General features: G+C 68.8%; 71 protein-coding genes, 1 tRNA gene and 2 pseudogenes. 41 read left to right on the top strand and 33 right to left on the bottom strand.

Annotated elements, in window-relative coordinates:
- Positions 1-468 precede the first annotated feature (468 nt).
- The 6 genes and pseudogenes from ACSDR0_RS34435 to dnaB all read right to left on the bottom strand — a co-directional run bounded on the left by ACSDR0_RS34435 (position 469) and on the right by dnaB (position 9,916).
- On the bottom strand, positions 469-2,904 hold the full coding sequence (locus tag ACSDR0_RS34435; protein ID WP_435293099.1) for a TniQ family protein: 2,436 nt from the start codon (positions 2,902-2,904) through the stop codon (positions 469-471).
- Positions 2,901-4,031 carry a TniB family NTP-binding protein gene (locus ACSDR0_RS34430; RefSeq protein WP_435293098.1) on the bottom strand — a complete coding sequence of 377 codons (1,131 nt, stop codon included), beginning with the start codon at positions 4,029-4,031 and terminating at the stop codon, positions 2,901-2,903. Before ACSDR0_RS34430 ends, ACSDR0_RS34435 begins: the two co-directional genes overlap by 4 nt.
- Positions 4,028-6,124, bottom strand: coding sequence for a helix-turn-helix domain-containing protein (locus tag ACSDR0_RS34425; RefSeq protein WP_435293097.1), 2,097 nt, complete (start codon positions 6,122-6,124; stop codon positions 4,028-4,030). The genes ACSDR0_RS34430 and ACSDR0_RS34425 overlap by 4 nt, the downstream gene beginning before the upstream one ends.
- Positions 6,121-6,690: pseudogene (locus ACSDR0_RS34420) on the bottom strand (TnsA-like heteromeric transposase endonuclease subunit); the annotation flags it as partial. The gene ACSDR0_RS34425 and the pseudogene ACSDR0_RS34420, both read right to left, overlap by 4 nt.
- A 12-nt stretch (positions 6,691-6,702) precedes the next feature.
- On the bottom strand, positions 6,703-6,999 hold the full coding sequence (locus ACSDR0_RS34415; RefSeq protein ID WP_435293096.1) for a hypothetical protein: 297 nt from the start codon (positions 6,997-6,999) through the stop codon (positions 6,703-6,705).
- A gap of 58 nt (positions 7,000-7,057) precedes the next feature.
- Complete coding sequence (dnaB, locus tag ACSDR0_RS34410; RefSeq protein ID WP_435293095.1) at positions 7,058-9,916, bottom strand: replicative DNA helicase; 2,859 nt, start codon at positions 9,914-9,916, stop codon at positions 7,058-7,060.
- Positions 9,917-10,403: 487 nt separating this feature from the next.
- Between dnaB and ACSDR0_RS34405 the strand changes: the two genes are divergently transcribed.
- On the top strand, positions 10,404-11,672 hold the full coding sequence (locus ACSDR0_RS34405; protein WP_435293104.1) for an MATE family efflux transporter: 1,269 nt from the start codon (positions 10,404-10,406) through the stop codon (positions 11,670-11,672).
- Between the two features lie 229 nt (positions 11,673-11,901).
- A complete protein-coding gene (locus ACSDR0_RS34400) occupies positions 11,902-13,476 on the top strand; it encodes an APC family permease (protein ID WP_435293094.1) in 1,575 nt (524 codons plus the stop codon).
- Between the two features lie 61 nt (positions 13,477-13,537).
- On the opposite strand, the gene ACSDR0_RS34395 is transcribed toward ACSDR0_RS34400, so the two are convergent.
- From ACSDR0_RS34395 to rpsF, 7 genes are all read right to left on the bottom strand, one after another.
- Complete coding sequence (locus ACSDR0_RS34395) at positions 13,538-14,281, bottom strand: amino acid ABC transporter ATP-binding protein (protein ID WP_435293093.1); 744 nt, start codon at positions 14,279-14,281, stop codon at positions 13,538-13,540.
- Between the two features lie 73 nt (positions 14,282-14,354).
- A complete protein-coding gene (locus ACSDR0_RS34390) occupies positions 14,355-15,221 on the bottom strand; it encodes an amino acid ABC transporter permease (RefSeq protein ID WP_435293092.1) in 867 nt (288 codons plus the stop codon).
- Positions 15,222-15,330: 109 nt separating this feature from the next.
- Positions 15,331-16,221, bottom strand: a complete 891-nt coding sequence (locus ACSDR0_RS34385; RefSeq protein ID WP_435293091.1) for an ABC transporter substrate-binding protein — start codon at positions 16,219-16,221, stop codon at positions 15,331-15,333.
- A gap of 229 nt (positions 16,222-16,450) precedes the next feature.
- Positions 16,451-16,897, bottom strand: coding sequence for a 50S ribosomal protein L9 (gene rplI, locus ACSDR0_RS34380; protein ID WP_344744211.1), 447 nt, complete (start codon positions 16,895-16,897; stop codon positions 16,451-16,453).
- Between the two features lie 14 nt (positions 16,898-16,911).
- On the bottom strand, positions 16,912-17,148 hold the full coding sequence (gene rpsR / locus ACSDR0_RS34375) for a 30S ribosomal protein S18 (protein ID WP_012895699.1): 237 nt from the start codon (positions 17,146-17,148) through the stop codon (positions 16,912-16,914).
- Positions 17,149-17,249: 101 nt separating this feature from the next.
- Positions 17,250-17,816 carry a single-stranded DNA-binding protein gene (locus ACSDR0_RS34370; protein ID WP_435293090.1) on the bottom strand — a complete coding sequence of 189 codons (567 nt, stop codon included), beginning with the start codon at positions 17,814-17,816 and terminating at the stop codon, positions 17,250-17,252.
- A gap of 77 nt (positions 17,817-17,893) precedes the next feature.
- The gene (gene rpsF, locus ACSDR0_RS34365) at positions 17,894-18,184 is read right to left on the bottom strand and encodes a 30S ribosomal protein S6 (RefSeq protein WP_030919721.1); all 291 of its coding nucleotides are present in this window, start codon (positions 18,182-18,184) and stop codon (positions 17,894-17,896) included.
- Between the two features lie 258 nt (positions 18,185-18,442).
- On the opposite strand from rpsF, the gene ACSDR0_RS34360 reads away from it, so the two are divergent.
- Positions 18,443-18,754, top strand: a complete 312-nt coding sequence (locus tag ACSDR0_RS34360; protein WP_435293103.1) for a hypothetical protein — start codon at positions 18,443-18,445, stop codon at positions 18,752-18,754.
- Positions 18,755-18,823: 69 nt separating this feature from the next.
- Here ACSDR0_RS34360 and ACSDR0_RS34355 read toward each other — a convergent pair whose 3' ends face one another.
- On the bottom strand, positions 18,824-19,009 hold the full coding sequence (locus ACSDR0_RS34355; RefSeq protein ID WP_435293089.1) for a hypothetical protein: 186 nt from the start codon (positions 19,007-19,009) through the stop codon (positions 18,824-18,826).
- Between the two features lie 95 nt (positions 19,010-19,104).
- On the opposite strand from ACSDR0_RS34355, the gene ACSDR0_RS34350 reads away from it, so the two are divergent.
- Entirely contained in the window at positions 19,105-19,863 is a 759-nt protein-coding gene (locus tag ACSDR0_RS34350) for a deoxyribonuclease IV (RefSeq protein ID WP_435293088.1), read from the top strand.
- A 207-nt stretch (positions 19,864-20,070) separates the two neighbouring features.
- On the opposite strand, the gene ACSDR0_RS34345 is transcribed toward ACSDR0_RS34350, so the two are convergent.
- From ACSDR0_RS34345 to ACSDR0_RS34335, 3 genes are all read right to left on the bottom strand, one after another.
- Positions 20,071-21,192 (bottom strand): hypothetical protein, encoded by a 1,122-nt coding sequence (locus ACSDR0_RS34345; protein WP_435293087.1) that lies wholly within the window; start codon positions 21,190-21,192, stop codon positions 20,071-20,073.
- A 137-nt stretch (positions 21,193-21,329) separates the two neighbouring features.
- The gene (locus ACSDR0_RS34340) at positions 21,330-22,637 is read right to left on the bottom strand and encodes a glycosyltransferase family 87 protein (protein ID WP_435293086.1); all 1,308 of its coding nucleotides are present in this window, start codon (positions 22,635-22,637) and stop codon (positions 21,330-21,332) included.
- Positions 22,637-25,198, bottom strand: coding sequence for a transglycosylase domain-containing protein (locus ACSDR0_RS34335; protein WP_435293085.1), 2,562 nt, complete (start codon positions 25,196-25,198; stop codon positions 22,637-22,639). Before ACSDR0_RS34335 ends, ACSDR0_RS34340 begins: the two co-directional genes overlap by 1 nt.
- Positions 25,199-25,967: 769 nt before the next feature.
- On the opposite strand from ACSDR0_RS34335, the gene ACSDR0_RS34330 reads away from it, so the two are divergent.
- Both ACSDR0_RS34330 and ACSDR0_RS34325 read left to right on the top strand, forming a co-directional pair.
- Positions 25,968-26,642 (top strand): helix-turn-helix transcriptional regulator, encoded by a 675-nt coding sequence (locus tag ACSDR0_RS34330; RefSeq protein ID WP_435293084.1) that lies wholly within the window; start codon positions 25,968-25,970, stop codon positions 26,640-26,642.
- 31 nt (positions 26,643-26,673) lie between these two features.
- A complete protein-coding gene (locus ACSDR0_RS34325) occupies positions 26,674-27,753 on the top strand; it encodes an inositol-3-phosphate synthase (protein WP_435293083.1) in 1,080 nt (359 codons plus the stop codon).
- A 99-nt stretch (positions 27,754-27,852) separates the two neighbouring features.
- Here the strand turns inward: ACSDR0_RS34325 and idi are convergent, their stop codons facing one another.
- Positions 27,853-28,434: an isopentenyl-diphosphate Delta-isomerase gene (gene idi / locus ACSDR0_RS34320; protein WP_435293082.1), complete on the bottom strand. Its 582-nt coding sequence runs from the start codon at positions 28,432-28,434 to the stop codon at positions 27,853-27,855.
- Positions 28,435-28,569: 135 nt separating this feature from the next.
- Here idi and ACSDR0_RS34315 point away from each other — a divergent pair, with 135 nt between their 5' ends.
- On the top strand, positions 28,570-29,868 hold the full coding sequence (locus tag ACSDR0_RS34315) for an MFS transporter (RefSeq protein ID WP_435293081.1): 1,299 nt from the start codon (positions 28,570-28,572) through the stop codon (positions 29,866-29,868).
- Here the strand turns inward: ACSDR0_RS34315 and ACSDR0_RS34310 are convergent.
- Both ACSDR0_RS34310 and ACSDR0_RS34305 read right to left on the bottom strand, forming a co-directional pair.
- Positions 29,822-31,045, bottom strand: coding sequence for an adenosylmethionine--8-amino-7-oxononanoate transaminase (locus tag ACSDR0_RS34310; RefSeq protein WP_435293102.1), 1,224 nt, complete (start codon positions 31,043-31,045; stop codon positions 29,822-29,824). The two genes, ACSDR0_RS34315 and ACSDR0_RS34310, sit on opposite strands and share 47 nt — an antisense overlap.
- Before the next feature lie 70 nt (positions 31,046-31,115).
- Entirely contained in the window at positions 31,116-32,585 is a 1,470-nt protein-coding gene (locus tag ACSDR0_RS34305; RefSeq protein ID WP_435293101.1) for a CCA tRNA nucleotidyltransferase, read from the bottom strand.
- A 159-nt stretch (positions 32,586-32,744) separates the two neighbouring features.
- On the opposite strand from ACSDR0_RS34305, the gene ACSDR0_RS34300 reads away from it, so the two are divergent.
- The 8 genes from ACSDR0_RS34300 to trxA all read left to right on the top strand — a co-directional run bounded on the left by ACSDR0_RS34300 (position 32,745) and on the right by trxA (position 42,114).
- Entirely contained in the window at positions 32,745-33,266 is a 522-nt protein-coding gene (locus ACSDR0_RS34300) for an aminoacyl-tRNA deacylase (protein WP_435293080.1), read from the top strand.
- A gap of 46 nt (positions 33,267-33,312) precedes the next feature.
- Positions 33,313-35,433, top strand: a complete 2,121-nt coding sequence (locus ACSDR0_RS34295; RefSeq protein WP_435293079.1) for a DUF6049 family protein — start codon at positions 33,313-33,315, stop codon at positions 35,431-35,433.
- 37 nt (positions 35,434-35,470) lie between these two features.
- Positions 35,471-37,075 (top strand): murein biosynthesis integral membrane protein MurJ, encoded by a 1,605-nt coding sequence (gene murJ, locus ACSDR0_RS34290; protein ID WP_435293078.1) that lies wholly within the window; start codon positions 35,471-35,473, stop codon positions 37,073-37,075.
- A 195-nt stretch (positions 37,076-37,270) separates the two neighbouring features.
- Entirely contained in the window at positions 37,271-38,800 is a 1,530-nt protein-coding gene (locus ACSDR0_RS34285) for a protein kinase family protein (RefSeq protein WP_435293077.1), read from the top strand.
- Positions 38,801-38,914: 114 nt separating this feature from the next.
- On the top strand, positions 38,915-39,562 hold the full coding sequence (gene sigM, locus ACSDR0_RS34280) for an RNA polymerase sigma factor SigM (protein ID WP_329088091.1): 648 nt from the start codon (positions 38,915-38,917) through the stop codon (positions 39,560-39,562).
- Positions 39,552-40,469, top strand: coding sequence for a zf-HC2 domain-containing protein (locus ACSDR0_RS34275; protein ID WP_435293076.1), 918 nt, complete (start codon positions 39,552-39,554; stop codon positions 40,467-40,469). Before sigM ends, ACSDR0_RS34275 begins: the two co-directional genes overlap by 11 nt.
- A 246-nt stretch (positions 40,470-40,715) precedes the next feature.
- On the top strand, positions 40,716-41,648 hold the full coding sequence (gene trxB / locus ACSDR0_RS34270) for a thioredoxin-disulfide reductase (RefSeq protein ID WP_435293075.1): 933 nt from the start codon (positions 40,716-40,718) through the stop codon (positions 41,646-41,648).
- A gap of 142 nt (positions 41,649-41,790) precedes the next feature.
- Positions 41,791-42,114, top strand: a complete 324-nt coding sequence (gene trxA / locus ACSDR0_RS34265) for a thioredoxin (RefSeq protein WP_435293074.1) — start codon at positions 41,791-41,793, stop codon at positions 42,112-42,114.
- Between the two features lie 266 nt (positions 42,115-42,380).
- Here the strand turns inward: trxA and ACSDR0_RS34260 are convergent, their stop codons facing one another.
- Entirely contained in the window at positions 42,381-43,001 is a 621-nt protein-coding gene (locus tag ACSDR0_RS34260; RefSeq protein WP_435293073.1) for a GNAT family N-acetyltransferase, read from the bottom strand.
- 298 nt (positions 43,002-43,299) lie between these two features.
- On the opposite strand from ACSDR0_RS34260, the gene ACSDR0_RS34255 reads away from it, so the two are divergent.
- The 3 genes from ACSDR0_RS34255 (at position 43,300) to ACSDR0_RS34245 (ending at position 47,022) form a co-directional block, all read left to right on the top strand.
- Positions 43,300-44,532, top strand: a complete 1,233-nt coding sequence (locus tag ACSDR0_RS34255; RefSeq protein ID WP_435293100.1) for a PLP-dependent aminotransferase family protein — start codon at positions 43,300-43,302, stop codon at positions 44,530-44,532.
- A gap of 184 nt (positions 44,533-44,716) precedes the next feature.
- Complete coding sequence (locus ACSDR0_RS34250) at positions 44,717-45,670, top strand: D-alanine--D-alanine ligase family protein (protein WP_435293072.1); 954 nt, start codon at positions 44,717-44,719, stop codon at positions 45,668-45,670.
- A 293-nt stretch (positions 45,671-45,963) separates the two neighbouring features.
- Entirely contained in the window at positions 45,964-47,022 is a 1,059-nt protein-coding gene (locus ACSDR0_RS34245; RefSeq protein WP_435293071.1) for a threonine aldolase family protein, read from the top strand.
- A 1,114-nt stretch (positions 47,023-48,136) separates the two neighbouring features.
- Here ACSDR0_RS34245 and ACSDR0_RS34240 read toward each other — a convergent pair.
- The 8 genes from ACSDR0_RS34240 to rpmH all read right to left on the bottom strand — a co-directional run bounded on the left by ACSDR0_RS34240 (position 48,137) and on the right by rpmH (position 54,014).
- Entirely contained in the window at positions 48,137-49,111 is a 975-nt protein-coding gene (locus tag ACSDR0_RS34240; protein ID WP_435293070.1) for a ParB/RepB/Spo0J family partition protein, read from the bottom strand.
- A 72-nt stretch (positions 49,112-49,183) separates the two neighbouring features.
- A complete protein-coding gene (locus tag ACSDR0_RS34235; protein ID WP_435293069.1) occupies positions 49,184-49,954 on the bottom strand; it encodes a ParA family protein in 771 nt (256 codons plus the stop codon).
- A gap of 324 nt (positions 49,955-50,278) precedes the next feature.
- Complete coding sequence (rsmG, locus tag ACSDR0_RS34230) at positions 50,279-50,974, bottom strand: 16S rRNA (guanine(527)-N(7))-methyltransferase RsmG (RefSeq protein ID WP_435293068.1); 696 nt, start codon at positions 50,972-50,974, stop codon at positions 50,279-50,281.
- A 649-nt stretch (positions 50,975-51,623) separates the two neighbouring features.
- On the bottom strand, positions 51,624-52,127 hold the full coding sequence (locus ACSDR0_RS34225; protein ID WP_435293067.1) for a protein jag: 504 nt from the start codon (positions 52,125-52,127) through the stop codon (positions 51,624-51,626).
- A gap of 35 nt (positions 52,128-52,162) precedes the next feature.
- Positions 52,163-53,110 (bottom strand): membrane protein insertase YidC, encoded by a 948-nt coding sequence (gene yidC, locus ACSDR0_RS34220; protein ID WP_435293066.1) that lies wholly within the window; start codon positions 53,108-53,110, stop codon positions 52,163-52,165.
- A gap of 4 nt (positions 53,111-53,114) precedes the next feature.
- Positions 53,115-53,396 carry a membrane protein insertion efficiency factor YidD gene (yidD, locus tag ACSDR0_RS34215; protein ID WP_425583256.1) on the bottom strand — a complete coding sequence of 94 codons (282 nt, stop codon included), beginning with the start codon at positions 53,394-53,396 and terminating at the stop codon, positions 53,115-53,117.
- Positions 53,393-53,767, bottom strand: a complete 375-nt coding sequence (gene rnpA, locus ACSDR0_RS34210) for a ribonuclease P protein component (protein WP_435293065.1) — start codon at positions 53,765-53,767, stop codon at positions 53,393-53,395. Before rnpA ends, yidD begins: the two co-directional genes overlap by 4 nt.
- Before the next feature lie 109 nt (positions 53,768-53,876).
- Entirely contained in the window at positions 53,877-54,014 is a 138-nt protein-coding gene (rpmH, locus tag ACSDR0_RS34205) for a 50S ribosomal protein L34 (protein ID WP_329088117.1), read from the bottom strand.
- Between the two features lie 531 nt (positions 54,015-54,545).
- Here rpmH and dnaA point away from each other — a divergent pair.
- From dnaA to ACSDR0_RS34155, 10 genes are all read left to right on the top strand, one after another.
- Positions 54,546-56,288: a chromosomal replication initiator protein DnaA gene (gene dnaA / locus ACSDR0_RS34200; RefSeq protein ID WP_435293064.1), complete on the top strand. Its 1,743-nt coding sequence runs from the start codon at positions 54,546-54,548 to the stop codon at positions 56,286-56,288.
- 575 nt (positions 56,289-56,863) lie between these two features.
- Positions 56,864-58,003, top strand: a complete 1,140-nt coding sequence (gene dnaN, locus ACSDR0_RS34195) for a DNA polymerase III subunit beta (protein ID WP_435293063.1) — start codon at positions 56,864-56,866, stop codon at positions 58,001-58,003.
- 38 nt (positions 58,004-58,041) lie between these two features.
- A complete protein-coding gene (locus tag ACSDR0_RS34190; protein ID WP_435293062.1) occupies positions 58,042-58,851 on the top strand; it encodes a 3-keto-5-aminohexanoate cleavage protein in 810 nt (269 codons plus the stop codon).
- Positions 58,852-58,883: 32 nt separating this feature from the next.
- Positions 58,884-59,828 (top strand): phosphogluconate dehydrogenase (NAD(+)-dependent, decarboxylating), encoded by a 945-nt coding sequence (gene gnd, locus ACSDR0_RS34185; RefSeq protein WP_435293061.1) that lies wholly within the window; start codon positions 58,884-58,886, stop codon positions 59,826-59,828.
- Between the two features lie 101 nt (positions 59,829-59,929).
- Positions 59,930-61,108, top strand: coding sequence for a DNA replication/repair protein RecF (gene recF, locus ACSDR0_RS34180; RefSeq protein WP_435293060.1), 1,179 nt, complete (start codon positions 59,930-59,932; stop codon positions 61,106-61,108).
- A gap of 13 nt (positions 61,109-61,121) precedes the next feature.
- On the top strand, positions 61,122-61,784 hold the full coding sequence (locus tag ACSDR0_RS34175; protein WP_435293059.1) for a DUF721 domain-containing protein: 663 nt from the start codon (positions 61,122-61,124) through the stop codon (positions 61,782-61,784).
- A gap of 297 nt (positions 61,785-62,081) precedes the next feature.
- Complete coding sequence (gyrB, locus tag ACSDR0_RS34170) at positions 62,082-64,028, top strand: DNA topoisomerase (ATP-hydrolyzing) subunit B (RefSeq protein WP_435293058.1); 1,947 nt, start codon at positions 62,082-62,084, stop codon at positions 64,026-64,028.
- 31 nt (positions 64,029-64,059) lie between these two features.
- Positions 64,060-66,609, top strand: coding sequence for a DNA gyrase subunit A (gene gyrA / locus ACSDR0_RS34165; RefSeq protein ID WP_435293057.1), 2,550 nt, complete (start codon positions 64,060-64,062; stop codon positions 66,607-66,609).
- Between the two features lie 182 nt (positions 66,610-66,791).
- Positions 66,792-67,442 carry a DUF3566 domain-containing protein gene (locus tag ACSDR0_RS34160; protein ID WP_435293056.1) on the top strand — a complete coding sequence of 217 codons (651 nt, stop codon included), beginning with the start codon at positions 66,792-66,794 and terminating at the stop codon, positions 67,440-67,442.
- A gap of 152 nt (positions 67,443-67,594) precedes the next feature.
- Positions 67,595-67,668, top strand: a tRNA-Ile gene (locus tag ACSDR0_RS34155).
- A gap of 70 nt (positions 67,669-67,738) precedes the next feature.
- On the opposite strand, the gene ACSDR0_RS34150 is transcribed toward ACSDR0_RS34155, so the two are convergent.
- Complete coding sequence (locus ACSDR0_RS34150; protein ID WP_435293055.1) at positions 67,739-68,566, bottom strand: site-specific integrase; 828 nt, start codon at positions 68,564-68,566, stop codon at positions 67,739-67,741.
- A 305-nt stretch (positions 68,567-68,871) separates the two neighbouring features.
- On the opposite strand from ACSDR0_RS34150, the gene ACSDR0_RS34145 reads away from it, so the two are divergent.
- From ACSDR0_RS34145 to ACSDR0_RS34135, 3 genes are read left to right on the top strand one after another with little or no spacing between them, the layout of a single operon-like run.
- Positions 68,872-69,030 (top strand): hypothetical protein, encoded by a 159-nt coding sequence (locus ACSDR0_RS34145; RefSeq protein ID WP_435293054.1) that lies wholly within the window; start codon positions 68,872-68,874, stop codon positions 69,028-69,030.
- Positions 69,027-69,884 (top strand): helix-turn-helix domain-containing protein, encoded by an 858-nt coding sequence (locus tag ACSDR0_RS34140; protein WP_435293053.1) that lies wholly within the window; start codon positions 69,027-69,029, stop codon positions 69,882-69,884. The genes ACSDR0_RS34145 and ACSDR0_RS34140 overlap by 4 nt, the downstream gene beginning before the upstream one ends.
- Before the next feature lie 32 nt (positions 69,885-69,916).
- Entirely contained in the window at positions 69,917-71,971 is a 2,055-nt protein-coding gene (locus tag ACSDR0_RS34135) for an AAA family ATPase (RefSeq protein ID WP_435293052.1), read from the top strand.
- 41 nt (positions 71,972-72,012) lie between these two features.
- Here ACSDR0_RS34135 and ACSDR0_RS34130 read toward each other — a convergent pair whose 3' ends face one another.
- Both ACSDR0_RS34130 and ACSDR0_RS34125 read right to left on the bottom strand, forming a co-directional pair.
- Positions 72,013-72,498 carry a hypothetical protein gene (locus ACSDR0_RS34130; protein WP_435293051.1) on the bottom strand — a complete coding sequence of 162 codons (486 nt, stop codon included), beginning with the start codon at positions 72,496-72,498 and terminating at the stop codon, positions 72,013-72,015.
- Between the two features lie 75 nt (positions 72,499-72,573).
- Positions 72,574-73,167, bottom strand: a complete 594-nt coding sequence (locus tag ACSDR0_RS34125; RefSeq protein WP_435293105.1) for an NAD(P)/FAD-dependent oxidoreductase — start codon at positions 73,165-73,167, stop codon at positions 72,574-72,576.
- Here ACSDR0_RS34125 and ACSDR0_RS34120 point away from each other — a divergent pair.
- From ACSDR0_RS34120 to ACSDR0_RS34105, 4 genes are read left to right on the top strand one after another with little or no spacing between them, the layout of a single operon-like run.
- Positions 73,052-73,870, top strand: a complete 819-nt coding sequence (locus tag ACSDR0_RS34120; protein ID WP_435293050.1) for a Dps family protein — start codon at positions 73,052-73,054, stop codon at positions 73,868-73,870. The genes ACSDR0_RS34125 and ACSDR0_RS34120 overlap by 116 nt on opposite strands.
- Complete coding sequence (locus ACSDR0_RS34115) at positions 73,804-74,619, top strand: alpha/beta fold hydrolase (RefSeq protein ID WP_435293049.1); 816 nt, start codon at positions 73,804-73,806, stop codon at positions 74,617-74,619. The genes ACSDR0_RS34120 and ACSDR0_RS34115 overlap by 67 nt, the downstream gene beginning before the upstream one ends.
- 11 nt (positions 74,620-74,630) lie before the next feature.
- Positions 74,631-75,572, top strand: coding sequence for an alpha/beta hydrolase (locus ACSDR0_RS34110; protein ID WP_435293048.1), 942 nt, complete (start codon positions 74,631-74,633; stop codon positions 75,570-75,572).
- Between the two features lie 11 nt (positions 75,573-75,583).
- Entirely contained in the window at positions 75,584-76,282 is a 699-nt protein-coding gene (locus tag ACSDR0_RS34105) for an alpha/beta fold hydrolase (RefSeq protein WP_435293047.1), read from the top strand.
- Positions 76,283-76,326: 44 nt separating this feature from the next.
- Here ACSDR0_RS34105 and ACSDR0_RS34100 read toward each other — a convergent pair whose 3' ends face one another.
- Complete coding sequence (locus ACSDR0_RS34100) at positions 76,327-76,872, bottom strand: MarR family winged helix-turn-helix transcriptional regulator (protein WP_435293046.1); 546 nt, start codon at positions 76,870-76,872, stop codon at positions 76,327-76,329.
- Positions 76,873-77,006: 134 nt separating this feature from the next.
- Here ACSDR0_RS34100 and ACSDR0_RS34095 point away from each other — a divergent pair, with 134 nt between their 5' ends.
- The 6 genes and pseudogenes from ACSDR0_RS34095 to ACSDR0_RS34070 form a co-directional block, all read left to right on the top strand.
- On the top strand, positions 77,007-77,939 hold the full coding sequence (locus ACSDR0_RS34095) for an NADP-dependent oxidoreductase (RefSeq protein WP_435293045.1): 933 nt from the start codon (positions 77,007-77,009) through the stop codon (positions 77,937-77,939).
- A 78-nt stretch (positions 77,940-78,017) separates the two neighbouring features.
- Positions 78,018-78,974 (top strand): alpha/beta hydrolase, encoded by a 957-nt coding sequence (locus ACSDR0_RS34090; RefSeq protein WP_435293044.1) that lies wholly within the window; start codon positions 78,018-78,020, stop codon positions 78,972-78,974.
- Positions 78,975-79,039: 65 nt separating this feature from the next.
- A complete protein-coding gene (locus ACSDR0_RS34085; protein ID WP_435293043.1) occupies positions 79,040-80,137 on the top strand; it encodes an alkene reductase in 1,098 nt (365 codons plus the stop codon).
- Positions 80,138-80,211: 74 nt separating this feature from the next.
- Complete coding sequence (locus tag ACSDR0_RS34080; protein ID WP_435293042.1) at positions 80,212-80,550, top strand: LLM class flavin-dependent oxidoreductase; 339 nt, start codon at positions 80,212-80,214, stop codon at positions 80,548-80,550.
- A 66-nt stretch (positions 80,551-80,616) separates the two neighbouring features.
- Positions 80,617-81,237, top strand: coding sequence for a transposase (locus ACSDR0_RS34075; protein ID WP_435293041.1), 621 nt, complete (start codon positions 80,617-80,619; stop codon positions 81,235-81,237).
- Positions 81,238-81,294: 57 nt separating this feature from the next.
- Positions 81,295-81,531, top strand: a pseudogene (locus ACSDR0_RS34070) (hypothetical protein); the annotation flags it as partial.

Here is an 81,531-nt window from a genome sequence, read left to right as displayed (position 1 = left end):
TCATCGGCACGCTGATCGCCATGGTCTTCCGCTTCTGGGCGCTCCGGAAGTGGGTCTTCCCCGACGAGAAGGCCCAGTCCGGCAGCGTGCGGCTGGCTCCCACTCCCGATTCCACAGACGAGGCGGCTTGATGGCAGCGAATTCAGAGAATCCAGAAGCCGTTTCGGCGGTTGGACTGCTTCATGCCGCTGCTGCGCCCCACGAGCCCGGCCCCGCGGATGACCGCCGAACAACATATACGGAGCGTACGGATCTACGACACGTCCCACTCCACGGATCACAAAAGTCCCGTAAGCCCGACATCACGGAGCGTTATCAAAGCTCATGATCACGCGGATCTGCTCGGACAATGCTCATGATCAGCCGCACTTGCCCACGGAATCGCAAATCCCACAGGTGTAGGTTCCACGCTTCGGTGTCACATGCTGCTCCTGTGAGCTGGGCGTTTTGGCGGTTCCGCGTTCCGTGTCATCTTGATCGTTCCGCGCTTGGTGTCATTTCCTCGGCGTCCGGCGGAAAGACAGCACCTGTGAAAGCGGCCTTGGAGTCCATTGCTTTGCGGGTGCTGGCGCCACCGCTTGGGCGGAGCGGGACGCCCAGGTCCTGGGCTCGGTTGATGATGTAGGTGGTGCTGGTGCCCTTCTCGCGTGCGATGTCTGCCAGGGTCCTGCGGCGTGTGACGTACTGCTCGTAGAGCCAGGCCCGGTCGATGATGTTGTGCTGTTTGAAGTAGCGCCCGACCTTCCGCAGTTCGATGCCGTACTCCGCTGCGAGCCTGGTCACGGTGGATTTCGATACTCCGACGTCGATCGCGATGGTGCGCGCAGACTGATGCTCGTCGAGGTAGCGGCGGCGAAGTTCCTCTTCGGTGAGCACTTGGCGGGCGGCGTGGCTCACCTGGCCGAGGGCGCGGGCTTGGGCGGTGCTGAGCGGTGGGGCCGGGATCGGGTGTTCCTCAAGGAGGAGACGCACGGCCTCGATACTGACGCCGAGCGTCTGGGCGGCTGATCCGGCTGGGTAACGGCGTCCGCGAGTCAGCTCGTGCAGGCGATCGATGTTGATGGTCGACGGGTCAGTGCCGGGCAGGTCGAGACCGTCGAGTATTCCGAGTGGCGGGCACCAGGCCACCGGTTCGCTCTGTAGTCCGCATCCGCTGACGAAGTCGCGCGCGACTTGCCTGAGTGCGTTCGCGAGTTGCGGAGACCACACCTCTGTGAAGCGCTCGGCTTCCGCGCGGAAGCAGTTCACGTCAGTGGTGGGGAAGTCAGGCGCGAGGTCAAGGGGCATGCCGCTGATCTGGTTGAACAGGACGCATCGCGCGATGCGAGCACGTCGCCCGATTTCTGGAGATTGGCCGCTTTGGCGGCAGATCTCCACCCACTGTTTGGCGGGTAGCAGGTTCGAGTAGTCCAGGGTGCGGCGTCGCTGGTAGTCGATGGGGATGTCGTTCTCGTCCAGGTAGTGCACGAGGTGAACCAAAGCCGCGGCAACGGGTTCCCAGCACTGCCGGTCGTACAGCATCTGCAGGACGCGCGATAGCGAGTTGCCGTCGCTGATCGACCCGAGCATCGATGCGGCCTCGTCGAGTTCAAGTTTGGTCCCGACCAAAAGCGCCGCTGCGGCCAGCACGGGTGCCAGGATTCGCTGGTAGGCGCCGCTGGAGGGGCTCAGCCGCACGGCCCACGACGGCCACAGCGTGGCAGGGAGTTTGTGTGAGCGCCGGCGGATCTGCCGGGCGGTGGCGGACGGCGAGGAGGGAAGCGCGACGGTTTGGAATCGCAGTTGATCGCTCGGGCGAAGAAGCGGTCCGAGTGCGGCCAGTTGCACGGTCTGTAGGACGGTGCCGGTGCCGCGACCCCAGCTCCGGATGGTGGTGGTCGTGGTCTTCTCGGATCCGTCGCGAGTCTTGCCGATCACCGTGCGCAGCGCGTGGGCGGCTGAGTCCAAATGTTCCTCGCCGAGCACCTGCATCGCGGTGATGACCGCGACTGCGGTCATCACCGCGGTCGGCGGCGCCATAGCCCCTGGACGGCCCTTTGCAGCCGCTCGTCGCTCCAGTTCGTTGCTTGGCTGGGGGGTGAGGTAGATGCCGAGGGTGTCGGCAGGAACCCTTGCCGCCAAGTCGTCAGCGCCCAGGTGGGTCAGCATCCGGCTGGCGACTGCGCGTAGTTCGGAGAGCGCCACGGCGGAAGGCTGGGGATGTCGAGAATACTGGCCGAATTCCGCGCGGCCGGTCTCGATCATTTTCATGATCAGATGCTGGGCCTCAATCACAGGATGGCCGGTGGGCAGACGGAGAACCTCAGCCTGGGTGAGGTCCTGGTCACATCCGCGAGGAGCGGTGAGGTCAGTGCCCCGTGGCGGGCGCGCGCCGCAGCGTCCCGGGATCGGCAGGCTGTGGCGTGAGAAGGGGCGTGCTCGTGTGAGGCGCCGGCATCCTAGGCAGGTGTCCACGAGTAGGAGGGAGTGGCGGGTGCATGCGAACGACCAGCCCAGGCGCCACTCCAATTTCCATCGTCCGGCGTTGTCTGCGAGGCAGCCGGGGCAGTATCGCGACCCGGCACCCCGCCCCCAGAGCCGATGCCGGTTGACCTGCCGCTTCTCATGATCGATCGACAGCGCTCGCCCGTCGAAGTGCGCCAGCGTCATGGCATGAACACGCTGTCTGTCCAGGCCGGTGGCGAAGGCGATGCTGGCGGCTTCGCGCTCGCTCAGGGCGATGGTCCAGTCGGTGGGCCTGTGACGGTCGTGGTCCCCGCCCCTGGCCTTCGTCAAGAGGCCGAGGCTGGAGAGCACATCGCCGTAGCTGGTTTGCGTCCGGTGCGCGAGTGCCTCCAACCAGGAGTTCAGGGATTCTCCGGGAAGCGGCGCCATCCGGATCGGCAGCGTCCGCACCGTGGTCACCCTCGCCGCCTCGCAGACCGCTTCGGCCTGCTGGTGTTCTTACCAGCAGCCAGCAGAGCTTCCCACTGCGACTGCTGTCCTTGCGCGGCCCGGTCGAGTTTGACCGTGGTCATCAGCTCAAGGGTCAAGCGCTCTTCCCCGGCTCGGATCGCCCTCAGGCACGCTCGTTTGATGAGCGTCATCAGGGAGCCGATGTGCCCGCTGCAGCGGGCGTAGAGGTGGTCGGACAGGTCGTCGGCGAGCATGCCGGGATGCTTTTCGGCCAGTACCAGACGCTGTTCCAGGGAGAGCAGGAAGTTGCGCCATTGTGTGCGTCCGGCTTCGTCGTCGATCGTGAATGGATCCAGAGCGAGCGGGGTGATGCGGCGTTCGAGCTGCGGATCGTCGTAAAGGCCCTTGTCCTTCAGGCCGTGCCCGATGAAAAGGATCATCAGCGGGAACTCATTGGCGATCGTCTTGAACTGGTTGGCCAGCTCGGTCCCGCGGATCGACCGGAATCGGAGGAACTGAAGGTCATCGACCAGCAAGAGCCGTGACTCGCAGGACAGGGCGCAATCCAGGGCGCGAGATAGGAACGAGTTCGCGGTCCCGCTGTTGCGTCCGGCGTGGGCGAAGAACTCCAGCATCGCCCAGTTGAAGTCCTTGATCGTGGTGTCGCCCATCATCCCGACCCGGATCACCGGCCATCGCTCGTGCCCGGCTGCGGTGAAACGGCCGTGCTGGCGGATCAGGTCGTTGTGGACGCGCTTGGCGAACGACAGTCCGACCGTGGTCTTGCCCAGGCCGGGGAACGCGTCGACGGCGGCCATCCCCTTGGCCTCCCAGTTCGGCTGGTCCAGACCGGCTTGGAGGATGTCGGTCAGATCCTCGACGAGCTGGCTTGCCTGTGTGGTCTTGATCGGACGCAGGTTGGCGAGAAACCTGCGGCGCCACAAATCGTGCTCGGCTTTTGCCTCCGGCCCCAAAGCCTTAAGGTCGGACCTGGTCATGTCTGGAGGTGGGGGGAAATCCGGCGCCTCGGCGAACGCCGCGAAGCCTTCCTTCCTGGTCAGGGTCAGGTCGTCGAGTGCCAGGGTTCTCCACGCGGGATCATCCTCCCGCGGCACCTGGACCTCAGACAGGATCACAGGTCCTCCAGGGCATCGGCGTAAAAGGACTTCTCGTCGAGTTCGGCATCTTCGCCAAGCACGCCGTCCTCGAAGTCTTCGGCGTCCGCGACGTCGTCGTCCCCGCCGATGTCGGCGGGCCCTCGCACAAGCTTGCGCGGGGCCTGTTTGTCCAGGTCGATGGCGAACGCCATCTGATCCCTGGCCGCCCGCAGCGCGATGCGCCGCTCGGCCAGCGTTGTGCCCAGGCCCAGTTGCCAGCGTTCGAGTAGCTCGGCCACGGCCAGGCGGTCGCTGGAGTACGGGTACTTCGCAGCGGCGAGCCTGCGGCCGTACTCCAGAGCGTCCTCGCTCAACGGGAAGCCGCGGCTGGCCGCGTGCTCCCAATCCAGCTGGTGCCAGATCCGATCCAGGTCACGGAAGTAGGTGTGGTCGATGTCGTCCGGGTTGATCTGGATCGGCCACTTGCCGCCCAGATACGGGCTCGGCCGACCGTCGCGGTAGAGGCCCGGCCCGTTGTAGCGGCGGCCGTCGATCTCCACCCCGTAGGGCTGGATGGTGCGCCACTTGGTCTTCAGGAACTCCAGCGCCAGGAATCTGTCCCGGGGCGCCTCGATGTATCCGGCCCTGGCCACCCCGTGCTCGAACATCTGCGCTGGTGACATGCGCAGTCCCGGCACCGCTGGATCAACCAGACTCGAGTGGGGAGTGAGGTGATAGGTCGCCGCGATCCACTGCCGGATCCGGTCCAGCAACTCGTCGATGTAGTAGAACGCTTCCCGTTCAGGCGCCTCGCCCCGAGAGAACAGATCCGGGCCCTTGTAGCCGGGAAGGGCGTGCAGCAGCCCTTCCCTCAGCGTCCTGAAGAATCGCTCGACGGGTCCCTTGTCCCGGCCCGTCCGGAGCCGGACCGGCTGGATCGAGACGCCCATCCGGGCGCAGACGCTGCGCAGATGTTCCGAGACGTAGATCTTCCCGTGGTCGATCACCACGGCCTCGGGCACCAGAGCCGGCCCTGCCGCCCTCGCCATCGGCCCATCGATCGCGGACGGGTCGATCAACACCGAGCGGGGGACGCCGTGCTCCGGCCAGACCGCCTCGCGCGGCCAGTGCTCCGCGACCGGCAGCGGCCGGTAGGACTGGAAAAGCACCGAAGCCGCGTCCACCGCCTTCGTGGAAACCGGCGTCAGCCGGATCCCCACGACGCAGCGGGTGTACCAGTCCATCGACACACTCAGCTCGCAGCTGATCCACCGTAGAGTCACCGGATCGAGGCCGAACACGTCCAGACGAGTAGTGTCCATCAGCAGGTACTCACCCGGCCGGGTCGGCCGCAGACGCCCGAACACCTCACGGGGCCGCCCAGCGATATCCCGGTTCCGTTTGGTGCTCAACCGGAACGTCGGATGCTTGCGCTCAAGCTCTTCCAAGGCCTTGTATGCCTTGGATTTGCCGGGGAGGTCCACCGCACCGTCGCCGAAGCGGGCCACCAAGCGTGCCCGAGTCCGTTCGATCACCTCGTTGCGCTGCGGCCTGGACTGGTCGGTGTACTCGACCATCACCTCCAGCGCCATCTCGACCCAACGCGGGTCACACCGGTCCAGGATCGTCGTTCCGCGGGCCTTGGGTGCAAGCCCGGCCGCTCCGTGTTCCTCGACTGCGGCCACCCACCGCTTGACGGTGCGCACTGAAACGCCCAGCTCCAGCGCCTTGGCCTCGTATCTGGCCATCTTCGGCAAGCCGGGATCGTATTCAGGCCTCGGCTCACCGGGCGCTGCCAGTTCAGCGCTTCCCGACTGGTAGCCGAACCGGACCTCCCGAACATGCCCTGCAAGGTCCGCGACACGCTCCTGCCCAGCACGGTCGAGCCGTGAGAGCACCACCGAGGCGACATCATCGAGATCCCCCGAACAGGCTCCAGGCTCCTCGGGAATGATCGCTGCCCGGTCGAAGAACAACAGCTCCCTGACCGCGACCCGCAGCATCCGGCCTTTGCTGTCTTTGAGCACCGCCTCGTTGCCAACGCCGGTCGCCGCGAACTCGACGACCTCGACGGCCTCCCCGTCGTAGACGAACCGAGACCCAACGCCAAGGCGAACCCGGCCGGGGCTCACGCCGCCCGCCTTAAAACGCTGCCGGCCCACAGCCTGGCGCTCAGGTCAACCTTGAACCGCCCCGTCCAAAGCAGGTGTAGGACGGCCGCCCGCACCAGCCTCCGATCGAAGCCGGGCACCGCGGCGAAGGCCTCCCGCAGCGTTGCCCCGTCTGCCACGCTCGCCTCCAACGCGGCCAACAGATCGGGGGAGAACAGCCAGTGCCTGCGATACCCGGCGAGAAGCCGGACGTTGTCGACCTCGACTGGAGCCGGCTCGCTCCACACTTCAAATCTCCAGCCGCGCGACTCAATCACCCGCCTGCTCCAGGCGAAGGTGAACGCGACCTCTGGACGCGCCAGCCGCCGCGCTGGCTTCACATCCACCACCAACGGACCAGACTCGGTCATCAGCAGGAAGTCGGGGATGTGCCGACGCTCAGTACCCTCTACCTGGGCCGTCATCAAAAACGGCTGCGCCACGATCCGAGAGGCCGACCGGTCGAAGTCGGCCAGCAGAAGCCGCGCCAGCTCAAGCCGAGACTCGTAGATCACATGTGAGCCCTCGGTAGCAGACCAGAACGCACCCGAATAGTGCTTCTAGCCGTGGTGCCATCGGAACGTGCGCCAGGGCTTGGCCGCGAGCACCTCCTCCACGGGCGCATCGCCAAACCGGCACGCCACCGCCACGGTCCCGCTCGACGACTTCGCGCGAACCTCGGCCGAAGCTACGACATCGGCGTCCGACATGGGCACCTCGACTCCCTCACAGAGACCCTGGTAGATGCCCTCACCATGACGCTCCAACGACCCCACCGTCACAACAACGCCAAGAACATCACCCGATAGCGCGACCATGTAGACGTGCGAGTCCGCGAACTGTGTCCCAAGGGCCACCCATGGGACACCGAGACGCGGAAAGGGACGTAGAAACGCGGACCCTACACCGCGAGGCCTAGTGAGGAGCCATGTCGACGAAACGGCTGTAGTGGCCCTGGAAGGCCACGGTGACCGTGGCGGTGGGGCCGTTACGGTGCTTGGCCACGATCAGGTCGGCCTCGCCCGCCCTGGGCGACTCACGCTCGTAGGCGTCTTCGCGGTGGAGAAGGATGACCATGTCGGCGTCCTGCTCGATGCTTCCGGACTCGCGAAGGTCGCTGACCATGGGCCTCTTGTCCGTCCGCTGCTCGGGGCCACGGTTGAGCTGGGAAATCGCGATCACCGGAACCTCCAGCTCCTTGGCGAGGAGCTTGATGGCCCGAGAGATCTCGGAGACCTCGTTCTGGCGGCTCTCGGTCTTCTTGGGCGAGGACATCAGCTGCAGGTAGTCGATGATGACGAAGCGCAGGTCGTTGCGCTGCTTGAGGCGGCGGCACTTGGCCCTGATCTCCATCATCGACATGTTGGGCGAGTCGTCGATGAACAGCGGGGCCTCGGCCACCTCGCCCATCCGCCGGGCCAACTTGGCCCAGTCGTCGTCGGTCATCGTGCCCGATCGCATGGCGTGCAGCGCCACCCGCGCCTCGGCGGACAGCAGGCGCATCGTGATCTCGTTGCGGGACATTTCCAGCGAGAACACCACAGTCGTCATGCCGTGCTTGATAGCGGCAGATCTCGCGAAATCCAGGCCAAGTGTGCTGTTATGCGTTGGAATACCGGTTCTTCCAGCAAGGTACATATGGTCGGCACTGTCGACTTCCACGCATCTCACCGGCGTCGAGGGGACCGGCCGCACATCGACGATGTAGCGGACAAGCGTCGACGGATGGGCCACGGTCACCTGCCGGACAGCCTTGCGGGACAGACGGAACACCTTGTCCGCCGCCGTAAAGTTGATCATGTAGCAGGTGGAGGAGTCGACGCTTCTGCCTTTGACCGCCCGCGTCTTCATCGTCGCCCGGTAACCGAGACTCAGGACCAGTTCGTAGGCGTCTTCGGCAAGTCTCCTGTTGGTGACCCCCAGCTGGATCTGGCCGTTGCGGCTGACGTATCCATCGGTGTCGAGGAGACCGGCGAGCAGGGCACGCCGCTGCTTCTCGGAGGCTCGCAGGTAGATCTGGGGAATGTGCTTGTCGCCGAGGACACCGAGGGTGCGCAGGATGGCCTGCACCGTGCCATGACGGTTTCGGCATGTCTGGCACTGCCTCAGACCGCTGGACGGACCACCGCAGTCGGGGCACGCGGGTGCAGGAACCGGGCTCGACACCAGGCGAGCCCTTCCTCCGCAGGAGCGGCCACACGTGCGTACCTGGGATGTCTGGGGCACGAACAGAGCACCGCAGACAGCGCAGGGCCTCTCCGCCACGGGTGGCGGATGTGGCAGACCGAGCGAGTAGAGCAGATCGGAGCTCGTACGGGTGACCCGCAGCCCTTCGGTTTCCAAGTTGAGAACGATCTCTGAGTCGATGGTGGTGAACCGGGCACCGTCGGTGTGGCCGTCACCAAGCCATACTCCGAGCGCGTAGGCGGGCAACGGTAGATCTCGCTCGGGCAGGTCGAACGCCGCGGCGACGGCCACCGCGTGGTTCGGCCGCCTGTCCGCCGAGGTGCAGCGCAATGTGCGGGCGATCTCCTCGGTCGTCACGACGTCCCTGTGGACAGCGGTCGTGGAGGCGTTCATCGGCTGGGACACCCGCGCGTACAACGCTCCCAGGAGCTCCTTGCGCGAGTATGCCGGGGCGTTCCACGTGTAACGGCGAACCGGGCCCGCGACGAGCGTGGGCACCTTGCCCGACACGCCGATCTCTTTCTGCACGGTGTGGAGAACGTTGCGGAACTCGTCACCCAGAACCGACAGGGCCTCCCGATGCGTGATGAGCCGGTCCGGCTCCGCCATCGACGTCTCGTACGCGCTCCTGACGTGCTCGATGGACTCAAGGGGCCAGTAAAGGGTCCGCCTGTTCTCGGCGTCTTGGCGACGACGCGCACGCGTGGTCGTCCGCCATTGGTGCTGAGCATCCGCGACGATCACGGTGCCGTCGCTGAACTCCACCTCGTAACAAGGCCGTCCGCGCATCACCTCGGTCGCCGCGACCACCCGTGTCGGCTTGCCGTCCGCACCGATCAGATGGTCACCCGGCTCGACCTCACCCATGGTCGTCCAGCCGCCAGGAGTGGGCAGCGGCGTGTCGAGCGCGAGTGCCTTGCCGATGGCGGGACGGGCCGCCACCACGATCATCTGGCCGGGGTGCAGGCCGTTGGTGAGGGAGTCGAGGTCCTGGAAGCCGGTGGGGACCCCGACCATCTGGCCGCTCCGGCCGCCGATGGCCTCCAGCTCGTCGAGGGCACCCGGCATGATGTCGGCCAGGGGGATGTAGTCCTCGGAGGTGCGGCGCTCGGTGACCTTGTAGATCTCCGCCTGGGCGCGGTCGACGAGATCGTCGACCTCCTCGTCCTGGCCGCCGTAGCCGTAGGAGACGATGCGGGTGCCGGCCTCGATCAGGCGGCGGAGGATGGCCTGCTCCCGGACGATCCTCGCGTAGTAACCGGCGTTGGCCGCGGTCGGGACGACGGCGGTCAGCGTGTGGAGGTAGGCGCCGCCGCCGATCCTGGCGACCTCGCCGCGTTTTTGCAGCTCGTCGAGGATGGTGACGGCGTCGGCGGGGTCGCCGCGGCCGTAGAGGTCGGTGATGATGTCGTAGATGATCTGGTGGGCCGGACGGTAGAAGTCGTCGGACCGCAGGATCTCGACCACGTCGGCGATGGCGTCCTTGGACAGCAGCATGCCGCCCAGGACCGACTGCTCGGCCTCGATGTTGTTCGGTGGGGTGCGCTCGAATCTCGGCTCGAAGACCGGCGGCTCCGCGATGCTCACCACACACCCCCTCTTTCGAACACAGTTACGTTATCTCTATTTGTAGCCGACCGGTGTGACAGTTTCGCGGCTCCAGGCCCAGCTGGCAACGCGGCCTGTCGACAGAGGTGTGGATAAGCTGTGCACTTCTTCCCCAGAGGTGTGGGCACCCTGGGGACAGTCTTGTGGATAACTCTTGTCCACAGCTGTGGATACCTCTCTGACCAGGGAAAACGTAATCCACTGCCTGTGGAGAAAAGAAAGTTGGGACGACACGCCGAAAGTCGCCCCAGATCGTATGCCCTGACGGGTTCATCCCGCCGAAGATCCACTTTGAGGTAAGAGGCACAATGGATGAGTGCCTCTTACCCCTCGATCCGCTCGGTCCGGCCGATCCGATCGGCCGGTTCGGCCGGACCGGTCCGCCCCGCCCGGCTCATCCGGCCCGTCCGGCTCGTCCGGCGGACCCGGGCGGCCCGGTGGATCCGGTCGCGACCACGACAGGCAGATCCTGCGGCTGGCGCTGCCCGCGTTCGGCGCCCTGGTGGCCGAACCGCTGTTCCTGCTGACCGACACCGTCGTCGTCGGCCGCCTGCCCGCCCCCGCGCTCGGCGCCCTGGGGGTGGCGAGCACGGTGCTGAGCTTCCTGGTGGGATTGTGCGTGTTCCTGGCGTACGGCACGACCGCGGCGGTGGCCCGGCAGATCGGGGCGGGCGAGACCGGGCGGGCTCTGCGGCAGGGGGTGGACGGCCTCTGGCTGGCCGCCGGGGTGGGAGTGGCGATCATCGTGGTCGTCTGGCCCCTGGCGCCCTCGCTGGTTCACCTGCTCGGCGCCGAGGGCGAGCTCGCCCGGCAGGCGGTGACCTACCTGCGGATCAGCCTGCTGGGCGTCCCCGCCATGCTGCTGGTGCTCGCGGGCACGGGCGTGCTGCGCGGCATGCAGGACACCGCGACCCCGCTGCTGGTGTCGGTGGGGGCCTTCGCGCTGAACGCGGTGCTCAACGTCGTGTTCGTCCTGGGACTCGGCTGGGGGATCGCGGGCTCGGCCTGGGGCACGGTGCTGGCCCAGTCTCTCGCCGCCGCCGTCTATCTCCTCCTGATCCTCGTCCGCCACCGCGCGCCGTTCCGCCCCGACCTAGCGGGCGTACGGGCGGCGGGCTCGGCCGGGATCGCCCTGATCATCCGTACGGCGTGCCTTCAGGTGGTGCTGGCCGTCGCGACCGCCGCGGCCACCCGCATGGGCGAGCAGCAGATCGAGGCGCACACCATCGCCATCAGGATCTGGACCCTGCTGGCGTTCGCCCTGGACGCGATCGCCATCGCCGGGCAGGCGATCACCGGCCGCGCGCTGGGCGCCGGCGACGTGGCGGGGGCCCGCGGCGCGACCGGGAGGATGGTGGTCTGGGGAGTCGGCTCGGGCGTGCTGCTCGGCCTCCTCGTGGTGGTGGCCAGGCCGTTCGTGCCCGCGCTGTTCGACGCCGGCCCTGTCGTCTCCGCCGAGTTGCTCGACCTGCTCTGGGTGGTGGCCGTCCTGCAGCCCGTCGCCGGGGTGGTGTTCGTGCTGGACGGCGTGCTGATCGGCGCCGGAGACCGGCGCTACCTCGCCTGGGCGGGGGTGTGGACGACGCTCGCCTACCTACCCGCCGCGTTCCTGGTGGACCTCCGGGACGGCGGCCTGGTGGCACTCTGGCTGGCGCTCGGATTGTGGATGGCGGCCCGGCTGATCACCCTGACAACGCGGGCGTACGGCAGGGCGTGGCTGGTGGTCGGCGGCTGACCCGGCCGGGCGTCCGCCGGCACGGCGGGCGTTTCACATGTGACGGGCGGTATCCATCGGGCAGGTGATCCGGGCGTGACACTGTGGTGTCCACCACGTGATCGGATAGCCCTTGTCCAGCGGAACTCCCCTGCGGCACTGTGAAACGAGTCCCACAATATAGGGTTATCAGCCCACCACGATTGGTCACATCGTGCCCGAAGGTCGCTCCTCCTCGATCGTTCGCCGCATGCCACCCAGCCATGCCACCGACCGGTGGACCGGTGCGCGCCACGGCCTCCCCACGGCCTATCGAGGGGCGGACCTCATCGTCCTCGGCGTCGGCGTCATGATCGGCGCGGGCATCTTCAGTCTCGCCGGCCGCCAGGCGGCGAGCATGGCCGGACCGGGCGTGATCCTCTCCTTCATGATCGCGGGCATCACCAGCCTGCTCGTGGCGTTCTGCTTCGCGGAGCTGTCCTCCGCCATGCCGACCTCGGGAAGCGCCTACACCTTCACCTACGTCATTTTCGGCGAGGTCTGGGCCTGGGTCGTGGGCTGGGCGCTGGTCATGGAACTCCTCCTGGCCGCGGCGGTGGTGGCCCGCGCCTGGTCGCACTACGCCGCCCAGATGCTCACCGACCTCGGCGTGAACCTTCCCCAGGCGGTCGCGGGCATGGTCGGCCAGAGCACCGGCTTCGACCTGTTCACGCTGTTCATCCTCGCGGCCCTCACCGCCGTGGTGGCCCTGGGCGCCCGCGTCGGACTGCGTACCCTGTGGGTCATCGTGGTCGCCAAGCTGCTGGCCATCGGCGCGGTCATCGTGGTCGGCGCCCTCCACTTCGACCAGCGCAACCTCGCGGCCATCCCCGCGCCGGCGACGCCCGCCGGGCAGGCCGAGGACACCCTGCACTCCCCGTTGCTCGGCATCCTCTTCGGCCAGACGGGCGCGTTCGGCTGGTTCGGCATCTTCGCCGCCTCGGCGGCCATCACCTTCGCGTACATCGGCTTCGACGTCGTGGCCACCGCCGCGGAGGAGGCCGAGGACGCCCCGCGCACGATCCCGAAGGGCATCATCCGCGGCCTGGTGCTCACCACGGTCATCTACATCGCGGTCGCGGTGGTCATGGTCGGGATGATCCCGTACGACAAGATGGACGCGAGTGCGCCACTCGCCAGCGCCTTCCGCGACGCGGGCGAGGGCTTCATGGTGCACGTCATCAACATCGGGGCGGTGCTCGGTCTCACCACCGTCGTTCTGGTGCTGCTCGTCGGCCTGACCCGCGTGCTGTTCTCCATGGCGCGCGACGGGCTGATCCCCCGCTCACTCTCCAAGATCAACCGCAGCTACCACAGCCCGACGAGGGTCACGCTGATCATCGGCTTCCTCGCGATCCTGCTGGCCGAGTTCGTGGACGTGCTGACGCTCGAACCGCTGGTCGTGATCGGTGCCCTGTTCGTGTTCATCGCCGTGGCCGGCGGGGTGGTCAGGATGCGGCAGACGATGCCGGACCTGCCGCGAGGCTTCCGCACCCCGCTGTCTCCCGGCGTGCCGATCGCCTCGGTCCTCGCCTGCCTGTGGCTCATGGTGAACCTCCAGCTCATCACCTGGCTGTACTTCATCATCTGGATGGCCTTCGGCGTGCTGGTCTACCTGATGTACGGGAGGCGCAACAGCGTGCTCGCCACGGTGGCACGGCCTGTCCCCAAGGAGCCCGCCCGCCCCGCCCCGGGGCAGTACTACGGCCCTCCGCCGGACCCGCCCCACCCGCCTGGCCCTCCCGGCGGTCCCGGAGGCGGGCCCCGCGGCAGGCACCGGCGCTGAGTTCCCGCTGAGGCCCCCGCGGCCGTCCGGTGAGCCGCGGACGCCCGGAAGTGTGAGGGTGTCAGAGGCGCCGGGCGTCGATCACGCTCTGCACGAACTCCCTGGTGCGGGGCTCGCGAGGATCGGTGAAGATCTGCTCGGGGGTGCCGCGTTCCAGGAGCACGCCGCCGTCGAGGAAGCAGACGGTGTCGGCGATCTCTCGGCAGAAACCCATCTCGTGGGTGGTCAGGATCATGGTCATGCCCCCCTCCTTGAGCTCCCGGATGATCCCGAGCACCTCCTTGACCAGCGCCGGGTCCAGGGCCGAGGTGACCTCGTCCAGCAGCATCAGGCGGGGCTTGGTCGCCAGGGCCCTGATGATGGCGGCACGCTGCTGCTGGCCGCCGGAGAGCTGGTCGGGGTAGGCGTCCGCCTTGTCCGCCAGGCCGAACCTGGCCAGCAGGTCGCGGGCCTGCGACTCGGCCTGTTTCCCGCCCACCCCGTGCACCTTGCGCGGGGCCAGCGTGATGTTGTCCAGCACGCTCATGTGCGGGAACAGGTTGAACGCCTGGAACACGATGCCCATGCGCTTGCGCACGTCGTCGGGATCGACCCTGGCGTCGGTGATCTCCTCACCGTCCAGGGTGATCGTGCCGTCGTCGGCGGTCTCCAGCAGGTTGAGGCAGCGCAACAGGGTGGACTTGCCTGAGCCGGAGGCGCCGATCAGGCAGACCACCTCGTGCGGCTCGACCTCCAGGTCGATCCCGCGCAGCACGCTGTGGCCGCGGTAGTTCTTCCACAGGCCCTCGACGGCCAGCAGGCTCATGCCCTCTCCTTTCGTGCCGCCGCCGTCTCGCCGCGCGGTGGGACGCCGCCGCCGTACGCCCGAGTCCGCCCGCTCACTGGCCCCGCCGCCTCTGCGAGCGGGCCGCCAGGTAGTCGGTGAAGCGGGCCATGGGGATGGTGAGCAGGATGAACAGCAGCGCCGCCGCCAGGTAGGGGGTGTAGTTGAAGGTGCTGGCGACGTGGATCTGCGCCTGCCTCAGCGCCTCCAGGGGACCGATCGTGGCGACGAGCGCGGTGTCCTTCTGCAGCGAGACGAAGTCGTTGAGCAGCGGCGGCACCACCCTGCGCACGGCCTGGGGCACGACCACGTAGCGCATGGTCTGGCCGTGGCTCAGCCCGAGGGACCGGGCGGCGGCCCGCTGGCTGGGGTGCACCGACTCGATGCCCGCCCGGAAGACCTCCGCCACGTACGCGCCGTACGAGAGGGTGAGCGCGATGATGCCCAGCGTGGCGAGGTCCGTCGGCGTACCCTGCAGGCCGAGCGCGGGCAGGCCGAAGCCGACGAGATAGATGACAAGGATCGTGGGCACGCCGCGGAAGACGTCGGTGTAGATCACCGCGAGGGCGCGCAGCGGGAAGAACACCGGCGCCGTGAGGTTGCGGACCAGCGCGACGAGCATTCCCACGACGAGGATCAGCGGCTCGGCGATCAGAAAGATCTTGATGTTGAGCAGGAACCCGCTCAGCACGTCCGGCAGCGCCTTGGTGAACTCCCCGGAATCGAAGAACGTCTCCCGCACCCGAGGCCAGCCGGGAGAGGTGGTGAAGAGCCAGAGCAGCAGGACGATCACGATGATCGTCGAGACCGTCGCGACGGAGCCAGAACGGACCGACGACCTCCTGCGGAGCCGCTCCCGCTCAAGCTGCCGCTCGCTCTTCGCCCAGCCGTCCGGAACCCGCAGGCGATCGTCGTTCTTCATCGAACGCCGCCGTGGCGCGGACCGTACGGAACCCCGCCTCCGGCCCCGACCTCGGCTGTGGCTCCGGGCATGGGCGTGGGCGTGGGTGACGTCGGAGGGAACTCCAGGGTCACTTCAGCTCCGGTGCGCCCGCGGCGGAACCCAGCCACTCGGTCTCGATCTTCGCCAGCTCACCGGAGGCGGTCAGCTTGTCGATGGCCTCGTTGACGCAGCTCACCAGCGGGCTTCCCTTCTCGAAGACCGCGCCGAAAACCTCGGGCTCTCCGGAGGCCGTGCCGAACTGACCGACGATCTTGGAGTTCTCGACCTGCGCGGCGGTCACGTAGAAGGCGGTGGGCAGGTCCACCACCACGGCGTCGACCTGCTTGTTCTTCAGCGCGTTGACGGCGTCGATCTGCTCGTTGTAGACGTTGATCTCGGACGAGGGCTTGATGACGTCCTTGACCGCCTGCAGCGAGGTGGTGCCGACCTGCACACCGATCTTGGCGTCCTTCAGGCCCGCCAGGTCCGTGGCGGAGGCGACCTTGGAACCGTCCAGCGCGACCACGGCCTGCTTGACCGTGTAGTAGCCCTTGCTGAAGTCGACGACCTTGGCCCGGTCGGGCGTCACCGAGACCTGGTTGACGTCGAAGTCGAACTGCTTGGCGCCCGGCGCGAACGCGGAGTCGAACTTCACCGTGGCCCAGGTGACGTCATCCCTGGTGAAGCCCAGCTGGCCCGCGATCGCGTAGGCGACCGCGCTCTCGAAGCCCTTGCCGCTGGCCGGGTCGTCGTCACCGAACCACGGCTCGTAGGCGGGCTTGTCGGTGCCGATGGTCAGCTTGCCCGGGGTCTTCAGCGCGGTGCTGTCCTTGGCGCAGGCGTTGGGAGCCGTGGAGGCGCCGCCGGAGGCGCCTGAGGACGCGGGGCCCGCCTGGGTCGTCGTTTCCGAGGCCGGCGCACAGGCCACCGCGGCCGCCGCGAGGGTGCCGAGCGCGAACAGCGTCAAGGGACGGGCCATCACAAGACCTCCAGGGCGAAGCAACGATTTCCGAATTGTATGTACTAGCAGTGACCTGGGGTAACGGAGTATCAAAATATGAACTTTCCCCGGCGGGAAAGGGGGGTTAACGAGCCTCTCGACCCGCCGGAAGGCGGCTCAGGTCCTGGGAGGGCACTCGAAAGATCCCGGGAAAAGGACAAGGGCCCCTCCCCGCGAACGGGAAGGGGCCCTTGTCTCACGGGGCCTGTCAGGCCGCGACGACCTCGACATCGAGGGACGCGGAGACCTCCGGGTGCAGCTTGACGCTGACCCGGTGGGAGCCGAGGCTCTTGATCGCGGAGGCGATCTCGATGCGACGGCGGTCGAGCAGGGGGCCACCGGCGGCCTTGACGGCCTCGGCGACGTCACCCGTGGTGATGGAGCCGAAGAGGCGGCCGGACTCGCCGGCCTTCGTCTTCAGGACCACCTTCAGGGCCTGCAGCTGGCCGGCGACTTCCTTGGCGGTGCCAAGGTCGCGAATCTCGCGAGCGTCGCGGGCCTTCTTGATCGAAGAAATCTGCTTCTCGCCGCCGCGCGTCCAGAGGATCGCGAAACCACGGGGAAGCAGGTAGTTGCGGCCGTAGCCACTCTTGACCTCGACGATGTCGCCGGGGGCGCCGAGGCCGGTGACCTCACTGGTGAGAATGAGCTTCATCTGTCCGGACCTCCTTAGCGCGCGGTGCTCATGTACGGCAGGAGCGCCATCTCACGAGCGTTCTTGATAGCGGTCGCCACGTCACGCTGGTGCTGGGTGCAGTTACCCGTCACCCGGCGGGCACGGATCTTGCCGCGGTCGGAGATGAACTTCCGAAGCAGCGCCGTGTCCTTGTAGTCGACGTAGGAGATCTTGTCGTGGCAGAACAGGCAAACCTTCTTCTTAGGCTTGCGCAGTGCCGGCTTGGCCATCGTGGTGCTCCTTTCAGAGCCCCGCCGTCAGGCGGGAATGGTCGCTGCGGATATGGACTGGGATGTCGGGACGCGATCGCGGCCGTCCCGGAGGAGCTTCCCTAGAAAGGCGGTTCGTCGCTGAAGTCGCCGCCGCCGAAGCCGCCGCCACCCTGCTGCTGCTGACCGCCGCCGCCGTAGTTGTTGCCACCGCCGCCGCCGGAAAAGCCGCCACCTTGCGGTGCGGCCGGCGCCGCGGAGGCCCACGGGTCGTTGGCGGGGCCGCCGCCGAAGCCGCCACCACCGCCGCCACCACCCTGACGGGCGGTCTTGTTGACCTTGGCGGTCGCGTTTCTCAGGGAGGGGCCGACCTCGTCGACCTCAACCTCGTAGACGGTGCGCTTCTCGCCTTCCTTGGTCTCGTAAGACCTCTGGCGGAGCCGTCCCTGAACGATGACCCGCATGCCGCGCTGGAGGCTCTCGGCGGCGTTCTCCGCCGCCTGCCGCCATACGTTGCAGGTCAGGAACAGGCCTTCGCCGTCTTTCCACTCGTTGGTCGTCTTGTCGAGGAACCTCGGAGTGGACGCGATGCGAAACCGGGCCACCGCTTGCCCCGTGGGGGTGAAGCGCAGCTCCGGATCGTCGACGAGGTTGCCGACGATGGTGATCGTGGTGTCGCCTGCTGCCATGGCTAGCGCTGCCCTTCCTGCGGCCTTCGCTGGTTATCGGCTCAGAGTACGGCTGCCGTCCGACAAAATGCCGGAGATTAGTGCACGTCCGGGCGCAGGACCTTGGTGCGCAGGATTCCCTCGTTGAGGTTCATCTGCCGGTCGAGCTCCTTGACCGTGGCCGGCTCGGCGCTCAGGTCGATGACGGCGTAGATGCCTTCGGGCTTCTTCGCGATGTCGTAGGACAGCCTGCGGCGACCCCACACGTCGACCTTCTCCACGGTGCCGCCGTCATTGCGGACGACCGTGAGGAACTGGTCGAGGGAAGGGGCGACCGTACGCTCATCGAGCGAGGGGTCAAGAATGACCATCACTTCGTAACGGCGCATGCTGACTTCCAACCTCCTCTGGACTCTTGCGGTCACGACACCGTGCCGTGACAGGAGGACGCTGACGTGCTGCACCTCGGGCTCCCATTTCGGCGCCCGGGGTGGAGGGTGGGCCATGACACACCCATTCGACGTAGCCGTGCCAGCCTACCAGCCCGTCAAGGGTTGGGCCGTCACCTCGTCGGGCACGTTCCCCCACAGGAGAGACGGGTGCGTCCTCACGAGGACACGTCCTCACGGGGGAAGGGGGCGGTGAAGATGCCTCATGTGCCCGAACACAGCCAGAGCAGGCGTTTCCGGTTCAGGCTGAACAGCGACGGGCGGCGCCATCCCCTGGAGAACGTGCTGAGCGTCTGCACGATCCTCTGCGGGCTGATCGCCTTCGTGGCCGGGCTCGTCCCCTCGGCGCACCCCGTCGCGTCGTGGCTCGGGGTGCTGGGGTTCTGCGGGGGCCTCTACTCCCAGTACGTCTCCGCGACGACGCCGGAGCGCGCGCTGAACATCGTGGGCATCGTGGCCTCGTTCGTCGGTGTGGCCTTCGGCATCCGCAACGGGGGTTTCCTCCCGTAGGGTCCCGAACCTGACGAGGGCCACACCGGCGAGGGCCGGGCCGTGAAGGCCGGGCGGGCCGGGGAACGACTAGCCGGCCAGGCGCAGGTCCACACCCAGCAGGATGAGGAACCACAGGAAGATCGCGAGCAGGGCCTCGGCGATGTCCTTCAGGAGCGCGGGGGTGATGTAGTCGTACACCCAGGCGACGTAGATGCCGATCAGGATGTAGATGAGGCCGATGAGACTGATCCCTCTGCGATAGCGAGCAGCCACTTGGAACTCCTTGGGGTTGGCCCGTGGGGGCGGGCGGTGGGGCGCGACCTGCGACTGCCCCGGCCCTCGGCGTTGAAACGGCTACTCTCGGATACATGCCGCTTATCGGAGCTCATGTCGACCAGGACGACCCGCTGGCGCATGCCAGGGCACGCGACGCCCAGGTCGTGCAGTTCTTCCTCGGTGACCCGAAGGGGTGGAAGGCCCCGGTCATCGGCGAGAAGACCCGGGAGATCAAGGACTCGGACGTGGAGGTCTACGTCCACGCCCCCTACGTGATCAACGTGGCGACCGCCAACAACCGGGTGCGCATCCCCAGCCGCAAGCTGCTGAGCGCGCACCTCGCGGCCGCGGCCGAGCTGGGCGCCCGGGGGCTGATCGTCCACGGCGGGCACGTCGGCGCCGGAGACGACCCGCAGAAGGGCTTCGACAACTGGCGCAAGGTGTTCGAGCGCCTGGAGGAGCACGAGGTCCCCGTCCTCATCGAGAACACCGCGGGCGGCGGCAACGCGATGGCGCGCAAGCTTGAGCGCATCGCCCGGTTGTGGGAGGCGCTCGACGGCTTCGACGTGGGCTTCTGCCTCGACACCTGCCACGCCCACGCGGGCGGTGAGGACCTGGTGGACGTGGTCGAGCGGGTCATGGCGATCACCGGCAGGATCGACCTGATCCACTGCAACGACTCGCGCGACGCCTTCGACTCCGGCGCCGACCGGCACGCGAGCCTCGGCGCGGGCCAGATCGACCCCGAGCTCATCCTGGGCGTGTGCCGGAGCGCGAACGCGCCGATCGTGGTGGAGACGCCCTTCGACGGCCAGGCCGAGGACATCGCCTTCCTCAGGACGAAACTCTAGAACGAAGCGCTGGAAGGAAACGCTGGAAGGAAGCTTTGGGGCGAAGCGCCACGACGAGGCTCCAGACCAAGGCCCTGGGACGAAGCCCAAGGTCAGGGCTCCGGGGTCGGACGTGCCCTCCGCCCGGCGGGAATTGGTCCACAGCCTGTGGATAACTTCATGGGATTACTTTTTCCGAAGAGTGGGTAAGGCGAGATCTCCCGCGGCTCAGCCCACCCAGGCGCCGTCGGTGAAGATCAATGTGTTGAGTGCCATCAACGGGCCCACCACCAGCGCGTACACGATGATGATCCATCGTTGCCACGGCGCGGGCCCGCTGCTCGCCCTGGCGATCAGGATGAAGAGCGGCCACCACAGCAGTGCCGAGCGCGGGACCGACAGATAGTAGGCGGAGCACAGCAGCGCGCCCACCTGGAGCCCCACGTAGACGAACTCGCTCCACCTCCGCAGGTAGAGCAGGACCAGCACGAGCACCACCCCGACGATCGCCCCCGCGATCTCCAGCCGGAACGCCCAGGCGGACCGCCCCTCGCCCAGGGCCGCGCTCCAGGTCGTGATCAGCGACTCCCAGGGCCACACCATGTGACGCCCCCAGCCGGCCTCCTGCGCGGTCTTCCAGGCCATCCAGTCGCCGGTACGGGAGTACTGGTAGGCGGAGTAGAGCGCCAGCGGCACGAAGGGGAGCAGAAGCCATCCCGCCCGCCGTACGGGCTGCCTGCGGGCGAAGAACTCCACGATCAGCGCGAGGGCCAGGAACAGGCCGGTGATGCGCACGCAGGAGGCGCCCGCCGCCAGGGCCGCGGCCAGCGGCCAGCGGGCCTGGCGCGCCGCCAGCCAGGCGGGGACGGCGAAGGCCAAGAAGAGCGACTCGCTGTAGCCCGCGAACAGGAAAACCGCCATCGGCCAGAGCAGCAGCGCCAGCACCGCGCGCCGGCCGGTCCCCGGCGGCCCCTCGAACTCGGCCAGCCTGGCGAGCGCCGCCATCGCGACGGCACCGGCCACCAGGGAGATCAGCAGCCCGGCGAGCGTCCAGTCGTCGATCAGGAGGTGCACCGCGCGGAGCATCAGCGGCATTCCGGGGAAGAAGGCGGGCAACCCCTTGTCGGGCTCGCTGCCCGGGGCGCCGTCGTAGCCGTGCTCGGCGATGGTGATGAGGAGACCCACGTCCCAGTTACGCCAGCGTTCCAGGAACGGCTTCGGTACGGCGTCTCCCTCCATCAGCGCCTGGGCACCGACGACGACCAGGGCGACGATCCCCAGCCGGGAGGCCAGCCAGAGCAGCAGCCCCTCCGTCGCGGTGTCGCGCGGAGGAGCGGGAGGAGTGATCACAAGTTCGGATTGTCCCGGATCACCGCGCCGGACCGCCAGACTCGGACGCTCGTTGGACGCATCCACCCTGCTCCCCGTCACCTCGGCGGCCCCGCAGGACGCGAGCCTCGCCGCACGACCCCATCCCCGCCCCGGCGCTAGGAGAGGGCGAGCCGGAAGCGGTCGGGCGCCCCGTCGAAGACGCCGCCCGCCTGGTCGTCGGTCCCGTCCTGGCGGATCACGTCCTTGTCCGGGACGAAGATGTCCCGTACGACGAAGGCCATCATGATCAGGATGGTGATCACGCGGCCCCACACGGCGGTGAAGTAGGTGTCGCCCGCGATGCCCAGGGCCTCGTTGCCCGGCTGGATGCCGACGAGATAGAGCCAGATCGCGAAGAAGTACCAGCACTCGGCGAGCTGCCAGAGCGCGATCGGCTTCCAGCCGGGCCTGGCCAGCGCCGCGAAGGGGATCAACCAGAGCACGTACTGCGGAGACCACACCTTGTTGGTCAGCATGAACGCCGCCAGGGTGAGGAAGCACAGCTGCATCAGGCGGGGACGGGTCTTGGCCGTCAGGGTGATCACGGCGATCGCCAGGCAGAACGCGGCGAGCGAGACGACGCCCAGCTTGTCGAGGAGTTCGGAGTCACCCAGGATCGGCCACTGCTTCTGGTTGAAGAAGTACCAGATGGAGCCCCAGTCGGCCGGCCGCTCCTGGCTGAAGACGTAGAACCTCTTCCAGCCGTCGAAGGCGAAGTACATGATCGGCACGTTGACGACGAGCCAGGCGCCCGCGACACCGCTGATCGTCTTGAGGAACGGCACCCATCTGCCGGTGCGCAGCGTCAGCAGGAACAGCGGGCCGAGGAACATCAGCGGGTAGAACTTGGTGGCGATCGCCAGGCCGAGCAGGATGCCCGCGAGCCACTGCTTCCGCTTCGACCAGGCCAGCAGCGCGCCCAGCGCGAGGGCGTTGGCCGCCAGGTCCCAGTTGATGTACGCGGTGAGGATCAGCGCGGGGGCCAGGGCGTACCAGAGCGCGTCCCAGCGCCTGGCGGGACCGGCCAGCGTGGCCATCAGCAGCACGCCGACGACCAGGCAGAGCGCCATGAGGATGACGGTGAGGTCGTAGAACGCCGTCCCCGGGTCGCTCATGGGGGTGACGATCCGGCGGAAGAACTCCATGATCCCGCCGATGCCGACGGGGTACTCGACCGGATAGTCGAAATAGGGGATCTTGCCCTCGTTGAGCTTCTCGTTCCACCACAGGGGATAGATGTCGGTGTAACAGAAGTTCGTGAACTGCAGGGTCCCGTGGTTCCACGCCCCGTCGACGCGGCACGGCCACTTCCAGAACCAGGCCAGAACCGCCCCCAGCCCCGCGAACAGGGCCAGGGGAACGTAGGGGATGGCCCGGGCGCCGAACTCGGGCAGCGCGTCCCGCCGCGACAGGAGGTTCTTCATCAGGGACGCCGTCCGCTCGCCGTGGGTGTCGGCACGGGGGCCGCGGCCGGGGCGCCGGGCGCGCCGACCGCGCCGGGGGCGCCGTTCTGCTGGATCTCACCGGGCGGCTCGTCGCCCGAGCCGTCGTCGTCGCCGACGCCGCACGAGCCGTCCCAGGGCAGGCACTCCTCGCCCTCGGGCCGGTCCGTCTCGCCGCCGTCCTCGTTCGGCCAGCCGCCGTCGTCGCCGTTCTCGTCGGGGAAGGGGTTGGTGTCCTCCATCGTCGGAGTCGGGGTGGGCGTCGGGGTGGGCGTGGCCAGGTTGCTCAGCGTCCCGGTGTTGGCCCTCGGCGGGAACTGCAGGACCTCGTCCTTGGCGGTCACGGCCTGCATGTAGTCGTGCCAGATCTGGGTCGGGGTGCCGCCGCCTCCGATGAAGGAGGGCATGGGCTCCTCCTTCCAGAGGATCTTGGAGTCGTCGAGCTTCCGGTTCGGCAGGCCGTACTTGTCGATCTTGAGTCTGCGCGTCCCGGCCTTGTTGTAGGGCACGTCCTTGGACATGCCGACCGCGGTGACGATCTGCGGGGTGAAGCCGACGAACCAGGCGTCCTTGTAGCCGTTGTTCGTGCCGGTCTTGCCGGCCACCGGCCGGGTGCCGAGGTTGGCGGCGCCACCGGTGCCGCCCTTGACGACGGCCTGGAGCGCGACGGTCGCGTCGGCGGCGGACTCGGGGGTGATGACCTGGTTCTCGTGGATCTGCTCGTCCAGTACGAGAGTGCCGTCGACCTCCGTCACCTTGGTGACGGTGTGCCAGTTGAAGTGCTTGCCCTCGTTGGCGAAGATCCCGTAACCGGCGGCCTGCTCGACCGCGGTGACCGAGGCGCTTCCAATGGTGACCTGGTACTTCTGCTCCTCGACCGCGTAGTCGACCGCGTTCTTGCCCTTGTAGACGGGGTTGTACTTGGCCGTCTCGCCGACCCCCGCCTCCTTGGCGATCCTCGCCACCTCTTCGAGGTTGACTTCCTTGCCCATCTGCACGAAGACGGTGTTGACCGAGTTGGCCATGGCCTTGACCATGTTGATCGGCCCGAACGCCGCGTTCCCCGAGTTGCTGATCGGGGTGGTGCCCGGCATCTTGATCGTCCGCATGCCGTCGACCATGCTGTCGAGCGACCTGCCGCTCTCCAGCCAGGCCGCGAGCACGTAGGGCTTGAACGCCGACGCCGCCTGCTTGGTGGAGTCGAACGCGCGGTTGTTGTAGTCGTTGACGAAGTCGTCGCCGCTGTAGAAGGCGAGCACCCGGCCGTTCTTCGGATCCACCGAGGCCACCCTGGCGTGGATGGTCCGCTCCAGGCCGGCGGTGCGGGCCTTCACCGCCTTCTGCGCCTCCTTCATCATGTTCTCGTCGAAGGTGGTGTAGACCTTGTAGCCCTCGGTCTCCAGGTCCTCCTGCGTGATGTTCCGCGCCTTGAGTTCCCGGAAGACGATGTTGAGCATGTAGCCCTTGAGACCCTTGAAGGTGTTCGCGACCGTGATCTTCTTGAACTTCAGGTCGTCGAAGGAGCTTCCCGCGTACTTGCCGTACGCGGCGGGATCGAGCTCACCCATGTTCTTGATCGCGGCGTTGAACCGCCACTTGATCGCGGAGTAGTCGCCGGCCTTCTCCTGGACGTCGAAGGCGCTCGGGTTCTGGACCCGGGCGGCCAGGTAGGCGCCCTCCTGCGGGGTCAGCTGGCCGACGTTCTTGTTGAAGAACGTCTTCGCGGCCGCCTGGATGCCGTGCGCGCCGCGGCCGAAGTAGATGAGGTTGAAGTACTCCTCGAGGATCTTGTCCTTCTCCATCGTCTTGCTCATCTTGACCGAGACGAAGATCTCCTTGATCTTGCGCTGGATCGAGACTTCCTGGCTGAGGCCCTCGTAGTAGCCGCGCGCCATCTGCTGGGTGATGGTCGAGGCGCCCTGGAGCTGGGTGCCGCTGACGGTGCTCCAGAGCGAGCGGGCCATGCCCGCGAGGTCGATGCCGCTGTCGGTGCGGAAGGTCTGGTTCTCCAGGGCGATCACCGCGTCCTGGACGTGCTTGGGGATCTGCGCGAGCTTCACCGGGACGCGCTGGACGCCGAGCCGCGCGATCGCGGTCTTCTTGTCGCGGTAGTAGATGACGCTGCCCCGGTCGTCCGCGCTGGCCTGCGTGGACGAGGGAATGGGCGTGTTGGCGTAGGCGACCGCGATCATGCCGAAGACACCCGCGCTGAGGACCACGAAGCTGGCCATGACGATCTTCCAGTTGGGCAGGAAGCGCGTCCACCTCTTGGCCTGGGGCTCGTCGTCGTCCTCGGGACCGCCTCCCCCGGGGCCTTCGGGCCCTCCGGGGCCGCCGGGTCCGCCCGCGGCGGGACCGCTCGCGCCACGCCCGCGGCGCCTGCGCCCGCCCTCGCCCGGCTTCGAGCCGGTGGAACGCCCGCCGCCCGCCTGGGCGGCGAGCATCGCCTGGGTGTCCTCGAAGGCGGCCTCGGCGCGGCGGCCGGCCGGGTCGGTGTCGCGGCGGCGCGCCTCGCCGGGAGCGCCGGGACCACGCTGGGGCATCCCACCGGGAGCGCCAGGGCCGGCAGGAGCACCGGGAGCGCCGGGGCCGCGTGGAGGCATGCCGCCGGGGGCGCCCGCGTCGCGCCGGGGCGGTCCGCCGGGCTGCTGGGACGCGCCGCCGGGGTAGGGCATCCCGCCGTGCTGGGGCATCATCGCGGTCCGGGGATCGGGTCCCGCCGCCTGCGGGGGCCGGGCCTGCGGTGCCTGACGGGGAGAATCCCAACTCGCGGCGGTTTGGGAGTTTTGTGGGGAGGGAACTGCACGGGGAGCGGCTCCTGAACCTGAGCGACGGCGCCGCCCCTGGCGAGCCGACCCATCGGCGCCGTCCTGGCGCCCGTCAGACTCCGGGTCATTGCTGTGGCTGTAACTCACGCGTCCTCGTTTGGTCATCGGGGTCTACGACGGCGTGCAGGCGGGCGAGACTACCTCCTGATCAACGGAGATCTCACCGCCTTGGCTCGCTGGTAGCCGGCCTATTCGGGTGGATCTCCATTCCCGGGGACGGACGAGATCGTCAGGTGGTTCCAGCAACAACCTTGGCAGACCTCTCCCGCGCTGACGCGGGATTCCCGGTATTGAAAAGCGGTCCACGCCGCGCGAGGGCCGTGTCCCACCACCGCCTGCTGTGACCACATACGCGCCAGACTACGGCTTTTTAGCGTTTGCTCCCAACCTCTTGGGAAAGTCGCTGATTGCAGCCTTATGTTGAATGGACGTATCCTGTCGATGTATCGGTTCGATACATCGACGCGAGAGGTGGTGGTTTCCAGTGGCCGGCGGACGAGGCGGCGTACTGGAGCTGGCCGTGCTCGGGTCGTTGCACGAGACCCCGCTACACGGCTATGAGCTGCGCAAACGGCTCAACGCCCTGCTCGGCATGTTCCGGGCGTTCTCCTACGGCTCGCTCTACCCGTGCCTCCGTCAGTTGCTCACCGACGGGCTGATCGTCGAAGACGGCGACGCCGCCGCGGCCGCCACGGCCGCCGACAGCGCCATCGTGCTCCCCGGCCGCCGTTCGAAGATCGTCTACAAACTGACCGCGGAGGGCAAGGAACGCCTGCAGGAACTCCTCACCCAGGCCGGTCCGTCCGCCTGGGAGGACGAGAGCTTCGGCGTGCACTTCGCCTTCTTCAGGCACACCGAGGCCGAGGTGCGCCTGCGGATTCTCGAAGGCCGCCGCAGCCGGCTCGAGGAACGTCTCGACGGTGTGCGCACGGCACTCGCCCGTACGCGCGAGCGGTTGGACAGCTACACCCTCGAGCTCCAACGTCACGGCCTGGAGTCGGTCGAACGCGAAGTGCGCTGGTTGAATGAGCTGATCGCCACCGAACGGCGAGCGTCGCCGCCGGAGGCGGAGGGGCGACCCGCGCGAGAGGAGCCGTCCAGGGCGCCCTCGCCAGGGACGGGCACGACGGGGCGGCACGCCACCCCGGAAGAAAACTGACCACTGAGAAGAACAAAGGGGAGCGAGTGCCATGGGTTCGGTGCGCGTAGCCATTGTCGGTGTAGGCAACTGTGCCACGTCGCTCATTCAGGGCGTGCACTACTACCGGGACGCCGACCCCGGTGCCCGGGTGCCGGGCCTGATGCACGTCAAGTTCGGCGACTACCACGTCGGCGACGTGGAGTTCGTCGCGGCGTTCGACGTGGACGCCAAGAAGGTCGGACGCGACCTGTCCGAGGCGATCGTGGCCTCGGAGAACAACACGATCAAGATCTGCGACGTGCCGCCGCTCGGTGTCACGGTGCAGCGCGGCCCCACCTTCGACGGTCTCGGCGAGTATTACCGGGAGATGGTCGAGGAGTCCGACGAGACCCCGGTCGACGTCGTCCAGGTCCTCAAGGACAACCAGGTCGACGTCCTCGTCTCCTACCTTCCGGTGGGCTCGGAGGAGGCCGACCGCTTCTACGCCCAGTGCGCCCTCGACGCGAAGGTCGCGTTCGTCAACGCGCTGCCGGTGTTCATCGCCTCCGACCCCGCGTGGGCCCAGAAGTTCGTCGACGCCGGGGTCCCGATCGTCGGTGACGACATCAAGTCGCAGGTCGGGGCGACCATCACGCACCGCGTGATGGCCAAGCTGTTCGAGGACCGCGGTGTCGAGCTGCTCCGCACCTACCAGCTGAACTTCGGCGGCAACATGGACTTCATGAACATGCTGGAGCGCAAGCGCCTGCAGTCCAAGAAGATCTCCAAGACCCAGTCGGTCACCTCGCAGATCCCGCACGAGATGCAGAAGGCCGACGTGCACATCGGCCCGTCGGACCACGTGCCGTGGCTCGACGACCGCAAGTGGGCGTACGTGCGCCTGGAGGGCAGGTCCTTCGGCGACACTCCCCTCAACCTGGAGTACAAGCTGGAGGTCTGGGACTCCCCCAACTCCGCGGGCATCATCATCGACGCGGTGCGCGCCGCCAAGATCGCTCTTGACCGGGGCATCGCCGGGCCGATCCTGTCCGCCTCCTCGTACTTCATGAAGTCACCGCCGGAGCAGTACTCCGACGACGAGGCACGCGACTACGTGGAGAAGTTCATCCGCGGCGAGGTCGAGCGCTGACCTGCCCGCGTCGAGCGGCAGACGGCGAGAGCCCCCGGCCCGTGTGGGCCGGGGGCTCTCGCCGTTGAACGCGACCGCCGGGACGGATGGGCCGCCGCGTCAGCGGGCGGCGGGCGGGAGGTCGGCGGGATCGGCGGCCCGCCAGGCGAGCGGATCGGCGCCGAGCTCGACCAGCTGGGGGACCTGCTCGCGGCACCACGGGGAGATCGCCAGACGGTCGCCCAGCACCCCGTCGGTGAACTCCTTCCACGGCATCCAGCGCACGTCGTCGACCTCGTCGGGGTTGGGCGCGGCCTCCGAGGTCACCAGCACCCGGTAGACCGGGCACAGCTCCCGCTCGACGGTGCCGTTGTCCATGACCGCGCGGTAGGAGAAGCGCGGCAGAAGGAGATCGACCTGACCGGCCGCGAGACCCAGCTCGTGGGAGAGCCTGCGGGTCACCGCCCCGGGGAGGGGCTCGCCGGGCAGGGGGTGGCCGCAGCAGCTGTTGGTCCACACCCCCGGCCAAGTGATCTTGTGGAGGGCGCGGCGGGAGAGGAGGACCCGCCCCTGCTCGTCGAACACGTAACTGGAGAAGGCCAGGTGGAGGGGCGTGTCGAGACCGTGCACCGTGGCCTTGGCCGCCGTGCCGATCGCGTTTCCCTCGGTGTCGACGAGCACAACGTGTTCATCAGGTGTCACTCGACCGAGGGTACGTGATCATGTCGGCTTACCGCGCCCCCTAGACGATACGTAGGCAAAGGTCGGAAATGCTCAAACCCACAATCAGGGATGTTCCCGATGCCCGCCCGAGGTGAACGCACATAGGCTGAGCGCGTGTCATTCGTATCCGATCTACGCGTGGTCCTGGAAGGTCGGGACTTCCGGAGGCTGTACGGGACCCGTCTGGTCTCGCAGTTCTCCGACGGGATCTTCCAGTTCGCCGTGGCCGGATTCGCGTTCTTCAGCCCGGAGAAGAGCACCAGCGCGGTGGAGATCGCCGCCGGGCTGGCCGTGCTCCTGCTGCCGTACTCGATCCTGGGCCCCTTCGCCGGGGTGTTCATCGACCGCTGGTCGCGACGGCAGATCCTGGTCGTCGCGCCGCTGGTCCGGGGGACGCTGCTGCTCGCGGCGGCGGTGCTCGTCGCCGCGGACGCCCCCGACGCGATCTTCTACGCCGCCGCGCTCGGCGTGCTCGGGGTGAACCGCTTCTTCCTGGCCGCGCTGGGCGCCTCGCTCCCGCACGTCGTGCCGCCCGACCGGCTGATGGTGGCCAACGCGGTCACCCCGACCTCCGGCACCGTGCTCACCTTCGTGGGCATAGGCGCCGGCTACCTCCTCCGGGCCGTCTTCGGCTCCGGCCACCCGGGCACCGCGGTGCTGCTGGTCGTCTCCGGCCTCGTCTTCGGGCTCAGCGCGCTCATCTCCATGACCATGGACAGGCGGCTGCTCGGCCCCGCCCACGACCCCGACCGGCCGCAGGCCCGCGAGGCCGTGCGCCACGTGCTGGCCGGCCTGGCCGACGGCGCGCGGCACCTCGTGCGGCACCGGGCCGCCACTGCGGCGATGGGCGCGATGGCCACCCACCGGTTCATGTACGGCATGTGCACGGCGATGCTCGTGCTGCTGTCGCGCTACTACTTCGCCGAGAACGCCGAGGACGCGCTGAACGCGGTCTCCGTCGTGGTCGCCACCTCGGGGGTCGGCTACTTCCTGGCCATCCTGGTCACCCCCTGGGCCACCGAGCGCTTCGGCCTGGAGCGGTGGGTCCCGGCCATGCTGGTCACCGCCGGGCTGCTGACGCTGGCGCTCTGCGTGACGTTCCAGCAGTGGGGGTTCGCGGCCGCGGGCTTCGTGCTCGGCATCGCCGGGCAGAGCATCAAGATCTGCGCCGACACCGCCGTCCAGCGGGACGTCAAGGACGCCTACCTCGGCCGGGCCTTCTCCATCTACGACATGCTCTTCAACGGCAGCTACGTGCTGGCCGCGGCCCTGGCGGCGGCGCTGCTGCCGCCGGACGGCAAGTCGGTCCTCGTGCTGGCGGTCATCGCCGCCGGGTACGTCGGGGGCGCGGTGCTCTACCGGGTCATCACTCCGGCCCGAGCGATCGAGCCGCTGCGGTCATCGCCGTCGTGACCCGCCCCAGGTCCTCGTCGCCGATCGAGTAGGGCGGCATCGCGTAGATCAGCCGTCCGAACGGGCGGAGCCAGACGCCGTGCCGCATGACGAGGGCCTGGACCGCGGGGACGTCGACGGGTTCGCGGGCCTCGATCACCCCGATCGCGCCGAGGACCCGCACGTCCCGCACCCCGGGTGCCTCCGAGGCCCCGGCCAGGCCCGCGAGGAGCCCGGCCTGGATCCGGCCCACCTCCTCGCGCCACGGGCGCTCCCGAAGGAGCTCCAGGGAGGCGCTCGCGACGGCCGCGGCCAGCGGGTTGCCCATGAAGGTCGGCCCGTGCATCAGCACGCCCACCCCCCTGGCCACCCGCTCGGTGCACAGCGTCGCGGCCAGTGACATGTAGCCGCCGGTCAGGGCCTTGCCCAGGCACATGATGTCGGGCCTGATCCCGGCGTGGTCGCAGCCGAACAGCTCCCCGGTCCTGCCGAACCCGGTGGCGATCTCGTCGGCGATCAGCAGGACGCCGTGCTCGTCGGCCAGCTCGCGGAGCAGCCGCAGGTAGGCGGGGTGGTAGAAGTGCATGCCGCCCGCCCCCTGGACGACCGGCTCCACGATGATCGCGGCCAGCTCGTGGGCGTGCCGGGCGACCAGGTCCGCCAGCCGGGCCGCGTAGCCCTCGTCGTACTCGCGCGGCGGCCGGTCGGCGAACACGTGCCGGGGCAGCACGCCGGAGAACAGGTGGTGCATGCCGTTGACCGGGTCGCAGACCGACATCGCCCCGAAGGTGTCGCCGTGGTAGCCGCCCCTGACCGTGAGCAGCCGTCCCCTGCCGGTGAGCTGGAACGCCATCTTGATCGCGACCTCGACGGCGACCGACCCCGAGTCGGCGAGGAACACCTTCGGCAGCCCGGTCATGGCGGCGAGCGTGGCGGCCAGCCGCACGGCCGGCTCGTGGGTGAGCCCGCCGAACATGACGTGTGCCATGTTCTCCAGCTGGTCCTTCATCGCCCGGTTGAGCCGGGGGTGGTTGTAGCCGTGGACGGCCGCCCACCAGGAGGACATGCCGTCGACCAGCTCGCGCCCGTCGGCGAGCGTCAGCCGCACCCCGTCCGCGCGGGAGACCACGTACGGCTCCACCGGCTGGGGCGTGGCCGCGTAGGGGTGCCACACGTGCCGGCGGTCGAGCAGGGTGATCTCAGCGGTCTCGGCGGTCTCGTCAAGGCCACCGAGACCGACGAGGCCAGCGCCGTCGAGATCGTCGAGGTCAGGGGCGCCGGTCAGGGTCCACCTCGCCGCCCGCCTTCTCGCCGGGGACGCCCACACCGCCCGCCCCGTCGGCCCCATCGGCCCCGCCGGTCCGCACCCACTCGCGGAGGGCGTCCGCGGCGGCCTCCTTGCCGATGACGCCCCGGTCGAGCCGCATCTCCAGCAGGAACCTGTAGGCGCGGCCGACGAGGGGGCCCGGCGGGACGCCGAGGAGCTCCTGGATCTCGTTGCCGTCGAGCTCGGGGCGGATCTTGCCGAGCTCCTCCTCCTCGGCCAGCCGGGCGATGCGCTCCTCCAGCTGGTCGTAGGTCTGCGACAGGGCCTGGGCCTTGCGCCGGTTGCGGGTCGTGCAGTCGGCGCGGGTCAGCTTGTGCAGGAGCTCCAGCAGGTGTCCGGCGTCGCGGACGTAGCGGCGTACGGCCGAGTCGGTCCACTCGCCCGTGCCGTACCCGTGGAAGCGCAGGTGCAGCTCCACCAGACGGGAGACGTCGGCCACCACGTCCTTGGGGAACTTCAGCTCCGCCATGCGCTTCTTGGCGAGCTGGGCCCCGACCACCTCGTGGTGGTGGAAGGAGACCCGGCCGCCGGGCTCGTGGCGGCGGGTCTTCGGCTTGCCCACGTCGTGCAGGAGCGCGGCCCAGCGCAGGATCCGGTCGGGGCCGCTCTCCTCCAGGTCGATCGCCTGCTCCAGCACGATCAGCGAGTGCTCGTAGACGTCCTTGTGCCGGTGGTGCTCGTCGATCTCCAGGCGGAGCTTGGGCAGCTCGGGCAGCACGTGGTCGGCGAGCCCGGACTCGACGAGGAGCCGCAGGCCCTCGCGAGGGTGGTCGCCGCCGATGAGCTTGTCCAGCTCGTCGCGGATGCGCTCGGCGGAGACGATGTCGATCCTGTCGACCATCGCGGCCATCGCGGCGAGCGCCGCCGCGTCGACGGCGAAGCCGAGCTGGCTGGCGAACCTGGCGGCGCGGAGCATCCGCAGCGGGTCGTCGCCGAAGGAGCGCTCGGGGGGGCCGGGGGTGCGCAGCACCTTGGCGTGCAGGTCGTCGAGGCCGCCGTGCGGGTCGACGAACTCGCGGGACGGCAGGCGCAGCGCCATCGCGTTGACCGCGAAGTCGCGCCGGGCCAGGTCGCCCTCCAGCGTGTCGCCGTAGGCCACGTCGGGCTTGCGCGACTTGGGATCGTACGACTCGCTGCGATAGGTGGTGATCTCCAGCAGCCACCCGCCCTTGCGGACGCCGACGGTGCCGAAGTCGATGCCGATCGTCCAGATGGAGTCGGCCCAGTCGCGGACGAGCTCCAGGACCGTCTCGGGCCTCGCGTCCGTGGTCAGGTCGAGATCGTTGCCGATCCTGCTGAGGAAGACGTCGCGTACGGAGCCACCGACGAGGGCGATCTGGTAACCCCTGGCGGCGAAAAGCTCGCCGAGCTCGTCCGCCACGGGTGCGATTTTCCGGAACAGCTCGCTCATGCCGTGGCGCTGGCTCTGGGTCAGATTTGAAAGGGACAAGCCGGGTAGGTCCTTCGGTTACGGAACATGTTCCCCTGCGGGGATACACCTGAAGCGATCACCAGGTTACGGTCGGTCAGGAAACCTCGGGGACTGTGCGTCGAGGCAAGGAGCACACACATGAAGGATGCGCTCGCGATCCACCGCTGGCTCCTCGCACACCAGGTCCATCATGAGATCGTACGCCTTCCGCGCGCGATGACATGCTCGGACGAACTCCCCGAGGTGCTGTCGGCGAGTCCCGAGATCTGCGTGGGAGTCACGGTCTTCGAGGTCACGACGCGGATCGGCCGCGAGCCCGTGGCGGTCGTCACCTCCGTCGGCTCCCCGCCGCGTCCCGGGGTGATCGGCGGCATCCTGGGGGCCCGGCGGGTCAGGCCGGCCTCGGCCTTCACCGTCAACTCCGCCACCGACTACGCCGCGGGACTGGTCTGCCCGCTGCTGCTGCCCGCCACGCTCACCGTGCTGGTGGACGAGCGGCTCACCCGTACCGCCACATCCGTGTACGTGCCCACCGGGGAGCGCCGGATGGCACTCCTGATCCGCGCCGACCATCTGCTCAAACTGGTGTCGGGAAAGGTGGTCGACCTGACCCGGCAGGGCTCCCGCAGAGAGCCGGCGACCTTTCCCCTCGCCGGTTAGGCCATAGCATTACCGGCGTGCGCCGTACTCGACCCCTGGCCGGCACGTGATCCACAAAGCCGCGCTGCTCGCCCTGCTCGCCACCACGCTGCTCGTTCCCGCGGCCGTGGTCGTTCCGGGTACGGCGAACGCCCGGACGATCTCGGTGAGCCGGGCGGGCCTCCAGGTCGTCATGGAGGCGATCGGCCCCGACGCCCCCCGTGATCCGACCACCGAGATCAAGCTGTCCGGCTCCCTGGTCAACTCGGGCACCGAGCCCCTGAACGGCCTGCGCATCCGGATGCACTACTCGCCCCAGCCGTTCGCCCGGCGCGCCGACATGGAGGCCTACCTGGCGGGGCAGACCCTCCCGAGCTCGTGGTGCTGCGAGAGTTTCGTCCAGGCGCCGATCGCGGCCTCGGGCAAACTGCCGTGGGAGTTCGCCTTCACCCCGCAGGAGCTGAAGTTCTCCGGCTTCGGCGTCTACCCGGTCATGGTCGAGGTGCTCGACGCCTTCGGGCAGCAGGCCGGCAGCCTGCGCACCATGGTGACCTACATGCCCAGGGAGACCAAGGTGGCCCGCACCCGACTCGCCATGGTGCTGCCCATCGTCGACCAGCCGCGCCGGTCCGGCGACTCCACCTTCGCCGACGAGGGCCTGCCCGCGGCCATGGCCCCCGGCAAGCGCCTGGGCGACCTGCTCAAGATCGCCCAGGACACGTCGTCCGCCAAGGGCCTCACCTGGATCGTCGACCCCGCCCTGCTCGACGACGCGCGGACCATGGGCGAACCGCACGCGGTCAGGTCCAAGGACCGCACCCAGCAGCGCCCCGCGACCCCCGAGGCCGCCCGGTGGCTGAGCGACTTCCGCGACGCCGTCGCCGACCACCCGGTGGTGGCCACCCCGTACGGCGACCCCGACGTGGCGGCCCTCGCCCACAACGGCGTCGACGACGCCACGGCGACCGGGATCGCCGCGGCCGGGATCGTCGCCAGGGAGACCCTCGGCCGCGACGTCGTCACCAGCGTGAACTGGCCGGTGGGCGGCCTGATCGACTACGACGGGCTGGACCTGCTGGCCACCGGCGGCGTCAACACCGTGCTGCTGAACGTGCTGAACCTGCCGCCGGTGACGCCCCCGGTCACCACCCCCGACGCCTCGGCGACCCTGGAGAGCGTGAACGGCCCGCTCACCGCCCTGGTCGCCGACGCGGTGCTGAGCGAGACCGTCGGCGCCGACACCTCCGCCCCCGGCGCGGCGCTGATCAACCGCCAGCGGTTCATCGCGGAGACGGCGATGATCAGCTCGGAGCCGGTCACCTCCGCCCGGACGGTGATCGCCGTCCCGCACCGCCGATGGGATCCCGATCCCAGGTACGTGACCGACCTGGTCGAGACGGCCGCCACCCTGCCCTGGCTGGCACCCGCCACGCTCGACGCGATCAAGCGCGGCAAGGGCGCCCCGGTCCCGCGGGCCGGCCTGACCTACACCGACCAGGACCGCAAGCTCGAACTCTCCAAGCAGTACCTGACGAGCGTCAGGAGGGTCGGCGCCCGCGCCGACCTGACCGCCGCGATCACCACCGCCCAGGACCTCGACGTCTTCGACCTGGCGCTGCTGCGCCTGACCTCCTCGGCGTGGCGGGGCAGGACCGGCAACGCCACGCCGTACGTCCAGCAGGTCGCCGAGGCGGTCGACGGCCGGATCGCCATGGTCAACATCACCGGCAGCGAGCAGTCGCGGCTGCGCACCCTGGCCGGCAGCAACGGCGACGTGCCGATCAGCGTGCGCAACGAGCTGAGCGGCGAGGGCAGCCAGATCGCGGTCCGGCTCAGGGTGACCTCCGACCAGCCCGACCTGCTCAAGATCGAGCCGTACGACGACAAGCTGGAGATCCGCGGCGGCCAGAACCAGACCATCCGGATCCCGATGACCTCGACGGCCAGCGGCCAGACGACCGTGACGGTCCAGCTCACCACCGACGACGGCCGCAAGTACGGCAAGCCGATCGAGCTGACCGTGCGGACCACCGGCTACACCGGGGTCGCCCTGGTGATCGTGGGGGCGGCGCTCGTGGTGATGCTGGCGGCCGTCGTCCTGCGCGTCCTGCGCCGCCGGGGAGGCCGCCGCCCCGCGGCCGCCCCGCCGCCGCGGCGCGAGCGCGAGCCCGCCGGCACCGAGTCCTGAGCGCCTGGCGCTCCGAGCACCTAGCGAAGGAAAGCGCATGAGCAGGGTCCTGCGCGCGAGCGCGATCATGGCGGCGGGGACGATGGTCTCCCGTGTCACCGGCTTCGTCCGGACGGCGGTGCTCGCGGCGGCCATCGGAACCTTCGCGCTGGGTGACGCCTACAACGTGGCGTACACGATCCCGCTCATCCTGTTCGACCTGCTCATCGGCGGGATCCTGAGCAGCGTCGTGGTTCCGATGATCATCAGGCGGCAGAAGTCCGACCCCGACGGCGGCCGGGCCTACGAGCAGCGCCTGATGACCCTGGGGGTCGTCTCGCTGACGCTGATGGCGCTGGTCGCGGTGGCGCTGGCCGAGCCGCTGATCAGCCTCTACAGCACCGACTGGAGCGCGGAGAAGACCGAGGTGGCGGTCGTCCTGGCGCGCTACATCCTGCCGCAGATCGCCTTCTTCGGCATCGGCGCGATCGCGGGCGCGATCCTCAACACCCGCGACAGGTTCGCCGCGCCCATGTGGGCGCCGGTGCTGAACAACATCGTGATGATCGGCGTCGCGGTCGCCTACTACGTGAAGCTGGGCGGCGCGGGCACCGACATCGACACCGTGACGGACGGCGACCTGCTGCTGCTCGGGCTCGGCACCACCGCCGGCATCGTGGCGCAGTGCGCGGTGCTGATCGTCTCGCTGCACCGGGTCGGCTTCCGCTTCCGGCCCAGGTTCGACCTGCGCAACGCCGGTCTCGGCGAGATGGGCCGCACCGCCTCCTGGACCTTCGCCTACGTCGGGATCAGCCAGCTGGGCTTCCTGATCACCACCAAGCTCGCCTCGGGCGCGGGCGAGCGCGCCCCCGGCGCCGGCAACTCGGCCTACGCCTACGCCTACCAGTTCTTCCAGCTCCCGTACGGGATCATCGCGGTCTCGGTGATCACCGCGATGCTGCCCAGGATGAGCCGGGGGGTGGCCGACGGGCAGCTCGACACGGTCCGCGAGGAGTTCGCCTCGGGGGTGCGGCTGGTGTCGGTGCTGCTGGTGCCCGCCGGGCTGCTGCTGATGGTTCTGGGCCCCGCGGTGACCGTGCTGATCTTCTCGTGGGGCAACATGACCGTCGACTCGGCGGTCTACATCGGCAACGTGCTCCAGGTCTTCGGGCTGGCGCTGGTGCCGTTCTCGATCTTCCAGCTGCTGCTGCGCGTCTTCTACTCCTTCGGCGACACCCGCACCCCGGTGTTCCTCGCCCTCGGCAACGTGACGGTGAACGCCACGCTCAGCCTCGTGGCCTACTTCACCCTGCCCGCCCGGTACATCGTGATGGGCCTGGCCGCCGCGTTCACCGTCGCCTTCGTGGTCGGCGCCGCGTTCGCCTGGATCCTGGCCGCGCGCCGCGTGGGGGGCCTGGCGGGGCGCAGGGTGGCCGCCGGGCTGTCCAGGATGTACCTGGCCGCGCTCCCCGCCGCGGCGCTCGCGCTCGGCGTGCTGTGGCTCACACAGGAGCTCACGGAGCTGGACGCGCTGAGCGCCGCCATCATGCTGGCGGCGGGCGGCGGACTCGGTATGGTTCTTTACTTGGCGATCGCCCACCGGATGCGCATCCCCGAGGTGAGTTCGATCGTTGGAATGGTGGCAGGACGGGTAGGCCGGTAACCCAAAGACTTGTCTCAAACGTCTGACAAGGCGAACACGGGCGGAACCGGTGCGGGACTACCATGGTGCGACGCGTGTGGTGACATGCGGCTAATGGAAGCAGGAGGGCGTGGGCGGATCCACCCAGCATCATGTGATGTGTCTTGATGTGCTGACCGGGCATGGTGCTGTCGTGTTCTCAGGTACGGGGTCCTCGTGAGTTCCCCCGCCGTCGAGCCCGGCACCAAGCTGGCCGAGCGCTTCAGACTAGAAGATCGTGTCCACGAGTCGGGCGGAGCCACCCTGTGGAAGGCCATCGACGAGGTGCTCGCCAGGCCCGTCGCCGTCCACACCTTCGATCCCGACTTTCCCCGCCTGAACGAGGTCGTCACGGCGGCCAGGGTGGCCAGCCGGCTGACCGACCCCCGGCTCACCCAGGTCTTCGACGCGACCGAGGACGACGGCCACTCCTACGTCGTCAGCGAGTGGGTGAGCGGCGAGTCCTTCAGCGACATGATCGCGGGCGGGCCACTCGACCCCGAGCGGGCCGCCGCGATGGTCGCCGAGGCCGCGGAGGCCCTGGCCCACGCGCACGAGGCGAACCTCGCCCATCTCTGCCTGACCCCCGAGCACCTGGTGTGGACGGCGGGCAGCACGGTCAAGCTGCTCGGCCTGGGAGTCGACGCGGTCCTGGACGACGTGACGAGCGACGACCCCGCCCGCGAGGACGCCGAGGGCCTCGGCCGCCTGCTGTACGCCGGGCTGACCGGCCACTGGCCGGGTGACGAGCAGGACAGCGGCGGCCTGCCCGTCGCGCCCATGGACGACGGGCACTTCTGCACGCCGCGCCAGGTCACCGCGGGCGTTCCCGGCTATCTGGACGCCATCGTCTGCCGGGCGATGCTGCCGGAGACCAGGCGCGGGCTCGACCCGCTGACCACGCCCGCCGAGGTCGCCGAGGCCCTGGCCTCGGTGTCGCGGCCCAGTCCCCTGCCGATGCCGACGCCGATGCCCATGACGCCCCTGCCGGTGGCGTCCTCCCGTTCCGAGGGCATCGACACCGCGGCGCCCCAGCGCCACACGCCCCCTCCCCAGCATCAGACCCAGCACCAGCACCAGCACCGCCCGATGTCCCACCAGGGCGGCGGCATGGTCAACAAGGTCGCCATGACCGTCGTCGTGCTGCTGGTGATGGCGGCCGTCGGCCTGGGCGCCTGGACCCTCGGCCGCAGCATCGGCAACGCCGGCACCCCGGCGCAGGGCGAGCAGAGCACCACGCCCACGCCGACCGCGGCCGTCGGCACCCGCGAGGTGAAGCCCTCCTCGGTCACCGGCTTCGACCCGCTGGGCGACAACGAGGAGCGCGGCGAGCTGGCCATCAACGCGACCGACGGCAAGGAGTCCACCGACTGGCACTCCGAGTCGTACGACTCCGCTGACTTCGGCCGGCTCAAGGCGGGCGTGGGCCTTCTGCTGGACATGGGCGAGAGCGTCCCGGTCAAGCAGGTGACGGTCGAGTTCGGCGGCACTTCTGGAGGCACCGTGGAGCTCAGGGTGGGCGACTCCGCGCAGCTCGACGACCTGGCCGTCCTCCAGAAGATCAACGGAGTCTCCGGCAAGAAGACGTTCACCGCGGAGACCCCGAAGAAGGGCCGCTACGTGCTCGTCTGGTTCACCAAGATGCCCACCTACGAGGGGAAGTTCCGAGGCCAGGTGTTGGACATGAAGGTCCTCGCGGCCAAGTGACACCGCTGCGATTTGATCTGTTTTACATGGCTTCTTGCAGATCATCGGAGAATCCGTGGCACCATCTATCCCGTAGAGGTGTTCTCCCCGGATCGGTATAGCAGGACTCTCCTTGTGAATTCCCCACCCGAGACCCCGCCAGCGGCGGACGAGCAGACGGCGAAGGCCCCCGTGTCCGACGCCGACCTGCTCACCCGGCACATCGCCGGAGATCCGCACGCCTTCAGTGAAATAGTCAAGCGACATCGAGACCGCATGTGGGCGGTCGCCCTGCGCACGCTGGGCGACCCCGACGAGGCGGCCGACGCCGTTCAGGACGCCTTCGTCTCGGCCTACCGCAAGGCCGGGAGCTTTCGCGGCGAGGCGGCCGTGACCACGTGGCTGCACCGCATCGTGGTCAACGCCTGCCTCGACCGCATGCGCAGGAAATCGGTGCGCCCGGTGGCCGACGACGAGCTCGTCGAGGCCGCGGAGCGCGAGACCCCGGTGCTCGACCAGACGGCCGAGCGCGAGGTGTCCATGGAGGTGTCCGCGGCCCTGAAGCTGCTGCCCTCCGACCAGCGCGCCGCGCTGGTGCTCGTGGACATGATGGGCTACTCGGTCGAGGACGCGGCCCAGGTGCTGGAGGTGCCGAGCGGCACGGTGAAGAGCCGTTGCGCGCGCGGACGGGCGAAACTCGCCCCGATTCTTTCCCATTTACGGAACCGATCAGACCTGTCTCGCGTCTCATCCGCGAAGGGAGCAGAACTTCGTGACGGGTGATACGCACTACGACCTGGAGATCTTGGCCGAACTGGCCGAGGGGCTCCTCGACGCCGCCACGGCCATGCGGGTACGCGAGCATCTCGCGATCTGCGATCCCTGTGGCGAGAGCCTCGCCGACCTCGCAGCGGTCCGTGAGGTCCTGGCGGCGACCCCCACACCGGCGATGCCGATGGGAGTCGCGCTGAGGATCGACCGCGCGCTGGCCGCCGAGGCCGAGAGCTTCCGTGGAGGTGGAGTGGGCCTGGTGGAAGCACCGGCCTGGGACGACATAATGCGCGACGCGCCGTGGGAGACGTCCTCTCCCGCACAACCGGCGCCATGGGAGAGGACCCCTCAGCGGGTCCCGCTCCCCGAACAGGAGCCTGAGCTCGAGCCGGCCGTGCGGCTGGGGGTCGTCGGCGACGACGGCACAGTGGTCCCGGTGGTCCCGGCCAGGCGTCGCGGCGCGAACCGGCGGCGCCGGTGGGCGATGCCCGCCGCCGCGGCGGGTGTGGCGGCGGCGGTGATCGGCGCGACTGCGCTGGCGACCGGGACGCTGACGGCGTCCGGCCCGGATCGCCTGCCGGCGATCGCGCAGCCCGCACCGGCGGACACGGTCCAGTACGCGCTGACCGACAGCAACTGGAACTACACCGACGCCGAGCTCCGCGGCTCGCTGCTCGACTACATCGGTCCCGGGACCATAGTCGGAACGACCGACAACTCGGGGATCGACAAGTGTGTCCGGCAGGTCTCGGCGCAGGTGGGCACGTCGCCCTTCGCCGTGGACCAGGGGTTCTACAACGGGCAGGAAGCCAACATCCTGCTCTTCTGGGAGAACCAGGCCAAGAACACGGTGCGCGTCCACGTCGTGGGCCCGCAGTGTGACAACGTGCGCAAACCCGGCCTCGCAAGCTGGGAGTGACCGGGAGGAGTGGCCCCGGGTGACCTCGACAGGTCACCCGGGGCGACCGGTGGGAAGACAGCCGGGATGATCGGCGTGTAATCCACCCCGGAACCCTCGTCCCTTTCCGTGAGCGCCCGGCATGGATTCGTCCATGCCGGGCTTTCGCGTTCCACCGGCGGCCCGCCACCGTGCCGGACGGGAATCACCGGCGCCTAGGATCTGTTGACGCCGGTGGCATCAACAGAGGGAGAGGCGCGAGCACAGATGGACGTCCGAAATGTGATCATCATCGGGTCGGGTCCCGCCGGTTACACCTCGGCCGTGTACTCCGCGCGCGCCGACCTCAACCCGCTGGTGTTCGAGGGGTCGGTCACCGCCGGTGGCGCCCTGATGAACACCACCGAGGTGGAGAACTTCCCTGGTTTTCCCGGCGGGATCATGGGGCCGGACCTGATGGACGGGATGCGCAAGCAGGCCGAGCGCTTCGGCGCCGAGCTGGTCGCCGACGACGTGGTGGAGGTCGACCTGGCCGCCACTCCGAAGGTCGTCAAGACCGCGACCGACACCTACTACGCCAGGTCGGTCATCCTGGCCATGGGGTCGGGCTATCGCGAGCTGGGGGTGCCCAACGAGAAGCGCCTGTCGGGTCGCGGGGTGTCGTGGTGTGCCACCTGTGACGGGTTCTTCTTCCGGGGCCAGGACATCGTGGTCGTGGGCGGGGGCGACACGGCGATGGAGGAGGCGATCTTCCTGACCCGGTTCGCGGCCTCGGTGACGGTGGTGCACCGTCGTGACGAACTGCGCGCCAGCAAGATCATGCGGGACCGGGCGTTCGCGAACGAGAAGATCCGCTTCGTCTGGGACAGCGAGGTCGTCGAGGTGCTGGGCGAGAGCAAGGTGAGCGGGGTGCGGCTGCGCAACCTCAAGAGCGGCGCGCTCAGCGAGCTGGCGGCCACGGGCCTGTTCGTCGCGATCGGCCATGATCCGCGTACCGAGCTGGTCAAGGGTCAGGTGGAGCTGGACGACGAGGGCTACGTCAAGGTCGACTCGCCCTCGACGCGCACCAATCTGGACGGGGTCTTCGCCGCGGGTGACGTCGTCGACCACACCTACCGTCAGGCCATCACCGCCGCGGGCACCGGTTCGGCCGCCTCCCTCGACTCCGAGCGCTGGCTGGCCGAGCACGAAACCGCCTGACGACCGGCGCGCGACGACCGGGTACGTGACAACCGGCGCGCAACGACCGGCAGGTGACGGCGGGCGCGCGACAAGCGGCAGGAACAGTCCTCAGGCAAGTCCTCAGGCGACAGATCCTCAGGCAAGAGGGAGAGCAGGAACCTTGGGCACCATCAAGCACGTGACCGACGCCAGCTTCGACGCCGACGTCCTCAAGAGCGACAAGCCCGTGATCGTCGACTTCTGGGCCGAGTGGTGCGGCCCGTGCCGCCAGGTCGCGCCCATCCTGGAGGAGATCGCCGGCGAGAACGCCGAGAAGCTGACCATCGTCAAGCTGAACGTCGACGAGAATCCGACAACGGCCACAAACTATGGCGTACTCCAGATTCCTACTCTGAACGTCTATAAGAACGGAGAGGTTGTGAAGCAGATCATCGGCGCCAAGCCGAAGGCCATGCTGCTTCGCGAGCTTGAGGGCATCATTTAGGCCCCCTGCGGTCGGCCGCCCCCCACGGCGTCCATCCGTATCACCCGCTTCCGAGCGGCACACCCACCCACTGAAAGCCCCCCGTCTCACCGCGGGGGGCTTTCACATGCGCGGGGTCCTCACACCGTGCGCCGGGCCGGCTCGCGAAGGTCCGGAAACAGGCTCGCGAGATCGCGGAGGCGGGCTCGCGGGTCTCGCGGAGCGCGTTCGGGCCCGGGGAGGACGTCCTGGGGTTCCAGGAGGTGCCGTACGGGCTCCAGAAGGGCTCAGACGGGCCGCAGCGCCCTCTCGGGACTCATGGACCCGAGTAGCCGCTCCAGTGCCACCTCGACGTCCTCACGCCACGAGATCGCGTTCTTGAGCTCCAGGCGGAGGCGGGGAAAGCGCAGGTGCGGGCGGACCGTCTTGAAACCCACCGAGAGCAGGTAGTCGGCGGGCATCAGGCACGCGCCCGGCTGCTCCCACTTCAGGTCGCCGAACGCCTCGATCGCCCGTACCCCGCGCCGGGTCAGGTCCTTGGCCACGCCCTGGACCAGCATCCGGCCCAGGCCGCCCCCGGAGAACTCCGGGATGATGTGCGCGGTCATCAGCAGCACCGCGTCCGCGCTGACCGGGGAGGTCGGGAAGGCCACCGAGCGCGGCACGTAGTGGGGCGGCGCGTAGAGCACGAAGCCGGCCGCCACCCCGTCCACATAGACGATCTTGCCGCAGCTTCCCCACTCCAGCAGGGTGGAGGAGATCCAGGCCTCCTTCTCCAGCCCCGGATCTCCGGCCTTCACCGCGCGGTCCGCGTTGACGGGATCGAGCTCCCAGAAGACGCACCGGCGGCAGCGGCGCGGCAGGTCGTCGAGATTGTCGAGAGTGACGTTTGCCAGCCGACGCGACACCTGTTGGCCCCAATCCTGGCGAGACGAGTGCAAGCCATGGCGAAAAACGCGCGAAAACGGCGTCTCCAGCTGGCATCGTAGCCCAGTGGGCGTCCTGGTTTCAGGAGGTCCCGTCCCCACACGCAGACGACTGCAACCCCTGACGTAACCTGGTTTCTCTAATATGAGCGCTTCGCGCTCCAAACAACCGAGGAGGTGGACCGTGCCCCAGGACATAGATCACGGTCAGACCATCGCCCCGACCCAAGGGTCGCGCATCGACGCCTACGTCGACCGTTACGCGGCACGGGCAACCGGGATGGTCGCCTCCGAGGTTCGAGCTCTCTTCTCCGTCGCGTCGAGGCCCGAGGTGGTCTCGCTCGCCGGCGGCATGCCGTACGTCACCGCGCTTCCCCTGGACGTGGTGGGGGAGCTGGTCGCCGACCTGATCGCCAAGCGCGGCCCCGTCGCGCTCCAGTACGGCTCGGGGCAGGGCGACCCGCACCTGCGCGAGCAGATCTGCGACGTCATGCGAATGGAGGGGATCGAGGCCAACTCGGACGACGTCGTCGTGACCGTCGGCTCCCAGCAGGCCCTCGACCTGATCACCCGGATCTTCATCGACCCGGGTGACGTCGTGCTCGCCGAGGGGCCCTCCTACGTCGGAGCCCTGGGCACGTTCTCCGCCTACCAGGCCAAGGTCATCCATGTCGCGATGGACAACGAGGGGATCATCCCCGAGTCGCTGGCCCAGACCATCTACGCCCTGAAGAGCGCGGGCAACCGGATCAAGTTCCTCTACACGATCCCCACCTTCCAGAACCCCGCGGGCGTGACGCTCAGCGTCGCGCGCAGGCAGCAGGTCCTGGAGATCTGCCAGCGGGCCGACGTGCTGATCGTCGAGGACAACCCGTACGGCATGCTCGGCTTCGACGGCGACCCCATGCGGGCGCTGCGCGCCGACAACGCCGACGGCATCGTCTATCTCGGCTCGTTCTCCAAGACCCTCGCCCCCGGTTTCCGGGTCGGCTGGGCCCTCGCCCCGCACGCCATCCGCGAGAAACTGGTGCTGGCGATGGAGTCCGCGGTCCTGTCTCACTCCTCCTTCACCCAGCTGGCCGTCGGCCAGTATCTCGCCACCCAGCCCTGGCGTGAGCAGATCAAGTCGTTCAGGGAGCTCTACCGCGAGCGCCGCGACACCATGCTCACCTCTCTGGAGGCCCTGATGCCCGACGGCGTCACCTGGACCCGCCCCGGCGGCGGGTTCTTCGTCTGGGCCACCCTCCCCGAGGGGCTCGACTCCAAGGCACTCCTGCCCCGCGCGGTGGCCGAGCGGGTGGCCTTCGTACCGGGCACCGGTTTCTTCGCCGACGGCGGCGGCGCGCGGCACATGCGGCTCTCCTACTGCTACCCCGAGCCCGACCGCATCCGCGAGGGCGTCCGGCGCCTGGCCGGGGTGATCGGGCAGGAGCTCCGCCTTCGCGACACCTTCGGGACCGGCTCGCCCACCGAACGCGCCGGGATCGACACCCCGGGCCCCGACCTCGCGTAACCTCGCCCCCGGAGGTGCCCCGTGCCACGAGGCACCTCCGGCATGAGCTCCTCCCCTCCGGTGCCGTACGGTGACTTCCTGCGCCGGTGCGTGGTGATCGATCCGGTCCGCCGGGACAGCCGGATCGCGCGTGACGAGAGCGACAGGACAGGCTCGGAGCGGGCCTTGACGAGAGGTATGTCGGATGAGTGACCTGGGCCATGTGCTCGTCCTGGCGGGCGGGCTCTCCTACGAGCGCGAGGTCTCGCTGCGTTCGGGACGGCGGGTGAGCGAGGTGCTGCGGGGAGCGGGCGTCTCCGTGGAGACCCGGGACACCGACGCGTCACTGGTTCCCGCCATGCTCGCGGACCCCCCGGACGCGGTCTTCGTCACCCTCCACGGCGGAGCGGGCGAGGACGGCGCCATCCGCTCGGTCCTCGAACTCCTCTCCATCCCGTACGTCGGCGCCGGTCCCGACGCCTGCCGGGTCGCCTACGACAAGCCCACCGCCAAGACCGTCGTCCGCTCCGTCGGGCTGCGCACCCCCGAGTCGGTGACGCTGCCCAAGGAGACCTTCCACGACCTCGGCGCCTCCGCGGTGCTGGCCCGCATCGTGGACCGCCTCGGCCTTCCCCTGTTCGTCAAGCCGTCCCGTGGCGGCTCGGCGCTCGGCGCGTCGGTCGTCCGCAGCGCCGAGGAGTTCCCCGCCGCCATGGTCGGCTGCTTCGCCTACGGCGACACCGCGCTGATCGAGCGCTGCATCGAGGGCGTCGAGGTCGCCGTCTCCGTGGTCGACCTCGGGAGCGGGCCCGTGGCGTTGCCCCCGGTGGAGATCGTCGCAAACCAGGGCGTGTACGACTACGCGGCCCGCTACACCGCCGGGCACACCGAGTTCTTCGCCCCGGCACGCCTCTCGCCCGAGGCGTCGGCGGCCTGCGCCGAGATGGCCGTGACCGCGCACACCGCCCTCGGCCTCAGGGACGTGTCCCGCACCGACCTGATCGTCGACGCGGACGGCCTGCCCTACTTCCTCGAAGTGAACGTCGCGCCGGGGATGACCGAGACGTCCCTCCTCCCCATGGCCGCGGAGGCCGCCGGGGACGACCTCGGGACCCTCTGCCGGGTCCTCCTGGAGCAGGCCGCCACCCGCGGCGCCTGACCCCGCCCGGTCCCCCGGTGCGGGCCGCCACACCGGCGGGCGATGCAGGTTCCCGTACGGGCGCCGAGCGGGCGAGTCCGGTGAACGGGGTAGGCCTTCCCGTACGGGCGCCGGGCCGACGAGCGGGGCGAGCCCGGTGAACGGGACAGGCTTTTCCCGTACAGGCGCCGGGCCGACGAGCGGGGCGAGCCCGGTGAACGGGCCGGGCTCACGGGCGACCGGGCCGGACTCATGAGCGACCCGCGGGCGGACCGGGTCGATGGGCGGGCGGAGGTTCCCCCTACGCTGGCCGTGTGCTGACCTCCACCCCATTTCCCAAGAGCTTCGGCAGCGACAACCACTCGGGCGTGCACCCCGCGGTTCTCGCCGCCATCCTCGAAGCGAACACCGGAGACGCCCTCGCCTACGGCGGGGATGCCTGGACCACCGCGACGAAGGACGCCTTCCGCGCCGAGTTCGGCGCCCGCGCGACCGCCTACCCGATGTTCAACGGCACCGGCGCCAACGTCGTGGGCCTCGGACTCGTGCTCCGGGCGTACGACGCGGTGCTCTGCCCGGCCACCGCCCACATCCACACCAGCGAGTGCGGTGCCGCCGAACGCGTGCTGGGCACCAAGCTGGTCGCCCTCCCCACGGAGGACGGCAAGATCTCCGTGGACGACATCCGCGGTCAGCTGTCCGTGCTGGGGGATGAGCACCACTCCCAGCCCAAGGTCGTCTCCATCTCCCAGGTGACCGAGTGCGGCACCTGCTACACCGCCGACGAGATCGCCGAGATAGCGGAGTTCGCGCACGCGCACGGCCTCTTCCTGCACATGGACGGCGCCCGGCTGGCCAACGCGGCGGCAGAGCTCGGCTGCTCGCTCCGCTCCCTCACCACGGACGCGGGCGTGGACCTGCTCAGCTTCGGAGGCACCAAGAACGGCGCCATGGGTGCCGAGGCGCTCGTGATCCTCCGCCCGGAGCTGGACGCCCCGGCGTCGTTCCTGCGCAAGCAGGGGATGCAGCTCGCCTCCAAGATGCGCTTCGTCTCCGCCCAGCTGACCGCCCTCCTCACCGACGACCTCTGGCGCGAGAACGCCGCCCACGCCAACGCCATGGCCCACCGCCTGGCCGACGGCATCGCCGACCTCCCGGGCGTCTCCCTGCGCTACCCGGTGCAGTCCAACGCCGTTTTCCCCGCCCTCCCGGAGAAGGCCATCGCGGAACTGCAGCAGCGCTATCTCTTCCACATCTGGGACGCGGCCGAGAACGTGGTCCGCTGGGTGACCGCCTTCGACACCACCCCTGAGCACGTCGACACTTTCGTCGCCGACATCCGTCTCGCCGTCCAGGAGGCCACCGGCTTCTGAGTGGCATCTGTCTCACGTGAAGCAGCTGTTCATGCGGAGGCGCTGATGTTTCACGTGAAACGGTCGTCGCCTGGAAGCGGTGGCTGTTTCACGTGAAACAGCAGCGGCCGTCCCCGTCGGCCACCGCCCTCTCCGCGCACATCGAGATCCCGGCCGTTCCGTCGGCGAAAGCTCCTTCTCGTCTCACCCTCTCCTGTCATCGCCCCGCCCCCTTGTCGAAGGCTCTTTGCGGAGGCCCGGTCCGGGCGTAATGCCGATCCATGTTTCACGTGAAACGATGCCGCCTTCGCCACGGCGACAGCCGAGCCGCACAGTGAGACGGACGCGGAAGGCGGCCGGCTCCGGCACCACACAGAGCCCCACCGCCGGGGGCGCGGCGCTCTCCTCGCGGCGGTCGCGTCAACATCGGCCGTGCGGCCCTGAGGTCACGCATGCGTGCGTGCGAGACGTGCCGGGAGAGCGGACTCCCGTCGATCATCACAACGACGTACGCGAGCACAGGGAGGCGGACGGGAGAAGGATGCGCGGAACGCCGAACGCCGAAAGCGGAAGGCGGAAGGCGGAAGGCGGAAGGCGGAAGGCGGAAGGCGGAAGGCGGAAGGCGGAGGTGAGGCAAGGGGGTGGGGAGGGCGAATGGCGCGGAGGCGGACGCGGGGAAGCACGGCGCGGGAAAGCATCAGACGCCGCGAAAGCGGGACTCGGGAGAGCGGGAAGGCGCGAGGCCGGGGCACGGAAAGGCAGAGCCCGGGGGCGGTTGGAGAAACGAGAGAGCGAGGACTGGCCCCGAGATACGCGAGTCCCGGATACGCGAGTCCCGGATACGCGAGTCCCGGATACGCGAGTCCCGGATACGCGAGTCCCGGATACGCGAGTCCCGGATACGCGAGTCCCGGATACGCGAGTCCCGGATACGCGAGTCCCGGATACGCGAACGGCCTCCCCTGTTTCACGTGAAACAGGGGAGGCCGTTCGCGTATCGGGGAACCGTCCGGGAAGGCCGTCCGCCGGGGTCATCCCCGAAGGCAGCCATCCCGGAAGGGGCCTCAGAGGAGATTCACCGGCTCGGTGGGTGCGCCACGAGGCTCGCGTCCACGGGCTTCCTGAGCCGGTGAGATCATCCCTCCATCGCCTGCAACGACCCCGGCGCCATCGTGCCGATGATGCGCTCCAGATCGTCAATGGTCGCGAACTCCACCACGATGCGTCCCTTGCGACGGCCGAAGTCGACCTTCACCCGGGTCTCGAAGCGGTCGGAGAGACGGTCGGCCAGATGCCTGAGGGCGGGCTCCTCGTCGGGCTTCACCCGGGGAGCGCGCGGAGCCGGTGCCGGGGCCGCCTTGGCGTCGCCCATGGCGACGATCTCCTCGACCGCGCGGACCGAAAGCAACTCAGCCGTGATCCGGCTGGCCAGATGCTCCTGGGCGGCGGGGTCGTCCAGGCGGAGCAGGGCCCGGGCGTGGCCCGCGCTGATCGTTCCGGCCGCGACCCTGCTCTGCACCGCGGGCGGCAGCTTCAGCAGGCGCACCGTGTTGGTCACGTGCGAGCGGGAACGGCCGATGCGGGTGGCGAGCTGCTCGTGGGTCGCGCCGAAGTCGTCGAGCAGCTGCTGGTAGGCCGCCGCCTCCTCCAGGGCGTTGAGCTGCTCGCGTTGGAGGTTCTCGATGAGCGCGTCGAGCAGGAGCTTGTCCTCCTGGGTCTCCCGCACGATCGCGGGGATCTCGGAGAGCCCGGCGAGCTGGGAAGCGCGCCAGCGACGCTCGCCCATGATCAGCTCGTAGCGTCCCTCGCCCGCGGCGCGCACCACGATCGGCTGGAGCAGGCCGACCTCGCCGATCGAGGTGGCCAGCTCCTGCAGAGCCTCCTCGTCGAAGATGTCGCGGGGCTGACGCGGGTTGGGCGTGATGTCGTTGACGGGGATCTCAAGGAAATAGGCACCCGCGACCGGCTGGGGGCCGGGCTGTTCCGGCACCACCGGCTCGGGGGCGACCATGGTCACGGTCATCGACACGGGCGTCTCCGTGACGACGGCCGGCCCCGTCGGGATGAGCGCCCCCAGCCCCCTGCCCAACCCTCTCGGCTGCTTACTCACTGGCCCCTCCCGAGACTCAAGGTGTCGCACTCACTGACATACCTGTGGCCGCGGCCACAGGATTCCCGGTGCTCATACGGCCGCACCGCGGTAGGCGATCTCGCGGGCGGCGTCCATGTAGGCCATCGCGCCGCTGGAGCCCGGGTCGTACGTCATGACCGACTGACCGTAACTCGGAGCCTCGGAGACGCGCACGCTCCGGGGGATCAGCGTGCTCAACACCGTGGCGCCGAAGTGGGAGCGGACCTCGTCGGCGACCTGGGAGGCGAGACGCGTGCGCCCGTCGTACATCGTCATGAGGATGGTGGAGAGGTCAAGCGTGGGGTTCAGATGGGCGCGGACCAGATCCACGTTCCTCAACAGCTGGCCAAGGCCTTCCAGCGCGTAGTACTCGCACTGGATGGGGATCAGCAGCTCGTTCGCGGCCATCAGCGCGTTGACCGTCAGCAGGCCGAGCGAGGGAGGGCAGTCGATGAGGATGTAGTCGAACTCGACGGCGTCGTACGCGATCAGCGCGCGCTGCAGGCGGGCCTCGCGGGCGACCATGGAGACCAGCTCGATCTCGGCACCGGCCAGGTCGATCGTGGCGGGGGCACAGTAGAGGCCCGGCATGTCCGGGACCTCCTTCACGACCTCCGCGAGCGGCAGGTCCTCCACGAGCACCTTGTACATGTCCGGTACGTCACCACGGTGCTCGACGGCCAGGGCCGTCGAAGCGTTGCCCTGGGGGTCGAGGTCGACCACGAGCACCCGCTGACCGTGCATGGACAGCGCCGCCGCCAGGTTGACCGACGTGGTGGACGGTGAAGATCCGGGTCTTCGGAGGGCGAGGCCAGTCTCCATCCCGGACCCCGGCGGAGCCTCCGGGAGCGGCGGCGGTCTTCTGGGCCGATGTTTCACGTGAAACCACTGAGCTGAGTGCCTCTCGTACCAGCGGCGAGTCGCCGGGATTAAGGGGGGTCTGGGTCACGGTCGTCTTCCTTTCAACCGGCCTGACTACGGCACCGGGAGCCGGTGCCGGCCAGCCCAGACCGGAAAGGCGTCCATGGGGCAAAACGGCGGGAACCTCGGGCCAGCCGAGACCGCTCCTCGCGCTGGCGATCGCACTCGAACGGTCGTTCACTGGCCTCGTACTCGCTTTGCTCGGTTTATCTGGTGGCCTCGCGTTCATCTGCCTCGCGAGGCGCGATCCTTCCGGCGAGAGGCCTTCCGCGCTCCTTCGGGAGCTCGACCGGCGACCACCCGGATGAGAGTTGCGGGCGGCTCGACCTTACCGTGCCCAACCGATGTAAGCTCGGCGGTTTGCACCCCACTCGACCGTAATTGCGCCTCGGCGTCCGCCAACTCCTCCGCGGCACGCTCGCCCTTCATGGCCAGCAGCTCACCGCCCTCGCGCAGGAGGGGCAGCGACCATTTCAGCAGGCGGTCCAGCGGCGCCACCGCACGGGCCGAGGCGACGTCGAACTCCCGCCTGCCCGCGAACTCCTCGGCCCGGCCGCGCAACACCTCGACGTTGCCGAGTTTCAACGACTCCGCGCACTCCTCCAGGAAGACCGTCCGGCGAAGGAGCGGCTCCAGGAGGGTGACGGTGATGTCGGGCCGGACGATCGCCAGGACGAGACCGGGCAGGCCGGCACCGGAACCGATGTCGACCAGGCGCACGTCGGCGGGCACGACCTCGGCGATCACCGCGCAGTTGAGCAGGTGGCGGTCCCAGATGCGCGGTACCTCCCGCGGGCCGAGCAGCCCGCGCACCACCCCGGGACCGGCCAGCAGCTCCGCGAAGGCCTCCGCTCTCGCCCAGGCGTCGCCGGTGAACACCTCGCGCGCGACCTCGGGCGGTTCGGGGATCTGGTCACTCACTCGACGCTCACTCTTCCCTCGGAAATATCGGGGTCAGGCCGGTCTCAAGGCTAACGGCCCGCCTCGGCGCAGTCGTACAGCACGGGGGCGACGGCGCCGTCATACGGCGTGGAGCCACGACACCGTACGGCGCGGACGGCCGCGTCGTACGGCACGCCGACGGCATCGTGTGGTGAGAACCACAGAATGCCAGGACATGGACGGGCCGGGATTCCAACCGTCGCGGGTGGACCAGGTGGTCTCAGGGCACGGGTGGACCACGGGATTCCAGGGCGTGGGCTCGACCCAAGGGGCCACCGAGCCAAGGGGCAAAGGGGCCACGGGCAAGGGGCCAAGGGCAAGGGCGGGCCGCAGGTGTCCGAAGAGCTCAGGAGCGCGGGGACTCAAAGGACTCAAAAGCCCAAGGGACTCAAAAGCTCAGGAGGAGCGCGGGAGCTCAGAGACGAGGAGGCTCAAGGGCCCAGGAACGCGGGGGGGGTCAGGGGCGCGGAGGCTCAAGAGCTCAGGAACGCGGGAGGCGCGGGGGCGCGGAAGCTCAGAAGCGGAGGGCTCAAGCGGCGGCCATACCGCGCGGGCCGCGAAAAGGCCGCCGTCCCCGGGGAACCGGGGCGGCGGCCTCTGTCGGCCCGTGCCGTCGCGCTAAGGGGTGCTAAGCGGGAAGGACCACCACGAAACGACGGGGCTCCTCGCCCTCGGACTCGCTCCGCAGGCCCGCCGCGGCGACGGCGTCATGCACGATCTTCCGCTCGAACGGGGTCATCGGCTGCAGCGACTTGGGCTCGCCGTTCCGCTTGACGTCCGCCGCGATCTTGGTGCCGAGCTCGCTCAGCTCGCTCCTGCGGCGGTCGCGGTAGCCGCCGATGTCGAGCATCAGGCGCGACCGCTCGCCCGTCTGGCGGTGGACCGCGAGGCGGGTCAGCTCCTGGATGGCCTCCAGCACCTCGCCGTTGGGGCCGACCAGGTCGCCGCCCTTGATATCGACGACCGACACCACGGCACGATCACCTTCGACATCCATGTCGATGTCACCGTCGATGTCGGCGATGTCGAGCAGACCCTCGACGTAGTCCGCCGCGATCTCGCCTTCCTGCTCCAAAGCGGCGAGATCGGGAGCCGTCTTCACGGGCTCCTTCTCGGCCTCGGCCTCGGTCACGTCCGGCCACTCCTTCGTGCTGTCGGGATGAGACGTCAGGACTTCTTGCTACCGGTCCGCTTGCTGCGGGGCTGGCGGGTGGGCTGCTGTCGGATCACCTTGGCCTCCGGTGCGGGCGGCGCCTCAGGCTCGGGGGTGGTCTTCTTGACCTTGCTCAGCAGGCTCGGCTTCGGCTCGGGGGTCGTGATGTTGCCCTTGGCGTCGACCACCGGGGTGGGGTTGCGGCTGTAGAACCAGTGCTGCTGGCCGAGGGTCCAGAGATTCGTGGTGACCCAGTAGAGGATCAGGCCGAGGGGGAAGTTCAGCGAGAAGATGGCGAACAGCGGCGAGACGTACATCAGGATCTTCTGCTGCTGCGCCATCGGGTTGTCCGGCATCTGAGCGATGGAGCGGGTCACGCTCTGCCGGACGGTGAGGAAGGTCGTCAGCGAGCTGACCGCCACGAAGATCGCGAGCACGATCTTGGTGATGATCGGGTCGGCGTCCAGCTTGAGGATGTCGGCCGAGCTCGTGAAGAACGTCGCGGGGATGGGCGCGCCGAAGATGTGCGCGGCCCGGGCGCTGTTGACGAGGTCCTGCGACATCCCGAACTTGGCCTGGCCCGCGGCCATGGCCTGCAGCACGGTGAACATCGAGATGAAGATCGGGAACTGCGCCAGGATCGGCAGGCAGCCACCCAGCGGGTTGGCCCCCTGTCCCTGGTACAGCGCCATGACCTCCTGGTTCATGCGCTGCTTGTCGTTCTTGTACCGCTTGCGGATCTCCTGGACCTTGGGCGCCAGCTCCTGCATCTTCTTCGACGAGCGCATCTGCTTGAGGAAGAGCGGGAAGATCAACAGCCGCATCAGCACGGTGAGCGTGATGATGGTCAGCGCCCAGTTGAGCCCGTTGTCCTTCGGGATGAAGGTGCTGTAGCCCTGGTGAATCCAGGTGATTACTTGGGCGACGGCTGTGTACAGCCAGTTCAGCCAGGACAGCTCCACCGAGCTAGCTCCCTTGCGTTTCGTCGGACCGGCCCGGGCGCGGGGGCACCGGGTCAAAGCCTCCGGGATGGAATGGGTGGCAACGCCCGATTCTCCGGATCGTCAACCATGTGCCGCGCAGCGCGCCGTGAACGGCCACGGCTTCGAGGCCGTAGGCACTGCACGAGGGGTGGAAGCGGCAACGGGGACCCAGCAGAGGGCTCACGAAGGCCCGGTAGAACCGGATCGGAGCCATCAGGATCCTGGCAGCCGGAGAAATTCCAGCGGTCTGCTGCGCCGTCATCATCGCCCATCCATGCGAGCCCCAGGGGGCTCCAGCCGCCTGAGTAAACGATCCAGCGCGACGTCGAGTTCGGCGGCAATGCGCTCGCTTCGCGCGGACGCGGCCGGTGGATTGGCGCGTACAACCAGCAGGCTACCTCTCGGAAGCCGGTCGAGACGGTCTCGCATGAGGTGTCTCAACTGACGTTTAACCCGATTTCTGATGACCGCGCCTCCTACGGCGCGGCTCACCACGAATCCAACCAGGGGGGGATCATCCCTGTCGGAGCGCATGCCAAAGTGCGCGACCAGGGTGGGGCGGCCTACTCGGCTTCCCCTTCTGATCGCGCCGGCGAACTCGTCGCCCCGGCGCATGCGGGACCCGGACGGCAGCACGAGAGATCTTGGCGACCCTGGGCAGGTACGCCCGTCGCCCGCCGGCAGCGATGCCGGCGGGCGACGGGCGCTACTGCCTAGGCCCGGCGAACCGGGCGCAACGGATGCGTCAGGCGGAGATCTCGGCGCGGCCCTTGCGACGGCGAGCGGCAAGGATGGCGCGGCCGGCGCGGGTGCGCATGCGGAGCCGGAAGCCGTGGGTCTTCGCACGACGGCGGTTGTTCGGCTGGAAAGTACGCTTGCTCACGAGTGGGCTCCAGGCTCAAGACGCATCCCCAGCACATGGGGACGCTCGACAATGGCTGGCTTGCCGGAAGCGGGGCATGCGAAATAGCCGCCGCGTGGCAAGCCGACCGTCGTACGTTACGGGTCAGGCGTGTCCCAGGTCAAACCGAAGAGTGTCCCGAAGCACGCCCATACAGGTTATCCACGTTTCCACAGGCACGTTATCCACCGGCGCCTCGCCGTCCACAGGATGTGCACTCCGTCCCCCTCGTGCGCCACTAGGCTGTGGACAACGTCTTGTACACAGCTGTGGACAGGGCTACTGTCGGCCCTTCCAGACCCTCTCTCCGCTGCGAGGACGCGTCGGACCGCAGGTAACGGGCTGTGCACAGCCTGTGGATTCGATGTGGATTGCGTATGGCGCCCACGAAGGGGCCACGGGCCTCCCGGCATGTGGACAACGACGAAATCCGGTGCGCCCGGCGGCCATCGATGTGGATAAACAGATCGCGGTAGGCCAGCGGGGCCGCGTCGGGAGGAGGGGAGCCGGACCATGGACGGAACGGACCTCAGCGCGGTCTGGGCGAGGGCTCTTGAGAACTCCCTGAACGAGAACGTCCCGTCCCAGCAGCGGGTCTGGCTGAACATGACTCGGCCCTTCGGCCTGATGAACGACACCGTGGTGCTCGCCGCGCCCACGGATTTCGCCAGAGATGTCCTGGAAAATAAGCTTCGTCCGCTTATCAGCCAGGCGCTGTCCCAGGAGTTCGGCCGCCCGATGCGGGTGGCGGTCATGGTCGACCCCAGCGCGGCGGGCCCCGAGTCCGGGCTCACCCCGCGCCAGGACGCTTATCCCCAGGCGCAGCCGCAGGGTTATACACAGGGTGGCGGGGCCCAGCAGGGTTATGCACAGCCCCCTCAGGGCCAGCACCACGGGGGTTCCGGGCTCCAGCACCCCTATCCGGGGGGCAACCAGGCCGCGCAGCCGTCCACCGACTATCCACAGGCACAGCCGTTCTCCTACCCGTACCAGCAGGGCGAGGAGTCCCCCCAGCCCTACCTCCCCGCTGAGCCCCCGCAGAGCCCCTCGCAGGGGGATCAGGGCCCCGGATACGGCCGCGGCTACACCCCGCAGCCGTCCCCGCCCCGGCCCGAGCCCGACTCCTTCGACCGCGGCGCGCCTCCCGTGCCCGGCGCGGGCGGCGCCGGCGGCGTGCAGAACAGGTGGGACGGCCGCGGGAGCCGTACGCAGGGGGAGCCGGCCCGGCTGAACCCGAAGTACACCTTCGACACCTTCGTGATCGGCTCCAGCAACCGGTTCGCCCACGCCGCGGCGGTCGCGGTGGCCGAGGCGCCGGCCAAGGCGTACAACCCGCTGTTCATCTACGGTGACTCGGGCCTGGGCAAGACCCACCTGCTGCACGCGATCGGCCACTACGCCCAGAGCCTCTATGACGGCGCGCGGGTGAGATACGTGAGCTCCGAGGAGTTCACCAACGACTTCATCAACTCCATCCGCGACCACAAGGCCGACAACTTCCGGGGTCGCTACCGGGCCGTGGACATCCTGCTGGTGGACGACATCCAGTTCCTGGAGGGCAAGGAGCAGACGCAGGAGGAGTTCTTCCACACCTTCAACACACTGCACAACTCCAACAAGCAGATCGTCATCTCCAGCGACCGGGCGCCGAAACAGCTGGTCACGCTGGAGGACCGGCTCCGCAACCGGTTCGAGTGGGGCCTGATCACCGACGTCCAGCCGCCCGAGCTGGAGACCCGGATCGCGATCCTGCGCAAGAAGGCGATCCAGGAGGGCCTGGCCGCGCCGCCCGAGGTTCTCGAATACATCGCCAGCCGCATCTCCACCAACATCCGCGAGCTGGAGGGCGCCCTGATCAGGGTGACCGCGTTCGCGAGCCTGAACCGGCAGTCGGTGGACCTGCAGCTCACCGAGGTCGTGCTCAAGGACCTGATCACCGAGGACGCGGGCTCCGAGATCACCGTCGCCACGATCATGGCCTCCACCGCCGCCTACTTCGGGCTGTCGATCGACGACCTGTGCGGCGGGTCGCGCTCGCGGGTCCTGGTGACCGCCCGCCAGATCGCCATGTATCTGTGCAGGGAACTGACCGACATGTCGCTGCCGAAGATCGGCCAGCAGTTCGGCGGCCGTGACCACACCACCGTCATGCACGCCGACCGGAAGATCCGCTCCCTGATGGCCGAGCGGCGCTCGATCTACAACCAGGTCAACGAGCTGACCACCAGGATCAAGCAGCAGTCCCGCAATGGATGATGAGGTTTCTCACCCCGTGATGCACAGGCTGTGGAAAACCTTGTGGATCAACGGTTCGCGGGGGCCCGGGAGGCTCCGGGGCGTCCAACCATGATCATCCGGAAACCCGCTGGTCCGAATGCTGTTCGGAGCATGTGGACAACTCTGGGGAGAACTTGGGGACAACCTGGGGACAACTCGTGGATAACCTGGGGACGCCCTGTGGGGAGAGTTTTCCACAAGGACAAAACGACCTCCTACCCCGTGGATAACCTGGGGAAACCTCGTGGAAAACTTGGGGACAGAGGGCACCGAATCTGGGGACGGCCTGTGTGTACTCCGGGGTTCTCCCCAGCCCCAAGAGTTGTCCACAGTCACCGCCCACAGCCCCAGTGGATGAAAAAACAGCACTTGACCTGCGGAAATAATGGCTTTCCACAGTATCCACAGCCCCTAATACGAAGGCCACTTGTATCTCTAACTAGGAAACCCAAGAGCCATAAGAGGGGTTCCGAGGGAGCACAGGTGCGGGACAGTGAACACTTGAACCCCAGGCACCGAGCGGATGGCGCTCGACACACAGGAGGCAGATCCACGTGATGTTCCGGGTCGACCGAGACGTGCTCGCTGAGGCGGTCGCATGGACGGCGCGCAGCCTGCCGGCGCGCCCCTCCGTGCCGGTGCTGGCCGGCATGCGTCTTGAGGTCACGGAGAACGGGCAGCTCAAGCTCTCGGGCTTCGACTACGAGGTCTCCGCCGAGGTGACCCTCGAACTGCAGACGGGCGAGGCGGGCGTGGTGCTCGTCTCCGGCAGGCTTCTGGCCGAGATCACCAGGGCGCTTCCCGCGCAGCCTGTGGATTTCGTGGTGGAGGGCGCCAAGGCGGTCGTCACCTGTGGCAGCGCCAGGTTCACCCTTCTCACCATGCCTGTGGAGGACTACCCCTCCCTGCCGACCATGCCCCCCGCCGCGGGCAAGGTGGGCAGCGACGTGTTCGCCTCGGCCGTCGGCCAGGTCGCCGTGGCCGCGGGCAAGGACGACACCCTGCCGATGCTCACCGGCGTACGCGTGGAGATCGAGGGCGACACGGTCACGCTCGCGGCGACCGACCGCTACCGCCTCGCCGTGCGGGAGCTGAAGTGGCAGCCGGGCCAGCCCGACTTCTCGGCGATCGCGATGATCCCGGGCAAGACCCTCGCCGACACGGCCAAGGCACTGGGTGGCACCGGCGCCGAGGTCGAGATCGCGATGAGCTCCTCCGGCGGCACCGGTGAGGGCATGATCGGCTTCTCCAGCGCGGGGCGCCGCACCACCACCCGGCTGCTCGACCCCGAGTTCCCCAAGTACCGCTCGCTGCTGCCGACGGAGTTCTCCGCCCGCGCGGAGCTGCCGACGGCCGCCTTCGTCGAGGCCGTCAAGCGCGTGGCCCTGGTCGCCGAGCGCAACACGCCCGTACGGCTGGCCTTCCGCGGCGACGAGGTCGTCCTGGAGGCGGGCAGTGGCGACGAGGCGCAGGCGGTCGAGGTGCTCCCCGTCGACTTCGAGGGCGACGACATCAACATCGCCTTCAACCACCAGTTCCTGCTGGAGGGCCTGGGCGCGATCGACTCCGACGTGGCCCGCCTGCAGATGACCACGTCCACCAAGCCCGCCATCCTCACCGGGGGCAAGCCCGCGGACGACGGCGGTGTTCCCGACTACCGCTACCTGATCATGCCCATCCGCCTGTCCAGCTGATGGGGGTCCCGCGACGACCCGGCGCGGCGGACCCGGCTGTGGATCCGGTGACGGATCCGGCGGCGGGAACGGCGACGGACGGGGGCGCGGAGGCGCGCGGCGGGGCCGGAGGGGGAGCGACGTGGCTCAAGGCGTGCCTGAACGGCGCCAGGAGGCCCGGCGACCACCCAGCCCTCCCCCTGACCCCTCTGGAGCTCGCTCAGGCGGCCCGTGAGGCTCGTGGGGCGGGTGCGGACGCCGTTCACGTGCATCCGCGTGACGAGGCGGGCAGCGAGTCGCTCAGCGCCGTCCACATCGGGGCGGCCGTGCGCGCCGTGCGCGAGGCGTGCCCCGGCCTCCCCGTCGGGGTGAGCACAGGGCTGTGGATAACCGGCTGGGACGTGGACGCGCGGCGCGACGCCGTCCGCGGCTGGAGCTCGCTCGCCGCCGGCGACCTGCCCGACTTCGCGTCGGTGAACCTCTGTGAGCCCGGCTTCGACGCCCTGTGGCATGATCTGCGGCGGCTCGGGGTGGACGTGGAGGCGGGGGTCTGGTCGGTGGACGACGCCGAGGCGCTCGCCGCGACCGGCCTCGAGTGCGCGCGGGTGCTCGTCGAGATCCTCGGCGGCCCCGCGGGCACCGCCGTCTCCCGGGCACGCGCCGTCCTGGACCGCCTCGCCGAACTCGGCGTCCCGGGCCCGAGACTGCTCCACGGGGAGGGGGACCCCACGTGGATTCTCCTGGACGAGGCGGGGCAGTCTGGACTGGCCACGCGCATCGGCCTGGAGGACGTCCTCCACAGCCCTGTGGGTGACCCTGTCGGCGGGAACGCCGAGTTGGTAAGGCTTGCGCGGGCACGCCTGGCGTAGGTGAATGATGAAACCCTGAAGGGGGTGCTCGTATGCAGATCGGCATGGTCGGGCTGGGCAAGATGGGCGGCAACATGGCCGAGCGGCTGCGCCGCGGAGGCCACGACGTCATCGGGTACGACCGCGATCCCGCGGTCAGTGACGTCTCCGGCCTGGAAGAGCTCGTGCAGCGGCTCCAGGCGCCGCGCACCGTGTGGGTCATGGTGCCCTCCGGCGACCCGACCCGGGCGACGATCGAGGCGCTCGGCGGCCTGCTGTCGCCCGGCGACATCCTCGTCGACGGCGGCAACTCGCACTATGTCGACGACCAGAGGCACGGCGCCGAGCTCGCCGCCAAGGACGTCGGCTTCGTCGACTGCGGCGTGAGCGGCGGCGTCTGGGGGTTGCAGAACGGCTACGCGCTCATGGTCGGCGGCGAGAAGGCCCACGTCGAGCGGGTGATGCCGATCTTCGAGACCCTCAAGCCCGAGGGGGAGGACGGTTTCGTCCACGCCGGCACGATCGGCGCGGGCCACTTCGCCAAGATGGTCCACAACGGCATCGAGTACGGCATGATGCAGGCCTTCGCCGAGGGCTGGGAGCTTCTCGAGGCCTCCGACATCGTGACCGACGTGGCCGGCTCCTTCAAGAGCTGGCGGCAGGGCACGGTCATCCGCTCCTGGCTGCTCGACCTGATGGTCCGCGCGCTCGACGAGGACCCGTCCCTGGCGGAGCTCGAGGGCTACGCGCAGGACTCGGGCGAGGGCCGCTGGGCGGTGCAGGCGGCCGTCGAGCTGGCGGTCCCGCTGCCGGTCATCACCGCAGCCCTGTACGCCAGGTTCGCCTCCCGCCAGGACGACTCGCCGGCCATGAAGGTCGTCGCGGCCCTGCGCAACCAGTTCGGCGGCCACGCGGTCACCTCCAAGGCGGGCGCGGCCGAGAAGGGCGCCGACTCCCCCGGCGCCGACGTCACCCCGCCGGTCGAGGCGGCCGGATAGCCCACCGTCCCCGCGGCTCGCGCCATACCTTTTCCACAGGGCGCGAGCCGTACGGACGCGGGAGGCTCCGGTGGCGGACGGGGCCGACTAATCTTCCTGGGGTGCATGTCGCCCATCTCTCCCTGACCGACTTCCGCTCCTACGCAACCGTCGACCTCGGCATGGAGCCGGGGGTCACGGCCTTCGTCGGGCCCAACGGCATGGGAAAGACCAACCTGGTCGAGGCGCTGGGTTACGTGGCGACGCAGGCCAGCCACCGGGTCGCCAACGACGGGCCGCTGGTCAGGCAGGGCGCGGCGCGGGCGATCGTCCGCTCGTCGGTGGTGCGCGACGAGCGGCGCGCGCTGATCGAGCTGGAGATCAACCCCGGCAGGGCCAACCGGGCCAGGCTGAACCGCGCGCCCGTCTCCCGTCCCCGCGACGTGGTCGGCCTGCTGCGCACGGTCCTGTTCGCCCCCGAGGACCTCGCCATGGTCAAGGGCGACCCCTCCGAGCGGCGCCGGTTCCTCGACGACCTCCTGGTGGCCAGGACGCCCAGGTTCGCGGGGGTGCGCGCCGACTACGACCGGGTGCTCAAGCAGCGCGGCGCCCTGCTGCGCACCGCCGCGCAGGCCCGGCGGGGCCGGGGCCGGAGCACGCGGCGGGCCGAGAGCGACGCGGCGTTCGCCGAGGCGGGGGCGGGAGACCCGTTGAGCACCCTGGAGGTCTGGGACGCCCACCTGGCCACGCACGGCGCCGAGCTGCTCGCGGCCAGGCTGGAGCTGGTCGAGACGCTGCGCCCGCTGGTCGCCGCCTCGTACGCCTCCCTCGCGCCCGACTCCGCCCCCGCGGGGCTGGAATACCGCGGCACCCTGCCCGCGGGCATCGGAAGCGATCGCGCCGAGCTGGCCGAGCGGCTGCGGGCCGGCCTGCTGGAGGTCCGCGCCTCGGAGCTGGAACGCGGCGTCACCCTCGTCGGCCCGCACCGCGACGACCTGTTCCTCGGCCTGGGCGAGCTGCCGGCGCGCGGCTACGCCAGCCACGGCGAGTCGTGGTCGTTCGCGCTGGCGCTCAGACTGGCCGCCTACGACCTGCTCAGGGCCGACGGCGGCGATCCGGTCCTGATCCTCGACGACGTCTTCGCCGAGCTGGACAACAGGCGCAGGCGCCGCCTGGCCGAGATGGTCGCCCCCGCCGAGCAGGTGCTGATCACCGCCGCGGTCCCCGACGACGTGCCGGCGGAGCTGGCCGGGGGGCGATTCGACGTGACCGAGGGAGGCGTGGTGGCCCGTGTCCGGTGACGGTGAAGGGGGCGTGAGCGGCCCGGTGCCCGTACCGCGGACCCCGGAGGCGAGGCGGCGCGGCGCGGCGCGGCGGGGGGGCGAGGAGGCCGGGCGGGGCGGTCCCGTGCCGGGCCCGCCGGTCCCTGACGGCGCGGCGCCCTCGGCGAGCGGGACGGACACGGGCGCGGCGGCCGCCGGTTCCGCGAGGAGCGCGGCCGCCAAGGGGGCCGCGATGGCCAGGGAGAAGCTGGCCCAGGCCAAGTCCGACGCCGCCAGACGAGGTCAGCTCCCCCGCCGCGAGCCGCGGCGCAGGGCGTCGGGGGCGCGCAGGGACTCCGGTGATCCCCAGCTCTTCGGCAGGGCCATCGCCGACCTGCTGTCCGACCGCGGCTGGGAGCAGCCCGCCGCGATCGGCGGGGTTTTCGGACGCTGGCACGAGATCGTCGGCGCCGACATGGCGGCCCACACCAAGCCCGAGACCTTCGCCGAGGGCGAGGTCGTGGTGGTCGCCGACTCCACCGCCTGGGCCACCCAGGTGCGCCTGCTGGCGAGGACGCTCGTCAGGAGGTTGAATGAGGAGCTCGGGGACGGAACGGTGCAAAAGGTAAAAGTTCGCGGACCGCAGAACGGCCCCCGCTCCAGCGGCGGCCTGCGCGTCACCGGAAGCCGCGGTCCGGGCGACACGTACGGCTGATCCGGCCCTCAAAAACGGATCAGTGGCTCTTCTGGCGCGGCGAACCCCCTCCGCGTAGGGGGATGTTCAAGACGATGATCGTCGCGCGACAGGCCATTCCAGAGGCCGTCAATGCCACATGATGTGCTCTGAGCCGCTAGAATGAAATCGAATTCCGGACACGTCCGTTTGCGTGTCACCCCCGGCGCGCATGCCGGCTCCCCTGGGTGAACGCATCGGGGCATTCACGACGGTGACGGGCACGGCGGGGCTAAACGTTGTCTCCCGCCGCGTGTCCGCGGCAGGAGGATTTCGCACTTGTCCTACGACGCTAGCTCAATCACCGTTCTCGAAGGGCTCGAGGCGGTCCGTAAGCGCCCCGGCATGTACATCGGCTCCACCGGCGAGCGCGGTCTGCACCACCTGGTCCAGGAGGTCGTGGACAACTCCGTCGACGAGGCCCTGGCGGGACACGCCGACCGGATCGAGGTCACCCTGCTCGCCGACAACGGCGTGCGGGTCGTCGACAACGGCCGTGGCATCCCCGTCGGGAACGTCCCCGGCGAGAACCGTCCCGCGGTCGAGGTCGTCCTGACCGTGCTGCACGCGGGAGGCAAGTTCGACGACAAGTCGTACGCGGTCTCCGGCGGCCTGCACGGCGTGGGCGTCTCCGTCGTCAACGCGCTGTCCAGCAAGCTCGACGTGGAGATCCGCACCGACGGCCACTACTGGCGCCAGAGTTATGTCGAGAGCAGGCCCACCGCCCCCCTGGCCAAGGGCGAGAAGACCGACGAGACCGGCACCTCGATCATCTTCTGGGCCGACGAGACCATCTTCGAGACCACGACCTGGCACTTCGAGACCCTCGCGCGCCGCTTCCAGGAGATGGCCTTCCTCAACAAGGGCCTGACGATCTCGATCAGGGACGAGCGCCCCGAGTTCGCCGACGGGGAGGAGCCCAATGAGGTCACCTTCTACTACGAGGGCGGCCTGTCCGACTTCGTCAAGCACCTCAACTCCAAGAAGGAGCCGGCCCACCTCTCGGTGATCGACTTCGAGGAGCAGGGCGAGGGCATCGCCGTCGAGATCGCGATGCAGTGGAACAACTCCTACAGCGAGTCGGTCTACACCTTCGCAAACACGATCAACACAGCCGAGGGCGGCACCCACGAGGAGGGCTTCCGCGCGGCGCTGACGTCCATCGTCAACCGCTACGCGCGCGAGCAGAAGTTCCTCAAGGAGGGCAAGGACGACAACCTCGCCGGAGAGGACATCCGCGAGGGCCTCACCGCGATCATCTCGGTGAAGCTGACCGACCCGCAGTTCGAGGGCCAGACCAAGACCAAGCTGGGCAACACCGAGGCCAAGTCGTTCGTCCAGAAGGCCTGCAACGACCATCTGCGCGACTGGTTCGAGCGCAACCCCGGCGAGGCCAAGGACATCATCACGAAGTCCCTGCAGGCCTCCCGCGCCCGCCTCGCGGCCCGCCAGGCCCGCGACCTGACCCGGCGCAAGTCGCTGCTGGAGTCGGGCTCGGGGCTGCCGGGCAAGCTGGCCGACTGCCAGTGGAGCGACCCGGAGAAGTGCGAGCTGTACATCGTCGAGGGTGACTCGGCGGGCGGCTCCGCCAAGGGCGGCCGCGACTCCAAGTTCCAGGCGATCCTCCCGATCCGCGGCAAGATCCTCAACGTCGAGAAGGCCCGGATCGACAAGGTCCTCCAGAACAACGAGGTCCAGGCGCTGATCACCGCCATGGGCACGGGCGTGCACGACGAGTTCGACATCGCCAAGCTCCGCTACCACAAGCTCATCCTGATGGCGGACGCCGACGTCGACGGCCAGCACATCACGACGCTGCTGCTGACCCTGCTGTTCCGCTTCATGCGGCCCCTGATCGAGGCCGGGCACGTCTACCTCTCCCAGCCGCCCCTCTACAAGATCAAATGGGACCGGAAGGGCGAGGACGCCTCTTACGCCTACTCCGACCGCGAGCGCGACGCGGTCATCCAGGCGGGCATCGACGCGGGCAAGCCCGACCCCAGGCCGCGCGACAACGTGCAGCGCTTCAAGGGGCTGGGCGAGATGAACGCCTCCCAGCTCTGGGAGACGACCATGAACCCCGACACCCGCCTGCTGCTCCAGGTGACCCTCGACGACGCGGCCCAGGCCGACGAGCTGTTCAGCGTGCTCATGGGCGAGGACGTCGAAGCCCGCCGCTCCTTCATCATCAGGAACGCCCGGGACGTCCGTTTCCTCGACGTGTAGCGGTAGCCGTACCAGAAAAGGATCTTGACCTGTGACGGAAGTCAACACTCCGCCCGGCCCTCCGACCGACCGCGTCGAGCCGGTCGACATCCAGTCCGAGATGCAGCGCAGCTACATGGACTACGCGATGTCGGTCATCGTCTCGCGCGCGCTACCGGACGTCCGTGACGGCTTCAAGCCGGTTCACCGCCGCGTGCTGTACGCCATGTACGACGGCGGCTACCGGCCCGACCGCGGCTACTTCAAGTGCTCCCGCGTCGTCGGCGACGTCATGGGCTCCTACCACCCGCACGGCGACGCGCCGATCTACGCCACCGTGGTGCGGATGGCCCAGCCCTGGTCACTGCGCTACCCGCTGGTCGACGGGCAGGGCAACTTCGGCTCGCCGGGCAACGACCCGCCGGCGGCGATGCGCTACACCGAGTGCAAACTCACGCCCATCGCCATGGAGATGCTGCGCGACATCGACAAGGACACCGTCGATCTCATCCCCAACTACGACGGACGCTCCCAGGAGCCGACGGTCCTGCCCTCACGCTTCCCCAACCTGCTGGTCAACGGGTCGACGGGCATCGCGGTCGGCATGGCCACCAACATCCCGCCGCACAACCTGCGGGAGGTGGCCAGCGGCATCGTCTGGTCCCTGCAGAACCCCGACGTCACCGAGGAGGAGCTCCTCGAAGCGCTGATCGCCCGGGTCAAGGGGCCCGACTTCCCCACCGGCGCGCTGATCGTCGGCCGCCGCGGCATCGACGACGCCTACCGCACCGGCCGCGGCTCGATCACCATGCGGGCGGTCGTCGAGGTCGAGGAGGACGCCAAGGGCCGCCAGTGCCTCGTCGTCACCGAGCTGCCGTACCAGGTCAACCCGGACAACCTCGCGCTGACCATCGCCGAGTCGGTGAAGGACGGCAGGATCAGCGGCATCGCCGACGTCCGCGACGAGAGCTCCTCGCGCGTCGGCCAGCGCCTGGTGATCGTGCTCAAGCGCGACGCGGTCGCCAAGGTCGTGCTGAACAACCTCTACAAGCACACCCAGCTGCAGACCACCTTCGGCGCCAACATGCTGGCCCTGGTCGACGGCGTGCCGCGCACGCTCAGGCTCGACCAGTTCGTCCGCTACTACGTGGCGCACCAGATCGAGGTCGTGGTCCGCAGGACCCGATACCTGCTGCGCAAGGCCGAGGAGCGGGCGCACATCCTGCGCGCGCTGCTCAAGGCCCTGGAGCGGATGGACGAGGTCATCGCCCTGATCCGGCGGTCGCCCTCGGCGTCCGCGGCGCAGGGCGGCCTGATGACGCTGCTGGAGATCGACGAGATCCAGGCGCAGGCCATCCTCGACATGCAGCTGCGCAAGCTGGCCGCCCTGGAGCGCCAGCAGATCACCGACGAGCACGACTCGCTGATGACGCAGATCACCGAGTACCAGGCGATCCTGGCCTCGCCCGAGCGGCAGCGCACGATCATCCAGGACGAGCTCTCCGAGCTCACGGCGCGCTGGGGCGACGAGCGCAAGACCGACATCATCGCCTACGAGGGCGACATGTCGATCGAGGACCTCCTGGCCGAGGAGGACATGGTCGTCACGATCACCCGCGGCGGCTACGCCAAGCGAACCAACACAGATCTTTACCGGGCGCAGAAGCGCGGCGGCAAGGGCGTGCGGGGCGCGCAGCTGCGCCAGGACGACATCGTCGACCACTTCTTCGTCACCACGACGCACCACTGGCTGCTGTTCTTCACGAACAAGGGCCGCGTCTACCGGGTCAAGGCGTACGAGCTGCCCGACTCCGGCCGCGACGCGCGCGGGCAGCACCTGGCGAACCTGCTGGCCATGCAGCCGGACGAGATCGTCATGGAGGTTCTCGACCTGCGCGACTACGAGGTCGCCCCGTACCTCGTGCTGGCCACCCGCAGTGGCCTGGTGAAGAAGACGCGCCTTTCCGAGTACGACTCGCCGCGCACGGGTGGCCTCATCGCGATCAATTTGCGCGAAGATGATGAGGTGATCGCTGCCAGGCTGGTGTCGGAGGACGACGACCTCCTCCTCGTCTCGCGTGACGCCCAGTCCATCCGCTTCACGGCCTCCGACGAGGCCATGCGCCCGATGGGCAGGGCGACCAGCGGCGTGATCGGCATGCGCTTCCTCGAAGGCGACGAGCTCCTGGCGATGAACCGGATCGCCGACGGCGACAACGTGCTCATCGCGACCGAGGGCGGATACGCCAAGCGCACTCCCGTGGATCAGTACCCTCTTCAGGGAAGAGGCGGAAAGGGAGTCCTGACCGCCAAGATCGTCAGCGCTCGTGGCAAGCTGGTTGGCGCGGTCATGGTCAGGCCCGAGGACGAGGTTTTCGCGATCACGTCCGCCGGAGGGGTTATCCGGACGAGTGCCGGGGAGATCAAGCAGTCTGGCCGCCAGACGATGGGGGTTCGGCTGATGAATCTCGCGGAGGGGGACAGCGTCGTGGCGCTGGCCCGCAATGCAGAGGCGCTGGAGACCGGGGAGAGCCTGATGGCCGAGGAAAGCGCCGAGACGCAGGTGGAGACCGATGAGAATGGGGAAGGGGAGAATCCGTGAGTGCTCAGGGCAATTCGGGATCGCGCCCCGCCTCCTCATCGACACGCGATCAGGCGACGGAGAAGATGGACAAGACCGCTGGAACGAAGGACGTCGAGGCGGCCTCGTCACCGGTTAACGGTAGCGCGCCCGCGCCGGAAACCGATGAATCGGTATCCGACGATCGCAAGGGCAGGAAAAAAGTGACGACGACAGAGGACGGCAAGCAGGCCGACCCCACGGTGCGGATCCGTCCAAGCGGATCTCCACCGCCCTCCGCGCCACCGCTGCAGTCGCCCCCTCCGCCTCAGCCTCCCCCGGGAGGGCCGCAGGGCCGTCCCCCGGGCGGGCAGCAGAACCGCGCGCCGGCGGGCGGGCAGCAGAACCGCGCCCCATGGTCGCCCGGCAGCCTGTCGTCGCCCCAGGCCCCGTCGGACGCGCCCGGCAGGAAGGCCACGGACGTCGGCGGCCCCAGGTCGCCCCGTAAGGCGCACCTGGTGCTGCGCAGGGTCGAACCGTGGTCGGCCATGAAGTTCAGCTTCGTCGTGTCCCTGGTCTGCTTCGTGGTGCTGTTCATCGCGGTCGCGGTGCTCTACATGGTGCTGTCCGGCCTCGGTGTGTTCGACAACATCATCCAGACGGTCACCCAGCTGACGACGGCCGACGGCAAGGCCACCAGCGGCGTCGACATCGCCTCCTGGTTCGAGCCGGTCCGCATCCTGGGCTACACCGCCCTGATCGGCGCGGTGAACGTCGTGTTGATCACTGCCCTCTCCACCCTCGGTGCGGTGATCTACAACGTCGCCTCCGACCTGGTCGGCGGCGTGGAGGTCACCTTCAGCGAGGCCGAGTAACCGGTCCGCCGTGTGTTCCCGCCATGTCCCCGCCGTTTTCACGGCCGGGGACATGGCGCGAGCAGGTACCGAAACAGGGTAAGCTTTTCCCTGTTCGAGCGAACGGATTCGCCTCCATCATGTGGATGCGAGACCGTTCGTCTGTGTGATGAGGGGCTATAGCTCAGACGGTTAGAGCGCTTCCCTGATAAGGAAGAGGTCCCAGGTTCAAGTCCTGGTAGCCCCACCCAGCTCAGAGGCCATTTCCCGGTAAGGGAAGTGGCCTTTTTCGATCTTCCGGGTGACCGAGTGAGTGACTACGCTCCCTTGACCTCAATGGGGAAGATCGTGTCCATCGCCTCGGCCCCATCGAGCAGCACGGGGCGGAGCTGCTTGCGGTAGACCTTCTCCGTCACCATGGTCCCCTTGTGGCCGACCAGGCGGGAGATGTTCTCCAGAGCCATGCCGGGGTCGGAGAGCAGCGAGACGAAGCTGTGCCGCATCTCCCGAGGCGTCCACTCGTCCTCGTTGAGATCGGTCCTCTTGAGGATCACCTGGAAGGCCCGGCGGACGTTGGCCGCGTCCAACTCGGTCCCGTGTTCGCTCGCGAAGACGAGGTCGTTCTCCTGCCACAGGTCGCCCGCCTTCTCCCGCGCGAGCACCTGCCGCTTACGGTGCCCGCGCAGCGCGTCCACGCACAGCCTGGGGATAGCGAGCGTCCGCCGGGACTTCTCGGTCTTGGTGTCTCCCCCTACTCGTACCGAGCGCCACACCATGATCGACGGCGGGAGCGGGGGATCGGCGTCCGGCTGGCCGTCCAGGTCCACATGCGCCCAGGTGAGCGCTCGTAACTCCTCGGTCCTGGCGCCGATGAGGAGCGACACCACGACGTAGGCGTACAGGATCGCCCCCTCAGCGGCCTTGAGCACCGACGCCGCCTGGTCGAGCGTCAGCGACTTCGAGGGACGTCCCTCCTGCCCCTTGGGGATCTCGCACAGCATCACCACGTTGCGCTTGACCTTGTCGCGGGCCTGAGCACGGGCGATGGACCGCTTGAGAACCGAGTGGATCTTACGCAGGGTCTCCGTGCTCAGGATCTTCGCCTTGGCCGCCAGCCACCGGTCCACGTCGTCGGCGGACTCCACCGAACTCGGGGTACATCAATCGGCCACCTCCAGGATGATCAACATCTCCTGGCAGGCTTTCCGATCTTCAGCCGGTCACCCGGGCAACACTTCGGCACATCTCTGTACGTTTACTTGTACGTGGCTCTGCACTGGAAGTCGTACGCCGACAGTCGTTCACCGACCGTATCGGTGACGTGCTGAAGGGATCGGTGGTTTTCACCGACGCGAACGTCCGGCACCGGATGGAACTGTGAGTGCGACGGCAGCCGACCCGCCGGGAGCCCGCGACAACCGGGCTCCCGGCCATCGCTGAGGAGACTCACATGACCACCGAGATCGACACCCACATACCTGTGGCAATGGCCTCTTTGGAGGCCGTCCAGGATTCCTGGCCGAGCATGGTCCTGAACACCGCGGCCGTGCCGGAGCCCAGCGGCTCGCCTACCGGACCCGGGCTGCGGCGTTCGTCCTCGCCCCGATGACGGTCACTCCCCGGCGCGATGGTCCCTACGCCGGCCGCATCGCCGCCATCCGATGCGGATACCTGAGGGTCCTCACCGTTGAGGCTGATGCGCAGCGGGCGTGCCGGACTTCACGGTTGATCTCCCGATCGCCGCGGGACTTCGTCGTGGTCGGCGTCCAGGTTTCGGGGACGACCACGCTCTCCCAGGACGGCCGTATCGCGGTGGTGTCACCGGGTGACCTGGTCGTCTTCGACACCAGCCGTCCCTACGATCTTGAGCACGCCGAGCCCGTCCGCATGCATCTGTTCCAGATCCCGCGCCGCGTCCTTCATCTGCCCGACGCCGACGTCCGCAAGATTGTGGCGACCACGATCCGCGCCGACAGCGGATACGCCGCCCTGGTCGCGTTGTTCCTCAAGTCCCTGGCCGCCTCCGCTGCCGACTGTCCGCCGGGGGTGGGCGAACGCCTGGCGGGCCAGGTCGCCGACCTGCTCGCCACTCTGGTCACCGCGGCCACCGACCATCCCGCGCAAACGTCTGGCCAGGCTGTCGTTCACCGCATCCGCGGCTATGTCGAGCAGCACCTGTCTGAGCAGGATCTGACCCCCGACTTGATCGCGGCAGCCCACCATATCTCCACGCGCTACCTCTACCGGCTCTTCGAGGCCGAGGGCATCACCATCGGCCGCTGGATCCAGCGACGCCGCCTCGAGGAGTGCCGCCGGGAGCTGGCCCACCGCACGAGTGCTGCCCTGCCCATCGCGGTGGTGGCCCAACGCTGGGGTTTCGTCAACGCCGCCCACTTCAGCCGTGCTTTCCGGGCGACCTACGGCATGTCCCCGACCACCTGGCGCACCATCCACAGCCACTGAAACCCAGCACGAACAGACCCGGGGGGTAGCACATGCCATGGAATGAGCAGGACACCATGCCGTTGGAGCGCCACCTGCGGACGGCGCGCGAGCGGGCCTTCGTGGGACGGGAGGAGGAGCTCGCCGCGTTCGACTCGGCGCTGGCGGGCAGCCAAAGCATCCTTTACGTCCACGGACCCGGCGGGGTCGGGAAGTCAGCGTTGCTGCGGTGCTTCGCGCAGCGGGCCGCGACGGCACGGCGGCCGGTTGCTGTCCTGGACGGACGCACCTTGGAGCCGTCGGCGGCTGCGTTCGAGGCCGAGGCAGGGCCGGTGCTGCGCGATGAGCGCACGGTCCTGCTGATAGACACCTTCGAACGCGTCCAGGGCTTGGAGGGCTGGCTGCGCGAAAGCTTCCTTCCCCGCTTGCCGGAGGGCGCGCTGGTCGTCGTGGCAAGCCGGTATCCCCCCGATCTCCTGTGGTGGGCCGACCCCGGCTGGGCGGACGCACTCGGGGCCATTCCCCTGGGCGATCTCGGGGCTGCGGACGCCGCGGCGCTCCTGGAGGCCAGGGAAGTGCCCGCCGAACTGCGCGAACCGCTGCTCGCCTTCGCCAGCGGCCACCCGCTCGCCTTGACCCTGGGCGGCGCGGTGGCGATGAAGGACGGCAAAGCCGGCTCTCGCTGGACGCCTACCCAAGACGTGGTCGCCACCCTCCTCGACCAGCTCGTCGGCGACGTACCCAGCCCAATGCACCGGTACGCCCTAGAGGTCTGCGCCCATGCCTACATGACCACCGAGGAGTTGCTGCGCGCGGTCCTGCCGACGGATGCGGCACCCATGTTCGCCTGGCTGCGACGCCTGCCGTTCGTCGAGTCCACCACTCTCGGCGTTTTCCCGCACAACGTCGTCCGGGAGACGCTCGAAGCCGACCTGCGCTGGCGGGACCCGCAGGGATACGCCGCCATGCACGACCGCATTCACGACCATCTGGCCGCCCAGATCCGGTCGGCGGCCGACACGGGCGTGCTCAGTGCCGTCGGCTCTCTGTTCTACCTGCACCGGGACAACGGGACCACGTCGGAGTTCCATACCTGGCGGGGCGGAGGCGAGGTCTACGAGGACGCCTTCCGGCCCGAGGACACCTTGGACCTGGTGAAACTGGCCACCAAGGCGGAGAATGAGCAGTCCGCGCAGGCAGTCGCCTTCTGGGCCGAACGCCAGCCACAGGCATTCCGCCTGTACCGGCGGACCGAGACCGGCGAGCTGGTCGCCTTCTGCTCCTGGCTCCACGTGGAGCGGCCCGACGACGAGATGTTCGCCGCCGACCCGGTCACCGCGACTGCCTGGGCGAACGCCGAGGCAGTCGCGCCCCTGCGGGCGGGTGAGCATCTGTCCATCGGCCGGACCTGGATGAGCGCGCAGTACCGCGGAATATCGCCGGTGAACGACCTGATCCAGTGGCGGGCCGTGGGCTATTGTCTGCGCGCCGACCGCATGGCCTGGTCCTTCATGGTGACGCGGAGCGGAGATCCCATGAGTGACTACCTCCGGCACCACGACATGCACGATGTCGGAGAGCACGCGCGGGTGGGTGACGCCGAGTACACCCTGTTCGCCCATGACTGGCGGGCCGTGCCCGCGCGAGCGTGGCTGGACCGGCTGCTGACGACCGGCCCGCATGAGGATTCCGCCACACGGGTGCCTGAACTGGCGGTGCTGTCGCAGCCGGAGTTCACCGGCGCGGTCCGCCAGGCCTTGCGGCACCTGTCCCGGCCTGCCGAACTGGTCGCCAGTCCCCTCACGCGCAGCAGGCTCGTCATGGGAAACACTTGGCGTGATCCGGCCGAAGCCCTGCGGGAGCTCCTCGTGCAGGCTATCGACGCCCTGGGCGGAGATCCGCGGGTCGCCAAGTTCCACCGGACCGTCGCCGCCACCTACTTGTGCGGTGCCCCCACCCGGGAGGTCGCGGCCGAGCGTCTGGGTCTGCCTTTCAGCACCTACCGCCGCCATCTGCTGGCTGGAACCGAGCGTATCTGCGAAGACCTCTGGCACCGCGAGATCTACGGGACGATGCCCGAGGACCTGGTCACGGCAGGCAGGCCGTAGGTCCCGTCCGATGTCCGTCGGACGGGGCCGGGTTCGCGATATCAGCTGATGGCGGTCAGGAGTTCGCGGCGGAAGCGGCCGTGGTCCGGACTGTCAGCGGTGTCCGAGCCGAGGGTCATGATGAGATCGATCAGTCCTGGCCTGGTCAGGACTTGTGCGGCGGGCTCCAGCATCGAACCGACATCTGCGATGGCGCTCAGCAGGTCGGGGTGGGACGGCTTGGCCGTATCGAGAGCCTTGATGAGGTGCCAGGCCGGGTCCTCCGTCTCGTACCGCTCGCCTCTGAGCACGGCGTCGGTCTCGGCGAACCGGTGGGTGTCCCAGTCGCGCAACGCCTGGTAGAACGGGACCACGGTGGATTCCAGCGCCTCGGCGAAAGCCACGCTCAGCTTGGCAGGATCGGCTATGTCACCCGTGTCGATCGTGTCTCGAAGCAGCGCGGCCTGCGTCAGGCCCATCGACAGGCCCAGCCCGAAGGTGGTGTTGGTCGTCGCCCAGGCGTCGCCCACCGCGAGTAGGCCCGTCACCACGGGTATCGAATCTGCGACCAGATCACGCCGCCTGACCTGGCCGGCCGACATGACCTGAACGCCGGTAAGCGGTTAGCCGTGCTGCGTCCAGGACGCGTACTCGGGAAACAGCTCCATGGCACGCTCCCAAGCGTCCACCTCACGCAGCGCGCGGAGCTGGCGATCATGGCTGGAGGCCACGAGGATCAGCGACCAGGTGCCGTTGTCGCCGGGCAGGCAGCCCGCGGTCAGCGTCTCCTGGTGCAGGAGCGGCCACTGCGCCGCCTCCGGCAGGCCGCGCCCGCTGTCACGGTAGTGCCTGGCGTAGTAGATGAATCCCGCCTCGGCCCGATCCTCGGTATCGCGGACCTGCCCGATCTCGGCGAGCATCCTGGGAACCGTTGAGTTGTGGCCGCTCGCATCCACGATCAGGTCCGCGTGCAGCACCTCACCGTCGCGGGTCTCCACTCCGACGAGGTGCGGCACACCAGAAATCTGTTCACTTCCTAGGACGAACCGGACGATGCCGTCGCCCCGCCGAACGGTGACACCGGGGATGCGGGCCGCAGCGATGGCCACCGCGAACTCCAGGACGGGCCGCCGGAGCCGGCTGACTCCCGGCCGTTCCCAGGACTCCCGGGCCTCCCTCCCCGTGGTCGGCGGTTCGGTCGGGTCGCGCTCGAGCACCGTGACCCTATGGCCGCCCGGCGAGCAGTGCGGCGGTGACGAGGCCGGTCGGGCCCGCGCCGATAACGACGATGTTCATGATCATACGAACACCTTGATGCTGCGAACCGGCCATTCGACAGGCCAGAAACTGCTCACTTTCTGCCCATTCACCGAAACAGATCAATGGTTCGGTCTCGGGCAAAAGTCTGGCGGGGAGAGCAAAGAGCGAGACCGATTCCACGATTATCGTTGCCCTCATCAGCGAACAATTCGAAAGGAATCGGGTGCTCGAGTTCGGCACAGTCAAACAGCCCCCATAGGCCTTCCCTGCGAGGCCGACCTGTACTCCTGCCAGCGTCTCAACCGACTTCTGGCCGACAGTCAAATGCTCTATTCCCTTTACAAGAAACACCACTGGATGGTCGCCGGATCGACCTTCTCCCTGCTGCACGAACTGCTGGACAAACATGCGGGAGAGCAGCTGGAAGCGGTCGACACACTCGCTGAGCGCATCAGGATGCTCGGTGGCGTCACCGTGGGGGATTCCCGGCACGCCGCCGAGATCACCGTGATCCTCCGGCCCTCGGACGGTGCTGAAGAGGTCCCGGCGACACGCCGCTTGTGCGGCTCTGAACATCACTTCAGGAGGAAACGATGCCCATCTCACTGCGCACCGCAGCGACCTTCGTCGCCGGGCCCGCCATGGTGGGTGGCCTGCTGATGGCCGCCACCGCGCCCGTGCAGGCGACGTCCATCAAGAAGCCCACCATCGTCCTGGTGCACGGGGCGTTCGCCGACGCCTCGAGTTGGAACGGCGTCATCAAGGAGCTCAAGCGCGACGGCTACCCCGTGCTCGCGACGGCCAACCCGCTGCGCGGCCTGTCTAGTGACGCCGCCTACCTCAAGAGTGTCCTCAAGGGCGTCAAGGGCTCGATCGTGCTGGTCGGGCACTCCTACGGCGGTGCCGTGATCAGCCAGGCCGCCACCGGGAACAGGTGGGTGAAGTCGCTCGTCTACATCGCGGCGTTCTTGCCCGCCAAGGGCGAGAGCGCCCTCGATCTGTCGGGCAAGTACCCCGGCAGCACCCTGGGGCCGAACACCCAGCAGTGGTCCTACCCGCTGCCTGGCGGTGGCACCGGGGTCGAGCTGACGATCAAGCAGGACAAGTACCGGCAGCAGTTCGCCGCCGACGTCCCGAAGGGCCTGGCTGCGGTCCTCGCCGCCACCCAGCGTCCGATCGCCGTCGCCGCCCTGGAGGAGAAGGCCGCGACGCCCGCGTGGAAGTCGATCCCCGCCTTCTCCCTGATCGCCACCGGTGACAAGAACATCCCGCCGGCCGCCCAGCGCTGGATGGCGCGCCGTGCTCATGCCAGGACGGTCGAGGTCAAGGCCTCGCACGCCGTCGCAGTGTCCCGTCCGCACAGGGTCGCCCAGGTCATCGAGATCGCGGCCGAGATCGTCAGCTACTAAGGAGGACATCGATGACGAACAAGCCCGTTCTCGAACCCGCAGCTCAGGCCTTCGCCGATGCCACGGCCGCACCGCCCTACCTGTTCGACCTCGAGCCCGCCGACGGACGTAAGGCCGTCGATGAGGTCCAGACGCCCGAGATCGACGTCCCCGGCACCACAAAAGAGATCATCAGCGTCTCCGGCGACCTGACCGTCAGCGTGTTCCGGCCCGAAGGCGTACCGGGACCGCTGCCGGTCGTCCTGTACGTCCACGGCGCCGGCTGGGTGTTCGGCAACGACCACACCCACGGACGGCTGGCGCGCGAACTCGCCCTCGGTGTCGGCGCTGCCGTCGTGTTCGTCAACTACACCCTCTCGCCCGAGGGGCCCTATCCCATCGCGGTCAGGGAGGTCTACCTGGCCGCCCACTGGGTGCTGGAAGAGGGCGTCGAACACGGTCTCGACCCGTCCAGGATCGCGGTCGCGGGCGACTCCGTCGGCGGCAACATGGCCATCGCGCTCACCCTGATGGCCAAGGAGAGCGAGATCCCCCTCGCCGCGCAGGTGCTGTTCTACCCCGTCACGGACGCGTCCTTCGACACCGACACCTATTTGCGGTTCGCCGCGGGCTACTTCCTGCGCCGCGACGCCATGCAGTGGTTCTGGAACCAGTACACCACCGACCCCAACGAGCGAGCGGAGATCACCGCCTCACCGCTGCGCGCCACCACCGAACAGCTCACCGGGCTACCGCCCGCGCTCGTCATCACCGCCGAGGCCGACGTCCTGCGGGACGAGGGCGAGGCCTACGCGGCAAAGCTCCGCGAGGCGGGCGTCCCCGTCACGGCCGTCCGCTACCAGGGCATCATCCACGACTTCGTGATGCTCAATGCCCTGCGCGGCACCCACGCCGCCCAAGCGGCCATCACCCAGGCGATCGCCTTCCTGTCCACCGCCCTGTCGACTCGCTAGGAAGAAGAGCCATGAGCCCCACCATCGTCCTCGTCCACGGTGCCTTCGCCGAGTCCGCCAGCTGGAACGGCGTCATCAGCCGCCTGCGGGAACACGACCTGACCGTGATCGCCGCCGCCAACCCGCTACGCGATCTCGCCAGCGACGCAGATGCCCTCGCCGGCCTGGTGACCGGCATCCACGGCCCGGTCATCCTGGTCGGCCACTCCTACGGCGGCCAGGTCATCTCACAGATCCACGACGACAAGATCAAGGCGCTGGTGTTCGTCGCCGCGTTCGCGCCGGAGACCGGCGAGAGCATCGGTGAACTGTCGGCGAAGTTCCCCGGCAGCACCCTCGGCGAGACTCTGTGCGCCTTCTCCATGCCCGATGGCAGCACTGACCTGTACATCGTGCAGAACCGCTACCACGGCCAGTTCGCCGCCGACTTGCCCGAGCCCCAGGCGCTCCTCGACGCCGTGACTCAGCGCCCGCTTAACGACCGAGCCCTGAACGGGAAGTCCGCCGAACCCTCGTGGCGGACCCGCCCCTCCTGGTTCATCTATCCCGAACTCGACCTCAACATCCCCCTGGAAACCCATCGCTTCATGGCCGCCCGCGCCAACGCGACCACGACGATCGAGATTCCCGGCGCCTCCCACGCCCTCCCCGTCTCCCAGGCCTCCGCTGTCGCCGACCTCATCCTCCAAGCCGCCAAGTCCCTCCCCTGACCCCGGCCTCCGCCCGTTCCGCACCCAGCGGAACGGGCGGTGGTTCAGGTCTGTGCGGAGCCCGGAGGCCGGCTGCGTCGCCTGCGGGGGCCGGCGGAGCGGGGCGGTTTCGCCCGCATCTGATCGCGCACGCGGGTCATGATGTCGCCGAGGTTGTCGACATCGTCGTCGGTGAGCGGATCGAACATGAGGGAACGGGCGAGCTGGATGTGGCCGGGCAGCACATTCTGGAAAAGGGCGCGACCGCTGTTGGTGAGGGTCACCAGGGTGACGCGTTCATCGTCAGGTGAGGGAGACCGGGTGATGAGCCCCGCTTTCTCCAGCAGACCCGCCTGGTAGGTGAGACCGCTGCGGCTATAGACCACACCGTCGGCGAGCTGGGTCATGGTGAGCGGTCCGGGGGTGTCACTGAGACGCGCCAGGAGCTGGAACTGGACGTAGCTGATATCGCCTTCGGCACGCAAGTGCTGCTCAACGGCGTGTTGGAGCAGGCCGACGGCTTCCATGAGCACGAAGTAGGCCTCCAGCTGCCGGGGTTCGAGCGGCTGGACATCGCCGACGTCAGCCCTGGTGCGGTCGGGATCGGTCATGCAACCAACTGTACCTGCTTCGAATTCGAAGCACTGTGATGAGGATCACCCCGATCCGGGGTATTGCTTCGAACTCGAAGCAGGTTACCCTCCATACATGCTTCAAATTCGAAGCACTCGAAATAGGAGAGATCATGAAGGCAGTGCGGTACCACTCCTACGGCGACAGCGGTGTCCTGGTCCATGAGGACACCGAGCAGCCGGGTGCGGGCGCTGGGCAGGTGGTGGTGAAGGTGGCCGCCACATCGTTCAACCCGGTGGATGTCGCGATCCGCGCCGGGTTCCTGCAGCAGGTGTTCCCCCTGACGTTCCCGCACGTTCCGGGCATCGACGTGGCCGGCACCGTCGAGCAGGTCGGTGCGGACGTCACCGGCTGGGAGATCGGCGACAAGGTGGTGGCGTTCCTGCCGATGAACGCCGACGGTGCGGCTGCGGAGTACGTCACGGTCCTGGCCGACGTCCTGGCCGTGGCTCCGCGGACGGTCGATCTGGCGTACGCCGCGGCGCTGCCCGCGGTCGGTCTGACGGCCTGGCAAGCCCTGTTCGAACACGCCGACCTCGCCTCCGGGCAGAGTGTCCTGGTCAACGGGGCGGGCGGGGCGGTGGGCGGGTATGCGGTCCAGCTCGCCGTACGGGCCGGAGCACAGGTGACGGCGACCGCGAGTGCGCGCAGCGCCGACCGGGTGCGGTCCTATGGGGCGGGCAGGGTCGTTGACTACATCGCCACTGCACTGACTCAGGCGGTGGCTGGGGAGCGGTTCGACGTCGTCCTCAACCTGGTCGCCACGTCACCGGAGGAGACCTTCGCGCTGGCCGGGCTGGTCGCCGACGGCGGGGTCTTCGTCAGCACCACCACGCCCGGTCCCGACGACCCGGCCCGCGGGGTCCGTGCGGCGCACGTATTCGTGCGCAGCGATGCCACCCAGCTCACCGATCTGGTCGCCCTTGTCGACGCCGGAACCCTGCGGATCGATGTGGCCGGCCAGCGGCCGCTGGCTGACCTGGCCGCCGTCCACGACGAGGCCGCCGCCGGACGGCTGCCCGGCAAGACCGTCCTCATTCCCTGACCGGCTCCTCCTGACCGTTCCCCTCACCCTCAACCCCAGTCCGGGCATCGCGCCCGGCTTCGCACAAGGAGAAACGTCATGTCCTTCGCTCTCGACCCGCAGGTTGCCGAGGTCCTCGCCCCGATCAGTGCCGCGATGGCCGGGGTCATCCCGCCCCCGGTCGGCGACGTCGCCGCCCGCCGTACCGCTCTGGAGGGCTTGATCGCCCACACAGACACCGCGCAGCCCACCCCGGACGACGTCACGATCACCGACTTCGAGATGGCGACCGCCGACGGCGCGTCGATCCTGCTGCGCTGGTACGCCCGGACCGACACTCCCGCCCGGCCTGGCCCTGCCGCCGTTTACCTGCACGGCGGCGGCATGATCCTCGGCCATGTCGGCCTGTTCGACGGTTCGGTGTCCCGGTACGTGTCGGCCAGCGGCACCCCGATCCTGTCGGTGGACTACCGGCGCGCTCCCGAACACCCTCACCCGGTCCCGGTGGAGGACGCCTACGCAGCCCTGGTCTGGCTGCACGGGCACGCCGCCGAACTGGGCGTCGACCCGGCCCGCATCGCGGTGTTCGGCGACAGCGCCGGCGGCGGCCTAGCCGCCGCTGTGGCGATCCTGGCCCGCGACCGGGTCGGGCCCGCCATCGCCCGGCAGATCCTCCTCATGCCGATGCTGGACGACCGCACCCTCACCCCTGACCCGCACCTCGCACCGTTCGTCCTGTGGTCATGGGACGACAACCGCACCGGCTGGCAAGCCCTGCTCGGCGAAGCCGCTGGCGGTCCCGACACCCCCGCCCACGCCTCCCCCTCCCGCGTCGCCGACCCTGCCGGACTGCCACCGGCCTACATCGAGGTAGGGCAGCTCGACATCTTCCGCGACGAATCCCTCACCTACGCCCTGCGCCTGTCCCAGGCGGGGGTCCCGGTCGAGTTTCACCTGCACCCCGGCGTCCCCCACGAATTCGAGGGCATCGCCTTCACCACCGACGTCGCCCGCCGCGTCATCGCTGACCGCATCCGCGTCCTGTCCTCCCTCTGAAAGCCCGCCGCCGGCCAGGCGGCGCCTCCGACACCCGCATGACCCACCTGCGAAGGACTACCGAGATGACGACCGCGTTCGACCCCTTTGACTTGGCCGGTACCGTCCTGGCCAACCGCATCGTGATGGCCCCGATGACGCGAAGCCGCGCCTACGGTCCCGGTGCGAGCCCCACTCCGGCGACGGCCGCCTACTACGCCCAGCGCGCCACCGCCGGGCTGGTCATCACCGAGGGGATCCAACCGTCGGCGGTGGGCCAGGGTTACCCCGCCACTCCGGGCCTGCACACCGCTGAGCAGGCCGCCGCCTGGCGGACGGTCACCGACGCTGTCCACGACGAAGGCGGCGTGATCTTCGCGCAACTGATGCACACCGGCCGGATCGGCCACCCCAGCCTCCTGCCCGGCGGCCTGACCCCGGTTGGTGCCTCACCGGTCGCCGCGGCCGGTCAGGTCTACACCGCCGCCGGGCCGCAGGACTTCGTCACCCCGCGCGAGCTCACCGAAACCGAGATCACCGCGACCATCGCCGACTTCACCGCCGCGGCCCACAACGCCATGACCGCCGGATTCGACGGGGTGGAGGTGCACGGCGCCAACGGCTACCTGCTGCACCAGTTCCTGTCCACCAACGCCAACCGCCGTACCGACCGCTGGGGCGGCGGCCCCGACAACCGGATCCGGCTGGCCGTCGAGACGGTCCGCGCGGTCGCCGATGCCATCGGCCCCCACCGCACTGGCCTGCGGATCTCCCCATCGAACCCCTTCAACGACATCGTCGAGGACGGCCACCACACCACCTACCGCGCGCTGACCGACGCCCTCAACCCCGTCGGCCTGGCCTATCTGCACATCGCCGAGGCAGGTGACCGCGAACTGACCCTCGACCTGCGCGCCCGCTGGAACGGCACCCTCATCCTCAACCCCCACACCCCCGACGCCGTCACCGGTCCCGACCAGCTTGACCTCATCACCGACGGTACCGCCGACATGATCAGCTTCGGCGGGCTGTTCCTGGCCAACCCCGACCTGCCCGCCCGCCTCGCCGCAGGCGGTCCTTACAACACCCCGGACCCCTCCACCTTCTACGGAGGCGACCACCGCGGCTACACCGACTACCCCGCCCTCACCGGTCAGGCTGATGAGGCCGTCCTTACGGCCTGACCACCCCCGACACCATCATTCCCGCGGCTCTCGCCGGACACCCCGGCGAGGGCGGGGTACTCCCAGCCACATCCTTGGAGAGAAATCCGTCATGGCTCTGCCACTGCTGTGCTGTTCGGCGCCAACATCGACCCCGTCTGGCAGGACCCCGACGCACCCCTGCGCCAGGCCCTTCACGCCGAGAACCTCGACCTGGACCTCATCACCATCCAGGACCACCCCTACCAGGCCGTCTTCCACGACCCCGGACCCTGCTCACCTACCTTGCCGCCCGTACTGACCGCATCACCTTCGTTCCCACCGTCGCCAGCCTCCCCCTGCGCCCACCCGCCATCCTCGTCAAATCCGCCGCCGGCCTCCACCTACTCACCGGCGGACGCCTCCACCCTGACCCTGCGCCGCGCCCTGGCTGAGATCGACACCCTCGCGCTGGACCGGATCAACACCCCCGCAGCGCCGTACGCCGCCGGGTATGGGCCTTGATCGCCGCCCGGTACGGCGGCATCCCCGCCTCCACCGTCGGGGACCGCGACCTGGGCAGGCAGATCGTGATCCGCCTGGATGCCACCGTCATCCCCGCGCACTCCGACAAGGAAGGAGCGATGGCGAACTTCAAAGGCTACGGCCACCAACCGCTCACCTCCTGGATCGACAACACCGGCGAGAACTGCATGGTCAAGCTGCGACCTGGCAACGCCGGATCCAACACCGCGACCGACCACATCGAGGTGACCGACGCCTCCATCGCCCAGATCTCCTGGCCCTATCGGCGTAACCCGCTCACCACCACCGATGGCGCGGGCGCCACCCACGGCTTCCTCGACCACCTGCACGAGTTGGCGGCCCGGCGCGGCACCCACCTGGAGTACTCCATCGGCTGGGAACCGGGAGAACGGGAACAAGACACGCTCAAGCGCGTCCCGGCCGACGCCTGGCAGCATGTCACCGATACCGACGGCAAGGCCCGTGACCTGGACACGGCCGGCGTGGTGGAACTGACCGGCCTGCTACGGCACAGCGCAGACGGTGACCGCCTGGCCGGGTGGCCATCGCAGATGCGGATCATCTGCCGCCGCGAACGTCCCGGCTCCGGCGCGTAACTGTCGCTGCTGGAAGAAGCAGACCGATGGCGCTACAGCCTGTTCGCCGTCAACACCGTGGGGCGTCAACTCGACTTCCTGGAGCACCGCCACCGCGTCCATGCCCGGGTCGAAGATCGCATCCGCACGGGAAAATCGGCCGGGCTCGGTCATCTGCCCAGCAAATCGATGCAGGTCAACGCCGCCTGGTGCGCGGCCGCCGCGCTCGCGAGCAATCGTCAAGACCTGTGGATCAAGAGTTTTAGGCAGCTGCGGATGGAGCCTGGTCACCGGGTCGTTCGACGAGTTTGCCGC

It is taken from the genome of Streptosporangium sp. G11, assembly GCF_051192615.1.
Taxonomy (GTDB): Bacteria; Actinomycetota; Actinomycetes; order Streptosporangiales; family Streptosporangiaceae; genus Streptosporangium.
Note: the sequence above shows the minus strand (reverse complement) of the source record. Positions and strands in the feature narration are given on the sequence as shown.

What these genes read in the sequence shown, in the direction of transcription:
- ACSDR0_RS34325 (WP_435293083.1), top strand. Translation starts at nt 26,674, where the DNA reads ATGGGTTCGGTGCGCGTAGCCATTGTCGGTGTAGGCAACTGTGCCACG.
- ACSDR0_RS34115 (WP_435293049.1), top strand. Translation starts at nt 73,804, where the DNA reads ATGCCCATCTCACTGCGCACCGCAGCGACCTTCGTCGCCGGGCCCGCC.
- ACSDR0_RS34135 (WP_435293052.1), top strand. Translation starts at nt 69,917, where the DNA reads ATGCCATGGAATGAGCAGGACACCATGCCGTTGGAGCGCCACCTGCGG.
- ACSDR0_RS34335 (WP_435293085.1), bottom strand. Translation starts at nt 25,198, where the DNA reads ATGCCCCAGCGTGGTCCCGGCGCTCCCGGCGAGGCGCGCCGCCGCGAC.
- yidD (WP_425583256.1), bottom strand. Translation starts at nt 53,396, where the DNA reads ATGATGACGGCGCAGCAGACCGCTGGAATTTCTCCGGCTGCCAGGATC.
- ACSDR0_RS34090 (WP_435293044.1), top strand. Translation starts at nt 78,018, where the DNA reads ATGTCCTTCGCTCTCGACCCGCAGGTTGCCGAGGTCCTCGCCCCGATC.
- murJ (WP_435293078.1), top strand. Translation starts at nt 35,471, where the DNA reads ATGAGCAGGGTCCTGCGCGCGAGCGCGATCATGGCGGCGGGGACGATG.
- ACSDR0_RS34105 (WP_435293047.1), top strand. Translation starts at nt 75,584, where the DNA reads ATGAGCCCCACCATCGTCCTCGTCCACGGTGCCTTCGCCGAGTCCGCC.
- rpsR (WP_012895699.1), bottom strand. Translation starts at nt 17,148, where the DNA reads ATGGCCAAGCCGGCACTGCGCAAGCCTAAGAAGAAGGTTTGCCTGTTC.
- ACSDR0_RS34350 (WP_435293088.1), top strand. Translation starts at nt 19,105, where the DNA reads ATGCCGCTTATCGGAGCTCATGTCGACCAGGACGACCCGCTGGCGCAT.
- ACSDR0_RS34360 (WP_435293103.1), top strand. Translation starts at nt 18,443, where the DNA reads ATGCCTCATGTGCCCGAACACAGCCAGAGCAGGCGTTTCCGGTTCAGG.
- ACSDR0_RS34110 (WP_435293048.1), top strand. Translation starts at nt 74,631, where the DNA reads ATGACGAACAAGCCCGTTCTCGAACCCGCAGCTCAGGCCTTCGCCGAT.
- ACSDR0_RS34300 (WP_435293080.1), top strand. Translation starts at nt 32,745, where the DNA reads ATGAAGGATGCGCTCGCGATCCACCGCTGGCTCCTCGCACACCAGGTC.
- rplI (WP_344744211.1), bottom strand. Translation starts at nt 16,897, where the DNA reads ATGAAGCTCATTCTCACCAGTGAGGTCACCGGCCTCGGCGCCCCCGGC.
- rpsF (WP_030919721.1), bottom strand. Translation starts at nt 18,184, where the DNA reads ATGCGCCGTTACGAAGTGATGGTCATTCTTGACCCCTCGCTCGATGAG.
- ACSDR0_RS34395 (WP_435293093.1), bottom strand. Translation starts at nt 14,281, where the DNA reads ATGAGCCTGCTGGCCGTCGAGGGCCTGTGGAAGAACTACCGCGGCCAC.
- ACSDR0_RS34145 (WP_435293054.1), top strand. Translation starts at nt 68,872, where the DNA reads ATGACCACCGAGATCGACACCCACATACCTGTGGCAATGGCCTCTTTG.
- ACSDR0_RS34120 (WP_435293050.1), top strand. Translation starts at nt 73,052, where the DNA reads ATGGCCACCGCGAACTCCAGGACGGGCCGCCGGAGCCGGCTGACTCCC.
- ACSDR0_RS34400 (WP_435293094.1), top strand. Translation starts at nt 11,902, where the DNA reads ATGCCACCCAGCCATGCCACCGACCGGTGGACCGGTGCGCGCCACGGC.
- ACSDR0_RS34250 (WP_435293072.1), top strand. Translation starts at nt 44,717, where the DNA reads ATGAGTGACCTGGGCCATGTGCTCGTCCTGGCGGGCGGGCTCTCCTAC.
- trxB (WP_435293075.1), top strand. Translation starts at nt 40,716, where the DNA reads ATGGACGTCCGAAATGTGATCATCATCGGGTCGGGTCCCGCCGGTTAC.
- ACSDR0_RS34340 (WP_435293086.1), bottom strand. Translation starts at nt 22,637, where the DNA reads ATGAAGAACCTCCTGTCGCGGCGGGACGCGCTGCCCGAGTTCGGCGCC.
- ACSDR0_RS34100 (WP_435293046.1), bottom strand. Translation starts at nt 76,872, where the DNA reads ATGACCGATCCCGACCGCACCAGGGCTGACGTCGGCGATGTCCAGCCG.
- ACSDR0_RS34235 (WP_435293069.1), bottom strand. Translation starts at nt 49,954, where the DNA reads ATGGAGACTGGCCTCGCCCTCCGAAGACCCGGATCTTCACCGTCCACC.
- ACSDR0_RS34390 (WP_435293092.1), bottom strand. Translation starts at nt 15,221, where the DNA reads ATGAAGAACGACGATCGCCTGCGGGTTCCGGACGGCTGGGCGAAGAGC.
- ACSDR0_RS34370 (WP_435293090.1), bottom strand. Translation starts at nt 17,816, where the DNA reads ATGGCAGCAGGCGACACCACGATCACCATCGTCGGCAACCTCGTCGAC.
- ACSDR0_RS34095 (WP_435293045.1), top strand. Translation starts at nt 77,007, where the DNA reads ATGAAGGCAGTGCGGTACCACTCCTACGGCGACAGCGGTGTCCTGGTC.
- ACSDR0_RS34385 (WP_435293091.1), bottom strand. Translation starts at nt 16,221, where the DNA reads ATGGCCCGTCCCTTGACGCTGTTCGCGCTCGGCACCCTCGCGGCGGCC.
- dnaA (WP_435293064.1), top strand. Translation starts at nt 54,546, where the DNA reads ATGGACGGAACGGACCTCAGCGCGGTCTGGGCGAGGGCTCTTGAGAAC.
- gnd (WP_435293061.1), top strand. Translation starts at nt 58,884, where the DNA reads ATGCAGATCGGCATGGTCGGGCTGGGCAAGATGGGCGGCAACATGGCC.
- ACSDR0_RS34140 (WP_435293053.1), top strand. Translation starts at nt 69,027, where the DNA reads ATGACGGTCACTCCCCGGCGCGATGGTCCCTACGCCGGCCGCATCGCC.
- ACSDR0_RS34305 (WP_435293101.1), bottom strand. Translation starts at nt 32,585, where the DNA reads ATGAGCGAGCTGTTCCGGAAAATCGCACCCGTGGCGGACGAGCTCGGC.
- ACSDR0_RS34255 (WP_435293100.1), top strand. Translation starts at nt 43,300, where the DNA reads ATGGTCGCCTCCGAGGTTCGAGCTCTCTTCTCCGTCGCGTCGAGGCCC.
- ACSDR0_RS34085 (WP_435293043.1), top strand. Translation starts at nt 79,040, where the DNA reads ATGACGACCGCGTTCGACCCCTTTGACTTGGCCGGTACCGTCCTGGCC.